The sequence below is a fragment of the Paraprevotella xylaniphila YIT 11841 genome, assembly GCF_000205165.1.
GTDB lineage: Bacteria > Bacteroidota > Bacteroidia > Bacteroidales > Bacteroidaceae > Paraprevotella > Paraprevotella xylaniphila.
Window position 1 is genome coordinate 17,942 of sequence record NZ_GL883886.1, and the last position, 100,517, is coordinate 118,458.

The following is a 100,517-nucleotide window of genomic DNA, read 5'->3' on the forward strand; positions in this document are numbered from 1 at the left end:
CTGCGCCCCTTGCAACGATACCACTTGTGCGCGGAGTTCACTGACGGACTGCACCAAAAGCGGAATCATCTCCGTGTAGTTGATGCAAAGGTCTCCCTCCTGACTTTCATAGACCAGGTCCGGGTAGATCTCTTTCAGCACTTCGGCATCCAGTCCGTAATGTGTTTTCTCCAATGCCTGCACGTCTGTCACGGAACGGGGAGCTGCTGCCACGGTATCCCCCGATGCCGCAAAAGCCTGTGCCGCCTGTGGTTCGGACAGGTTGTATTGCACGGCGGTCAACTGCGAAAGTTTCTCTACCACTGACATGCTGTTCGTGGCATCGCTTTCAGCCGACAGGGGCATTACCGCCGAACGCCCCATCAAGGCGGAACGGGAAGCCGAGGGGGTCAGCACCGTACCGTAAATATTTCCTGTGGTACGGATGTCGCCCATAAAATAACCGACATAGCGACCGGGTACATTTATATCTACATTGTCTAATGTCCCGACTATGGCAGATCCTCTTTGGTTGCCTCTCAAATTACCGTGTACGGCATAATTGTAGCCACTGGTGGAATTTCCGGCTTCACCAAATACTCCCCATGCCCTACCGCGTCCCAAAGGACTGCCATATATAGAGTAGCCTTTTATCCCTATATAGAATTGCCCTCCATCTACCCAATTATTACCTTCATTGGCTATAAGCCAAGTAGAATTGTTCGTAGGGACGCCTTCACGTCTTACGTACAGGGCATGATTGTTAGAACGGATGTAAGTCTTATATCCCGTCCCTTTATTACTTGCATTTCCTCCCACGACCAACGCAGCCTCCGGTACCGCCGAGGATTGGATGCCTACATTGCCATTGGAATACATCTTGATTTGCGCCTGCAACCCGGAAAATACAAAACACACACCGATTAATGTAACTGACTTTTTCATGTTCATAAGGTGTTAAAAGGTTATACAATTAAATTTTCCGAAATTTAAGATGGTTCTATCAGGTATACAAATATTCTGTATTAAACTAAGTTAATCGGAGGAGACAAATGCAAGGTTTTCCGATATTTTTCTTATGGCGTAGGGTGAAAAGTTTGCGGGTACTTCCTTCGTGGTAAAGGAAGTACCCGCAAAAAAACGTTATAGAGGTTCGTGACCGAGGCTTTATTTCTTCACCTTGAAGATGACGAAGTTCTTGCCTTGGACGGTGGTTTTGATGACGTTGCCTTCTACGGCTGCCCATCCGTCCTGAGGAATGATGGCGTTCGGATGGTCCAATGTGTTGTCTAAGGTGTAGTCACTGCAATCCAAGGTAAGGGTTGAGGCGTTGCCTTCTATCTTCTTCAAGCCGTCGAATTTAATGTCCACGGTTTGTGCCTTATCCGTCGTGTTGATGACCTTCACGATATATTCGCCGGTGTTCTTATCGAACACGGCACTGGTGAACAAGCCGTCCTCACCTTTGGGAGTGGGAGTGGCGAGCGTGGCCGGTACGACATTCGTCCCCATGTTCTTGGCATACATCTGCTGTACGTAGTAGCTTACGGACTTCACGCTGCGGAGATTGTCGAACCAAATCAGGTCGGGACGCCATTGCCAACCTTCCACGTGGGCGAAAAGCGGGGCGTATGTGGCCATGTGCACGATGTCGGCGTTGCGTTCCAATGTGGTCATGAAGGCGGCTTCGTAAATGGAAGCACCTGCGTGGTTCCATTTCATGCGGTTGCCGTGGTCGTGGCAGGCATATTCGCCGGCGAACACTTTCGGGCCGTTACGGTCGTAGTCGTCATAGCGGTTCATGCTGTTCTTGAACCAGTCTACCGGACGGTAGAAATGTTCGTCCACAAGGTCTACTTTCTGTTTCTTCATGTCTTCCCAACCGAGGTCGAACATCTTGCCTTCCGAATCGGGACCGGACGAACCTATGATGAGGATTTCCGGATGGGCTTTGCGGACAGCCTCCACAAAGAATTTCAGGCGGTCGAAATAGAACTTGTCCCACTGTTCGTTTCCGATGCCTAAGTATTTCATGTTAAACGGTTCCGGATGTCCCATTTCCGCACGCAGCTTTCCCCATTTCGTGTCGGTCGGACCGTTGGCGAACTCGATCAGGTCGAGGGCATCGTCGATGTAAGGTTTCAGGTCATCGGCATTGCAGGCCACGTGGGCTTTCTCATTGTCCCAATTCTGGTACTGGCAAGCCATGCCCACATTCAATACGGGAAGCGGGGCCGCACCGATTTCCTCGCTCAGCAGGAAGTATTCATAGAATCCCAAACCGTAGCTTTGGAAATAGTCCGGATAGTAACGGTTGGTAAAGGTCGACTCCCAGCGGTTCTTGTTGAGCGGCCGGTTTTCCACCGGTCCTACGGTGTTTTTCCACTGGTAGCGCGTTTCCAAGTTGGAACCTTCCACGATACAGCCGCCGGGGAAACGGAACACGCCCGGACGCATGTCATACAAGGCTTGTGCCAAATCCTTGCGCATGCCGTTCTCATGTCCCATCCAAGTGTCTACGGGAAAGAGGGACACATGTTCCAAATCCACGGTGCCTGTGCCCGAACGGTGCTGTGGATTGGAAAGGAAGATACGCAGGTTGGCTTTGGCGATGGTACGGTTGGATTTCATGACCATCGTGTATTTTTTCCATTCTTTCGAGTTGATGACCAAGTCCTGGCTGACAAATTGCTGTGCGTCATCCATCGTGTTCTGGTCGATGAACTGGACCATCAGCGTCACCGGCTTGCCGTCCGGCACGCGTGCCCATACGGAAAAACGGTATTCGGCATCTTTCTTCAGGCCGATGCCGAAGAAACCTTCGTTCTGTATGCCCGTCCACATGTCGCCATGTCCGGCACATCCCAAACGCACGTAATGCGGGTTCTTGTCGAAGGGGCCGTCGTCCTGCAACGTGACGTTGCCGAACATTTTCCAACCCATGTAATGGTCGGGAGCAAATTCAAAAGAACGGTTCTTGACGAGTTCGGCATACAAGCCGCCGTCGGCTCCGAAGTTGATGTCTTCAAAGAACACGCCGTACATCGTGGGTTGTATTTCAGCCCCGATTTTCTTGGTCTGTACGGTCACGGTGTTGTCTTGTGCGTGAACCGTGTACGAAGTTGCCATGAGTGCTACACCTGCAAGCAGAGAGTTGATTTTCATGATACAATGGAACGTTAGTTAAATTAATAAATGATTTGTCGATGCGAAAATACTTATATTCTTTTAAAACCGCAACATCTTTTAAATGCTTTTTGTATTTTTGTTTTTAATTAGACAGAAAAGTGCTGAGGCTTTTTCGTGTGGGAAAATGTATGAAATGGAAATGGGATAAAAGGAGAACGGCGTGGGCGGCGACGGTAGGCATCATTTTGTGCGGATGCCTGCTTTTTTGGCCTGTTTCGGAAAAGGCATGCCGGGATGGCGTGGCAGAAGCCGTCACGGTGTCTTGGTATGAATTGGGAGTACCCGGAGGAGACACCTTGTATTTTAATGCCTTGCGCGCCGATTCCACGTTAACGGGGCTTTCTACGGAGCGTGAAACGGCAAAGTGTGAATTTCGGTCCAATGCCTTTTTCATTTCCTATTCCGGCCGTTTGCTGACGGCTGCTGATTCCGTGGCGAGACCGGAGCGGTTGAACCGTGAGGACTTGCTCCCTGCCTTGCAGAAAGAGGCACGGCTGTTGTCTGTGCGTTTGGCCGGTTTTCGTAGGATGTTGGAGGAAATGGAGTATTACGGCCGTACGCATTCGGTGGTGGACGAAGGATTTCATGAAGTCATGGCCCATAACGAATGGGTGAAGGCGCAGTGTGGAGAACTGGCGCGTTGCAAGCAAGCTTTGGACAGTTTGCTGGCCGCTGGGGGAGAAGATGCGTATTTGCGTGAGGAACGGACGCTGCGTATCCATGCGGGGGCAGGCCGTGCTGCGGATGGAGGGACGGTAGTTTGCCGACGGTTGGCGCAAAGGCCGGGAGGTCCGTCCGTGTGGCAGGCGGCAGGCGGTAAGTTGCCCGACGGTTGCCGTCGTTTTCGGTTGAATCCGTTTCCCTATGGTTGGTTCCATTTCCTTTCGCCGTATTATACATGGTGGGGGCATTGGGGATGGTCGGGTGCGGCGCCCCGTAGGCAAAAAAACGAGGCTTCGCCGGTGAGCATCCGGATGGAAGACGGTTGTCCGGAAATTCCTTTAGTCCAAGGAGCTGAGGGCGCCCCGGTGTTCGGCCCGTGGGGAAACCTGAACGGCATGTGGGCCGGCGGCCGCTTTTATCCGGCTGCCGGGTTGTATGCCTTGAGTTTGTCCCATTCGTCTTGGCCGGAGTGTGTATGGGAAGATTTGAAAGCCTGGGTTTCCGGTTGGCGCACGGGGGGCCGTTTTGACTTTACCGGAGAAAAAGACGTGCCGGAAACAGGGGCGGTCTACGGTACTTATGCGCGTCGGGATACGCTGTTCTACGGACAGTTGTCCGGTGGCTTCCCGGAAGGTGAGGGGGTGATGCGGTATCCCGATGGCGGGGTGTACCGTGGCGGTTGGCGTGCGGGCATCCGGAAAGGATACGGGGAGTATACCGACTCCTTGGGGCGCACGTACAGCGGATATTGGCGCGGGGATTCTTTGCGGCGCGGACGTCTTCGGGCAAAAGAGGGGATGTATGAAGGTTTCTTCAACCGACGGATGGAAGAGCATGGCGAGGGGGAGTTCATGGCATACGACGGAGGGTATTACGTGGGGAAATGGAAGGACGGGCGGCGTGACGGCTTCGGCTTTTCAGTAGCTCCTCACGAGGTGGTCAAGTGCGGGGTATGGGCGAAGGGGCGGTTCCGGGGCGAACAAATGCTGTACCATTCGGAACGGATATACGGCATCGACATTTCCAAATACCAACACAAGCACAGGCACCGGACGTACGGCATAGACTGGAGGAACCTGCGCATTACACGTCTGGGGCATACGGCAGACCGGAATGCGTTGGGGGCGGTGGACTATCCGGTCTCTTTCGTCTACATCAAATCCACGGAGGGGCTGACGGTGTTCAATCCTTATTATACGCAGGATGTGCGTGCCGCACGCCGGTATGGGTTCCCGGTCGGAGCCTATCACTTTTTTTCCACCCGTCCGGCGATGTGTCAGGCAGATTATTTCCTGAAGAAATCCCGTTTGCGGAAAGGCGACCTTCCGCCGATGCTCGACGTGGAACTGTCCGACAGGAGGATTGCGGCGATGGGAGGCCGTGACGTGCTGTTCCGTGAAATGTTGGTATGGTTGAAGGAGGTGGGCCGCCGGAGCGGCACTACACCAATTATATATGTAAGCCAGGACTTTGTCAACCGTTATATGCCGTTCGCACCGGAAGAGTTGAAAAAGTATCCCGTATGGGTGGCCCGTTACGGGGAGTACAAGCCATACGTGCATTTGCTTTACTGGCAGCTCTCGCCCGACGGTCGGGTACGCGGTATCCGGGGCGATGTGGACATCGACGTGTTCAACGGTTCGGAGGAGCAGTTCAAGAGGTATTTGCGGACGCAAACCGTGAAGTGAACGAGGGCTTTTGCCCTTACGGTCGTGGGACGTGTCAGAAAGCCGTTTGTGGGGCACCTACGGTTTTCTTGATCCATTCTGCCATGTCTTGCAGCACTTCCTGACTGAAATTCCCTTTCAGAAGCCCGTATTCCGAGGGATGCCCGGTGGGGGCTTCCATGAACAGGTGGTTCAGGCCGTGATAAATGTGCGTGACGACTTGCGGGCTTCCTTTTGCGAGCGTTTCGATGGCTTCCATGTTCTCTTCGGGCAATACTTGCAGGTCTTTTGCCCCATTGGCGGCCCATACGGGGCATTGCACCCGGCTTAAGTCATGGCTCGGGTCATATTGCACGATGCTGGCTATTTCCGGACTTATGGCCTGTTCGGTGAGCAGGCGGGCATTGCGTCGGCGGATGCTGTCCGTGAGGTTTTCCCGGTAGGTGCCTTCGTTTATGCCGAGATGCTGCCAAATGGAGACCATGAGAGGGGCACTCCTGTGGCGTATGGAATCGAGCGGGAGGGGGAGCGCCATGGTGCCGTACAGTTCCTCGTACAGGGGGCGCAGGCTGTCGCTTGCGGCGGCAGGGAGTTGCGAAAGGATGGTCTTCTCGCATTGGTGCATCATCAGGTCTTTTCCCGGAATGGCGGCTCCGGCCAATGAAAGTACGAAAGCCACGTCTTGCGGACATTGTGCGGCGATGCGGAAAGCGATGGTGCCGCCCATGCTGTGCCCGGCCAGTCCGGTCTTTTCGCGCCGGATGTCTTTCCGTCGGAGAAGATAATCCAAGGCGCATTCCGCATCCGTGGCGGCGAGTTGCAAGGTGGCATCGGCATAGCGGCCTCCCGACTTGCCGGTCCCGCGGTCGTCCATGCGGAGTACGGCGATGCCTTGCCGGGTCAGGCAGTCGGCTATCATGAGAAACGGTTTGTACTTCCATGCCTCTTCATTCCGGTCTTGCGGCCCGCTGCCGGAAATAAGGAGCACGGCAGGGAATGGCCCTTCCCCTTCGGGCAAGGTCAGTGAGCCGGACAATTTTATGCCGTCTTTCGTGGTGACGGTTACCTCTTCTTCCCGGTAGGGGAAGGGTGGTTTGGGGGTGCCGGGCCTTTCCGGTTCAGACGATGCACCGGCTTTCCGGGCCGTGCGTACCAAGTTCAGCGGAAGGGACTGCCCGGCTTGCGTCACCGTCCCCTCTATCAGGGAGTCGCCGCGTACTTTGCCCACGTAGCAGAACTGTATTTGCGGAATCTTCAGGGTCAATTCTCCGTCGGAAAGGCATTCAGACGACTGTACGGGGAAACCGAAAACTCCTTGTGCAGGACTGTCCATGGTGGTTACCGGTTGGCCGTTCTGCTCTCCGAAGTGGAACACGATAGGCATTGTCGTTTGCCCTATTTGTATCGAGCCTTTGAAGTCCCCTTGTGGGGCTTGTGCATATAATCCTATGGCCGTCCCATACAAAAAACATCCCAATATCATCTTTTTCATGGCGAAATGGTTTTAAAATCAATGTTCAAAATTAAGGTATTGGGAAAATATATGCAATCCGGCCGCGTTAAAAAATCCTTTTCAGAATAAGGGCTTTCCAGTAGGCTACCCTGCATGTTGAGGTTGGTCTTATGCGGCATGTCCTGCGGTTTCCCGTTGGTCGTGTGGATTTGTGCTTTTTGGATAAATGAAAGGGAAATATGGGAATGGGTGACGAAAGGAAAGTAAAATGGCAAATTTTAGAAGAACGGGAGCGTATGGAAAAGTGCTTTCAGGAAGGATTTCAGTCCGATTTATACACGCTTTTTAAGGTTTCAGGTTCGTTTTTTACTTTCCTGAAGCAAAATTAAGAATCAATTTCAGTCGATTCATTTTTCATTCGGCTGAAAAAACACTTTTTTTCTCCGCAGGACTTTCCGGAAAACTACGCATGACGGCGTACGGACGGGGTGAAAGCGACATACAAACATGTGCAGGATACCCTTTTGGATGCTGATTGGTGGCTTTCGGAGGACAAAAAAGGGGAAGCAGGATGTCATGGAAATACCCTGTCTCGTTGACGAGTGTCTTTTGCCTGTGCGCACGGATTGGCATCCGGACGGACAAAAAGTAAGCGGAAGGAGGCAAACGGTCGGCGTTGTGCATTCTTCCCGTTCCGCGAGAATCGCGTTTTCCCGCTCGTGCCTTCCTTTGTGTCCGAATGGTGCAATCCTGCACCGGCTAGTTTGACAATTTGACAATTTGATAGATTGGGGTGGGATAAATGTGCGGGCATGCACGGAAAATATTAATTTTGCGGCATGGATGCGATAAATGATTATTATATGGAAGAGCTGGACCTCTCGGCCATGAAACGGTTCTTTTTGGAACAAGGGGAGCGGCGGATATTGGAAAAGCAGGATTATTTTGTGCGGCAAGGCGAACGGTCGGGGCGTGTGGCCTATGTGGAAGACGGCATGTTCCGTTTCGTGCGGACGGACACGAAAGGTGGGGAGCATATCGTCGGGTATAGCTTCTGCGACAGTTTCGTGGCCGAATACACCTCGTGCCTTTGTGGCCGTCCGGCGTTGGCAGACGTGCAGGCTATCGTGAGAAGCACGCTTTACGTCTTGCCTTACGAAAAGCTGAGGCGTTACTGGGAAATGTCTCCTGAACATCAGCGTTTGGGGCGCATCGTGGCCGAGCAACTGTTCGTCATGACCTACCGCCGTTTGATGGACAGTTATTGTTGTACGCCCGAAGAGCGTTATATGGACTTGATGAGGCGTTATCCCGAACTGAAAGAACAGCGTCCGCTGAAAGAAATCGCTTCGTTTATCGGGGTGACGCCCGAAACGGTGAGTGCCATCCGGAAAAAATTGTTGAAGTCCGGAATTTCTTGAAATACTTCAAGGAAAATCCGGCGGCTCCCTTTTAACTTTGCCCGAAAATCGAAAGTGGAAATAAAATGTAAACGACCATGAAGAGAATTTTGATTGTGGGAGCCACGTCCGGTATCGGTGAGGGATTGGCTCGTTTGTATGCGGAACGCGGAGAAGTGAAAATAGGAGTGATGGGGCGCCGGTCGGAGCGTTTGAAAGACTTGTGTGCGTCGCGTCCGGCTGTGTTTGAAGCGGAGGTGTGTGATGTGACGGACACGGAGGCACTGCCGGCGGCATTGGAGCGTTTGGCGTCCCGCTTGGGAGGAGTGGACGTTCTGGTGCTTTCTTCCGGGACGGGCGACTTGAATCCGAATCTGGATTACGCCGTGGAGCGTCGTACGTTGGATACGAACGTGACGGGATGGACTTGCGTGGCGGACTGGGCCATACGGTGTTTTGAAAACCGGGGACAGGGGCATCTGGCGGCTGTCACCTCGGTGGGCGGCTTGCGAGGCAGCGGGGCGGCACCGGCCTATAATGCCACGAAATCTTTCCAGATGAATTATTTGGAGGGGGTGCGCCAACGTGTGACCGCACGGCGGCTGCCGATAGGGGTGACAGACATCCGTCCCGGTTTTGTGGATACGGACATGGCCAAGGGTGAGGGGCTGTTTTGGGTCGCTCCGGTGGACAAGGCTTGCCGGCAAATCGCACGAGGTATCGACCGGCGGCGTAAAGTCGTATATGTTACCCGGCGCTGGAGGTTGGCTGCTTGGGTGTATCGTCATATACCGGGGTGGCTGTATGTCAGGATGATGAAAGGATGAGGGCCAGAATCCGCATTCGGGAGGACGGGAAGTAATTCCGGTTGTAAATCAAGTAAAAAAGGTATAGGATATTTCCGGGCGAACGCTTATCTTTGTCAGGACATTAGGAGAAAAAGTTAAAAAAAGACATGTATCGGAAGAAAATGGTAAAGATATTGTTCGTCATATTGTGTGTCATGGCCGTGGCGGTTGTGGCTGTGATCCTTTTCTTTCAGACGCCGCCGTTCGGGCGTTTGCCGCGTGGCGAACGGTTGGAACGTATCAGGCGGTCGCCGAACTTCAGGGACGGGGAGTTCCGTAACCAGGAACCTACCTCCCTGATGACTTCGGAAAAGGGACGGTGGGAAGCCATGTTGGATTTCGTTTTCAAAAAGTCGCCGGAAGGATTGCGGCCGGAACATCCGGTTCCGTCGGTAAAGACGGATTTGCGTGCACTCGACCCGGATAGGGAGCTTTTGGTATGGTTCGGGCATTCTTCCTATTTGTTTCAACTGGGCGGCAAGCGTATTTTGGTGGACCCCGTGTTTTGCGGTGCCGCTCCGGTATCTTTCCTGAATAAGCCTTTTCCGGGGACGGATATCTATAGTCCGGAAGATATGCCGGACATAGACTATCTGGTGATTACGCATGACCATTGGGACCATTTGGATTATGGGACGGTGACGCAGTTGAAGGGGCGCGTCCGTAAGGTGGTGTGCCCTTTGGGCGTAGGCGAACATTTTGAGTACTGGGGTTATGAACCGGAACGGTTGGTGGAGTTGGATTGGAACGAGACGGCGGTGCCGGACAGCGGTTTTACGGTGCATTGCTTGCCCGCCCGCCATTTCTCCGGCCGTGGCTTGCGGTCTAACCGTACCTTGTGGGCGTCTTTTTTGGTAGAAGTGGCGGGGCGTAAGGTGTACATCGGTGGGGACGGCGGTTACGGAGCGCATTATGCCGGCATCGGGGAACGTTTCCCGGGGATAGATCTGGCCGTGTTGGAGAACGGGCAGTACAACGTAGACTGGCGTTATATCCACACGTTGCCCAAATACCTGCATGCGGAAGCCGAAGCCTTGGGGGCCAAACGGGTGCTCACGGTGCATCATTCCAAATACGCGTTGGCACGCCACCGTTGGGACGAACCGTTGGAGAACGCCCGTAAGTTGGCTGAGGACAGCTCGCTGGAAGTCTTGTGTCCGATGATTGGAGAAGTGGTGGAATGGAGTGTAAAATGAGTTTTTTAAAATATAGGGTCATGAAACGTTTGTTTTTATTCGCGGTTTGCGCGTGGGCAGGTCTTTCCCTGTGGACTTCCGGTGTGAAGGGACAGGGAACTGCTTGTGAGACACGGTCGGAAAAAGTACCGGCCAAAGTGTATATGATAAAAGAAATCAGTCCGGAGAGTCTGATGAAAGTGTATGAAGCGCTCGGGCGGAAGGCTACCGGAAAAGTGGCGGTGAAGCTTTCCACCGGCGAACCCGGAAATAACAATTACCTCGATCCGGCATTGATAAAAGGGTTGGTGCAGAAGGTGGACGGCACTATCGTGGAGTGCAATACGGCCTACGGTGGCGGACGTTCCGATACGGAAAAGCATCTGAAAGCGGCCAAAGACCACGGCTTTACGGCCATAGCCCCGGTAGTCATCATGGATGCGGACGGAGAAGTTTCGTTGCCTGTGAAAGGGGGAAAGCATTTGAAAGAAGATTTTGTGGGAAAGGCGTATCCGGAATATGACTTTACCGTAGTGTTGTCCCATTTCAAGGGTCACCCGATGGGTGGTTTCGGTGGGGCTATCAAGAATATCTCCATCGGTATCGCTTCTTCTTCGGGAAAGGCTTACATTCATTCTGCCGGAAAAACGAAGAGCGTGAAAGAAGTGTGGGGCAAATTGCCTCCGCAGGACGATTTCTTAGAGTCGATGGCCGAAGCGGCCAAAGCTGTGGCTGACCATTGCGGAGACCGCATCCTGTACATCAGCGTGGCCAACAAACTTTCGGTGGATTGCGATTGCGTGGCTACACCTGAAGACCCGAAGATGGGGGACATCGGAATCCTGGCTTCGCTTGACCCCGTGGCGCTCGACCGGGCTTGTGTGGACCAGGTACGTGCTTCGGAAGACCATGGAAAGATACACCTGATTGAACGCATCGACTCCCGGCACGGCATGCATACGTTGGACTATGCCGAGCAAATCGGGTTGGGCAGTCAGCAATATGAGTTGGTGGAGTTGAAATAGTTTTAGGAGGGATTCCGGAATCGCAGGAGAACGCGATTCCGGAGCATTTATTAATATGAATTTGTCTTTATTGTCTAAACATGAAAAAAGCGATTATCCGAATTAGATAACCGCTTTATTTTCAGTGATTCGTTTGGGGCTCGAACCCAAGACCCCAACATTAAAAGTGTTGTGCTCTACCTGCTGAGCTAACGAATCAACCTCTATAGCGCATCATTCCTGATTGCGAGTGCAAAGGTACGGCTTTTTCTGAGAATAGCAAAAGATTTTCCCGTTTTTTTTCGTAATGGGGGCTTTTTTTCGTGGAGATGATGTCTTTTAATCCTTTTCACCCTCCACGGAAGAGCCTTTACCGCTTTCAGAAGCATGAATGTGTTCTTCTTTTGGCGTGGACTCACCGTTGTGATTAGGTGTTGTGGTGTTGTGGGGGAAAGTATCGGAGGATTCGCTTGAAAAGGCCTGGGAAGATGAAGGGCGTTTGCATCGCCTTTCTTCGGCCAGTATGACTTTGCGTTCGTCCCGCTCTATGAAGCGACGGTAATAGGAAAGCAGGAGGGTCGTCAGGGGAAGTGCGATGATGAGGCCGATTAAACCTAATAAATATCCCCACACGGATAGCGACAACAGGATGACGGCCGGATTCAATCCCATGAGCTTGCCCATGATTTTAGGGACGAGAAACGCATCCTGTATGCTTTGTACGACGATAAAGACGATACAAGCCGAAAGTAAAATCAGCCAGAAACTTTCCCCGGTGTCGTTGGCTTTTAATAAAGCGAGCAGGAGAGTCGGGATAAAGCCTATGGCCTGCATGTAGGGGACGAGATTCAAAAAGCCGATGAACATTCCCAAGCCTATGGCTAAAGGAAAGTCGATGATGAGAAACCCGATGCTGAACAAGATTCCTACTAAAAAAGCGACAAGGGCTTGACCACGAAAGTATGAATTCATCCCGTGTTGTACATCATCTACCAATTCCGCTGCAAAACGCCTGCTGCGTTTGGGGACTAACTTAATCCAACCTTCAGATAATTTCTCGTAGTCTAACAAGATGAAAAAAAGATAGAGGAGCACCATGCAAAAACCGAGTATTGCAATGATGAAATCGAATGTTTGCGAAACCAGACTCCATAGCTGGTTGATAGCTACTTTCAACGCTTCCATTACGTTATTCTCATGCAGTAACCGTATGAAAGCATTTTGATCGATATTCTGTTGGAAGAAGATTTCGATACTGCGGGTTATGGTGGAATTTCCTGTTTCTTTGATGAAGTCGGCTATTAAATCGCGGAATCTCACGAATTCTGCAATGGCCGGTGGGATGATGAGCCAAAAAAAGCCGGCTATGGCTGCCAATATTAGTAATAAGGTAATGGCGATACACAAGATTCGGTTGTGGAGATGAAGTTTGTATTGGAAGAACTTCACCGTAGGATAAATCATATATGCCAGGAACCAGGCTATAAAAAAAGGAAGTAATACTGTGCTAAGCAGATTGAGGACATATATGGATAGTCCCAGTCCGGCTACGACCATCAATCCCCGGATAAACCGGTCGAACGTTATTTCTTTTTCAAACATGATGAGGCAGGAATTAGGCTTGATGTTTTAGGTTATCTTTTTCTATCGCTTTTTGGTAACAGGCACGGCAGAGGGGCTCGTATGCTGTCTGTTCCCCTAAAAGCACTCGTTTCTCGTTGTCGACGGTACGATGGGACACGTAGGCCAACGCTCCGCAACGTACGCAAATGGCATGCACCTTGGTCACTTCGTCCGCCACGGCGCACAATCCCGGCATGGGGCCGAAAGGTATTCCTTTGAAATCCAAGTCCAGTCCGGCCACGATTACGCGTGTGCCGCGATTGGCCAATTCGTTGCATACGTCAATCAGGTTCTCGTCAAAGAATTGTGCTTCGTCTATGCCCACTACGTCCGTGTCCGAACCGAGCAGCAGGATGCTGGCAGAAGAATCTACGGGCGTGGAGGGGATGGAGTTCCCTTCGTGCGACACCACGTCTTGTTCGGCATAGCGCGTGTCGATGGACGGTTTGAATATTTCTACGCTTTGGCGGGCGAACTCGGCCCGTTTCAATCTTCGGATCAGTTCTTCGGTCTTGCCGGAGAACATGGAACCGCAGATGACTTCAATCCGTCCTCTGCGCATCATTTCCCCGTTTCGTTCGGTTATCGGACTCATGTGCGGATATTGTTTGTGATATAATTCTCTGCAAAAATAAGAATTAAGGGTGGATAATAGGATAAAAAAAGAGGCAAATTCGCAAACATCTGTTAAATATTGGCGTGTGTAGCGTAGTGGATAATGTTTTATTCTTACTTTTGTCCATATTGACAGTAGACTGATGGGAATCTTATATTTGGTACCTACTCCGGTGGGGAACTTGGAAGATATTACATATCGTGCTTTGCGCATATTGAAGGAAGCCGATTTGATACTGGCGGAGGACACGCGTACGACGGGTATTCTGCTGAAGCATTTTGAGATAAAGAATGCAATGTTGTCTTATCATAAGTTTAATGAGCATCAGGCGGTTTGCAGTGTGGTCAGTCGTTTAAATGCCGGAGAAACGGTAGCGGTCGTGTCCGATGCCGGCACTCCGGGTATTTCCGATCCCGGTTTTTTGGTGGCGCGTGAAGCCGTAAAGGCCGGTGTGGAGGTGGTTTGCCTGCCGGGCGCCACGGCTTTTGTACCGGCCTTGGTCGCTTCGGGGCTTCCTTGCGACCGTTTTTGCTTTGAAGGTTTTCTTCCGGTCAAGAAAGGCCGGGCAACCCGTTTGGCGGCCTTGTCTTCAGAATCCAGGACTCTTGTTTTTTATGAATCTCCTCATCGTTTGGTCAAGACGTTGACACAGTTCGTTGAGACTTTCGGGCCGGAACGCCAAGTTGCCGTGTGCCGTGAGATTTCCAAGGTGCATGAGGAAAGCGTGCGGGGAACCTTGGAAGAGGTGTTGGCCCATTTCACAGAAACGGAACCGCGCGGAGAGTTCGTCATCGTGTTGGCCGGATGCGAAGAGAAAGAGAGTAAGAAAAAGAATACGAACGAATAAAAAATAGAAACGTATGAAAAAGATTTTTTTATGTGTGATGTGTGCAGCGGCTTTGACCGCATGTAACAACGGGGCGAATAAGAAAGACCAGGCTTTTGCCGAGGAACGGGATTCGCTGATGCAAGTCATCAACGACAAAGATACCGAGTTGAATGAAATCATGGGGACGGTGAACGAGATTCAAGAGGGCTTCCGGCGCATTAATGAGGCGGAGGGACGCATCACCGTGAACGATGGAAATATGGAATCGGAAACTTCCAAACAAGCCATTCGTGAGAACATGCAGTACATTCAGGATGCCATGGCTCAAAACCGGGATAAAATCAGCCAGTTGAAAGAGAAGCTCCGTACGAGTAGCATCGGGGGAGATAAACTGAAAAAGATGGTGGATGACTTGTCAGCCCAACTTGAAGCCCAGAAGCAAAGGGTGCAGGAGTTAGAGGCACAATTGGCTGAAAAAGATATCGTGATTGCCCAACAGGGTGAAGCTATCACGAATTTGAACGAGAACGTGAATACGTTGACGGAAGAAAACAAGGCTAAGAGCCAGACTGTTGCCGATCAGGACAAGCAGATTCACACGGCGTGGTACGTGTTTGGTACGAAGTCGGAATTGAAAGAACAGAAAATCTTGCAGAAAGGCGATGTCTTGAAAGGTGATGACTTCAATAAGGATTATTTCACGAAAGTGGATATCCGTTACGACAAGGAAATCAAGTTGTATTCCAAGAGTGCCAAGTTGCTGACCAACCATCCGGCCGGTTCTTATAAGTTGGAGAAAGACAACAAGGGGCAATATGTGTTGCATATTACCGCGCCCGAAACGTTCTGGAGCGTAAGTAAGTATCTGGTCATCCAAGTAAAATAAGGCCGTTTTTTCTGCTAGGAAGGAATGGCCTGTGCAGGACACATTTTAGGTTTAAATGAATGGAAAAGAGGTTGCGTTTGCGCAGCCTCTTTTGCTTTTTTAAATTCCTTCCCTTTCTATTTGTTTTCCAACGGGGTTTTATGTATTTTTGTTGCCGAATAAAGAAAGTTTTTTGAATGAAAGAATTTGTGATTTCCGACGCACAGGCCGAAACGGCGGTCCTGGTCGGTTTGATTACGCAAACGCAGAACGAACGCAAGACGAACGAATATTTGGATGAACTGGAGTTTCTGGCCCATACGGCCGGTGCCGTGACGGTGAAGCGGTTCACGCAGAAGGTGAACGGCCCTAACTCCGTGACGTATGTGGGCAAGGGGAAGTTGGAAGAAATCCGTACATACATAGAGGCGGAAGAAGAGGCTGAGCGTGAAATCGGTATGGTGATTTTCGACGACGAGCTCTCAGCCAAACAATTACGAAATATCGAAAAGGAACTGAAAGTCAAGATTCTCGACCGTACGTCGTTGATTCTCGATATTTTCGCCATGCGCGCCCAAACGGCGAATGCCAAGACGCAAGTGGAGCTAGCCCAGTACCGTTACATGTTGCCCCGTCTGCAACGTTTGTGGACGCACTTGGAGCGTCAGGGAGGCGGTTCCGGCTCCGGAGGCGGAAAGGGTTCCGTGGGATTGCGCGGCCCGGGCGAGACGCAGTTGGAAATGGACCGCCGTATCATCTTGAACCGGATGTCGCTTCTGAAGCAACGTCTGGCCGAAATCGACCGCCAAAAGACGACACAGCGGAGCAATCGCGGACGTATGATCCGGGTGGCTTTGGTGGGCTACACTAACGTGGGGAAAAGCACGCTGATGAACCTGCTTTCGAAGAGTGACGTGTTTGCCGAAAACAAGCTGTTTGCTACGCTGGACACGACGGTGCGTAAGGTCATTATTGACAATCTGCCCTTCCTGCTGTCTGATACGGTCGGTTTTATCCGTAAATTGCCGACCGACTTGGTGGATTCTTTCAAAAGCACGTTGGACGAGGTGCGCGAGGCCGACTTGCTGTTGCATGTGGTAGACATCGCCCATCCCGACTTCGAGGACCAGATTCAGGTGGTGGAGAAGACGTTGGGCGACTTGGGCTGCAGTGACAAACCGTGTATGATTGTGTTCAATAAGATAGACGCTTACAGTTGGGTGGAGAAGGATGAAGACGATTTGACACCGGCCACAAAGGAAAACGTGTCGTTGGACGACCTGATGAAGACATGGATGGCTCGCCGTAACGACAACTGTATTTTCATTTCAGCCCGTGAGAAGACCAACTTGGAGGATTTGAAGAGAGTGTTGTACGACAAGGTGCGCGAGCTTCACGTGCAGAAGTACCCTTATAATGATTTTCTCTTTGAGAAATATGACGAAGAAGGGGAATAGGGTCGGGGAAACAACAGCCTTTCGGGCGAAATAGGTAGCATCTCGGCAAAATATTCCAGTTGATTTTGGCATTTTGCTCCCGATTTGCACTATCTTTGTTCCACGAAACAGAAAATGTCTCAATTTAAAACAAAAACGATTATGGCAAATGCACCTGAGTTCAAGTACGCTCCGATGTTCCAGATGGGCAAGGACGATACTGAATATTATTTGCTGACCAAAGACTATGTGTCGGTCGGCGAGTTTGAAGGGTACCCCGTGTTGAAGGTGGCTCCCGAGGGATTGACGGCGATGGCAAACGCGGCGTTCCGCGATGTGTCGTTCATGTTGCGCCGTTCCCATAATGAACAAGTGGCGAAGATATTGCACGACCCTGAAGCCAGTGACAATGACAAATACGTGGCTTTGACGTTCCTTCGCAATGCGGAAGTGGCATGCAAGGGCGTTCTTCCGTTCTGTCAGGATACGGGCACAGCCATCATCCACGGCGAAAAAGGCCAACAAGTGTGGACCGGTTATTGCGACGAAGAGGCTTTGTCGAAAGGTGTCTATAAGACTTATACCGAAGAAAACCTGCGTTACAGCCAGAATGCCCCGTTGAGCATGTACGAAGAGGTGAACACCAAGTGCAACCTTCCGGCACAAATCGACATCGAAGCCACCGAAGGTATGGAGTACCGTTTCTTGTGTGTGACCAAAGGCGGAGGGTCTGCCAATAAGACTTATTTGTATCAGGAGACGAAAGCCATCCTCAACCCGGCCACCTTGGTGCCGTTCATGATTGAGAAGATGAAGAGCCTCGGTACGGCTGCGTGTCCTCCCTATCATATCGCATTCGTTATCGGCGGCACGTCGGCTGAAAAGAACCTGCTGACCGTGAAGTTGGCTTCTACTCATTATTATGACAACCTGCCGACCACGGGTGATGCTACGGGACGAGCATTCCGCGACGTGGAACTCGAAAAGCAAGTTTTGGAAGAGGCGTATAAGATTGGTCTCGGTGCACAGTTCGGCGGCAAGTACCTCGCACACGATGTGCGCATCATCCGTTTGCCACGCCACGGTGCGTCTTGTCCGGTAGGTCTGGGCGTGTCTTGCTCGGCCGACCGTAATATCAAATGTAAAATTAACAAGGACGGTATCTGGATTGAAAAACTCGACAGCAATCCGGGCGAACTGATTCCCGAAGAGTTGCGTCAGGCGGGCGAGGGCGATGTGGTACGCGTGGATTTGAACCGTCCGATGAAAGAGATTCTGGCACAGTTGGACCAATATCCGGTGGCTACCCGTTTGTCTTTGAACGGTACGATTATCGTAGGCCGTGATATTGCCCATGCCAAACTGAAAGAACGCCTCGACCGTGGCGAAGACTTGCCGCAATACATCAAGGATCATCCTATATATTATGCCGGTCCTGCCAAGACTCCGGCGGGCATGGCTTGTGGTTCCATGGGGCCGACTACGGCCAACCGTATGGATCCGTATGTAGACCTGTTCCAGAGCCACGGCGGTTCCATGATTATGTTGGCTAAGGGAAACCGCAGTCAGGTAGTGACCGATGCGTGCAAGAAGCACGGCGGCTTCTACCTCGGTTCTATAGGCGGTCCGGCAGCCATCCTTGCGCAGAACAACATCAAGAGCATCGAGTGCGTGGAATACCCCGAGTTGGGGATGGAAGCCATCTGGAAAATAGAAGTGGAAGACTTCCCGGCATTTATCCTGGTGGACAACAAAGGCAACGATTTCTTCAAGCAAATCAAACCTTGGAACGTATGTAAGAAATAGTCTTTCATACAGATAAAAGAATAACGGTGGGTTAATATTCAAATTTTATCATGGTAGTTTTTACACCGTTATGTGCCGCTGTGGAGAAGTGATTCTGTGCAGCGGCTTTTTTTATGGTCAAAAAACAGAAAGAAACATGAGAAATAAATGGTGGATAGGGGCTTGTGCAGCGTGGATGGCATGCGCCCCGCTTGCGGCACAGAATCTTCAAAAGGGAGATTACGGTTATTTATACTGTCACATGAGCGGACGTGGAGAATGGACGGCATACGCCTTGAGCCGGGACGGCTTGCATTACGAAGACCTGTTGGGAGGAGGACCCGTGTACGACGTAGAGAAGCTTTCCCCGATAGAGGGAGGGGCGCGCGATGCTTATATTTGCAGGACGTACGACGGCAAGGGGTACGTGATGGTGACGACGGACATGAGCAACCGCAAGAGCCGTTCCTGGTTCAACCATGGGATAGACTTGCTTCGCAGTGACGATTTGATACACTGGGAATCCGTGGCTTTCGATTTCCGTAAGGGACCTTCCGTCTTTTCCGATCCGGATTCTCCTGATGTGTATCGTGACTATGTCGGGATAAAGCGGGTTTGGGCTCCGCAGATTTTTTGGGATCCTGCATACGTGTGGCCGGACGGGAAGAAAGGCGGATATATGATTTACTATTCTTTGTGGAATCCGGAGGAAGAAAAGTATGACCGGATGTATTATTCTTATGCCGACCATTCTTTTACGACGCTGACCAAACCTCGCTTGATGTTCGACTGGGGATATGCTACGATTGACGCGGACATTAATTATGTCCCGGCCGATGGCAAGTATCACATGTTGATTAAAAAGGAAGGCGGTACGCCGGGTATTTTTGCAGCCACGGCTGACAAGCTGACAGGGCCTTACCGGATTAAGAGCGAAACGGACTATGTACGTTTTGAGGGCAACCGGAAATGCGAAGGATGTTCGGCTTTCCAACTGATAGGCGACAGTACTTGGCGGGTGGCGTATATCCAGTATTCCACGAAACCCCGGCAATACCGTATCTGTCAGGCAGATGAACGTATGCAGAATTTTCATTCCCCTGTCACCATAGAAGGAGTGGAGGCACCGCAGCACGGTTCTTTCATGAGGTTGACCAAAAAGGAATACAAACGCCTGAAGAGATGGTCTGCTCGCGAGATGAAGCGGCGGGCGAGAGATGATAAGGGGGCAGAAATAAACTGATGGATAAAAACGGGGAATATGCACATAAAAGGGCATTCCCCGTTTTTATTTTCCGGTGAACTTGCTAGGAGGTACGTTAAAGTGTTTGGTGAAACAACGGGTAAAGTATTTCGGGTCGTTGAAGCCGACTTGGTAAGCTATCTCGGAAATGTTTAAGGTATGTCCGGTTTTGCTTATGAGAATTTCTTTAGCTATGTTCAGGCGATAGTTACGTAATAGTTCTCCTATAGCAGTACCTGTCAGTTCTTGTGTTTTTTTGTATAATAAACTTCGGCTGATTCCCATATCTGCGGAGAATTCATCCACGCCATATTCAGCATTGGAATAATTCTTTTTAAGGAGATCGAGGAGCTTGTCCATGAATGCTTGGTCTTGAGTACCTGGTTTGATGTGTAATTCTTCGCTTATCATGTGATATGCGAATTTCTCCTGAAGCCTTTTGCGGTTTCTGAGTAAGTTTTCTATCCGGGTCAATAACAGGTGTTCGTCAAAAGGTTTGGTCAGGTATGCATCCACTCCAAACTCGAAACTTTGGATGTGTGCCGTTTCGGAAGTTTTGGCTGTCAGGATCAGGAAGGGGATGTGTGATATGGAAAAGTCCGATTTTACATGATGGGATAGTTCCATTCCGTCCATGATAGGCATCATTAAGTCGCTTAAGATGAAATCAACGTGCTGCGTGTGCAGGATGTCGAGTGCTTCTTTACCTTGCGATGCCTCCAGGCAGTGATAATAGGGCGATAGGATGGCATGTAAATACTCCCGCATGTCCTTGTTGTCTTCCACGATGAGCAGGTTTATGGAGCTTTTCTCCGTTTCCATCATTTTCTTATGGGTTTCCGGGCTTTTGGGCAGGGATATTTGTACCCTTGTAGATGGAGATGCTTCAATAAGGTGCAGGGGAAGTAAGAACCGGAAAGAACAACCGGCGGTCCGATTGTTTACGACCCATATTTGTCCTCCTTGCAGTTGTACGAGTTGTCTGCATAAATATAAACCTATGCCTGTGCCGCTTTGGCCATTTATTGATGTACAAGGTCGCTTATCTGATTGGTAGAATCTTTGGAATATCATTTCTTTATCTTTTTCAGCAACACCCGGACCTGTGTCGCATACGCTTACAAAGAGTAAAGAACCTGAAGTGGAGGTAAGGGTCTTGGTGAACAATTTTATACATCCTCCTTTGGGAGTGAATTTAATCGCGTTAGACACTAAATTGAACAGGATTTTATGAAGCGCGTCCTCGTCAAAAGAGACGGTACATTCCGGTAAATGGAAATAATATTGTATTCTTAGGCCTTTTTCAGCGGCATAAGCGCTAAATAGGAGTTTCAAGTTTTGGAATAGCGGTAATAGGTATCCTTCGTGGAGCGTGATCTTCATATTGCCACTTTCCACTTTACGGAAGTCCAATAACTGGTTGACTAAAGAGAGCAGATAGTGGCTGTTACGGTCTACTATCTGTAATTGTTTGTTGGTTTCTATATCGGTATTGGTCTCTAAAAGATGCCTTACGGGGCCGATAATGAGTGTTAAAGGAGTACGGAATTCATGTGTGATGTTGGTGAAAAAGGCCAATTTTTCGGCTGTCAGGTTTTGTATTCTTTTTGACATGTCGAGTATTTCAGCTTTCTGTCGGCTAAGCAGTTCGTTTTGTTTTTCCAACGTTTGTGTACGTTGTGCCAACAAATCAGTTTGTGTTTTCAGTTTCTGTGTGCGTGATACGACTTTCTGGTGTAATTCTTTCTTTTGTAGCTTTAGCGTTCGTACGCGCCACATATATATAAGGTATAGGATTAGGATAAGGCACAGGCAACTTATGATTCTGAACCATGCGGTTCTGAAAAAGTAAGGAGTGATGTGCAATGCCATCTTTCCTTCCGAACCGGATTCGAAGTGTATACCGTCTGTGGCGTACCGTACTTCCAAGACGTATTGACCCGGTGGAAGGTTGGCGTATGATATGGTACGGTTGTCTTTTCCCGTGATGGTCCATTGGTCGTTAAAGCCTTTGAGTCGGTAGGCATAGGCGGCTTGTGGGGTGACGTTGTAGTCCAGTGTGGCAAATTCAATGGAGATGAATTTTTCACGCTCGTGTATTTCAACGACTCCGTCTTTTACTTGTACCTCACCTTGTAAGGTTTGGCAATGGGTGAATACGACGGGAAATTTTTTTTGTAGGATTGAAGGTTGTGAAGCCGGTGAGACTACAGAGAGTCCGGTCATGTTACCAAAATACAGTTCTCCATTTCTTCCTTTGTATGCCGCGTTCCAGTAAAATTGGTTACAAGCTAATCCGTCGTCCAAGGTATAGTTTTGGAAACACTGTTTTTGTGGAAAGAAGCATGAAAGTCCATGCAATGTGGAAATCCAGATATTTTTTGTATTGTCTTCCAATATTCCCCTCACGTGGTTGTTTACCAACCCGTCACGAGTAGAATAGTTTTGAAAGGTGTATGTACCGTCTATCGTTTGGGTTCCGATATAAAAGCCGTTACCGTTTGTGCCCACTAAAATACGGTTGTCGGAGCTTATTGTTACGAATGTGATTCTTTCTTTATCATGTGATTGGGGATTATTCAATTGGTACGGCCATAGCTGAAAGACGTTTTTTCCTTGGTGGAAGCGTTTTAAGTCGATGCGGCAAAGGCCGGCTGTCAATCCTAACCACAAATTGTGCTGACGGTCTATACATGCTCCCGCGTTACCCGTTTGCATACCTCCAAGTTTTTGGTTCCTAAACGGTTCATCTATTTTCTCACTAGGGACATGGTATGTATAAACGGATTTGCTGGTGGCAATCCATAGCGTCTGATTGAGACTGTCATATTGGATGGCACAAGTGCTAGCCCAAGCAAGTTCAGGGTGTGTATTGTCGTACAATGGGTGGAATTTCACCTTTCCTGAAAGAGTTTGCTCCACACTGCATACTCCACCGCCCCACATTCCAACCCATAGCTGTGAACCGTATCCTGTAATGCAGCTTACTGTGTGACTGGGTAAGCCATCCTTCATGGTGTAATGTGTGAATTGTCCCGGTGAGGTCATACGGTTGAGTCCGCTTTCTACCGTACCCACCCATACCTCGCCGTCATCTGCCGTATAGATGGCGTTGACGGTCTGTGGAGAAATACTTTGCGGTAAGTCACCAGAGTGGATATAGTTTGTCACAGTTAGTCTTTTGGGGACAGCTTTCATCAGTCCGTCGGCTTCTGTACCTATCCATACGGTTTCTCCGTCAACCAACAAACAATTAATGAAGTTGCAGAAAATGAAGTCCGACTTCTCGTCTTGGAAAGATTCATAACCGACTTGCTCAAATTTATCCGTTTGTTCATTGTATATGTTCAGTCCTTTGAGGGTAGATACAATCAAGGTCTGGTTTGGTGTTTCTGCAATATCAGTGATGTAGTCTTGACTTAAAGAATGGAAAGGAGCTGAAGAGTGATATTCCTTATGATGGTTGCCTTTGGAATCATATAGGAAAAGACCGTTTGATGTGCCCACCCAAAAATGGTTTCCAGTTTGGTACAATGCTTGCGTACGGCAGTTTCTTGGCAGGTTGGCAAAGAGGGAGACGGAAGAGGTCGGATGCCGTAGGTCTATTCTGTATATGTTTTCGGAACATCCGATCCATAAAATATCTTTTTCGTTTTCATAAAATGTTATGATGTCTTTGTTATGGATGAAAGGAAAGTTTTGAATGGTTGCAATGTTCCCGTCAGAGGTAAAGTTGATTCTGTAAGTTGCTTGTCTGCCTCCAACCCACAAGTTTCCTTTTCTGTCGCAATAGATGGAGTGGCATGGTTGGCTGCGTAACGAATCCCAAGCAAGTGCAGGGGATGCTGATAAGGTTAGGGATATTAGTTTTTCAGTATCAAGGCATTCCAATCCGTTGTCCCCTGCAATCCATAGCCTGTCGTGCAGGTCTTCGCAAATGGCTTTTGCAAAATCGTTTTGAATGTGTCGGACGCTTTCAGTGGAATTGAACGAAATGAACTGATAGCTGTCATATCGGCATACGCCGCCTCCGTAGAGTGCGAACCAAAGGAAACCTTTGCTGTCTTTCAAGATGTCTTCTACGAAGTTATGTGGTAAACCTTCGTTTATCCCAATGGTAGAAAACTTTTGGCTTTCACGCCAAAGGAGATCATTTGTTTTGGCTTGTACTCTTACACAAGAAAGAATGAGTAGGATCAGATAAAAGAAGTTCTTGCTTTTCATTGGGTCAATGGTTTTAATGAAGCAAAGATACGCTTTTTTTAAGGTGTCGGGAGATGAAATGAAGCCTTTTTCGTAGTTCTTGTTTGATAATCCACCCGAAAAAGATGAAAGTCCACCTCGTAAATATCACCGAGGGGTACATTTGCACAAGTCTTTTCCATTTGTGGAGGGATATGTTCCATTTAAAACACATTGAAGTTATGAAGAACAAGTTACTTTCTTTTGCGATGTTGGTGGCCTTGTCTTCTTCCGTTCCGGCGAAGAATACGGTCACGAAAATCGGCCAAGTGACGGCATCTGTGGTATTGACAGAGGATATAGACTATGTCATTACCGGAAGTGAGCCTTTTACGGTGACCGGAAGTGTCAATATCAAGAACAAGGAACATGCCGTGGTTATCTTGGAGAATATACGTCCGAGTGCAGCACTGTCATTCTTGGGATTTATTGATATAGACGGGGCTCCGGCCGTGGATGGGGAAAATTGCCAGGTGAAAATGTATGCGCAGGGGGCAATCATCATGCCTTATGCCAAAGACCTGAAACCTTTGACTGTATATTCCGAACAGAATTTCGGTGGGGAATCGGTGAATGATTTCGGTTTGGAAAATTCAGGAGGATTCATGAATACTCTGACGGAGGAAAAGCTGAACAACCGTATCCGGAGTTTCAAGTTAAAGCGTGGCTATATGGTGACATTTGCCAACAATCCGGGTGGACGCGGGTATAGCCGATGCTTCATTGCGGATGATGCGGATTTGGAAATTGCGGTTTTGCCTGAGGTACTTGACCGGCATATTTCGTCTTATCGCATTTTCAAGTGGAATGATACCCAGAAAAAGGGGTTAGCCAGTGATACCGGTAAGGGGAATAACAGCATGCTTAATTCTTCTTGGTGCTATACTTGGGGTGTGGGCTATGACATGGGAGCGGATTATGAATGTGTGCCTCATCATATCCATGAGACTTATCCATCTCCTACGGCTTTGGGGAAAGCTACATATTCCCCTCACATGAAGACGAACAATGAACCCGCGAATCCGAATGACGACCAACCGGCTACAGTGGAGCAAGTGTTGGCCAATTGGGAGGAACTCATGGCAACGGGCATGCGCCTTTGTTCGCCGTCTTATCATGACGGGGGGACTTCATGGTTGCGTAATTTCTTGAATGAGATAGACAAAAGAGGATGGCGCTGCGATATCGTGGATTTGCATTGTTATTGGACTGAAAGCCATTTTAATGATTTGCAGAAGTGGTACAATGATTTCCACCGTCCCATTTGGATTTCCGAATTCCTTTGGGGATCATCGTGGGGTAAGGCGGGAATCTTTGCCGTAGCCGACAATCGGGATTCCTTTTCCGAGGAGAATCAGCAAAAGAACTATGACGGCTTGAAACCCATATTGGACAAGTTGAACAAATGGCCTTATGTGGAACGTTATTCTTATTGGAACCATGAAAGGAACTGTTCCAAATTATTCTCGGGAGGAAATCTCTCCATTGCAGGGAAGTATTATGCGGAAATGAACCCCGGTATAGGTTATAAGAAGGCTTATGAATATGTTCCGAAGGTCGTTTATAACGCTCCGGAAGGTTTTGATGTGGTTTATACAGAACGAACTCAAAAGCTGACGGTTCAATGGACGAATAAGAATATGGAACTGACAGACTCTACCTTATTGGAACTCAGTATCGATGGTGGGGAATGGCAGACAGTGCGGAAGTATGAATCGTCGGAAAAGGAAACTTATGTGTATAACGAAGTCTTTTCTGATGATTTCCAAAAGGGGACGTATACTTACCGTATACATAATTACGATATGGACGGGAACGAACGTCTGACGGAAGGGAAGTCCGTTTCATTAGTCGGTGCGGAAGGATCACCCGGATTGCAGTATGGCACGTTGCGGATTACGGATACTGAAGAAACCAATACGACGTTCGATGCCGGAACAACGGAAGAGTCGGCTGTTTTCATGGGGTTGGTGTCGTATAATAATCCTAAGACGGTTCCGGTCGGAACCGTGGTGTCTGTGGCTTATGATAAATTCTCGTTTTGGGCTTTCCCGTGGAATGAAGGCGATTATGTGCAGACTGTCACAGAGCCTGAGACGGTGGACTTCATGGTATTCTCCAAAGGACGTCACCAGTATGGCGATGTCATGATGGAAGTAGGTGAAACTCCGAAGAAAGTTACGGAAGACAGTGTCTGGGTCAGCTTTGAAACTCCTTTTCCTGACGGAGTGACTCCTGTGGTTATAGCCAACGTCGTGTCCCGTTACAAGGTGCATCCTTATATGGTGAAAGTATGGAATGTGACCCGTGAAGGCTTTGCTGTCAAATTGTCCCGGCAAGCCGCTTTGGACGGGACGTTGGAAACTTTTGCCGGACAGCCGTTGTGTTATGTGGCCGCCACGCCCGGTGAAGCTTGGATTGAGGACGGGAATAAGAAATTGACAGTCGGATTGAATACGGTGGATAAAGTGGACGGGCGCAGGTCCCGTCCGGTGAACCTGTTGGATGGCAGTGGAGCAGCGGTTTCCCTTCTGAATCCTTATTTCCTTTGTGGTCCTCAAACCGATAATTATCCTTCTGCCTCAGTGTATCGGATAGCAGAGCAGATTAAGTCTCCGTCGGAAACCGATGCAAGCTTGTTGCTGACTACCGGTCTGAAAGTTATCCGCCAGAAGGATGAGACCGCTGAAGTCCATGTTGTGGACAATGCGGCGGCTAATGGGGATTTGATGGGATGGATAGCCATTAGTGAGAACTATGGCGGGACGAAGGTCGACGATGTCCGGAAGCCTGAAGTGAAGGTTTGGGCAGAAGATGGCCGTATCGTAGTGTCCGGCACGGAGGATTACCGTATATACGGTCTTGACGGAAGGCAAATGCCGCGAGGGCAGCGGTTGCCGGATGGCATTTATATCGTAAAGACCGAGGGAAAAACTGTGAAAATCATGGTGTCTTCTGTAAAGTGAAAGGTTTAGTGTTTTTAATTCATCCAATACAAATTAAAAAATGAAGATTATGAAAAACAAAATGTTAGCGTTGGTGGCCCTTTGTGGAGCCACATCATCCACCATGCCTTTGTGGGCGGCAGAATGGGCCGACCCAGTGTTGGAATTTGCCGCACCCGACTTGAAGACCGATGGCACGGGCGGTGGGGTATATTACGTTTACCATGTGGCTACCCAAAAGTTTATGTGTAACGGGAATTACAAGGACAACTGGAACACGGAGCTTGTGGTGGCCGATGAAGGACGGGAGGTAACCCTGAGTTATGGAGACGATTACGAATTGAGTCGTCGGCCTGAAACAGATCCCGAATATTCCGTTGAAAAAGGTTGGCGTTTAAGCATGAAAAATGCACCCTCTAATGGCGGTTTTCACGAATTGTTCATCAGGGCTGCTTCCATGGTGATATGCGTGGACCATAACAAACAGGGGCACATGTTGTGGCAGATTATGCCGCAAGAGAATGGAACCTATCGTATCAAAATTATAGATGGGGATAAATTGTATGGGGTGGAAGCTTCGGATGGCATATATAAAAATTCTTATGTGGCCGTCAACGAAGGGGAAACCGGGGTGAATCCTGTGCTTAATCCTGAGACAGCCGGTTACATGAATGCTGGTTTGGATTGGAAATTTGTCACACCGGAAGCTTATGAAGCTTATAAGGCCAAGCTTGAATTGCAGGATGCGTTGGAGAAAGCCGACGAGGCAGGGTTTACGGATTATGCGGAGTATGCCGGCATATATGAAAACCCCGATGCAACGGCGGAAGAGACGGAAAAAGCTGTTGGGAAATTGTCCCAGGCCATCATTGATTTCAAATATAATGCTGCCACGGAGGCGAATCCGATGGATGTGACAGAGTTGATTTCCAATCCTATGTTTGACGGGAATGCAAATGGTTGGGTTTCTCAAAGGGATGCCGTACCGGGAGGGGCACAGGATAATTTCGGTTATACTTCCGGAACAATTACGACATCCGATGGCGTGCCGTTTACGACTTGTTTTCAACGTTGGAATTCTAAAACTCAAGTACCTCGCCAACCGGATTGGTCCGTCACGCAGGATTTGACGGGACTTCCGGATGGTAAATACCGGTTGAAGGCATATATCCTGACGAATGTAACGGGAATGCAACCCGAAGGGCGGTTTCTGGTCGCCAAGACTTTGGCCGGCGAGAAGCGTACGGAGGCTAATGTGCCGTCGCCGGACGGAAGTGCCTATGCTGTTCCTTATACTGTGGATTTTTCTGTTATTGGTGGTACGGCCACGATAGGCATGATAGTGGAAAATTGCAACTCTAATTGGTCTTCTGTGAGTAATTTTTCATTGCAGTATTATGGGAAATCCGGTGCGGCTACTTTCCGTGATGCTTTGCTTGAATCCATAGCGGATGCAGAGAAAAAATATGCGGAATATACGGAGGCTCATGTCACTTTCAGTAATGTAGGAAAGGAGAAATATGAAGAAACGATTCAGGCGGCCAAGGCTGCGGCGGAAAACCAGGAGATAAAAGATGAGGATTTGAGGCAGGTAATCGATGTGGTGCAGGCACGTATGGATTCTTTGGCATTGGATATTTCCGCTTATGAGAGTTTGAATGCCCAACGGTTGGAATTGGAAAAGGCTTACGAAGAGAATCCCTATTCCGAAAACGGCTTGGAGGGTTATGAAGCTTTTTTGGACGGCTTGCTGGAGGCTTATGAGCGTTGCACTTTCAATCCCAATGAAGTGGACAGCATCCAGTCGCGTGCGGACCGGATATTTAAGTATTCCGTATTGGAATTATTGAGAAATGGTGGGACGACCGATGTGACGGGATTGTTTGTCAATCCGGATTTCACTTCCGACAATACCGGATGGACAAAGACCGGGAACGGGGAGTTTAAAAATTCCAACGAGGTGGCCGAGGTTTGGAACGGTACAGATTTTGAAATGTATCAGGAAGTGACAGGTCTTCCGGAGGGAACATATAAGATAACCATGCAAGGGTTCTACTCTCCGAGTTCCACGGACAAAAGCTGGCAGGCTTCTTGGGGGACAGAAGGGGATGGGCTTAACGAGGTGAAAGCTTCCCTTTTCGGAAACGATGTGTCCGTGAAGCTCCATCATGTGCTGGCATATCCGCAAACGGAAGACATTGCGGGCAATTGCGAACAAGTCTTTGAAACAGGCGATCCTGCCGTTGACGGCATGTGGTTCTGTCACGGGACTTCTTCCGCGCATGAGATTTTCGACCTGTCTCCCGATAATTATCGGAATACGGTGAACTGCTATGTGACGGACGATGGCCGCTTGCGCATAGGAGTGAAGATGGCCGGAGCCGAGTTAAAGGCTGCTTGGGCGCTTTTCGACCATTTCGAGGTGGAATATCTTGGAGCGGAGGATATGAGTGGTGCCAAATCGGTAATCAGTGCCCTGATAGGGGAAGCCGCAGCCATGCGCGACGAGGAACTGCAACTTACTACGCGTGAGGCTCGGAAAACATTGTCGGCAGCGGTAGAGTCGGCTTCGGCAGTACTCGACCAGTTGACGTTGGAAACCTATAAAGAGCAAATGGCATCGTTGGATGCCGCTATCGCCATGGGCAAAGAAGCACTTAAGGCTGCGTCTGCCTTGGAGGCTACAGTATACGGGCATGATGCCAAGATGCAGAGCGAGGACGGAGGTTATTCCGATTATGTGGGCACACCGGAGTTTGATGAGTTCGAAGCTTTGATAATAGAACTTTTAGGAAAGATAGAAAGCAACGAGAATGCTGTTTTCGAGTCGGTTGCCGAGATAGAGGATTATAATGTAAGAATAACTAAAGCCTATGCCAATATGGTGGTCGGCCACATGGATTTGGCTTCCGCTTCAATCGACACCCCGTTGGACATGACTTCAGTGCTCATGACACCGAGTTTTTCGGATAAGGATGAAGAAGGTGGGGATGTGAATGCTTCAGACGGATGGGTTTCGTCCATGGTGGGCGGAAAGGCCGAGAATCAGGACTTGGTCTATGAGTTTTACGACACGAAGTCGTGCGACTTGCATCAAACGCTGTACCATCTCCCGAAAGGGTATTACAGTGTGGTGTACAACGGGCTTTACCGTGCCGGTGAGCTCATATCGGCAGCGTTGGCCCGCCGTGACAGTGCCGATTCATGGCATGCGGAGGCTTATGTGGAAGTGGGGCAAGGCAAGTGGAGCGAGAAGTTCCAATCCATTTTCGACGGAGTGAGCGAATATAAATATGATACGTCAGACCGCGTGTTGGCAGATTCCTTGTTCCCCGATTCTCCGCAACTCCTCTACCATTGCACGGTGGATTCCCGTGTCGGGGCACGTACGGCTTTCGAGGCGGGCGAGTATGAAGGGATTTTCAGTTTCCAAGTTTCGGAAGAAGGCCAGGATGTGGTCTTAGGGGTACGCAAAAATGAATACGTCAAGAACGACTGGCTTTGTTTCGATAATTTCCGCTTGTATTATTTGGGTGATGGTGATGCGAACAAACCGGACGATTTTGTGGATTCCGTGGATGATGTGATGGCAGAAGGGACGCAGAAGGTCGTAGATACGTTATGGTACACGATTGACGGTGTACGCGTGTCTGCCCCGGGACGGCGCGGCATTTACATCCGCGAAGACCGGATGGAAGATGGCACGAAGAGGACTGTGAAAATCATGGTCAGATAGGATTTCATGATGCACGGCAAGTAATCAATGGGAGGGCGGTCTTTGTGAAAAGGCCGCCTTTTTAGTGTTTGGGTATCATTGTCCACCTCAAAAACACGTTTTTCCACGTGATTTTAGAATAAGTGCATTAATTTTGCGAGGTGCTAATGATAAAAAAGAAAAAGATGAAGATGGAATTTATAAGGCGGTTCGTTGGGCTTTTCATATTATATGGCAGGTTTGTCCTTTTGGCCGTAGGGGGGTATGTGTTCACGATGTCGTCGTATGCTTTTTCCGGAAAGGAACGTGCGGAGTTGTTTGTATCCGGATGGCGTTTCCATTTGGGTAATCCGGAGGGGGATGCCTCTCGCCAAGATTTCGACGACGGTGCATGGCGGTTGTTGGACTTGCCTCACGACTGGAGCATAGAGGGCGATTTCAGTGCCGACCATCCGGCACGTAAGGAAGGAGGGGCGTTGCCCGGTGGATTGGGTTGGTATCGTAAGGTTTTTGAGGCTCCGCGTGAATGGCAGGGAAAGAAAGTCTTCGTGGATTTTGACGGGGTGTACATGAATTCGGAAGTGTTCGTAAACGGAAACTCTTTGGGCGTGCGTCCTTATGGTTACAGTTCGTTCCGGTACGACCTGACCCCTTATTTGAAGTGGGGAGAGCGCAATGTATTGGCCGTGAAAGTTGACAATAGTACCCAACCCAATTCCCGTTGGTATTCAGGTAGCGGAATCTACCGTAACGTATGGCTTACGGTGGTGGAGCCTGTCCATGTGGGGCATTGGGGCACGTTCGTGACCACTCCGGAAGTGACCGGTGAGAAGGCGGTAATGGAGGTGCGTACTATGGTGAAGAATGACGGGCAGGCAGGCCGTAGGGTAGGAGTCGTTTCCACCCTCCTTGATGCACGGGGACGGATGGTGGCTGGGCAGTCCGGTTTTGTAGATGTGCCGGCCGGTGGGTGCTCCGAGGCGAGTCACACTTTGATTATGACGGCTCCCGAGCTGTGGAGCACTGAGCACCCTTATTTATATAAGGTAAGGACGGAACTTAAAGTAGACGGACGTAGCGTAGATACTTACTATACTACCACTGGCGTGCGTCATTTCAAGTTTGATGCCCGGACGGGATTTTGGCTCAACGGGAAACACATGAAGATAAACGGAGTGTGCATGCACCATGATTTGGGATGCCTTGGGGCGGCAGTCAATGTCCGTGCCATCAAGAGGCAACTGGAGATATTGAAGGAGATGGGCTGCAACGGTATCCGTTGCACGCATAACCCGCCTGCGCCCGAATTGCTCGACCTTTGCGACCGTATGGGCTTCGTGGTGATGGATGAGGCTTTCGACATGTGGCGTATCCATAAAACCGCATACGATTACGCCTGCTATTTCGACCGTTGGCATGAGCGTGATTTGGCAGACCTTGTATTGCGGGACCGCAACCATCCTTGCATCTTCATGTGGAGCGTGGGGAATGAAGTGGGGGAGCAATGGCGTAATGCAGGGCGCGACACCTTGTCGGTCGAAGATGCCAATATCCTATTGAATTTCGGTCGAGACGAGTCGGATTTGCCCCGGTTGGAGGGGACGCATGTCAATACGCTCTTAGCGGCCAAGCTTTCCGGTCTTGTACGCCGTTATGACCCTACGCGTCCCGTGTTGACGGGAAACAACAGTGGAGGAAAGGACAACCTGTTGCACAAGCCGGAGGCCGGAATGGATATTATCGGTTACAATTATTGTGTGTGGGACATTCCGAAAGTGCCCAAGGTGTTTCCCGGAAGGCCATTTTTGCTTACAGAGTCTATTTCAGGCTTGATGACGCGGGGATTCTACCGTATGCCCTCCGATTCCATGTACGTGTGGCCTATGCGCGGTGAGGTACGTGTGCCGGAGGGGAGCAATCATCTGACTTCGGCTTACGATAATTGCCATGTGCCATGGGGATGTAGTCATGAGGCAGGGATGCGTATGGTGAAAAACAACGATTTCATCTCCGGGCAATATGTCTGGACGGGTTTCGACTATATCGGGGAACCTACGCCCTTCCCGTTCCCATCACGCAGTTCCTATTTCGGAATCATAGATTTAGCCGGGTTTCCCAAGGACGTGTATTACATGTACCAGTCGGAATGGGCTGAAAAACCGGTGCTCCACCTTTTTCCGCATTGGAATTGGAAAGAAGGACAGAAGGTGGACTTATGGGTGTATTACAACCAGGCCGACGAGGTGGAGCTTTTCGTGAATGGCAAGAGCCAGGGAACAAAACGTAAGGGACGGGATGATTTTCATGTGGCTTGGCGTGTAAGGTATGAGCCGGGCACGGTGAAGGCCGTGTCGAGAAAGGACGGAAAGGAAGTCTTGGTGCGCGAAATCCATACGGCGGGTGTACCGGCACGAATCCGGTTGACAGCCGACCGCGACACGCTTTGTGCGGACGGGAGGGATTTGGCATTCGTCACGGTGGAAGTTTTGGACAGGGACGGAAACCTTTGTCCCGAAGCTGAAAACTTGGTGCATTTCGAGGTCGGGGGACAGGTTTTGATAGCCGGTGTGGACAATGGCAGCCCTTTCTCGATGGAACGTTTCAAGGACACGAAACGTAAGGCTTTCTTCGGTAAATGTTTGGTCGTATTGCAAAGCAACGGGAAGGCCGGGCATGCCACGTTGAAGGCGGTGTCCGAAGGATTGGACGGAGCAGAGCTCAAAATTAAGATGGAGCGGAGTAGATAACAACATATTAGAAGATGAAGAATATGAATTTGAAAGACAAGATGGTGAGTGTGAAGACGGCAGGGCTTTGTGCCTTGCTTTTAGCCGGACAGCCGGCATGGTCGGGTACGGGGAAAGACGAGGTAATCCGGCACAATTCCGTGTCCGTAATGCCCGGTGCACCGAAGGTGAAATACAGCAAGATGATTTTCGGGCAGTTTATCGAGCACTTCGATAATCAGGTGTACGGTGGATTGTACGACCCGGAGTCTAAGTTTGCCGATGAAGACGGCTTCCGTAAGGATGTAATTGAGGCTTTGAGGGAAATCAAGACCCCTATCGTGCGTTGGCCGGGTGGCTGTTTCGTATCGACCTATCATTGGCTAGACGGAGTGGGGAAAGAACGTACCCCGGTGTACGACAAGACCTGGCAGGTAGAAGATCCGAACACTTTCGGGACGGATGAATATATAAAATGGTGCCGGAAGGTGGGGTGTGAACCTTATATTTGTACCAATGCAGGAACAGGGACTCCGGAGGAGATGAGCGATTGGGTGGAATATTGTAACCTCACTATCGGGAAATACGGACGGATGCGTGCCGCGAACGGCCATCCGGAACCTTACAACGTGAAGTATTGGAGCGTGGGGAATGAAAACTGGGGCGCACACGAATTGGGGGCGCGTACGGTGCAGGAGTGGGGTCCCATGGTGCGCGAATCAGCCAAGTTGATGCGCAGCGTGACGAAGGATGCCAAGCTGTTTGCGGCTGCCAAGTCTGACAAGAAGTGGACGTTGCCTTTGTTGCGCGAAGCCGGCCCTTATTTGGATTATATAGCTATCCATGGTTATTGGGACCCGCTCTTCCATGTCAACAATCCTGCGCCTTACTTGAAGTGTATGATGAAAACGGATGCTCCGGAGCAAGACATCCAAAGGACTATCGGCATATTGGATGAGGCCGGGTTCGGCGGTGGAAAGATAAAAATCGCTTACGATGAGTGGAATTTGCGCAACTGGCACCATCCTTGGCATGGCGACTTGCGTCGCGGTTTCGATTTGGAGGCGCGCCGTAAGAACGATATGGCTTCCACTTACACGATGGCAGACGCTTTGTTTTCCGCCTGTTTCCTGAATGCCTGCCTGCGTCATTCCGACGTGGTGGACATAGCTTGTTTCGCTCCGGTGGTCAACACGCGTGGGCCTATCTTCGTGCATCCCGACGGTATCGTGAGACGTACTACGTTTTATGTCTTTAAGATGTACACCAATGGACTGGAAGATTATATGCTTCCGGTTGCTTTGGAAGCCGGGCGGTTGACGCAAGGCAGCCAGTCCACGGCAGTGTTCGATGTCGTGCTGACGGGGAATGCGGACGGAACGCGTTATGTTTACGCGGTGGTGAATAAGGATCCGGAGAAAAGCCATGCCCTGACGTTGGATTTCAAAAGTCTGGGAGTGAAAGAACCGCGTAAACTCAAGGGGACCGTATTGAGCGGGACTTCCGCAGACGATTATAATGACATAGGGAAGGAACGGGTGGTGCCCGAGGAACGTAGTTTTGAGGTACGGGATGCCGCAGTGGTTTTACCTCCCCATTCCCTGACGTTGTTGAGGTTGGAAAAATGAGAAGACGGTTGGTCGGTAAATCGGGACGGGTGAGAATTAGTTTTACACCGCAATCCGCCAAATCGTTTGGCTGAGATTGAAAATTCATTCTCAGCCAAACGAAAAAAAGTTCTCCTGAGATTGATTTCCCAATCTCAGGAGATTTTTTTAGCCATCATAACATCTTGAAAATGTGAACGGTATATTTTGAAGTGTTGTTATGTAATTTCCTTACTTTTGGCCTGCCCGGGCGAGCCTGCCGTTTGAACGTGGGTAAAGAATAAACCTCTTTCCTCCTTTTTAGGGGAGAAGAAAGAGGTTTATGGGGTGATAGGGAAAATGATGTCCGGTTTACTTCAGAATATCTTTCATCCCGTCTTTCGTCAGGTTGCCGATGTTCTCACGCATGGCTGTGTCGCCTTTCAGGTTTTCCAGTTTGTAGTAGTCCATGAAACCCATGTGACCGTCGCGCAGGGCTTGTGCCAAAGCTTTGGGCACTTCGGCTTCAGCCTGGATGACTTCGGCGCGGGCTTCCTGCGCCTTGGCTTTCATTTCCTGTTCGGCGGCAATGGCCATGGCACGGCGTTCCTCGGCCTTGGCCTGCGCGATGTTTTTGTCGGCGTTGGCCTGGTCGATTTGCAGGGTGGCACCGATGTTCTTACCCACGTCGATATCGGCGATGTCGATGGACAGGATTTCAAAAGCCGTACCGGCATCCAGACCCTTTTTGAGTACCAGTTTGGAGATGGAGTCCGGGTTTTCCAGAACCTGCTCGTGGTTTTCGGCCGAACCGATGGAAGATACGATGCCTTCGCCTACACGGGCCAGGATGGTGTCCTCGCCTGCACCTCCCACAAGTTGGTGGATGTTGGCGCGTACGGTGACGCGGGCCTTTGCTATCAACTGGATACCGTTTTTGGCTACGGCGGCTACGGGTGGCGTGTCGATTACCTTCGGGTTGACGGAAGTCTGCACGGCCTCGAACACGTCGCGGCCCGCCAGGTCTATGGCCGTGGCCTTTTCAAAAGGCAGGTCGATGTTGGCTTTTGATGCCGAAACCAAGGCATGTACTACGCGTTGCACATGTCCGCCCGTCATGTAGTGGGCTTCCAGATTGTCGCGGGTGATGTTCTTCAGGCCGGCCTTATGGGCCTCGATGAGGCTCGGCACGATGACACCGGGCGGCACGTTGCGGATGCGCATCAGGAAGAGCTGTATCAACGAGATGCGCACGCCCGATACTTTGGCGGAGAGCCAAAGGAAGAACGGTACGAAATGAAAGAATATCGCCAGAAAGATGATGGCGACGATGGCGATGACCACCGGAAAAACAATTGGATCTAATAACATGATATCAGAAAATTAAAGGGTGAATAATATGTTTATTTCTTTTTGACGGTGATTTGGGCATCCTCTACGCGAACTACTACTACGGGAGTGCCTTCGTCCAGGAAACCGTCGGCCGATTTGACTTCCACGGTCCGGCCGCCGATGTCCGCGTTACCGATGAGGGCGAGCCGGGTAATGGCCACTCCCTCGTCTCCGGGGCGTACGGAAAGTTGTTCCGCCGAGGCTGCCGTGGAATCGATACTTTTGTGGAGCGAATATTTCTCCAATGTCTTGGAGTGCATTAGCCAGTAGCCCAACAGTCCGCAGGCTACGATGGATGCTGCGCAGGCCCACAGTCCGGTGGCCAGTCCAAACCAACTGAAAGCTACGTAGTTGGCACCTACGAGGCAGCAAGCTGCCGCTATGCCCGCTATGCTGATGCCCGGGAAGACGAACAACTCTATGGCGAGCAGGATGGCGCATAGGGCGAATAAGATGATAAGCGTAAATATTTCCATGGTCTTGGGGTTTTAGGGGTCAGTAACCTTGCCTGTATTTGGTTTCATGTTGGTCTTCCAACATGTTGAGATAAGAGGCATAGCGGCTTTCGCTGATGAGGTGTTCCTCTACGGCGCGGCGTACGGCGCAGCCCGGCTCATGGGTGTGCGTGCAATTGTTGTATTTGCAGTCTGCCGAAATCTGGAAAATTTCGCGGAAGTAGTGTGCCACTTCTTCTTTCTCGAAGTCGAATGTGCCGAATCCTTTGATGCCCGGGGTGTCGATGACGTAACCGCCGCCCGGCAAGCTGAACATCTCGCTGAATGTCGTGGTGTGCATGCCCGTGTCGTGTGCGGCTGAAATTTCTGCAGTCCGCAGGTTCAGGTCGGGTATCAGTTTGTTCAGTAGGGTAGATTTCCCTACGCCGGAATGGCCGGAGAACAGGGTGGTGCGTTTTTCTAAGCTTTCGCGCAGCGCGCCGATGCCGGTAGACTGCAAGGCCGAACAGGCATGGCAGGGATAGCCGATGGTGGTGTACAGGTGCATCATGCCTTCCATGTAACGGAGGTCGTCGGCATCATAGCAATCGGTCTTGTTGAAAACGAGCGATACCGGAACGCGGTACGCTTCGGCCGAAGCCAGGAAACGGTCGATGAAGGTGGTGGAAGTTTCCGGATGGCTGACGGTTACGATTAAAAAAGCCTGGTCTACGTTGGCTGCGATAATATGGCTTTGTTTGGACAGGTTGGAAGCTTTCCGGATGATGTAGTTCTTACGGTCTTCTATTTCTGTGATGAAAGCCGTCCCCTCCGCATTGACGGTGATTTGCACAAAATCGCCTACCGCCACCGGGTTGGTGCTGCGTATGCCTTTCAGGCGGAAGTTGCCTTTGATTTTAGAATCAACAAGTTGGCCGTCGTCCGTGCGGACGACGTACCAACTCCCTGTATTACGGATGACAAGCCCTCGCATCAGACGGTCATGATTTCTTTGTCTTTGGCCGCATACAAGTCATCGATTTGTTTGATGTACTTGTCATGCACCTTTTGCAATTTGGCCTCCGAGTTCTTTTGTTCGTCTTCAGCCATGCCGTCTTTCACTGCTTTTTTCAGGGCATCGATGGCGTCGCGGCGTGCGTTGCGTACGCTGACCTTTGCCGTTTCGCATTCGGCCTTACATTGTTTGGCCAGCTGTTTGCGGCGTTCCTCGGTCAAGGGCGGGATGCCGATACGGATAATTTCACCGTTGTTTTCCGGCATGATGCCCAATTCGGAATCTATAATCGCTTTTTCGATGGCGCGGAACATGTTTTTGTCCCACGGCTTGATGGCGATGCTGCGGGCATCGGGTGTGTTGACGGCTGCCACATTATTGATGGGTACCATGGAACCGTAGGAATCCACACGGATGCCGTCGAGCAAACGGATGTCGGCCTTTCCTGCACGGATGTGCGCCAAGGCTTCGTCCAGGTACATTACCGCCATGTCCATTTTCTCCTGCGCTTCGTCAAGGATAGTCTTTGAATCTGCCATAATCTGTTCTTTTGTTAAGATGATATATTGATACTATGATACTTTGAAAAACAAAAGTAGCGGATTTTTTATTCATCTGCAATAAAACGGGGGAGGAATTATCGGAAAGTCTTCTGGCATGGTACTCGTTTTCATCTTATTTGTTCTTTTTCACTTAAAAACCTATCTTTGTAGCTTCATTCTAAAAAGAGAGGGATATGCTGAAGAGTTATTTGGTATTGTTGATGGCCATTGTTTTTGAAACGGTGGCAACTTCTTTTCTGAAACAAAGCGGGCAGTTTACGAAGTTTTGGCCTTCGGTGGTGACGGTAGTCGGGTATGCGGCGGCTTTTTATTGCCTTAGCTTGGTGCTGAAACACATCCCGGTGGGCATTGCATACGCCATTTGGTCGGGCGTGGGAATCGTGCTGATAGCCGTCATCGGTTCCACGGTGTTTAAGCAACATCTTGACTGGCCGGCCGTGTTGGGGTTGGCTTTGATTATTGCCGGTGTGGTGGTGATTAACGTGTTCTCGGATTCTGTATCTCACTGATTTCCGTTATGGGGGTATAAAAGTGCCCGTCATGTGTTCGGCATGGCGGGCATTGCGTTTTATGTATCGGTCGTTTTGGAGCAGATGCTGAATCAGTTGTGTACCAAAGTCCCGATGTTTTCTCCTTCCATTACTTTTTTTAGGTTTCCGTACACGTCCATGTTGAAGACATAGATGGGCAGGTTGTTCTCCTTGCACATCGTGGTTGCGGTGAGGTCCATTACTTTCAGGCCCTTGTGGTAGATTTCATCGTATGTGATTTCACTGAACTTCGTGGCCGTGGGGTCTTTTTCCGGGTCGGCCGTGTACACGCCGTCCACACGCGTCCCTTTAAGCATCACGTCGGCTTCGATTTCAATGCCGCGCAACGATGAACCTGTGTCGGTCGTGAAATAAGGGTTGCCCGTGCCGGCGCTCATGATGACCACTTCTCCGGCTTCCATGTATCCGATGGCCTTCCATTTGCTGTAAAACTCGCCGATCGGCTCCATGCGGATGGCGGTCAGCACGCGGCTTTTCACGCCGATGGCCCCCAACGCGCTGCTCAGTCCGAGCGAATTGATGACCGTGGCGCACATGCCCATCTGGTCGCCTTTGACGCGGTCGAATCCTTTGCCTGCACCGCTCAGGCCGCGGAAAATGTTGCCTCCGCCGATGACGATGCCGATTTGCACGCCCATGTCGTGCACTTCCTTGATTTGTTCCGCATATTCGGCCAGACGTTTTTCGTCGATGCCGTAACGTTGTTCTCCCATGAGGCTCTCGCCGCTCAGTTTGAGGAGTATCCTTTTGAATTTAGCCATAATAAAGTATTTTGGTTGGTTAAAGTACGAATGGGGCGGACGGGTTTGTGCCCGACGGTATCAGGTGGCTTACTTCCTTGAAGGCGTATCTTCGTGTAATGCCGTTCCTGTCGGTCAGGACCAGGTGCCCGGTAGGTTCCACGTCGTGGATTTCGGCTTCGAAAACACCGTCCGCGTCTTGATAAAGGTGAAAACCGTTGCATCGGTAAAGCTGTTCCCGGTAGCTACGGGCGATGTCCTCCGTTCGGCCTTGTTGGATGTTCCGGTAATAGTCCTTGAAACGTTTGATGATGTCGGCTAAGATGAATACCGGTTCCTCTTCTTTTCCTGTGATTTGTCGGAGCGAGACCGGATTGGGGGCATCGCTGCAGAACGTTTGTTGGTTTATATTGATGCCGGCTCCTATGATGCAATTCTCGATGCATCTTCCTATCAGGGTGTTCTCGATGAGCATGCCGCAGATTTTCCGGTCCTTCCAGTAGATGTCGTTCGGCCATTTGACGCAGATGTCTTTGGCATAGCCGGACAATGTTTCGCAGACAGACAGTGCCATGGCTTGGGACAGGATGAACTGCCGCTTGGCTTCCACTTCGCGGGGATGGAAGAGCAGGCCGAACAAAAGGTTCTTACCGGCTTCCGATTCCCAAGAATTACCGGCTTGTCCTCGTCCGGCAGTCTGGAAGTCAGCCGTGGCCAGAATCATGTCTTTCGGAGAAACTGGACGATAATGTTTCAGGAAATCGATGGTGGAGCCTGTCGAGTGGAGCCGTATCCATTCGAACCATGGCGAATCGTCCAATATGTAAAGTGAATGCGTCATATTCAAAATATTCTAATCGTGTTGCAGGTCAGTATAGCGGCGGGTAAAAGGCATCTTCTATATGCCTTAGCCGGGGGAGCCCGTTTTCTCCCGTTACGACGGTGATGAGGTCGAAGCGTACCGGGAGGTCGATGGCATATTTGCGCAAGTAGGCGTCGGCCGAACTGACAATGCGTCGTATTTTCCCGTTTGTGACGGCGTCTTCGGGGAGTCCGAATAAAACGTCTTTTCTGGTTTTTACTTCCACGAAGACCAGTGTGCCGTCTTTTTCGGCCACGATGTCCAATTCCTTGTGCCCGCACCTCCAGTTCCGGTGTCGGATGACATAACCTTCTGATTGCAGATGGTTTGCAGCCAGTCGTTCTCCTTCTTTTCCCAGTTCATTGTGTGCGGCCATTTCGATTTATTGGATTCCCGTGCTGCAAATTTATTAAAAATATTGGTGAATCCTTGCAGAAATCTTACTTTTGCATGTACTAAATTGTGAAGATATGGCAGATGATGCTTTTTACATGAAAAAAGCGCTGGAAGAGGCGCGGCGTGCTTACGATGAGGATGAAATACCGGTAGGGGCTGTTGTGGTTTGCGGCGACCGTATTCTGGCGCGTGCACATAACCTGACGGAAACGTTGACGGATGCGACCGCCCATGCCGAGATGCAGGTGATTACGGCGGCTGCCAATGCTTTAGGCGGAAAATATTTGAACGAATGTACGCTTTATGTGACCTTGGAACCGTGTGTGATGTGTGCGGGGGCCATCGGATGGGCACAGGTGAAACGTCTGGTTTACGGGGCAACGGATGAAAAAAGAGGATACAAGATGTTTGCACCCCAAGCCATACATCCGCGAACGGAAGTGGTGAGTGGTGTGATGGCGGACGAGGCCGTGGCTTTGCTGAAAGACTTCTTTAAGGGGAAACGTTAGGTTTCTTTTATTTGATTTCCTCGTAATCCACATACTCCCCTTCGTTGTCATCGAATATTTTGTGCGAACTTTGGGACGAGGATTGAGAGTGGTTTTGCGACGTGGTTTGCCCGTGGGGATTACGGGATGAAGACTGTTGTTTATGGTTCTTGGGAGAAAATGAAGACATGATGTTCCGTACTCTTCTGGCTATATTAAGGACCATAATGAGCAGGAAGGCCAAAAAGGCAAAAAGTAAACCGAATATACATCCTAAAGGACCTGTCATAAATATGATTTTTTATGCTTTGTTGCCAGACTGATGAACAAGAACCGTGCCAAAGTCAGTGAGTTTTCTGTCGTGCAGTCAGGACAGAGAGGATGACGTACCATGCGATGATGGCTGCAAAACAACTGAATCCCAAAAAGATAATCATGGGGATGCAAGTCAGGATGAAAATAAACTTAATTTTATTGTCTTGCCAGGAAAGGTTCTTGAATTTGAGGGCAAACATGGGGATCTCCGCTACCAAAAGGAAACAGGATAGCAACATGAACATGAAAAGGAAGAAAGCATTGAACTTTTCTGAAACCAAAAATCCATAGTTGCCCACAATCAGCGAAGCCCAAAACAAGGTGTTGGCCGGGGTCGGTACGCCAATGAAAGACGATGTTTGCCGCGTGTCGATGTTGAATTTGGCTAACCGCAAAGCCGAAAATGCCGCCATAAGGAATGCCGTATAGGGCATCACGTCGCGCAGCGGCTCCATGAAATCAGGATAAACCACCCGATGGAACAGATGGAATATCATGGCCGAAGGGGCTACTCCAAAGGTCACTACATCTGCCAACGAATCCAATTCCTTTCCTATGGGGGAGGATACTTTCAGCACGCGAGCCGACATCCCATCGAAGAAATCGAATACGGCTCCTATGACAATGAGCAGAAACGCCCAACTGTAATTACCGTAGAAAGCTGCACCCGTAGCCATACAGCCGGAAATCAGGTTGCAGCAAGTAATGCTGTTGGGAATCTGTCGTATGATGATATTTGCCATATGACATTTTATTATAATTTGGTGATGATGGTTTCATTACCCACCGTCTTTTGCCCCAATTTGACGTTGACTTTGGTCCCGACCGGAAGGAAAAGGTCGACTCTGGAACCGAACTTGATGAATCCCATGTGTTCGTCGATATAACAATCTTCGTCTTCGCGGGCGTATGTCACGATGCGCCGAGCCATGGCACCGGCAATCTGCCGTGCCATGATGAAGACACCGTCCGGTGTTTCGATGACGATGGTGGAACGTTCATTCTCAATGCTGGCTTTGGGCAACCAAGCCTTATGAAAGTTTCCGTCGTGATGTTCCACCAACCTTACGGTGCCGTCCACCGGAATCCAGTTGGCGTGCACGTTGGTCAAGCTCATGAAAATGGAAACCATTAGCCGGCGGTCATGGAAATATTCGTTTTCGTCCACCTCCTCTATCACGACGATTTTACCGTCGGCCGGAGCTACGACAACGTTTTCCGTGTCTCCCTCGAAACGTCTGATCGGACATCGGAAGAAATTGACTACGATGAGGTAGATGACCGTGCATACGGTTGCAGAAACATAGAACGGGAGCTTGCATTCAAATGCATAGTAAAGGCAGGCGTTAAACAGAAGTAGTCCCCCAGCACCCGCAATGAGCGTGTGCGTGCCTTCCCGATGTATTCTGATTTTTTTTAATTTATTCAATTTTCGTCCCATGGAGTTTTCCCCTTATATTAAAGGACAAAGGTAGCTATATTCCGTTAAAATGCAAAATTCCGTACTTTCTTTTTCAAGGGGCGGCCCCTAAAAAGTCTTTTATGTTAAAAAACAAAGGTTTCTTTTGTTGGTTTCCTTAATGTGGCGTAACTTTACCCACGATTTCTGTTTTTACCAAATTCATATTTATTATGCAGGACTTCGTACATCTTCATGTGCATACCCAGTATTCCATTCTCGATGGTCAGGCCAGCGTGTCGCGTTTGGTTGACAAGGCGATGAAAGACGGTATGCGCGGAATGGCCATTACCGACCATGGCAACATGATGGCCATCAAGGAGTTTTTTAATTATACGACCAAAAAAAACAGCGGTACGAATGCGGACATCAAAATGTGGAAGAAGCGTATCGCCTTGTTGGAGAACGGTGAGGATGCGGCTCTGAAAGAATGGGTGGACGGGCAGAAAAAGAAGCAGAAAGAGGCCGATGAACTGAGACGGCGGGCGGAAGCGAATGATGAGCCGATACCGGCTGAGGCGAATTTCGTGCCGGAGGAGCAACCGGAGTTTCCTTCGGTTGCCGACCAGTTGACCACGGCTCGCGTGGAGTTGGCGGCGGCTCGGAAACGTTTGTTCAAACCGATATTCGGTTGTGAAATGTATGTGGCACCTCGTCGTCTGGATCAGATGGAAAAAGAGAAGGACGGGCGGAGGTATCATTTAATCGTGTTGGCCAAAAATGAAACGGGGTATCATAACTTGGTCAAGTTGGTCTCCAAATCGTGGACAGACGGTTTTTATGTGCGTCCGCGTACAGACCGCTTTGAATTGGAGGCGCATCGGGAAGGACTAATCATCTGTTCTGCTTGTATAGCCGGTGAAGTTCCCCGGAAAATACTGTCGGGCGACCTTGAAGGGGCTGAAGAAGCGGTGCAGTGGTACAAACGCGTGTTTGGAGACAACTATTATCTGGAACTTCAGCGCCATGAGGTGAAAGATCCGGACCAACGGGCCAACCGTGAGACTTTTCCATTGCAGCAACGAGCCAATGCGAGATTGATAGAACTGGCCCGTAAATATGACGTGAAGTTGGTCTGTACGAACGACTGCCATTTTGTGGAGCAGGAGGATGCCGAGGCGCACGACCGTTTGATCTGCCTGAGCACCAACCGAGATTTGGATGACCCGAAACGTATGCTTTATTCCAAACAGGAATGGTTCAAGACGCGGGCAGAAATGAATGAAGTGTTTGCAGACGTGCCGGAGGCATTGGCCAACACTTGCGACATTTGCGACCAAGTGGAGTTTTACAGCATCGACCATGCGCCGATTATGCCGAACTTTGCCATTCCGGAAGAATTTGGAACCGAAGAGGGTTATCGGAAGAAATATACCGATGAGGACTTGTTTGAGGAGTTTACCCGCGACGAGAATGGCAACGTGGTGCTCAGCCGCGAGGATGCCGAACAGAAAGTGAAGAAACTGGGCGGCTGTGACAAGCTTTACCGTTTGAAGTTGGAAGCCGATTATCTGGCTGAGCTGACTTATATCGGGGCGGCCAAGCTTTACGGTGACCCGTTGCCGGAGCATGTACGGGAACGCATCAACTTCGAGTTGCACGTGATGAAGACGATGGGTTTTCCCGGTTACTTCCTCATCGTGCAAGATTATATCAATGCCGCACGTCACGAGTTGAACGTGTCCGTGGGACCGGGACGTGGGTCGGCGGCCGGTTCTGCAGTGGCCTATTGCTTGGGCATTACGAAAATAGACCCCATTGAATACGATTTGCTGTTTGAGCGTTTCCTGAACCCCGACCGTATTTCATTGCCCGATATCGACGTGGATTTCGATGATGACGGACGCGGAAAGGTCTTGAGTTGGGTGACGCAGAAATACGGTGAAGAGAAAGTGGCGCATATCATCACCTACGGTACTATGGCCACGAAACTGGCCATAAAGGATGTGGCCCGGGTGGAAAAGCTGCCGTTGGACATTTCCAACGGATTGTGCAAGCTCATACCGGACAAGTTGCCGGACGACGAAAACGGCAAGTCGCGTAAAATGAATCTCCCGAATGCCATCTCGTGCATTCCGGAGTTGCAACAGGCCGAGGCATCGCCGAATCCATTGTTGCGCGACACCATCCGTTATGCCCGGATGCTGGAGGGTAATGTGCGGAACACGGGCGTGCATGCCTGCGGTGTAATCATCTGTCGTGACGACGTGTCCGATTGGGTGCCGGTCAGCACAGCCGAGGACAAGGAAACGGGAGAGAAGCTCCGCTGTACGCAGTACGAAGGTTCCGTGATTGAAGACACAGGATTGATCAAGATGGACTTTCTGGGGTTGAAGACCCTTTCCATCATCAAGGAATGCCAGGCCAACATCTACGACAGTCTCGGGATGGAAATAGACGTGGACGCATTGGACATTACGGACCCGGCCACCTATCGTCTGTATTGCGACGGGCGTACCATAGGGACGTTCCAGTTCGAATCTCCCGGCATGCAGAAGTATTTGCGCGAATTGCAGCCTTCCACATTCGAGGACCTTATCGCCATGAATGCGCTTTACCGTCCGGGGCCGATGGATTATATACCCGACTTTATCGACCGTAAACAGGGGCGTAAACCGGTGGAATACGACATACCGTGTATGGAGAAGTATCTGAAAGACACATACGGTATCACGGTGTATCAGGAGCAGGTGATGTTGCTGTCCCGCCAGTTGGCCGATTTTACGCGAGGCGAGAGCGATACATTGCGTAAGGCTATGGGTAAGAAGCTGATAGAAAAGCTGAACCACATGTATCCCAAGTTCATCGAGGGCGGAAAGAAGAATGGCCACGACCCGAAAGTGTTGGAAAAGATTTGGGCGGACTGGAAGAAGTTTGCCTCGTATGCGTTCAACAAGAGCCATGCCACGTGCTATTCTTGGGTGGCTTACCAGACGGCTTACCTGAAAGCTAATTTCCCGGCCCAGTACATGGCAGCCGTAATGAGCCGAAGCTTGGCGAACATTACCGACATTACGAAGCTGATGAGCGAGTGTAAAAGTATCGGTATCAATACTTTGGGGCCGGATGTCAACATCAGCCGCCGGAAGTTCAGTGTGGACGTGGACGGAAATATCCGTTTTGGACTGGGAGCCGTCAAGGGATTGGGCGACTCGGCAGTGGATGCCATCGTGAAAGAACGGGAAGCTCACGGACCTTATAAGAACATTTTTGACTTCATTCAACGTGTGCCGAGCGGGGCTGTGAAACGGAACAATCTGGAAAGTTTGGTACTTTCGGGTGCCTTCGACTGTTTTGAGGGGATTACCCGTGAACAGTATTTCGGCGTGAATGCCAAAGGGGAGAGCTTTATCGACCAGTTGGCACGTTACGGTTCGCGCTACCAGACCGACAAAGATGCCGTGCAGAATTCACTTTTCGGGGATATGGACATGGTGGAAATCGCTACGCCGGAAGTGCCGCAGGCCGAACCGTGGAGCTCGTTGGAGCGTTTGAACAAGGAGCGCGACTTGGTCGGCATTTATCTGTCCGCCCATCCGTTGGACGATTATGCCGTCATACTTCAAAATGTGTGCAACGTGCACATGGCGGATTTGAAAGATTTGGAACAGTTTGTCAATATGGACCTCACGTTGGGCGGCATGGTCACGGCCGTACGGAAGGGCATCTCCAAGACGGGCAAGCCGTATGGCATCGTGACGATGGAGGATTTCACGGGAGCCTACGAGCTAGCTCTGTTCGGACAGGATTGGCCTACATGGGGCTCATATATGGATGTGGGGAATACGCTCTATATCACAGCCAAATGCCAACCCCGGCAATGGGAGCCTTCCAAACTGGATTTCCGTATTGGGCGCATTGATTTTCTGGCAGATGTGAAAGATACTTTGGTAGAGAAGATTACGATAACCGTGGCCTTGGATGCGTTGGATGAGGATATCGTGCTTTCGCTTTCCGATGTCGTGAAGGAGTGCCCCGGCAATACCGACCTTTATTTTCACATCCTTGACCCCTTGGGACAGATGAACCTGACCATGCAATCCAAGTTGGCGAAAGTGTCAGTTAAAAAGGATTTAATTTCTTATATTCAAAGTAAACCCGCCCTGTCATATAAAATAAATTAGTATATTTGTCGGTAATAACAAACGATTAAAAGGAATAGTACAATGGCATTAGCAATTACAGATTCAAATTTTGAAGAGTTGTTGGCTTCAGGTAAGCCTGTGGTAGTGGATTTCTGGGCGACATGGTGTGGCCCGTGCAAGAAAATCGGACCGGATATCGAGGCATTGGCTGAAGAATATAAGGAACAAGCCGTCATCGGCAAGTGCGATGTGGAGGAAAACGACGGCTTGGCCATGCGTTTCGGAGTGCGCAACGTGCCTACCGTGATTTTCATTAAAAACGGCGAGGTGGTGGACAAGCAAGTCGGTGCGGCCCCGAAGAGTACTTTCGAGGAAAAGTTGAAGGCCATCCTTTAAAGATATAGGTTATGGACAGTTTGGAACAGGAACTCCTGCAAGATGCCGAGGACGATGCCCGTACGGTGGAGTTCATCAAAAATTACTTGCCGCAAGAAGTAAAGGACAAGTTTACGGACGAAGAACTTTATTACTTTCTGGATGTCATCGTAGAGTATTATGCCAATAGCGGTATTCTGGATGCGGCACCCGACAAGGATGGCTATATAGAAATCGACCAGGACAAAATAGTGGATTACGTCGTCAGTCAGGCCCGTAAAGATAAGATGGGCGACTTTGCGGCTGAGGATATCCTGTGGGTAGTCCAGGGCGAGTTGGAATACGGGGAGTCTTTCGGAGAGGAAGATTAAACCTGACTTCTAAGATTATAAAGGCGGCGATTTGGATTAATGAAAATGTAAGACAAGGTTGCTGTCGCACCATTTAGAAAATCAATCTCCGCAGAACGATTTCCCGTTCTGCGGAGATTGATTTTTGTTTCGTGTCCGGTTGTGAATTAGCGGATTGCTTTTGGATACGGAAAAGTAAGATGTTTTATGGAAGTTGTGATGTAGGGCATACATGAAAATAGGGCGCGGAATCACTTCCACGCCCTATTGCATCAGGGGCATTTCCCATATTGATATGAGAAAGTATATTTTTGCATAATTAAGGTTTATGAAAGAACATTTGCAGCATATTAAAACTGTCCTTCTTTGTTCTTTTCCGTTATATTGCAAATATAGGTATTCTTTTTGGTAACTCAAAGAAAATATCTATTATTTTTTTATCTATTGCGAACTGTCAGAATCTCACTGTGCGCGAACCGTCTTCGTTTTCTTCGATGGTTACTTTCACCGTATTGCCCGGAAGCAGTTCTTCCACCAGTTCCGGCCACTCGATGAAACAAAGCGCACCACTGTAAAAATAGTCTTCGTAGCCCATGTCGTACACTTCTTCCAGTTTCTTGATACGGTAGAAGTCGAAATGGTAAATCAGTTCGCCGCTGTCCGAACGGTATTCATTGACGATGGCGAAAGTGGGCGAGTTGATGACATCCTCCACGCCGAGGCATTCGCATACGGCTTTGGTGAAGGTGGTTTTGCCGGCTCCCATCTTGCCGTACATGGCAAAGACGGTGTTGTCACCCATGGCCGCGATGAATTCCCGGGCGGCCTCGTGGATGTGATCTAAAGAATCAATTTTGATTTCCATATCTATATGTTTTTAAATTCTTTTCTTACTTTGCAAAGTGATGAGGGGAATGAGCATCTCCTCCATGGAGATGCCACCATGTTGGAATGTATCCCGGTAGTAGGACACGTAGTAGTTGTAATTGTTCGGGTAGGCAAAGAAACTGTCGCCCGACGTGAAGATATAGGCCGTACTCAGGTTGGGAGAGGGGAGCAACACCTTGCGCGGTTCTTTGATTTCAAAAACTTCCTTAGGGTTGTATTTCAGGTTCTTGCCTAGTTTATAACGTAAGTTAGTGTTGGTGTTCTTGTCACCGACAACTTTAACCGGGGATTTAACCCGTATACTGCCGTGGTCGGTCGTGACGATGATTTTATAGTTGCTTGCGGCCAAAGCTTTGAACAGGTCTTTTACGGCGGAGTGGCGGAACCAACTTTGGGTGATGCTGCGGTAGGCCGCTTCGTTAGAGGCCAGTTCCCGTACGGTTTTGGATTCTGTACGGGCATGCGAAAGCATGTCGATGAAATTGAATACGACGACGTTCAGGTCATATTTTTCCAACTGTTTGAACTGGCCGATAAGTTTATCGGCCGCAGTGGAGTCATTGATTTTATGGTAACTGAATGTGTTCTTACGGCGGTAACGTTCCAACTGCGTCTGGATGAGCGGTCCTTCGTTCAGGTTCTTACCCTCTTCTTCGTCTTCGTCCACCCAAAGATCCGGATACATTTGGGCAATCTTGTCCGGCATCAGGCCGGAGAAGATGGCGTTGCGCGCATATTGTGTGGCAGTGGGCAGAATGCTACAATAAATGTCTTCGTCGATGAGGAAAGCGTCAGCCAGTTCCGTACTGAGCGTGCGCCATTGGTCATACCGGAAGTTGTCCAGGACGATGAGGAATACCTTTTCCCCTTGGTTCAGCAGGGGGAATATTTGGGTTTTGAAGATATCCGGGCTCATCAGCGGACGGTTTTCGGGGTGGGTAATCCACTCTTCGTAGTGTTTGCTTATGAATTTGGCAAAAGCCAGATTGGCTTCCGTTTTCTGCATGCTTAGCATTTCGTCCATGTTGCTGTCGGTTTCAGATAGCTCCAGTTCCCAGTATACCAATCGCTTGTACACCTCTTTCCAGTCGTCGAATGTCAAAGAATCATTGATTTGCATGCCAATCTTTCCGAAGTTCTGTTGGTAGGCGTTTTGAGCCACCTCTGTGACGATTTCCTTCTTATGGATGTTCTTTTTCAGGGTCAGGAGGATTTGCGTGGGGTTGACGGGCTTGATGAGGTAGTCGGCAATTTTGGAACCGATGGCTTGGTCCATGATATTCTCCTCTTCGCTCTTCGTCACCATGACCACCGGCGTGACCGGTGTGATTTCCTTGATGCGCGACAAGGTCTCCAACCCGCTCAAGCCGGGCATGTTCTCGTCTAGCAGAATCAGGTCGTAGGCCGTTTCGCTGCACTTGTCCAGTGCATCTTGCCCGTTGGATACGGTTTCTACCTCGTATCCTTTCTTTTCGAGAAAAAGAATATGCGCTTTCAGCAATTCTATTTCATCGTCTACCCAAAGTAATAAACCGTTGTTCATCATTGTAATGGTTTCGTATGTTAGAAAATAATACCGCTGTCCGTGTCTTCCTCCTCTTCTTCGTATTCTTCGTCTCCGGCAGGCGGTTCGTCGTCTGGCGTACGGATTTCGATGGAAGTAGGTTCGTCCAGTCTCAGGTCCTCCGGCACTTGCAGCGGTGCGAACTTCTCATCGTAGAACTTCTTGTAATCTTCGAAACTGAAGACCGTGCCCAACAGTTTCAGGTTGCTTTCGGAGATGATGACGGAACGTATGTTTTTAAGCACGACACTCATGTGCGGATCGGCATATAGCTTTTGGGCGTAAGCGTGCGCCTCGTCATAGTTGAGAAAACCGCTGACGCGCATTTGTGCCAACCCGTCGGATTTCACGATGTCGATGTCGAAATTGCGTACCATAAAACTGGTGAAATTATACAGGGCCATCTCATATAACAGTTGGTCCTCGTCCAGACTGTTTTCCGGATAGGCCAACAGGAATACGAAGTTGCTGAGGCGTTCGTCGCTTAATTGCTGCGCTTCGGCTGTGGAGTCTTGCAGGGCCGTCAGCGAACGTCGGCTCCAGATGTCGCTTGCCGCGTATTTCCCGTCGGTCAGCGACCGGCCTTCCTGAATGCCTTTCACGATACTTTGTGCAATTTCCGTTACTTCGTCTTTCGGATATTTCTCAATGACTTGTTTCAACGTGACCAAGAAGCTGTCCCGTTCTCCGCCGTACAATTGGCTCATGGCTTGTATGAACATGAATTTAGCGCGGTGTGCCCCCTCCGGGAAATCCGAAGTCGAAATGGAATAATTGCGGAACACTTCCTCATATTCGTTCTTGCCGTAGGCTTCGTATGTGGCGGCATACAGGGAATCCTCTATGTGCTTGCCCTGCCTGGCGTAAAGCTCGTATTTGGGGTTGGCTAGCATGATGGCATACCGGCTGTCCGGGAACTCCTCGATGAGCCGCTGTTTATACTGTTCGGCTTCGGCCATGTCATTCAGTCGGCCGTTGATAAGGAATAGATGGTAGTACACGTTGTCTTTGTCGGCTACGTCCGGGAACGTTTCGATAAGACGCAACAGGGTACGCCGTGCCAAGCCGAAATTTTCCAGTCTCTCCATTTCCAGGATGCCGGCCTGATAAAGCGCGTCGCGCAGGATGTCGTTGGAGGCTTGCAGCTGCTCTTCCGTGAACGGGATCTGTTGCAGGTAATATTCCCGGTTGTGCGGGTCGTTGGCCAATGAGTCGGCCATACGCTCCTGGGCTTCGGCAATGCTGTCGGCCAAGGCGATGCTGTCGGCTTGTGCCGCCATCAGGCTGTCGCTCTCTTCGCTGTAGTCATATTCTCCGAAATCTTCCGTGCGGTCCTCGTTCTTATGGCTTCTCCGCCAGTTGTCTTCCAACGGGCGTTTGCCCCATGTGCGTTGGAACTGACGTTTGCCTTGGGCTACGACCGACGGGTTATAGAAATACCACGTGCCGGTTTGTCCGGAAGCTCCCGCCTGCGCCCTGCGGTTTCCCGTAGGCGGGGTGGGGGTGGCTGTCGGAGTTTTGGGCATATTGGCAGCCATTTCGGCCTGCATGGCCTTGCGTGCCTCTTCTTTTTCTTGCTTTTTCAAGGCTTCGATGACTTTGTCGATGGCCTCGTTACGTTCGTTTTCGGGCAACTTGGCCAACCATTGCAGGCTGTCTTGCAGTTTGATGGCCGACAAATGGGGTTCCAGTTCGGTCAGGATACCTGAGCGGCGTTCCGCCTCTTTGTAAGCTTCGTTTTCTTTGTCCAATATGCCGACCAGTTCGGCGTAACAGCGTTGTGCGTTGATATAGTCCTCTTTGTCCCAGTAAATCTCACCCAGACGCAACAATACCATGGCTTTGGCAATGCCGTTCTGTGTACTTTCTTTGGCACCGGTTTCGTATGCCCCGATACACCGGGCAGTATCCCGGTTGGCCAGATAGATATTGCCGATGGCATAATAAATCTGATCCTGATAGTCCTTGTTTTTCTTGTTCTTGGCCATGCGTCGCAATTTCTTCACCATTTTATTGTGGTTTCCGCTAGCCATGGTTTCGGTTTGCAGGATACGGGCGTTGAAAGACAATTCGTATGGAGGATTGGCACGTATGACACGCCGCAAGGCCTTGTAGGCTTCTGCTTTGTTTCCCGTTTCGTGGTACAACTGTCCCAACAGGAAGTTCAGGCGTGCGCGTTGCTGTTTGCTTTTTTCTTTCTTGACGGTTTTTTGTAAATAAGGAATAGCCTCTTTGTATTGTTTCACGAAGATGAGGTAATCGGCGTATGAGGCGTTGAATTCCCGTTTCCCTTCACTGCCGGTACTGTCGCGCTGAATCTTATGAAAGACATCCTCTGCATCGTAAGGCCATTCCAGTTCTACGTAGCAACGGGCCAGATAGGCCCGGGCCACGGACACGATTTCAGGCTGTCCGGCATACAGTCCGCTGATATAATTGAACGTGGAGGCCGCTTCGATGAAATTGCCCTGTTGGAATTGCGCTTTCCCCATGAGCAGCCAGGCATGCCGCAAGAATGGGTTGAACTCCTTGCGGGCCATGTAGGCTTTTTCCTTGGCTGTTTTCCGCTTGTTGACGTTCGATTTCGGCCGGGCCTTTATAGAGTGCAGCTTGATGGCTTTCTCGCATTTTTCGATGGTGGTCTCGAAGTTGGACTTTCCCATGGCTGCCGTCGATTTATTTCGCACGGCATACATGGGCAATAAATCGGTGTAATTGTCCTTATGTCCTTTCTGTTGTTCCAGGACTCCTTCTTTGAAAGCCTCTGCCCCGTTAAAGTACGTATTGAACCGTGCCGTCATGGCATGGTAAAAACGGGTACCCGACGTATTCTTTTTCGTGGAACACGCCGTCAGAAGGGATAGGAAGACGAATCCGGAAGCAATGATATGTAGAAACCTTTTTTCCAATGCGCTCTTTACATAGTTAGATAACTGAAAAACATGTTTTTTATTGCCTTTTCCACCGAGGAATCGACCATGAAATTCCTTTGCACACCAAATAGATGAGTATAGAGACGAAAATGATGGAGGCACCCGATGGTATATTGTAATGGTACGACAAGTAAAGGCCGCCCAGACAGCCGCTGTAGCCTGTCACGATGGAGAGCAGTGCCATGCGTTTGAAGCTGTGCGTGAAAATATTGGCCGTCACTTGAGGGATGGTCAGCAAGGAGATGACCAACACGATGCCCACCATGCGCAGGCAGGCCACAATGGTCAGTGCGATGAAGGCCATCATCAGATATTCCACCATGGTGACAGGAAGATGTTGCGAACGGGCAAATTCAGTGTCGAAAGCAATGGAAACGAGCGGACGGAGAAAGAATGTGAAAGCAGCCGTGGCGATGAGTGCCAATGTGCCTAACAAATAAAGGTCCGAGGGGGTGACAGTCAATATATTGCCGAACAGATAGGAGGACAGCTCCGGAGTGAAGCCCGGTGCCAAAAAACTGCAAATGATGCCGATGCTCATGCCTAAAGTCCAGAAAATGGCGATGGCCGAATCTTCGCGCATGTCGCGGCGGTGGCTGAACCATTGTATGCCGCAGGCTGACAAGACAGAAAACACGGCTGCAGAGAGTATGGGGGAAAATCCGAGGTAAACTCCGATGCCGATACCACCGAACGAGGCGTGGGTGATGCCGCCGCTGATGAAAACCAACCGCCGTGCAACGATATAAGTGCCTATCAGTCCGCAAAGGATGCTAGCCAATAGGCTGCCCAACAGGGCATTCTGGAAGAAAGTGTAAGACAGGATGCTCATGCGTGGTCGAATCTCCTTTCCCCGATAATAAGGAATACTTCGTCTTTCAATGCGTCGGGCAGGGGGACGCCGCGCAGTTGCAGGCTGCGCACCCATCCTGCCACTTCATCGTCACGCATCGTATAGAGGATATCTCTGAACTCGTCTATTTCCGTTTCGCTATACGCAGAAGCGTCCTTTCCCCGGAAACGGTCGAGTTCTTCATCGTTGTAATACTCTATTTGTTTGCTTACGGCAGCTAGCAGGCTTTCTTTTTCGCATACTTCGTGCTGTCCGCAACATTCCTGTGGCGGTTGTACCACGGTTGGCATTTCGCTGATTTCGCCTTGTGCCAGTTTCTTTTTCAGCGAGCGGTTGCGCAAACTGCCGGCCACGAAAGCAATGACGGCCGCAGCGGCAAGGGCTATAAGAATGTAAATGATAATCATAAGGCCGTAATTTCAAATCCCGCTTCTTTCAAGTGGTCCCAATAATGGGGATAAGATTTGCTGACCACTTGCGGATGATTAATATATATTTCGGGAACGGCGAAACAGCAAGGTGCGAACGCCATGGCCATGCGATGGTCTTCGTAGGTGTCGATGGCCGGATGTGGCCGGACTTCAGTGCGTTGCCCGTCCCAGAATAATTCTGATCCGCAGGCTTCATGCAAGGGATACCCCAGTTTTTCCAGTTCGCGGATAAGCGCGGAGATGCGGTCGGTTTCCTTGATTTTCAGGCTTTGAAGACCCGTGAAACGGAACGGGATTCCCAACATGGCACACGTGACTACGAATGTCTGTGCCAAGTCCGGTTGGTTGACGAAATCATACTCCAGGCGTTCCGTGGCGATGGGGTGTTTGGTCAGTTTGACAAATGGCATCCCGTCGTCGTCACAGAAGAATTCCGTGTGCACGCCTATAGGTTCGAACAGGCCGTGTACGGCAGAATCTCCTTGGGCACTGTCTGCGAACAGGCCGGTCAGTATGATTTCTGCGTCTTTGTCGGGTGTCAGTGCCATTATTTCATACCAGTAAGATGCCGCGCTCCAGTCGTTTTCTATATAATAGGGTGTCGGGCGGTAAGGTTGCGGTTCCACCTTAATGTGTTGTTCGTCTGTCCATTCCGCTTGTGCACCGAAGTCTTTCATCAATTTCAGGGTCAGGTCGATGTAGGGGCGTGAAATGACCTGTCCGGTCAGTTCCAGTTCCAAGCCCTTTCTTAGGACCGGACCGATCATCAGCAAAGCAGAAATGTATTGGGAACTCACGTCTCCCGGCAGGCTGAGCCGACCTCCCTCATGCAGTCCGCCGGAAATACGCAGGGGGGGATAACCTTCCGTTTCCACATATTCTATTTGTGCGCCCAGTGTCCGTAGGGCATTTACCAAGATGCCGATGGGGCGTTGTTTCATCCGGGCTGTACCGGTCAGGGTATGTGTCCCCTCGTTCACAGACCAGTAAGCCGAAAGGAAACGCATGGCCGTACCGGCCGCCATGATGTTGATGGGGTCGTCGGTTTGCGTCAATGCCCTTACCATGACGAATGTGTCGTCGCAGTCCGACACATTTTCCGGCAAGTCTTTTCCTCCGGCCAGTGCATGGATGATGAGTGCCCGGTTGCTGATGCTTTTGCTAGCCGGCAGTATGGTTTTATGCCGCAGGTGTGGCGGCGCGGTAAGTCTGATTTGCATGTTTTGCCTAAAATGTGGGTTATACCAGCACAAAAGTAGAAATTTATTTGGAGAATTCAAAAACAATTTCTACTTTTGCACCCGCAAACGGGATGTAGCTCAGTCCGGTTAGAGTACTCGTCTGGGGGGCGAGTGGTCGCTGGTTCGAATCCAGTCATCCCGACAAAACATCAAGGCATCGGTAATTCAAGGATTATGGATGCTTTTTTTATGTGTTTATAGTTTCCACGTCCCGCGTGTTTTCCCTCCCAAGGTTTTTCAGAAAAGATCCTTCATCTTTCAGGAGATATGTCAACTTCTTGTTGTATAGTTTGTTATGGGATGAAGAATAGGGCGGCCATCTTTCAGTTTCCTTTCATTGCAGAAAGCGGATTTTCATCATGAGGCAAATGAAAAATCATTCGGCTGAGATTCGTTTTTCGTTCTCAGCCGAATGATTTTTCAATCTCAGGCAAACGATTTTTCGTTCTGCGCCGAACAAGATGAAGCTTGGCTGAAGGATGCCTGAAACATCCTTCAGCCTGTAATATCAATATTATGAACGGATTACCATGAAGCCTGAAAGATGAAGGGTCTTTTTGTAAAATCCCTGTGTAGATACCCAAGGGTTACCACCAGATTTGCTTTCCGTCTTCGTAAGTGAAGATTCTTTCTTCCGAGCCTTTGGTACGGTTGTGCAGGCGGAACAAGGCCTGGGCCGGGACGTTGTCGTATTTCAATACCGCCTCGAAATTCCCCGTCTTGCGCCCTAATGACATCCATGTCCCGTGGTTCCAATAGAACAATTCGTATTCTTCGCCTTCGCGGATGAAGTTGTCATCGTTACGCGGCAGGAATACGATACGTGCCACGTTTTCCGGCTGTTCCAGTTCCCATCCGTACCATACGCCGTACACGTCGTGGGAGTCGTAGAAGGAAAGGACATTGCCATCGAACAGGTTTTCCGGCCCACACCAGGGACGTACGTGGAAGTTGCCTATCAGCCGTTTATGCTTCAGCGTGTCGCCGGCGGCATTGAACGTATAAAGTTCGGCCATGTTGCCCCTCGACCAGTCCGGTGACAGGTAACGGAAATATCTGTATTTGCCGGTGTAACGGGGATGGACGACATGGAATTTGTTGTCCTTCAGGTGCGGGATGACATGTATGGTCAGCGAATCGCTGAAGTCTTCCTGGTTGGCCACTTGGAACTTCCCGCCGATTACACCCTGAAGGAATTGGTTGGAACGTACGTCTCGGAATTTGCGTTTCACTTCCACCGTCGTGCGTTGCGTGGTGTCTGCTGTCATTTTGTGGATATTTCCTTGCGAGTCCAAAAGGAAAGCGTCTCCGGCCGGAACCGTGCCGTTTTCTTCGGAATAATGTACGGGCATGTACACTACGTTTCGTGCCATGTCCCGGAAGGTGGCTTTCCGTCCGTGGCGCGTGCCCCAATGCACGATGCTCCAGTCTTGGTTGTCGAAGACGGACAGGTAGACGAACCTGCCGCTTTCAGCGTCGTCGTACAACTCCGCCTCCACATCGGAAGTGGCCGTGTATTCCCTTGTCACATCCATAATGTAAGGTGTGTCGAAGATGTCGGGAATCTCCTCTTTTCCCTTGTTCTGCATATAGAGCGATTCCTGCTGTTTCTCGTAGGTTTGGCGGAACACTTTGGTCAGCCGGTCTTCCTTCCGTTTCATGAAGTGGTCGCCGAGCCGTTCCCCCGGATTGAAAGGGATGAAAGAATGGTTGTCGGGAAAGAACACGCACCATTCATGCCCCAAGCTCCGGTTGCCCCACTGTGGTGTGAAGTCGATGGTGGCAGGCAGTCCGTGCGCCCTTAGTACGGCCACGCACAGGTGTGCATATTCCTTGCAGGAAGCCGACTTGACATGTTCGAGTGCCGTGAGGGGGAGGTCGGGAAGGAATTGCGGAGGATAATAAATGACGGAACGCATGCCTCCCAGAATGTCGTTGGCCATGCCATAGGCATAGGTGGAGTTGTCTTGGTTGGGGTCGTATGCTTCGCGCACCCATGAAGGCACGGTGAATGTCTTCCTCCAAAGACTTGTCTTTTCATTCCCGATACGGTAAGGCAGCACATAGCGGCAGAACATTTCGAAACTGTATTGTTTGTTCCAGTTCTGTTGCCATACGGTGAATGCACTGTCGATATGTTCGGTCAGGAAGTCAGCCGTGACGGATTGGGCATCGTACAGGCGTTCGTCCTGGCTTAATTCCAAATCCAGACCTGTTCGTTGCAAGATAGTATCGTATTTCATAATCCAGAACACACGGTCTCCGTTGCAATGGCGGAACACACTGTCCATGTAATTGTCGTACACGTCGACGGCTTCACCGGTGTGGGCGAAATGCCCGTCCATGTTTTCCAGAAGGAAGCGTGCGGCTTTCTCTTTGAGCGGCTCATTTTTGTAATGTTCCAATACGGTTTCCAGTTCCCGGCGGTTTTCACCGGCTTTTTCCAACGTCTGCCTGATGCTCGTTTTCTGGCAGGAGGAGACGGCTAAGGTTGCAGCAAGGCAGCAAAGAAGAAGGTTTTTCATTGCAGTTGATTTTAATGTTATGGAATAGTGGACATGTTGAACATGTAGACGAAAGAGAAAACGGCCAGAATTAAAAGCCCGGCTTTTATCCATTTGTTTTGCAAAAGCCATATAAGCCCGAACCATCCGTATGACAGGATGAGCGGGCTGTACAGTCTGAATGGCATGCTTCCTATGACTCCATAATGAAACAGGCAAGACGGAATGAGAATTCCTACGATGAGGCATAAGCTGATGCAGAACCATGCCACGCCGGATTTGCTATTCCATTCCGGGACGTTAACCTGTCTCGTGGTGTTCATCCCATAAAGGTACAGCCAAAGTATTACCGCGCCAAAAAGGTTTTCCGATGCTTCCCATATTTTAGCAGATAATGGGTTGTCCGAAAGGAAAAAGGTTGGAATGGACATTAGAATGAACAGGATGGCCAAAGCGTAAGCCAGACGTTTCAGGTTAAACTTATGACGTTGGTTTATATAACAAATACATCCGTGTATGAGCAGGATGATAGGGAAGAAGAAGAGCAAAAATGCGGGGAACAATACTTCTACCCTTACTGCGGCACCGTCCGGGATGAAATGAGGACGGGCTATGTGCTGGCCTATTCTGTTCGCTCCAATGAACAGTAATGGCAATAGGGCGCGTAGGATAAGTTTGATTTGAGTATTCATGTGTTTAAAAGATTAAAGGAGTATTCCATTTGTTATTTAGATATTCTATTCGTATCATTGAGTGAAAAACACATTATATATGAATAATATCAAAAATAGTACACCTGTAACGCGTTCGGAACGTTCTATATACTTTATGCTATTAGGAGTTTCTTCCTTTTTGTACTTCTTCTTGCCGTACCCCCATTCATAAAATTGGGATAACGCAGAGATAAGTATGATATAGGATACTAATGTGGTAGTGAAATCCGAGTGTAGGTTGGTTCCCTCTAAAGAATATACGGTAAGGATGATTATCCCCATAAAGTAGTATATAATACGGTTGAAATCTTTTTTCATATGGTCTTTATTTAATCGTTATAGTTTTATAAAGGTAATCTTTGTTCCTTTTGCTCATTGTACAAACGTCAGACTTCCATACGACAGGTATTCCTTTTCCAGTAATCCCTTCCGCTTCCACAGAAATGACGGTCTGTTTGCTGTTGTTGAAGAGCCGTACGGTAGCTTCCCCTTTTTCGTCGAACTTGACTTCCGGAATCCAGAGTAGTGTACGCCGGTAGTCTTTGGTGTCAGGCAGAGGTTTCCGGCTGTAATCGGGGCTGTAGAAATCCTCGCAGACGGCATAGCCTCGCAGGACGTAATGCCGGTCCCGGTAAGTCCTTTGGTATCCGTCGTTGGGGAAGAGGCGGTAGTCTATGATGACTTCGGGCTGGTTGTCTTGTGCATACTTCCAACTGCCTTGTTCGCGAGGGGCATAATCGGTGTAGATATAGATTTTGTCAAGGTAACGGAGCAGGCGGTATTTCTTGAGCTTTTGTTTGGAAATACTGAAATTGGATCCTATTGGGGTTGGACTTTTTTCGTCATGCTCCGGTTCTTCATATTTATCAGAAAGGAGAATTCCCGATTTATTGGAACTGGCAATGGCGTAGTCTTCTTGGCTGTTGAAGTCTTGGTCATTCCTGGTATTTTCATTTGGATTCATTTTTAATGGGATTCCGTCAAACCATTCTTTGATAGAGTACCGTCTGTCTTGTCCCATGTCATTCGCAAAACTAAAAGCGATTTGTTGTGAGAAAGTTCTCCAATCATGTTTTCCTCCGTTCAATCCATGGTCGGTTATGAGGTTGAAAGCTTTATAAGCATCTATGATGATGGTGGGTTTGCTGTTGTTGAATCGTCGTAATCCATTTCGTTTGTTGCGAATGGTTACAGTGGGAAGTTTACGCCCGTTGAATACGCCAGAAACGGTGTATAGACTGTCAGGATAGTTCGTTTCATATTCTTTGTCTTGGTAAAATGTGTACGGTTTAGGGAAATTGGGATAGAAATGGTTGAGCTTTACGTAAAAATCGGGATATTCTGTTTCATCCATGAATCCCTTTCTCTGTTTTTTTATGGCATCCCTTACTGGGTCTTTGGCATCAGAAGCCATGAGGTTTAATACGCAATCTTCATAAAATTTTGGGGTAACCATGTAGAATGTACTTTGTTGGGTTTTCTGCATTAGTTCAAGCGTGCTTTCTCCTTGGAGGAAAGAAGCTATGACATGTACTTCCTTCTTCATTTTTGAGATGGATGGAGCGTACAAGTCCTGTAGTGTTTTACCTTTGAATTTAGAGGCGCATATTTCTGTGGTATAGAAATCAATGGGTTTAACTTCTTCTTTTTGGTTGTCATGTGCATCTTTTCTCATTAATGAGGTTATCCATGCTTTTTCTCCGAAATCATTGTCTTTATATAATGAATAGGTATGATTCACCTGTCCTTCTATAGTCTGTGACTTTTCGGGCAGGAACCGTAATGAAAAGGCTTCAATTCCCGCCATTTCTTTCCATTCGTATCTTCTCCATCCCTGCACCATCAACAGCAGGTCCAAGTCCCTGCGGTGCATGCTGTCGTCAGCTTCGAAATAATATCCGGGATTTTCGACGAACCCTTTGATTTCGCTGGCGAGCATCATTTCCGTGAGCATGGTTCCGTTGTCATAGGTTTGTTCTTCCGTGGCCCTGTCCCTGACTGCAAGGGATACGGATGTGGCCGTGTCTTGTATGTCTTGTAGTTTCAGGTTTAGTGTGACGGGTGCGAACGGCTCGTATTGTGGTTCTATTCCATGGATGTCGATCCTTGCAGAATCGTAGTCGTGGCGGTTGACGAAACACAGCCTGTCGGCATAGATTTGCCCTTTCCCGTCGAATACTGTGATTTGGTTCACCCCCGTGCACAGTTCGTTCAACGGGATGGTTACGTTTGTCTTTCGTTTGTCTCCGAAGTCGATGTGCTGTAAGGTTTGGGGTACTCCTTGTGCCATAACCTGCAGGGCCAGTCCTTCCGGGAAGTCCGTCAATCCTTCGCTTCTTTGCAGTTCTATTCTTAGCAGGGTGTCCTGTCTAACCTGCAAGGCGATGCCTTCTTCCTCCACTTCAGGGAGTTTCACTTCATAGTCGTATCCTTTGTATTGGAAAACGGCTTTGTACCCTTCTTCGGACGCAACATCGTGCAGGATGAATGTACACCTTCCCCTGTTTCCGGTTCGGGTTTTGGTTATCTTCTTTCCTTGTGGGTCGAGTATGTCAAATTCCACGTTTTCCAGATGTTCCCCCTCTTCCGTATTGAGTTCCAGAGCAACGTTGCAGTCCGTTCCGGTTATGAGGTTTCCTCCTTCTGGATAGAATTTCAGTTCGAGTTCCGGTTTCCCTTTCCGTGCCTTGAAATACCTCCTTAAAGGACGTAGTGTCATGTCTTTGGTGTAATGTCCCGTTTCTTTTGGCTTGTCGTAGACGGGGAACACCCTTGAATAGAGTTTTTCATAATCCCGAAAGAAGTCTTTGGCCATTTCCTTGTTATAGAAAGCGTCCTCGCTCCATTGGGCATGCGGATGTTCGTATTGCCCGAAGTTGAGCATCCACCGTGTGTATGCCCGTAGTTCGTAATATCCGGCATAGAGTGAATCCGTCAGTACGAAAGCACCGTTAGCTGTTCCATTCGGCATTTCGAGTTGCTGCCTTTCGACGAGGAATCCATCCGGTGTGAGCAGTTCCACGTAGAGGATTTTGCTCAAGTCGGTCAGTGTTCCTTTGTCGCTGCGTGTGACATATCCTTTGTACCAAATCGTATCGCTCACGAAGTAGCAGGTATTGTCGAGGTGGAGATATACCTTTTCCTGTGGCAACCCGATGCCGAAACCCTGTACCTTACGGTAAAGGGAATCGGTTTCTGGGCTTGCCGATGCGTAGAAGCTTACGGTCAAGCTTATGGCGAGTAAGATAAAAATGCCCTTTTTCATACCTTTGTTTTTTAGTATTACGTTTAAGTTACCTTTAAGCCACAATTATTCTGTTATTTTTTATAAACGATAGGTATTCCTTTCCCGGTGATGCCTTCCGCCTCCACGGAAATGACGGTCTGTTTGCTGTTGTTGAAGAGCCGTACGGTGGCTTCCCCTTTCTCGTCGAACTTGACTTCCGGTATCCAGAGTAGTGTACGTCGGTAGTCCTTGGTGTCAGGCAGAGGTTTCCGGCTGTAATCGGGGCTGTAGAAATCCTCACAGACAGCATAGCCTTGCAAGCGGTATCGGCGGTCGCGACATGCCGGGAAGTATTGGCCGTCGGGGTAGAGGCGGTAGTCGATGATGACTTCCGGTTGGTTGTCCTGTTTGTATTTCCAACTGCCTTGTTCTCGGGGTACGTAATCGGTATAGATATAGAATTTGTCCAACCAACTCAGATAACTGTATTTCCTGAGCGTCTGATAGCCTCCGATGTTGGGCTTTGGAAGTTCCACTTTGACGGGAGAGATGGCATGTTCGAGAGGCGCTTTTACTAAACGGTACCAGTTTTTTGTTTTTTGAGTATTCCCGTCATACCTTTTCTCACGGTAGTATTGCCTGTGCATATTCATGTCTCCCACGTATAATGCTGCTAATAGATGGTACACAGAATCCCCCATGTAGTAAAATGGCCGGTCGCTCATTCCATAGTCAGCCATCAGGTTATAAGCCTCGTATGCATCGATTACGACAGCCGGTTTGGTGGGGTCGTAATGGCGTAGCCCGCCCCTTTTGGCCTGTACGGTGACGGCAGGCATATATCTGTTGGTGAAGGATGCGCGTACGATGCTGTCTTCTCCTTCAAAATGTGGCATGTCTTTTCTGGTGGCATCCTGATAATAATTGTATGGTTTGGCAAAGTGCGGGTAGAAAAGGTCCATTTTCACGTAATAGTCCGGCCAAGCTTCCTCGTCGGTAAAGTCCTTTTGCCGACTTCTGGTGATGTAGTCAGTTCCTTTGTCCTGTCTTGCGGCACTGAGGAAGAGCATGTATTCCCCGTAGATTTTTGGCGTTTGCATGTAAAAAGTTCCGTTTCTTGTAGGCTGTTTGAGTTCAATCGTTTTTCCGTTTTGTACAAACATGGCCCATACATTCACTTCCCTTTTGAGGTTGCTGGCTTTTTTGAAATCCACATTCCATTTTTCGGCATGGTTGACACATCCGGCGACGGTCTGGAACTTTTCCGGTAACCAGTTAGGGGTGAATGGTTCGATGTCGGCCATCTTTCTCCATTCGTATCTTCTCCAGCCCTGTACCATCATGAGTAGGTCGAGTGCCTGGAGATGAATGCTGTCGTCGCTTTCGAAATAAAATCCAGGGTTTTCCACGAATCCCCTGATTTCACTGGCGAGCAGCATTTCCGTGAGCATGGTGCCATTGTCGTATGTGGGTTCTTCCGTAGCCCGGTCACGTATGGAGAGCGACACGCTTCGTCCTTGTTTGTTCGTGTCCGTAAGTTTCAGGCGTAAGGTGATGGAGTCGAATGGCTCATACTGTTTTCCCGTTCCGGAAATGGTTATTTGTGGCTTGTCATAGTCGTGGAGGTTTACGAAGAATAGCCGGTCCGCATAGATTCTTCCCTCGCTGTTGAATATTATAAGTTGGTTTACTCCGGTGGAAAGTGTCCGGAGCGGGATTTTTACGGTATCGTATTTTCCTTTTATGTTTTTCTTTAATGGGAGGTAGAACTTGGAGACTCCTTGATGCATGACATGCAGTGCAATATTCCGTTCTATTCCTACGGCTTGTATGGAGGCTTCGACTGTGGAGTCGGTTTGTGTGACAGACAGGGCGCAGCCGTTTTTTTCTACTTCCGGTAACTTTTCGGAGAATTTCACCCCCTTTAATGTGAATGTGGCCTTGTATTTTCCTTCGGGAGATATGTCTTTCAGGATGAATGAGGCCCTTCCTCTCTTGTCGGTTTGGCATTCGCTGACTTTCTCCCCGTCTTGGTCTGTGATGGTGATGTCAATGTGTTCCAAATGTTTGCCTTCTTCGTCATTCAGTTCCAAGGCAACCCGCCCGGTTGTATTTTGCACAAGGTGTCCTCCCTCCGGATAAAAGCGTAGGACAGCGGTCGGTTTCAGTTTCCGTGCCTTGTAATATCTTCTCATGGGTCTTAGGGTCATTTCTTTGGTGTAACGTCCTTCTTCTTTAGGTTTGTTATAAACGGGGAACACCCGGGAATACAGCTTTTCATAATCCCTTATATAGTCATCTTTCATTTTACGGCTATAAAAGCCATGGCTTTTACGTGAAATGTGAGGGTATTCACATTGCCCGAAGTTGAGCATCCATCGGGTATAGGCACGTAGTTCATAGTAGCCTGCATAAAGTGAATCTTTGAGAATGAACATTCCGGATGCTGTGCCGCTTGTCATTTCGAGTTGTTGTCGTTCTACGGAGTACCCATCAGGAGTAAGCAATTCCACATATAGTATTTTGCTTAAATCCGTGAGTGTTCCTTTATCGCTTCGTGTGACATATCCTTTATACCAAATTGTGTCTCCTAAGAAATAGCAGGTATTATCGAGGTGGAGGTACACCTTTTCCTGTGGCAACCCGATGCCGAACCCTTGTACTTTACGGTAAAGGGAATCGGTGTTGGCCTTTGTTATTTTGCTTGATATAAATATGCAAAGAAAGACAAATAAAATTTTGTATAGAATATTGTTCATTATATTTTCTCTAAAGTTAAGAATAAGACTCTTTGTTCCCTTCTCTCGATTAAGAAAAGAACAAATAGTCTCATTCTGACTATGATACTTATATTGCTGTACTTGTATCCACTGTGACATTATCTGACGCTAATTCTATTTTGATTTCTTCTCCAAATTGAGTCCTTTTTATTTCATATTTAGTAACATTACATGAATATGAAACTCCGATTCTATCTTTGCTAATCCACCTTGTACTTGTGGTTTCACCACTTTTTCCATAACTGGTATCGTAGGTATCGTATGGTAATTTTAAGCTACCATAAACACTTACGGTTGGATCTTTATTTGGGTCATTTTTGTCTTTTGTAACCGTTACTTTTAGTGTGAGCCAAAAACTGGTACCTACAGCAGCCACAAATTGACTAAGGTCAATGCCGTCAGTGGACATTTCTGGAACACGTTTGAGAACTCTTGTTCTTGGCATTTGCTTTGTCTTATAAATCTTGGAAGTAGCAGTAGAATCTACCACCTCCAATGGTTGAGCAACAACTTGTTTGATTACGGCAAATTCAATAAAATTTTGTTCCATTTCTTTCATGGAAGGTAAAGGGAACTGGGAACTCGTGATGAATTTTATATTCGGCACTCCGTACTTTTCTGCCATGGCACGCAGCGTGGCGATTTCTTCTGCCGAATAGCGGAAGGTGGCTTTCCCGTTTTCCATTTCGTCTTGGGTGCAACTCCAAATGATAAGTCCACCCAATGCCACGGCAATCATGGCCATGAAAACTTTTACTTTATTCATGATGATTTGATTTAATAGATTAACACGAAAGTTTTGTTACTACTCTTTATTTGAAGCCGACAACCTCCCATTGTCGTAGTCTCCTTGTTGCTGTTTAACCCATTGGCGTTTGTTTTTAAATATTCGACATGATTTTAATTCTCACATCGCAAAGTTAAGTATGTTTTTGAGTAAAATCCAAATATTTTAGTTCGCAAATGGTTCGATTTTTATCACTCTTTTTAAGTGTTATGGTTTTGATATTCTACGACTTGTAAAATCATTACATGAGAATTTGTTCGATTCCTGTTCGATGCTTCTGTTTGAAGGCTAATTTTTAGCATTGATTTTGGCTTCAAGGCGTTTCCGCCTGCTTGAAATGGTACTTTTGCTCCGGCTGAACATTTCGGCAATGTCCGACGTGCGGATGTTCAGGTGGAAGAGGCAGCAATAGGCCGTTTCTTCAATGGTAAGGTCCGGAATGAGTTGTTGCAACCCGGTGGCAAAATTATTGAAACAGTAATCCATCTCTTTCAGGAATTTCACTTGCTGTCCCGCATCGGACATCAGGTTCGTGTAGTCTTTGGGTTGCGGGGCATGCGGGTTGTCTGCCGAAGGGATTTTCCGACCGACTTCCATGTCGTACAGATGAAGGCTCCTGATCTGTAGTTCCTGTTGGTGCCATTCCTTTTCCTTTTCTTCTATTTGCAGGCGTAATGATTCATCGTTTCCTTTTTGTGCCTCCAAGTACCGGATGGTTTCTTCTTTTTGTTTTAAAATGAGCCGGATACGGTCGATTGCATGTTTGTTACGGTAAGTGGACGCAACGAAGACTGCACCGCAGACCAGTAAGGAAAATAGGGTCAGGGATATGAACAAGACATTCCTTTCCCTTTCAGCGAATGCGTCCCGTTCGGCAATCAGTTGTTTTTTTTCGCGTTCGGCTTCGTCCGTGAAATGCCTGAAGCGTGTTTTCCAATAACGGTTGCAGTTTTCTATGTAGGTTGTGAGGTAGGGATTCGTGGCCGTGTCCCTTTCTTTATATAAGGCCAGGAGGCCGAGCGCGAGAATGCGGCGCTCCATGTCAGGAGATGCTGCTGTTCCGGCCAATCGCCTGTAAATCGTGTCGGGAATCTCTTGTCGGGTATGCCATGCATAAGCGGAAAAAGCTATTGCAGCTTCTTCGCTTTGTCCTCGCGTCAAAGTATCCGGGAAATTTTTTCCGGATGCGATGTCCTGTGCCCGAAGGGCGTGGGTATATGCTTTCCCGTACATCCCGTTTTCAAGGTATATGAGGGTAAGCGGACGATAGGCCATGTAGGCGGCCGTGTCGAGCCGGTGCTTTCGGGCAAAGCGCAGGACGGCTTCAAGGTCACGGCGTGCATCTTCCAAAAAGTTCTTGCGTTTCCATATTTTCCCTTGCCCATACATGGCTTTCCACCAATAAGACAGGCTATCTTCTATGGTATGGCATGACGTGGCGGCCAGTTGGTAATGGAAAATGGCATCGTTCAGGTTGCCCGCTTGTTGGAGGCGGACAGCCTCTTCGTACACTTTTTGCACGTAAGGGGTGGATGGATTCCGCTTGCAGGCCGGTAAGAGGAAGACCGCAAGGGCGAGGAGTGTCTTGATGGAAATATTCATGGCTGTAATGTCTTTAAAAGGAAGCGGGCAGCATGCCGTGTCGGTACGGCAGTCCCTTTGTAGATAAGTTTGCCTCTCCAAAGGATGCAGATGTAATTGTCGTATGTACGGGCATTCAGGGAGGACGCTTGTAGTTGGTTCTCGTCAATGAAATGCAGTGGCATTTTCAGGTGGAGGGTTTCGTAGTTTCGAATGAAGACGGCCTTGCCGGACTGTGTACCAGTGATGCCGAGGATGGAAAAGTCCACAGGATAGCTACGGAATTGTGCGGCTAAGCCTTCAAATTTCTTGCTTGTCCAAACGTCGGGGTGGCGTGAGACTAAATATACTTGGATGCGGGATGGCATATTGCCTTGTTTTGCCTTTGTATCAGGTATGACGGGCGGAAGTGTTTTTTCCAATGTCCCAGTGAAGGTTCCATATTGGAATTTATGGTAAAGGAGCGGGTCCAAGTAGAATCCCCCGAAAAACAGGGTGGAGCATAAAACGAAGAATGCAACTCCCCATTTTAGGATATTGTCTTGAACTTGGCAAAATACGGCTGCGGGCAACAGGCATAGGGCGTAAACGGCATAGGTGGAAAGGGTGCCGCCACTGTTGAGAAGGAAATCATCCCAACCGGTACCGGAACACACGTCCGGGACAAAGAGCAAGATGAGCATGCCCGGATAAGTTACCCCGAGAATATGCCACACGGTGATGTCTGGAGGAGAAAAGGTATGCCAAAGGATGAAGAACACACAATAGAGCGCGGCACTAATGGTGACAAAGTGGGCATATTCCAAATGCGGGCAGAAGAAAAAGGCGGCCATGAAGATGGCATGCAGGAGTGTGGGCATCTGGAACAAGAGAGTCAGGTTTCTTGTCCGGGTTCCCCCTTTTGATGCGGCAATCCCGATAATGAACATGGACAGGAAAAGCCATACGTTGCCGCCCTGTTCCGGTTCGTGTAGGAACGGAAGGTTCAGGAGTAGGTATGCGGCGACCGTACAAGCGGTGTAGGCCGAAAGGTATCGGACGGTTTGTCGGGTTGGCTTTTTCATTCCGGTGATGGGTTTAGGTTAATAGTCCGAGGCGGTTTCGGATATGTTTTTCCTCACACGTGGGAATTTGTTGGGGGACGAACGACGGTTGTGGGTCTTGATTTTACGGGCAAAATAGAGGTATAGGTCTTCCGATATGTTGATTTCTTTGCCGGATTCTATAGACAGCGTCAAATGTTGTCCCGCGGCTTTGATGTACGGCTCGATTCGTTTCTCGGCTTCTTTCAAGATTTCGAGATTCTTCGTCTTATCTTTGGCGCACTTCGGGACGATGAGCGAAAGGTAAGGCGCGGTAGACGGGAGTGCCTGATGTTGCATGCCGGTGGCTGTTTCCGGCATGCATCCCATGAGGGCGGTGCAACAGGTGGCAAGGATAAGTGCAGTAGTCATTCGTTTCATAAGGCTTTTCGTTTTTAATGTCGTATGTCTGTCTTGAACTTCTTGATTTCGGATAATATGCGGCGCACTTCGGGAGAGTCTATTTTTATGGGCTTCCGGAGTATGCATTCGGCGGTTTGCGCCATGCTTGCCGTGTCGCTTTCCTCCTGATGGATTTTGAAAAGTTCATAAGGTGGGGTGAAACGGTTGGGGCACATGAGAGCGGCTTGCCTTAGATAGCGCTTGGCCTCCTCATAGCGTTTCAGCCGCTTGCTGTTGTCTGCCTGTAAGAGTTGGGTATAGTAGTCGGCCATCAAGGATTCGCATTCCTGTCCGATGCGGTAGCTTTCAGCATGGTGTCCGGCTACGTTCAGTTCAGCGGCATAATTGTAAAGGAATAGCGGGTTTTTGTTTAATTCTTCGTAAAGTTCTCGGTAGGTGGGAAGCATTTTGTCCGTCAGGCCGCAAAGCGAGCGGTTGGCTGTGTCGCACCAACGTATTTCTGAACGTATTCGGGAAATATCCCGTAAAGAAATGAGGGTGGCAGTTAGGACACATGCGGACAGTATGGCTCGTCGTGACTTGTGCCACACTACGGGGTAGGCATTGTGCAACAAGAGGGAAATAGAAACGGCACAGAAGAACCATGTATGGGGATAACGGAATGGATAGGAAAACAGGGAGAATACCGCGATGGACAAAAGGCAAAGTATGGCAGTTGACGAGCTTCCGTGCGGGTGTCTCCTCCATGCAAGGTATATTGTCCATATCATGGCACAGAGAAAGAACGCTCCGATGAGGCCATAAGATACACACAATCCGAGGTATTCATTGAACGGGGATTTCACGTCATCGGCCAACCGGCTGTACGGACTTTCCGGGTGTAGGCGGAAGAAATCGGCTTGTTGGTGCATGTAGTTGGCCTCGAAACCTCCATTGCCGTGTCCGGTCAGGGGGCTCTCCTTGATGAGTTCCCAAGTGCACTGCCATATCAGGAGCCGTCCGTCGGCAGAATCTTTTTTGTAATGGTAAAGGAAAACGATGGCTGCGACGAAGCCCGCCATCATGCCCCAAAAGAGGGCTTTACGCATACCTGTCCGTTTTATCGGGAAAAAGACAAGGAAGACGGTGCAGGCACTAAGCATTCCTGCCCGGGATTCGGAAACCATGATGGTACCCGTGATAAGAACGACGCTTGTCCAAGCGGCAATACGATGCCATAGGTTGCCAGAAAGGGTAAGGATGAGGCTGAAAGGCAAGGAAAAGGCAAGTGCGGAAGACAGTCCCGCCGGGTTGTCAAAGCTGCCGCATATTGGTAAGGTTGTGGCGGGGAAGTAAATTCCGGACTTTTGCAAAAGTCCATATAGGGCTTGAGATGAAGCGCACAGCATGACTGCCCACGACACGGTGATGAAAGGTAGCGTGGGATGGGATTGGTGGAATGCCCTACCTGCACTTATGAAAAAGAAAAGGGTGGTCCCAAAAATGGCACAATGCCATTTTGGCGTGATTTCCGCATCTATAAAATGACAGGATGTACACCATAGCATGCTTCCAAACCAAACCGTGAAATACAAAAATGTCACCCAGTGCTTCATGATATAAGGTATTTGTTACAAAATTAGCGAATTGATTTGAAAATATCTAATGAACGGGAAGATTTTTCTCCAAGACTTGTTTCTGCGCTTCACGATTTATACCCTTGTGGGTGCTGTGGGTGCGTTTTTTTGTATTGGAGTTACGAATGTTTACATAGATATGTAATTAAGTAAAGTCTTGCGGGATGGTATTTTGTTCTTAAACACAATAAAAAGTTTGCACTGGCATTTTATGAAAACCATAAAGTTGTTAAGTTAGACGAATTATTTCCGTAAACATTTGGATTTACCTGCTTCTTTTCTGACCTTTGGAAAAGAATAAACGATAAAAAGATAGAACTTATGGAGCAGTTGTCGGATGTAGGCTTGATTGGGCTGGGCGTTATGGGAGAAAACCTTGCGCTGAATATGGAAAGAAACGGGCGTAGGGTCTCGGTGTGGAATCGGACTGTGCCCGGCGTGGAAGAAGGTGTTGCGGAACGTTTTGTGGAAGGACGTGCTGCCGGAAAGCAAATTCTGGGCTTTTCGGACTTGTCAGAGTTTGTGGCATCTTTGAACCGACCGAGAATTATTATGATGATGGTGCGGGCAGGTAATGCAGTGGATGAACTTATCGACCAAGTGAGTCCTTTTCTGGCAGAGGGGGACGTTTTGATAGACGGAGGTAATTCGGATTATGTGGATACTGGACGGCGGGTAGCTGCTTGCCGCGCTCATGGATTGCTGTTTGTCGGGGCAGGAGTTTCCGGCGGGGCAGAGGGAGCCCTTCGGGGGGCTTCCATCATGCCGGGCGGAGCGAAAGAGGCTTGGCCGTTGATTCGCCCTCTTTTACAAGATATGGCTGCAAAGGCAGCCGACGGAACCCCTTGTTGTGACTGGGTGGGGCCGGACGGAGCCGGACATTTTGTTAAAATGGTGCATAATGGCATAGAGTACGGTGACATGCAACTGATTGCCGAAACCTATTTCCTGTTGAAACGGGCCGGTGGAATGGACAATGAACGGATGAGTCGCTTGTTCGGTCGTTGGAACGAAGGCTGCTTAAAAAGTTATTTAGTGGAAATAACATCCGAAATCTTGGCTTATAAAGAAGCTGACGGAGGGTATTTGGTGGATCGTATTCTGGACGTGGCGGGGCAGAAAGGTACGGGACAATGGTCGGTGAAGAACGCGCTCGAATTGGGAGAATCGTTCGGATTGATAGCGGAAGCTGTTTTCCAACGTAATATCTCTACGCAGAAGGAACTGCGTGTGGAGGCGGCACGTGTATATGCTTCCCGGTTGGAGGAAGAACCGTATGCTTCATTCTCGGCTGATGAAGTAGAACAGACTTTGTTTGCCTCCAAGTTAGTGGCTTATGCTCAAGGGTTTGATTTGCTGTCGAGAGCTTCTGAACAGTTTGGGTGGAATCTGGATTTGGCCATGATAGCCCGAATGTGGCGGGGAGGCTGTATCATTCGGTCGGCTTTTCTGGACGAACTTGCCCGGGCTTACGAGGCAGGGGGAGGACGAGGGAATCTGATGTTGTTCCCAACCTTCTCCACGCAAGTCAGGGAGGCTTTGCCTGCATGGCGTAGAGTGGTGGCTACGGCTGTATGTGAAGGGGTGGCTGTACCGGCATTTGCCTCTGCGCTCAATTATTTCCATTCTTTGACTACGGACTTTTTACCTGCCAATTTGATTCAGGCGCAACGTGATTATTTCGGTGCGCATACTTTTGAGCGGACGGATGGTGAAAGGGGAAAGTTTTATCATGAAGAATGGGTCTCACTACAATAAAATAAGGAGGAAATATGAACAAACCGGATGCTTTGACTCTTGTGATATTTGGCGCGTCGGGAGACCTGACAAGGCGTAAACTGATGCCGGCACTTTACCTTTTATATAAAGCGGGACGGTTGCCCCGCCGTTTTGCTGTGTTGGGGATGGCGCGTACGTCTTATGATGATGACCGTTTCCGTACATCTATACGTGAGGGGTTGCTTTCTTTCGTACGACCGGACGAGGTGGACGAAAAAGCAATCCATGCATTTTTGTCCTGCTTGCATTATCTTTCAGCCGATCCTTCGAAGCCGGAAGCTTATGCGGAGTTGAGGATACGCTTGGAGGAGATAGATCGGACAATAGATAATCCTCATAATTATTTGTATTACTTGGCTACTCCGCCGTTGCTTTACGGCGTGATTCCCCGCCATTTGAAGGCGGAGGGATTGAATCGGGATGGCGATGGTTTCAGGCGTATCGTCGTGGAGAAACCTTTCGGTTATGACTTGTCGTCGGCGTTGGAACTGAACCGTATTTATTTGGATGCCTTTCGGGAAGAGCAGATCTATCGCATCGATCATTTTTTGGGGAAAGAGACGGTGCAGAATATACTGGCTCTCCGTTTTGCCAACAGTGTCTTCGAGCCTTTATGGAACCGGAATTATATAGATTACGTAGAGATTACGGCCGTGGAGAATATGGGAATCGGGACGCGGGGAGGTTTCTATGACGGAGTAGGGACCTTACGCGACATGGTGCAGAACCATTTGGCACAGTTGTTGGCTGTGACAGCCATGGAGCCTCCTGCTGCCTTTGATGCTTCGGGATTCCGGAATGAGGTGGTGAAAGTCTACCAGTCCTTGACGCCATTGACTGGAGAAGACATCCGTCATTCGGTGGTGCGTGGGCAATATATGGCTTCTGAAGGCCGTAAGGGATATAGAGAGGAAGAGCAAGTGCCAACTTTGTCTCGGACGGAAACTTATTTGGCTATGCGGTTGGAGTTGAACAACTGGCGGTGGGGCGGCGTACCTTTTTATATCCGCACGGGTAAACAGATGCCTACAAAAGTGAGTGAGATTGTGATACACTTCAAGCCGGCACCTTATTCCTTGTTCCGTTGCGAAGGAGGTACTTGTCCGGTACCCAATCGTTTGGTGATACGTATACAACCTAATGAAGGGATTGTATTGCGTATCGGTATGAAAAAGCCGGGTGAAGGCTTCGAAGTACTCCCGATGGATATGGACTTCAGTTATGCCGAATTAGGTCGCCTGCCTACGGAGGATGCTTATGCACGCTTAATAGAGGATTGTATTGCGGGCGACCCTACGTTGTTTATCCGTAGCGATGCCGTAGAAAGCGGATGGCGTTTTTTCGATCCGATACTGAAATATTGGCAGGATGTGCCGGAATGCCCGCTTTACGGTTATCCGGCAGGCTCGTGGGGGCCGTTGGAGGCAGATAGCCTGATGGCTCGTCATGGAGCGTCGTGGACCAATCCGTGTAAGAATTTGACGAATACTCATTTATATTGTGAGCTATGAACATACATGTAGCGGATAATGCCCGTGAAGCGGCAAGAATGTTGCTTCGGAATATGCTAGCTGCCATTAGGCAACCTTCCGGGGCAGGGGGTGAAGGCGACATGGTCAATGTTGCCTTCTCAGGAGGCAGTACACCGGCTGTCTTGTTTGATGTGTGGGTAGAGGAGTTCGCTGAATTGACGCCTTGGAATCGTTTCCGAGTGTATTGGGTGGATGAACGTTGTGTTTCTTCTGGGAACAAAGACAGCAATTACCGGTTGGCTAAGATACATTTGTTGGATAAGGTTCCATTAACTTCGGAACAGGTTTTCCGGATACGCGGAGGGCAAGAGGATGCGGAAAGAGAAGCTTTGCGCTATTCTTCGATGGTGTTGTCGCAATTACCATTGGACGGGCGCATACCTGTGTTTGATTTTGTGTTATTAGGTATTGGAGCAGATGGGCATACCTCCTCTGTCTTTCCCGGACAGGAAAAGTTGCTTCATACTTTGGCGCCTTATGTACTTAGCACTCATCCCGTCACCGGCCAACGTCGCATTGCTATGACCGGTGAAGTCATGGTTCGTGCCCGTCATACATGGTTTTATGTCACAGGGCAGGATAAAGCCGACGTTATACAGTCTTTATCCTGCCCTGAAGTGCGCAACCGTTATCCGGCTGCTTATGTGTGGCAATCCGCGCTTCATGCGGAATTGTTTACCGATATTCAGGTCATTTCACCCGTTTGATTCCTTCGTGTGTAGGAATGACCGGTTTGATGGTGCCGTCTTCGTTGAATTCCATTTTGTCGATACATACTTCGCGGTGTACGCCCGGCTGATGTTTGATATAATTCTTATTGATGCGGTGATATACGATGTACCATTCGTCTTTACCGGGAATCTGTAGGACGGCGTTATGTGCCGGGCCATAGATTTCCTGTTCGGGACGTTGGATGAGGATAACTGGATTTTTGGCTACTTCAATCGGTCCGAGCGGAGATTTGGCTGTACCATAGGCTACGTGATAGTTGGGAGAACCTGTGTCGTCCACGCTCCACAAGAAATAGTAAGTGCCTTTGCGGTAGAACACGTAAGGAGCTTCTCGGAAGGCATAATCTTGCAGCGTACCGCCTTGTGGGGTCATGAGTGTTTCCGTTTCCGGTTTGATGCTCATCATGTCCTCGTTCAGTTCCGCACCGGCCATGTAGCCGTTGCCCCAGTAAAGATAGCTTTTTCCGCTTACGGGGTCTTCAAACACATCCACGTCTATCTGCTGCCCGTGTTTCTGACCTTCAGGCCGACGGTCTATGATAGGATGCCCGGCATCGGTGAACGGTCCGCAAGGATGGTCTGCGGTAGCTACTCCGATGGCTTTCCCGTTGGGCGTGTTGCCGCTGAAATAGAAGAAATATTTGTATTTCCCGTCCATTTTCTTTTCGATGATGCACGGTGCCCACGCATTACCGTCGGACCACTTCACTTGGTCGGTACCCAAGTCGAGCATGATACCCTCGTGGCGCCAGTCGGTCAAATCTTTGGAACTGAAGACCGTGAAATAGTATCCGCCCCATCCCGGAGTTCCGTCGGTAGTGGAATAGATGTAGTACTTGTTGGTTTGTTTCGCATACAGGATTTCAGGATCGGCATGAAATTCCGGGAGTACGGGATTTCCTGTCTTGGCTCTTTGAGCCGAAAGATGTGCCGGGATGCCCAGCAAACCGGCCATGGCGAGAATGGTTAATGTTTTTTTCATCATGTTTATATTAAAATTAAAAATGTGTCAGCAACCCATGGTTTCACGGTAGAAGTCCAACATGTTGAAGATTTCGTCCTTTCCGGCTGTACGGTTGATACGGATATCTCCTATGCCGCCCAATAGTGTGAAGTTGACCTCTCCCGACGTGTTTTTTTTGTCGTGGGTCATGAATTGGTATAGCGTTTCGTACGCCTTGCAGTCGAAAGGGAACACACCGTAGTACCTTTTGATGAACTCTGTAGTCTGGCGTAGCTTGTCTTTTGGAAAATCCTCTCGCAGGCAACTCAGGTAAAGTTCGCATACCAATCCCCAGGCCACTGCGTAACCGTGCAGTACGGTACGCTCTTCTGCCAAGGCCAAGCTTTCGAGTGCATGCCCGGCTGTATGCCCTAAGTTCAGGGCCTTGCGGATACCCTGTTCATACGGATCCTGTGCCACGACATTTTCCTTGATGGCTACGCTTTGGGCCACCATCTCTTGCAGTTGGAGATAGTCGATGTCGTCCAAGTCGAATGAGACCAATTCTGCCCAATGCTTTTCTGTGCTGATAAGGCCGTGTTTCAGCATTTCCGCATATCCGGAACAGATGTTCTTGTAGTCCAGTGTTTTCAGGAACTCTGTATCCAACAATACGCTTGCGGCGGGTGCGAAAGCTCCTATTTCGTTTTTCAAACCGTTGAAGTTAATGCCTGTTTTTCCGCCTACAGCTGCATCCACCATGGCTAGCAAAGTCGTAGGGATGTTGATGTACGGGATACCTCTTTTAAAAGTGGAGGCTGCAAACCCTCCAAGGTCGGTTACCATTCCCCCGCCTAAATTGACCAACAGGGAATGGCGTGTGCCGCCTTTTTGACTTAATTCGGTCCATACTGAAATGAGGGTCTCTATGCTTTTGTGTTCGTCTGTGGCACTGATGACGATGTGTTCAGACTGTTGCATGGACGGGAAACCGGAGATAACCGGCCAACACTTTTTATATGTGGTTTCATCCGTCAGGACAAATAACTTGTCATGAGGTTGGTGGGTTATGGCCTGTTCCAAACTCTCCCTCAGATTTTGTGAAATAATGATTTTCTGCTTTTGCATAGCGCATGTTCATGATAATTCGATTGCAAAGATAGGTTTTTTGGAAGATAATGTTCCATTTTGCCTTTTATTTCTTGTGGATTATTTAATTTTGCAGGTGGTTAGGTGATAAATACATTTTTTTTGTTAAAAAGCACCCGTTGGATTAAACCGATAGGTGGGTTGTTCGTCATACTACCGAATGGCGTTTAAAAATTAATTTTAAGATCTGGATAAACATGAAAAAAAGAAACGTGCTAGCTTTTGTGCTATGTATGTGGAGCTTGTGCTTATGGGCGCAGGATGCGGCGGTTGGAGAACAAAAGAAAACTGCCGGTAAGAGTGTGACGGTGAGTGGAACTGTGATAGAGGAAGACACTAATGAGCCGGCTTTTTCAGCATCAGTGGTGTTGCTTAAACCTGTAGATAGTACATTGGTTGCGGGGGCCAGTTCCGGATTGGACGGTAAGTTTTCCATCAAAAGCGTGAAACCAGGGAAATACATATTCAGAATTACTTCGGTGGGGTTTAAGCCTTATTATAAAGATGTACAGGTGGCGGCTTCAAAACCTTCGATGGCAATGGGCACCATCCTTTTGGAGACTAATGCGGCTGTACTGGATGCGATCGAAGTGACAGCTCGTCAGGCACAGGTGGAAATGAAGGCGGATACTTTCGTTTACAATGCCGGTGCTTATCGAGTGCCCGAAGGCTCGGCTTTGGAAGAGTTGGTGAAGAAATTGCCCGGTGCTGAGGTCGCGGAAGACGGGACGATTACCATCAACGGTAAGGAGGTGAAGAAAATCATGATTGACGGCAAGGAATTTTTTGACAACGACACCCGGGTGGCGATGAAAAACTTGCCGACCAATATGATTGAAAAGATAAAGTCTTACGACCGCAAGAGCGACTATACGCGGATGACTGGTATCGAGGACGGGGAGGAAGAGACGGTTATCGACCTTTCCGTGAAACCGGAAATGAAAAAAGGATGGATTTCTAATGTGGACGGGGGATATGGTACGGAAAAGCGATATACAGGACGTTTCATGGTGAACCATTTCACAGACAAGCTCCGCGTGACTGGGCTCGGGGGAGCCAACAACTTGAACCAAAACGGACGGGAGGCCATGAAAGAGGCGGGAATCGACTTCGTATGGGAGAACGGAAAGAAAGAAAATGAGGCAGGCCGCCTGAGGGTGGGGGGGAATGCACGTTATTACCATCGTAACACGGACCAACTTTCCATTACCAATTCCGAAACATTCCTTTCCGCAGGGGCGAACAGTTCTTTTTCCAATAATTCTGGCCGGACACGGTCGGGTAACACGAACGTGAATTCTAACTTCCGGCTTGAATGGTCGCCGGATACGATGACGCGCATCATGTTCCGTCCCAATTTCTCTTATTCGGAAAATTACAGCAACGGGCAGAGCAGTAGCGTGACGTTCAATGATGACCCGTACGCATGGGGCATGTCCGATCCGCTTTCGCAATACCGTGATTATGTGGCAGACAGTATCGTGGTGAATGATAACAGGCGTTGGAACCACAGTGACGGGAAAAGCTATTCCGTGGACGGAATGCTAATGGTGAACCGTCGCCTGAACAGCAAAGGACGCAACCTTACTTTGCGTATGAGGGGAGGGCTTTCCGATTCGGAAAACAAGTCGTTCAGCATATCGGAAGTGAATTATTTCCTCCGGCGCAAGCCTGATGGGAACAACGAAAAATCTTACATGCACCAATATAATGCGAACCCTTCGAAAAGTTATAACGGGAGTGCGGATTTGAGCTATAGCGAACCGTTGTTTGAGGGCGCGCATTTGCAGTTCAGCTACCGCTACCAGTACCGTTATTCGGATTCCGACCGTTCGATGTATTCTTTGGATAGCTTGGTGTCCAAAGGTGTCATTACACAGGAACAGCTCGAGGCATTCCCTTTGGAGTATATTCCGGGTGTGGATTGGTTGGAATTGGCTCGCAATTACCAAAACAGCCAGTATGCCACTTACAAGGAGCATAACCAGGAGGCTACGGTGATGTTCCGTTATGGGAAAGACAAGATACGTTTCAGTGCGGGTGTGTCTGTGCAGCCGCAGAAAACTTATATGGATTATACCAAGGGGAGTCTTGATACTTCTGTGGTGCGCAATGTGCACAATTGGGCGCCGCGTATAGATTTCCGTTATAAGTTCTCTGAAACCGGACAGTTGCGTTTCCGTTATAACGGGCGTTCCTCGCAACCTTCAATGACGAACTTGTTGGATGTGACTGACGATTCAGACCCGTTGAACGTGTCGAAAGGTAATCCTGGGTTGAAACCTTCGTGGAATAACCGCATGGAACTGTTTTACAACAATTACATCCCCGATTTGCAACGCGGGTGGATGGTGCATATGAACATGAACATGACGAAAAACAGCATCAGCACGGCCGTGCTTTATGATGAGGCTTCGGGACGGCGTACCACCATGCCTATGAATATCGACGGTAATTGGAATACTTGGACGGGGCTGATGTTCAATACGGCAATCGGGGAAAAGAAGTATTTCAACTTTTTCACTTTTACCTCTTTCTATTATGCGAATGATGTAGGTTATATAAGTTCAGACTCGGATGTAAGTCAAGATGTTACATCCGACCAAATCGTAAACCTCAGTCAAAAGAGTACCACGAAGAATTCCAATATTGGGGAACGGGTCAGGTTTAATTTCCGTAATGACCTACTTGAGATAGGAGTGAATGGCAACATCAACTACCAGCATGCCCGGAACGATTTGCAGGAGAATGCGAATCTGGATACGTATAACTTTTCTTATGGGGGAAACGTGCAGGTGAATATGCCGTGGAACATGAGTTTCTCGTCCAACATAGACCAAAGCAGTCGTCGAGGATATGATGATGCGACGATGAATACTAATGAATTGATTTGGAATGCGGAACTTTCGCAGAGTTTCTTGAAAGGGAATGCTGCCACGGTCGCAGTGAAGTGGTATGATATTTTGCGCGAACGGAGTAACATTTGGCGTTCGGTCTCCGCTACGCAGCGTACGGACTCTTGGAACAATTCCATTAACAGTTACGTCATGGTCCATTTCATTTATAAGCTCAATTTGTTGGGAGGGCGTAATGTTATAGGTGAAGAGCCTGAAGGAAAAGGCCATGGAGGAGGTCCCCGGAGGGGGCGTGGCGGCTTCGGAGGTCCACGTTTTTAAGCGGGTGTCCAAATTCATTGATTACGGTGGTCCAAAGTTCCGTTTTCCGGGACTTTGGACCACTATTTTTATGTTTTGGTGGAGTTGTGTTGCTTTTTCTTCCGCTTCTTGGCCGGATTTCAATACTTTTTTGTATGTTTGTTATAAAGAAACCGGATTGAGACGTGTTCGATGTGGTAATTTATAGTGTACTTGGTGCTTTTTACTTGTTTATAGTTTTGAGCCAGATGCTGGTGGTGATTTTGGAAAACCGTCAGCCGGTGAAGACTGTGGCATGGCTGATGGTGTTGTTTTCCTTACCTGTCATCGGATTAGTTATTTATTTTTTTTTCGGTAGGAATCGTAAGCGGGAACATTTTGTAAGCCGGGCGTGTGCTAGCCAGCTTGCACGTCGTTCGGCCGTGCGTTTCTATCAGGGAGGTTTTCCGGAACTTCCGGCAGAGCATAAGCCTTTGATTAAGCTGTTCCGTCGGCAAAGCGGTTCGTTTCCCTATCCTGACAATAAAATGCGTTTCTTTATCTCGGGAGAGGAAATGCTTGATAACTTGTTACGTGACATAGCTGCGGCGCGGCATCACATTCATGTGGAGTTTTATATCATAGAAGATGACAAGGTGGGACAACTGGTGCGCGAGGCTTTGGCAGCCAAGGCCCGCGAAGGAGTGAGCGTGCGTTTGGTGTACGACGACGTGGGATGTTGGAATGTGAAGAACCGCTTTTTCAAGCAGATGGAAACGGATGGCATACAGGTGGCGCCTTTCCTTCCGGTACGTTTCCCGAAATTCACCAGTAAGGTGGACTTCCGGAATCATCGGAAGATTGTGGTCATCGACGGCATTATCGGTTATGTGGGCGGCATGAATCTGGCTGAGCGTTATTTTTATCAGGTGGATAGAAGCCAACCTGTATGGCGCGATACGCATGTGCGCATCATGGGGAATGCCGTAGGCGGTTTGCAACGTGCCTTCCTTTCAGACTGGTATGTGGCGGCCGGGCAGACGATTACAGACCAAGTCTATTATCCTCGGGAAGAGGAGTGCCGTAAGATCATGGCCTGCGACCGTGAACCCTACGTGAGCCGGAATGCCTTGATACAGATTGTGACCTCCATACCTACGGCACCGTGGCCGGATATCATGCAGGGAATGATTCTGGCGCTCCTGCGTGCACGTCAGTATTGTTACTTGCAAAGTCCTTATTTCATGCCTACGGAACGTATGTTGTTTGCGTTGCAAACGGCTGCCTTGGCGGGAGTGGACGTGCGTTTGATGATACCGGAGCGCACGGACAAGCGGTTCCTGACGTGGGCTTCGCGTTCGTTTCTTCACGACGTGATGCGTGCCGGAGTGAGGGTGTACCTTTATCAGAAAGGTTTCCTGCACTCCAAGACGTTGGTGTGTGACGATACGTTGATGTCCTGTGGCTCTACCAACATAGATTTCAGAAGTTTTGAGCGCAATTTCGAGGTAAACGCTTTCGTGTACGACAAAGAGGCGGCATTGCACATGAAAAAAGTGTTTCAGGAAGACCAGAGCCATTGCAGGATGTTGAACTTGGAGACGTGGGAGACACGTTCCATTTGGTGCCGTGTAGCCGAATCCTCTATTCGCTTGCTGTCTCCTTTGCTTTGAAGAAGGAAAAGTTCACGCTCCCGTATGCACGGTGTTCTTTGAAAGAAGGATGTGTGCTGAAGTCATTGGTCTTGCCATGTTCCAACACGAACAGGCCGTCGGGTTTCAACAGGTTGTGCCGGAACACGAGGTCGGGAAGTTCTTCCAATTCCTTCAGGGCATAGGGAGGGTCGGCAAAGATAAAGTCGAACTGTTCATTGCACCGGTCTAAATAACGGAATACGTCGGCACGCAAAAGGTGGCAGTTGGGGGCTTTCAGCGTGTCGATAATCTGGCTGATGAAGCGGAAATGTTGGGCATCACGCTCCACGGAAACCACCTTTCCACACCCTCTTGAAAGCAGTTCTATGGTAATGCTGCCGGTGCCGGCAAAAAGGTCCAACGCCTCCGGCTCTTCTTCGAAATCCAGATAGCCGTTGAGTACGTTGAACAAGTTTTCCTTGGCAAAATCCGTCGTGGGACGTGCCTTGAAACTGCGGGGGACATCGAAATGCCTGCCCTTGTATATACCGGTGATGACTCTCATAACGATGATTTATATTATATCACATGAACCCATAAGGCCAACAGGTCGAACGGGAGCTGCTGATTCCGTGCCAACGTGGAACGGCGGTAAATATCGGCCGTATCCGTGTTTCTGACGTTCTGCAAGTATCGGGTAAGGATCCGTGCCGTGTCATTCTTTATATTGCCGTTGCCCAATAGTATGCATTCCTCCTGACGTACATCCATTTTCAGGTCTTTCCATACGGAAAGGATAAAATAGACCGCATTGTCTGCCATGTCGGCCGGAAAGGCATTGGCATAGCATAACCGTTGTTCCCGATAGCCGAATACGAAAACTTCTTTTTCGTCGAAATAAGCGTATAATTGCCGTTTGTCCTGTTGGGACAAAAGCCACAGCTTTTCCAATATCATGGTATGGCTGTGATAAAAACGTATGCTCGGAAAATATTGGCTGAGTATGCGTTCCACTTCAAGGTCTACTGTAAATATCTGGGCTATTTCCAGATGGGGCAGGATATTATAATAGGTTTTGCCCGTTTTTTCCTGAGCATATGTCAGGCGATAGAGCGCATGGGCTTCCTCTTTCCGGAAACATTCTAAAGGCACTTGCATGGAGAGTCCTGTCACTAAGCCATAAACCACGGAGTTATTCCTTTTTTGGACTATGGCAGATTGCCCGATGGCCTTTTTCAGGGTTTCCGCGACGCTTTCTTCTTCATGATAAATATAGTCTTCTATAGCTACCGGTTCCGTCGTTGCCGGGTTGTAGCTATAAAAAGAAAATCCATCCGCGTGCAGGCGGATGGACAGATTATAAGTTTGACTTTGATTATTCCCAGTTTCCTGCATTGTTGTTCGGGGTCATGAGGTCACCAATTTTCAGTCCGGCATAACGGCCTTGTTTCTCAGCCGCATCTGTCAGGTTGTAAATCTCGCGTTCGCTCAGGCCTTTCAGGTAAGCAGAATAAGGAGCACGGCATTCCATCACATTTTGAGTCACACCGGAGCGGCCTACGTGGATGGTTTTCTCCAATTCAAAAGTCTGTCCGTCACTATACGGGATGAATTTGAGTGAATCTGCGTTACCGTTTGTACCCACAATGGCTTCGGCCATGGGAGTCCATGTCGTGTCGCGACGGAAATTCTGCAACCCATTGGCTGCGATGGCGGCAGCGTCTCCGCTGTTTACAATGGCTGCAGCCTTGGATTCGGTCAGCCCGCTTTCCATTTGTTTGTCACTCAGTTCTCCCACCTTGGTCACGTGGGGGATTTGTGCCGTTTTAATGAAGTTGATCAGCACGTCGAGCGTGTCGCAGAACTCACCTTGATGTTGTTGGCGGTACTGTTCTTCCGCATCTTTGATTTGAATCAAACGTGCCTTAACTGCTGCTTCCCGTATGTCCTTCTCCTTGTTGAACTGGATGGGTTGCATGATGCTCTCGTAGCAGAGATAAAGCAAAACCACTGCGCATAAGCCCAGGATGACATTAATTGCTTTTTTCATGATACATTTATAATTTTTATTTGTTACATTCGCATCGCAAAAGTAAGATAAATAAATTTAATATTCGACTTTTCGGCGAACTTTTTATCTCGGTTTTATGATAAATAAGGATTTAGAGCGGTTTATAGAGGGAAAATGTCCCTTTGAAGTTACAAACGGGCAACGGGAGATGATAGCCATGACGGCAGATTTCCTTTTGTCGGGGGACAAGGACGGGCTTTGTTTGTGGCGCGGATATGCCGGTACGGGCAAGACTTCCGTATTGAGCGCGTTGGTCAGGGCCTTGGACGATTTGAAGCAGAAAACCGTCCTGATGGCACCTACGGGGCGGGCGGCCAAAGTCTTCGCCCTGCATGCGGGGCATCCGGCCTTTACCATTCATAAGCGCATATACCGTCAGAAGACTTTTTCCAATGAGACGGACAATTTCTTACAGAATGTCAACCTGCAGAAACATACCTTATTTATTGTGGACGAGGCTTCCATGATTTCGGGGAGTACTGGCGGAGTAGGGCATTTCGGTTCCGGTTGCTTGTTGGACGACTTGATACAGTTCGTGTATTCGGGCGAGGGATGCCGTTTGATGTTGGTGGGCGACACGGCACAGTTGCCTCCCGTGGGGGAGGAACTCAGTCCGGCTCTCTCGCGACGCGCATTGGAAGGATATGGCTTGCATGTATGGGAAGGCGAACTGACGCAAGTGGTCCGGCAGCACGACGAGAGCGGCATATTGTGGAATGCCACGCGCCTGAGGCATTGGATTACAACGGATGGGTACACCGGCCTGCCCCAAGTTCGTATCCAAGGTTTTCCCGACATCCGTCGCGTACCCGGAGATGAATTGATAGAAGCTTTGGAAGAAGCCTACAGTCGGTGCGGACTGGACCAGACCATCGTGGTGACCCGGTCGAACAAACGGGCCAACATTTATAATAACGGCATAAGGGGGCGTATCCTGGGGCGGGAAGAAGAGCTTACGGGAGGCGACCAATTATTAGTGGCCAAGAACAATTATTTCTGGACTGCGGGACAGAAGGACTGTCCCTTTGATTTTTTGGCCAACGGTGACGTGGCGGTCGTGCGGAAAGTGCGGCGTACGCGTGAAATGTACGGGTTTCGCTTTGCCGATGTGTGGCTGCGCTTTCCCGATTATGACGATGTGGAGCTGGAGGCGACGGTATTGTTGGATACGTTACAGAGCGAAGCACCGGCCTTGACGAAAAACCAGTCCGATGCCTTATTCTTTGCCGTAGAAGCGGATTATATGGACATTACGGTGAGGCGTGAACGGTTGAAGAAGTTGAAAACCGACCCGTATTTCAATGCCTTGCAAGTGAAATATGCCTATACCGTGACTTGCCATAAGGCACAGGGCGGACAGTGGCAACGGGTCTTCGTGGATCAGGGTTACGTGACGGAAGACATGCTTACGCCCGATTATGTCCGTTGGCTATACACGGCCTTTACCCGGGCCACGGAAACTTTGTATTTGGTGAACTGGCCGCCGGATCAAATGGAAAGCGAGAAAGGATAAAATACTTTTGTACGGATTCCTGATGGGGATATCCGTGGCGTTTTTCAACATGAGGAGAACGGAAAATCAGTTGGCTGAGATTGATTTTTCGTTCTCCTCATGTTGGTTTTTTATTCTCCGCAGATTGATACAAGGATATGAAGAGATTTGTATTGCGTTGTATGATAGGATTTTATGAAAATCCTTTCGGGAAGGCGAGAAAGAATGGAATGTCTTGAATATTCATAGCTTCTTCATAAGTCGGGATACAAGAGTAAAAAAGTGGGGAAGAGCCATGCTCCTCCCCACTTGCTATTCGATGCCGGGGTGTGGTGCGGTTTATAATGCCGCCAGTTCGACGAACTTGTCTACGGCCGCGCTCAGCCCGTCGGCATTCTTGCCGCCGGCTGTGGCGAAGTGGGGCTGTCCACCGCCACCGCCCTGAATGAGCTTGGCTGCTTCGCGGACGATTTTGCCCACGTTCATGCCGTGTGCCTTTACCATATTGTCTGAAGCCGCAGCCGTCAGCATGGGCTTGCCTTCGTGCAGGCTGCCGATGATGACCAATGCGTCTTCCGCACCGTTCCGAAGTTGGAAGGCCATGTCTTTCACGAGATCGGCAGGCATGGGGAGAATGCTGCGGTATAGCGTAACACCGTTTACGATGGCGGCCTGCGAGACGATACGTGCCTTGGCCTGTGCGGCCTTTTCTTTCATGCTTTCTTCAATCTGCTTCTTCAGGATTGCGTTTTCCTCAATGGATTTGAGGATGGCTGCTTTCACGTCCGGGGCATTGTTGAACAAGGTTCTCAATTCGTTAGTCAGGTCTTGCAGGGTATAAAGCATGTTTTCCACTTTTTCGCCTGTGATGGCCTCGATGCGGCGGATGCCGGCAGCTACCGAACTCTCGCTCAGGATTTTCACCATGCCGATGCGGCCGGTGGATTTGGCATGGCAACCGCCACAGAATTCCACGCTGTCGCCGAATTGCACGACGCGCACCCGGTCGCCGTATTTCTCACCGAAGAGCGCGATGGCGCCCAGTTCCTTGGCCTTTTCTATCGGCATGTCGCGATGGTCTTGCAGGGGCAGGTCTTCGCGGATTTTGGCATTGACGATGCGTTCCACTTCGCGCAGTTGTTCGTCGGTCACTTTCTGGAAGTGGGAGAAGTCGAAGCGCAAGTATTCCGGGGTGACCAATGAACCTTTCTGTTCCACATGTTCGCCCAACACCGTGCGCAGGGCCTGGTCGAGCAAGTGCGTACAAGTGTGGTTGGCTTCGCTCGCAGCGCGCAAATCAGTATCTACGCAGGCCATGAAGTCGGCTTCGGGGTGTTCGGGCAAAGTCTTGGCAATATGTACCGGGAGGTTGTTTTCCCGTTTGGTGTCAACGATTTCTATGGTTTCGTGTTCCGAACAAAGTACACCACGGTCGCCCACCTGTCCGCCCATTTCGGCATAGAACGGTGTATAGTCGAGTACGATTTGATAGAACGTCTGTTTCTTTTGTGTCACCTTGCGGTAGCGGAGGATGTGGCATTCGTGTTCCGTGTAGTCCCAACCTTTGAACTCGGTTTCTCCTTCCCTCACTACGACCCAGTCTCCCGTTTCCACGGCGGCGGCGTTGCGTGCGCGTTCTTTCTGCTTCTGCATTTCCGCATGGAACGTTTCTTCGTCCACGGTCATGCCGTTCTCACGGCAGATGAGTTCCGTCAGGTCGAGTGGGAAACCGTAGGTGTCGAACAGCGTGAATGCTTCCACGCCGTCTATGACGGTCTTCCCTGATGCGCGCGTTTCGGCCATCACACGGTCGAGCAGGCGGATACCGGTTTCCAAAGTGCGCAAGAAGGAGTCTTCTTCCTCTTTCATCACTTTGGAGATGAGCACCTTTTGGGCTTCCAATTCCGGGTAGGATTTTCCCATTTCCTGCACGAGCACGGGCAGGAGCTTGTACATGAAAGCTTCTTTTTGCCCTAAGAACGTGTAGGCATAGCGTACGGCGCGGCGCAGGATACGGCGGATGACGTAGCCGGCTTTGGCATTGCCCGGCAACTGGCCATCGGCAATGGAGAAAGCTATGGTGCGCAAGTGGTCGGCCACTACGCGCATGGCCACGTCCTTCTTCGGGTCTTCACCGTACCGGCAATCCGATAAATCACCGATTACCCGGATAATGGGTTGGAACACGTCTGTGTCGTAATTGGAACGTTTGCCTTGCATCACGGCGCACAAACGTTCGAACCCCATACCCGTGTCGATGACTTTGGCCGGAAGGGGCTCTAGGCTTTGGTCGGCCTTACGGTTGTATTGCATGAACACAAGGTTCCATATTTCGATGACCAACGGGTTGTCCTTGTTCACCAGTTCGCGACCGGGAACTTTCGCTTTTTCTTCCTCCGGACGCAGGTCGATATGGATTTCGGAACAGGGACCGCAGGGACCCGTGGCACCCATTTCCCAAAAGTTGTCGTGCTTGTTGCCGTTGATGATGTGGTCGGCCGGAAGGAACTTCTCCCAATAAGAGGCCGCTTCGTTGTCGCGTTCCAGTCCTTCTTCAGGTGAACCTTCAAAGACGGTGGCATACAAGTTGGACTTGTCAATTTTCAACACGTCTACCAGATATTCCCATGCCCATTCGATGGCTTCTTTCTTGAAGTAGTCGCCGAAGCTCCAGTTGCCGAGCATTTCGAACATGGTATGGTGGTAAGTGTCATGGCCTACTTCTTCCAAATCATTGTGTTTGCCGCTGACACGGAGGCATTTCTGCGAATCGGTGCAACGTTTGCTTGTGGCGGGACGGTTGCCCAGGATGATGTCTTTGAACTGGTTCATGCCCGCATTGGTAAACATCAGCGTCGGGTCGTCTTTGATGACCATCGGCGCAGACGGGACAATAAGATGCCCCTTAGACTCGAAGAACTTGACGAACGAGTCGCGGATTTCGTTTGCAGTCATTTGATTTTTATTTTATGCGTTACTATTTTCCAAAAAGTTTTGCAAAGATAGGCCGTTTTGCCTACTTTTGCAAGGAAATGACTGGAAACGAATGGAAAAAGAATTGAATTATGGCACTGAATCCGAATAAGGAGTTGAAACTTTATTATTCCATAGGGGAAGTGGCGGAAATGTTGGGCTTGTCCGAGACTTTGCTACGCTATTGGGAGAAAGAATTTCCCTCGATAACTCCCAAAAAGGCAGGGCGTAACGTACGTCAATATTCCCAGGAAGACATTGATCAGCTGAGGCTTGTCCGCCATTTGGTCAAGGACAAGGGCATGAAGTTGGCTGCGGCTCGCAAGGCGTTGAAGAATAATAAGGATGGTGCGGAACGCGATGCGGAGATTGTCGCCCGCTTGCGGAGCATCCGGGAAGAGTTGATGCAAATAAAAAAGGAATTAGACGGTTTGGTCTGATTCCTTTCTATGGTATATGGAGGGGATGCCTCAGTCTATTCTTGTCGCTTCTTCAACACCGGTCATGTTTTTCAGTTTGTTGCAGATGGTTTTGACATCTTCCACGTCGTGTACCCCTAATTGTATTTCGCAATCGAATATGCCATCCTTTGTCGTGACGGTCAATTTGTAGATATTGATGTTAAGTTGGTTGGACAGAACACCGGTCATTTCATGCAGGATACCGATATTGTCGATGCCGCTGACTTTGATGGTGGCGGGGAAGAACAGCGTTTTATGTACGTCCCATGTGGCCGCAAGAATATGGTTGCCGTCGCTGGTTTTGAGTTTGGCGGCCACGGGGCATTGGCGTTTGTGGATGTAAATGTGCTTGTCGCTGTCGATATATCCCAACACGTCATCTCCCGGGATGGGGTGGCAGCATTCCGCAATGGTGAAATTCTGGATGTTTTCTTCGTTCAGGATCACTGTTTTCTTCCGGTCTATTGAGACCGGTTGTTCCGGGGCTGGTTTCTCTTTTGTTTTTGAAGAAGGAGACTTCTTCTTCAGGAAAGGGATGAAATGTGTCCAACTGTTGCCCTTGTTCCCTGATTTCTCATGAAGTACGTTCAGGTCGGCCGTGCCCAACACGATATTTCTGGTGCCTATGGCCTGAAAGAGTTCTTCGCGGAACTTGATGTGGTGCAAGTCACATAGTTTGTCCACGTTCATGCTGTTGGGTTCAATCTCTGCTTTTTCGAAAAATTCGTTGAGCATTTCTTCTCCTTGCTTCTGCTGTTCGCGTTCTTCGCGGCGCAAGATGGCCTGGATTTTGCCTTTGGCCTTGGCCGTGGTGGCAAAATTAATCCATTCCTTCTGTACCCGTTGGGTTTTCGAGGTCAGGATTTCCACTTGGTCGCCACTTTGTAATTTATGGCTGAGCGGTACTAATTTATGGTTCACCTTCGCACCGATACAATGGCTGCCGAGAAACGTGTGGATACTGAATGCGAAATCGAGTGCCGTGCAGTCGGCCGGCATCGTCTTGAACTCCCCTTTGGGCGTAACTACGAAGATTTCCGAGGCGTAGAGGTTCAACTTGATGGCATCGAGGAAGTCCAAGGCGTTCGGCTGTGGGTCGTCCAGGATTTCTTTGATGGTGTGGAGCCATTTTTCCAGTTCGTCTTCGCTGTCTGCTGTCGTTTTGCTGCCTTCTTTATATTTCCAATGGGCGGCAAATCCTTGCTCTGCCATCTCGTCCATTCTTGTGGAGCGGATTTGCACTTCTATCCATTGGCCCGTCTTGCTCATGAGCGTGACATGCAGAGCTTGGTAGCCATTGGCTTTCGGATGAGTCAACCAATCGCGCAACCGTTCGGGGTGCGGCTTGTATATACGGCTGGCACACACGTAGATGCGGAAGCATTCGCTGATTTCGTCCTCAGCCCTTTGGGGTTCGAAGATGATTCTTACGGCCAGAATGTCGTAGACTTCTTCAAACTCGATATGCTTGTTTTGCATTTTGCACCAGATGGAATAAGGTGTCTTGATGCGTGCCTTGATGGTATAGGTAAGTCCCATCTTGTCCAATGCCTCGCGGATGGGGCGCGTGAAATCTTCAAAGAGGGTTTCACGATGGGCGCGGGTCTGTGCGAGTTTGTCGATAATCTGTTGGTATTCCTCAGGGTGTTCGTACCGGAAACTCAGGTCTTCCAGTTCTTCCTTGATTTTGTTCAGTCCGAGGCGGTTGGCTAGCGGCGCATAGATATAAAGGGTTTCCCCGGCTATCTTATATTGTTTGTTGGGAGGCTGTGAGCCTAACGTACGCATGTTATGCAACCGGTCGGAAATCTTGATGAGGATTACCCGGATGTCGTCGCTCATGGTCAGCAACAGTTTCTTGAAAGACTCGGCTTGGGCAGATGCCTTGTCGCCGAAGATGCCTCCCGATATTTTTGTAAGCCCGTCTACGATTTGGGCGATTTTAGGACCGAAGATGTTGGAGAGATCTTCCACGGTGTAGTCTGTGTCTTCTACTACGTCGTGGAGCAAGGCGGCGCAGATGGAGGTAGAACCCAAGCCGATTTCGCCGCATACGATTTGGGCTACGGCCAACGGATGCATGATGTAAGGTTCGCCGGAAAGGCGGCGCACTCCTTTATGGGCTTGTTTGGCAAAATTAAAAGCCTTGGTAATGATTTCCACCTTTTTGCGGTGGCGCGATGCCAAATAAGTGTCTATCAGATGCTGAAAGGCATCGTTTACCATTTTATCCTCCTCAAATTGCTTTTTGGCTAAGTCATCCATAATTACCTCCTTTTCTCTTTTGCAGCTGTTTTATCTGACCCTCAGTGTTTTCCCGGCCCGTATGCTTGTACCTTTTATGCCGTTGAGGCGTTTGAGTTTGGATACGGTCGTTCCGTAACGTTTCGCAATCGTCGAGAGAGTCTCTCCCGAGCGTATGGTGTGGGTTCTCGATTTGCTGCGGCTGTTCTTGCCGCTGCGTGAACGTGTAGCGGATGATTTTTTTGCAGATTGGCTTACTTCCACCTCGCTACGGTTGGTAAACAGTTCATCCGACTTATAAGTGTAAACGGAATCTCCGGCCGCAATGAACGCGCTGATACCGTGAGTGGGCAGGCGGAGAATGCAACTTTTCTTGGCACCCGGAATAAGGCCCGTACGATATTGCGGATTAAGGGCTTTGACTTCTTCCGCCTTGACGTTGCATACGGCTACGATTTGGTCGAAATGCACGTCACGGTCAACGATGATGGTGTCCGTGCTAGGCGGTAACGTGGTGGTCATCGGGCATATATTATGTTCGCAATAATAGTTCATGACGTAATTGGCGGCAATGAAAGCCGGAACGTAACCTCTTGTTTCCTGCGGAAGATAAGGATAGATTTGCCAATAATCCCTGCTTCCTCCTGCGCGTCGGATGGCTTTGTTCACATTGGCCGGCCCGCAGTTGTAAGCCGCAATGACCAAAGTCCAGTCGCCGAAAATCTGATAGAGGTCTTGCAGGTAATGTGCGGCGGCATACGAGGACTTGATGGGGTCACGACGTTCGTCTATCAGACTATTGACATCGAGGCCATATACTTTACCGGTAGAAATCATGAATTGCCACAATCCGGCTGCACCGACCCGTGAGGTGGCTCCGGGGTTGAGGGCGGATTCGATGACCGGCAGGTATTTCAGTTCGAGGGGTAACTGGTAACTTTCCAATGCCTCCTCGAATATAGGTACGTAAAAGTTATTGGCTGCCAACATGTAGGATACGGAGCGTCTCAGCCGTGTACAATATTGGTCGATGAATTTCCGTACCACTTCGTTGTAGGGCATTTCTATGACATTGGGCAGGCGGTTGAGGCGCGAGATGTATTCCTCCTTGCTGTATTGCGGATTCTCGTCCGAACTTTCGCATTTCTCATCCAATCCCAGGTAGTTCTTGGTGTTCCATTCTTGCAACAAGCTGTCTATTTCGTAGGTCATACCTTCCGGGAGGCCGATTACTTCGTCTTTTCCCGTTTGGTCGTCGTGTACGGTGATGTCGTTTTGTGCTTTCATCCCCGTAGCCAATAAAGCTGCTATACAGAATAATCCGATTTTTTTCATCATGGTTTAAAAGTTTAAATTACATTGGACGCCGACTGAAGCCTCTCGTCCTCGTCCGCCAAAATTAAAGACGGCCGGTTCGATGCGTAAACCCAAATCTTTGGAAATGTCGAAAGACGAGAGTTCCGCGTCCACGTATGCGTCTACTACCGACAACAGGTACACGGCTATCATGGCGAAGATGCTCATGTCCCGGTACTTGCGGTAATAGTTCTTTTTGTTCTTGAATATTTCTTTGTATTGCTCTTCCCGGCCTGCAATGCTGTAATTCAACGGGAGCATGTTCTCGTAGCTCTTCGTGTTGGGGTCATCATCCATGATATCCAGATAGGCTTGTGAATAGTCGCCATACATCTGGTTGTTCCATGTCAGGGCATAAAGACATCCTAAAAAGCCTCCATAGACAATAGGAATCTTCCACAGTTTGCGGTTGTAAATCTGGCCGGCTCCCGGAATAATCAGGGATAACCACAGTGCACGCTGTGGATTGGGAATGAAACGCTTTTCCATAAAAGGGGGCGTGTGGCGGAGCAATGAATCGCTTTTCAGGCCGACGGCAGTGGAATCCAATGCGGTTGCGGTGGTGTCCGTCAACGTTCCTGCGGACGGCAAACTGTCACCGGGCGTGGGGGACGTTTCGGTGATAACGGGTGGGATGCTGTCTTTGGCCGTAACGGCCAACGTGTCGGTGAGCAGGGAAACTGCGGTGGACGCAGAGTCGTGTACGGCAGGCCTGCTGTCTGCTGTCAGAGGTGCTTGCCCCCAAACTGAAGACACCCCACCGTGCATGAACAAGATGCCGAGCAGGATGAGTGAATGATGATATAAGAGTCTAATACACTTCAACTTTTTAAACGGTCAAACAGTTCGATAATACGTTCCAATTCCTCTTCGTTCGCAAACGGAATGCTAATCTTCCCCTTACCTTTATCCGAACAAGTAAGTTGTACTTTGGCTTGAAAGAATTTAGATAGACTTTGTTTCAATACGTTGTATTCCTCTGGCAAGCGTGCTCCTTTCGGTATGATCTTTTTGCCTCCGCTTTTTACGCTTTCGCCTTCCGTGAGTGCCTTGACCATTTCTTCCACCTTCCGGACGGAAAGGTTCTCCTGGATGATTTGTTGGAATAATTTAATTTGCAGCGTAGGGTTGTCCAAGGCGAGTAAAGCGCGTGCGTGTCCCATGTCGATGTCTTTGTTTTGCAAAGCCATCTGAATAGGGGCGGGCAAACGGAGCAGACGCAAATAATTCGTGATGGTAGAGCGGTTTTTGCCGATGCGTTCACTCAATTTTTCTTGTGTCAAGCTGTACTGTTCGATAAGATGTTGGTAGGCCAGTGCTATCTCCACCGAATTCAGGTCTTCGCGTTGGATGTTCTCTATCAAGGCCATTTCCATGACATTTTCGTCATCTGCCGTACGTATGTATGCCGGGATGGTGTGCAAGCCGGCTTGTTTGGAAGCTCTCCAACGCCGTTCTCCGGCGATGATCTGAAACGTGTCATCCTCCATTTTGCGGAGTGTGATAGGTTGTACGATACCTATTTCCGCAATGGAGGCGGCCAGTTCGCGCAGACTTTCAGGGTCAAAATCCCTTCTCGGTTGGTTGGGATTCGGAGATATCTTGTCCAGTTCGATTTCATTAATGGTAGAGGAACCGTCCGTGTGGACTTCCTTGGTGGAAATCAGAGCGTCCAATCCTCGTCCTAAAGCAGGGTATTTCTTGTGTACAGCCATTCTTTTTTCTGTTATTTGTCTTTTTCAATAATTTCTTTCGCCAAGGCCAAATGGTTCTTGGAACCTGTGGAATCCGTATCGTAAAGGATGACCGGGAGACCGTGGCTCGGGGCTTCGCTGAGTTTGACGTTCCGTTGGATGACGGTTTTGAAGACCAGTTCCTGGAAATGTTTTTTCACTTCATCATAAATCTGGTTGGCCAAACGCAGACGGCTGTCATACATGGTCAGCAAGAAACCTTCGATTTCCAAAGACGGGTTGAGCTTGGATTTGATAATCTTGATCGTATTGAGAAGTTTGCTGATACCTTCCAATGCGAAATATTCACACTGGACCGGGATGATTACGGCATCGGCTGCCGTCAATGCGTTTACGGTGATGAGACCTAATGAAGGGGAACAATCTATCAAAATGTAATCGTATTCGCCCTTCATGGGGGAAAGGATGCCCGTCAGCACTTTTTCCCGGTTGGGAAGGTTCAGCATTTCTATTTCCGCACCGACCAAATCAATGTGGGAAGGAATGATGTCCAATCCCTCGATATCCGTAGTATAGATGGCATCGCGCGGATCTGCATGGTCGATGATACATTCATAGATAGAGCAGTCTATTTCTGATACGTCTACTCCCAAACCGGAAGATGCATTGGCCTGAGGATCCGCATCGACAAGCAAGACCTTTTTTTCCAATGTCGCTAAAGAGGCGGCCAGATTCATCGAAGTCGTGGTCTTTCCGACCCCTCCTTTCTGATTTGCTAAAGCAATAATCTTTCCCATATCCTAATATTTGGTTTGCACAAAAGTAACGTATTCCTGACTACTGCGCTTTAGAGAATGCAGATAGAAACGTTAAATTGTTGAAAACTCGACTGTATTGTTAATAACTATATGGAACATCATGCCACAAAGATAATGTTTTTCAGTGAAAGCACTGAGCTTTTAAACCTTTTTTCGTACTTTTGTAGAAACAAATATAGGTGAAAATGAACGACATGAGGCCGCTTATCCTACTCTCGAATGATGATGGAGTACAGGCAAAGGGATTGAACGAATTGATAGATATGTTGTCGCCTTTGGGAGACATTCTTGTTATGGCACCGGACGGGGCGCGTTCCGGTTCTGCCTGTGCCATTACGGCGCACGACCCTTTACGTTATCGCGTCATGGCTGTACGTCCGGGCATAAAAATCTGTGCGTGTAGCGGGACTCCGGTAGACTGTGTGAAACTGGCACTTGAAATGGAAACCGGTCGTAAACCGGACGTGGTGGTCAGTGGTATCAACCATGGGGACAATTCTTCTGTCAACGTGCATTATTCGGGGACGATGGGTGTGGTGTTAGAGGGGTGTATGAAAGGCATCCCGTCTGTCGGTTTTTCCTTGTGTGATTTCGATGCGGACGCTGATTTTTCTCCTACCGTCCCATACGTGCGAGGCATTGTGGCGCGTGTGTTGAAAACGGGATTGCCCGCAGGGGTATGCCTGAATGTAAACTTTCCCCAACCGTCGGGACAGAGGTACCGTGGAACGAAGGTATGCAGGATGGCCCGTGGGATGTGGTCCAACGAGTTGTATGCGGCCGATCATCCTCGGGGCGGAAAGTATTTTTGGCTTACCGGTGAGTATACCAACAAGGAGCCGGAGCGTACGGATACGGATGCTTGGGCTTTGGCACACGGCTATGTGGCGGTGACTCCAGTCACGGTGGACGTAACGGCTTATCAGGCCATGGACGGACTCAAAGACTTGGAGGTTTTATGAAATATTATCTGATTGTCGGTGAGGCCAGTGGGGACTTGCATGCGTCTCATCTGATGAAAGAACTGAAAGCCCGGGATGCCGAAGCGGATTTCCGCTTTTTGGGAGGAGACCTGATGAAGGCGCAGGGCGGGACTTTGGTACGTCATTATAAAGAATTGGCCTACATGGGGTTTATTCCCGTGTTGCTCCATCTACGTACGATACTGCACAACATGAAGGCATGCAAACGGGACGTTTTGGTGTGGAACCCCGATGTGTTGATTCTGGTGGATTATCCCGGTTTCAATTTGTCTGTAGCGGAATTCGTGCATGCGCATAGTCCCATACCGGTATATTACTATATCTCTCCCAAGATATGGGCATGGAAGGAATATCGTATCAAGAATATCAAACGAGATGTGGATGAGCTTTTTTCCATCCTTCCGTTCGAGGTGGACTTCTTTGAGGGTAAGCATCATTATCCTATTCATTATGTGGGTAATCCTACGTTGGACGAAGTGGAGGCTTACAAAAAGGAAAACGAAAGGGATTTTGAACGTTTTGCGGAAGATAACGGATTGGAGGGCAAGCCTGTCTTAGCTTTGTTGGCCGGAAGCCGTAAACAGGAAATCAAAGACAACTTGCCCATGATGGTAGAGGCTGCTTCCGTTTATGCCGGACAGTATGAGTTGGTGTTGGCGGCGGCTCCTAATATAGACCCTGAATTTTATGGAAAAGTGTTACGGGGCAGCCGTGTGAAAATCCTGTACGGACAGACCTATCGTATATTGCACCATGCCTGCGCTGCTTTGGTCACGTCTGGGACGGCTACGTTGGAGACTGCACTTTTCCGGGTGCCCCAAGTGGTATGTTATTATACAGCTTGCGGAAAACTGGTCTCTTTCTTGCGTCGGCATATTTTGAAAGTCCGTTATATTTCGTTGGTCAATCTGGTAGCCGGGCGAGAGGTGGTCAAGGAGTTGGTGGCCGACGGGATGAGCGTGGGGAATATACGGGAGGAACTTTCTCGGATTCTGCCTGGCGGAAACGGACGCACAGCCATGTTGCAGGGCTATGAAGAGATGGCTGTCAAGTTAGGGGATACCGGTGCGCCCGCGAAGGCGGCAAGTCTCATGCTCCGTCTGTTGGGGCGTGGCGTGGAACGGATAGCCTCTTCTGATAGCTGCCGTTAAGGCAGGCCTGTACGGATAATGAAAGGGCGGGAACCGTTGCTTCGAGCAAATGGTTCCCGCTTCTTGTATCAGGTATGGCCATCATGGCCGGGTTGCCTTTTTCTCCTTAATTATAATAAAGTAAGGGTGTAGAGGTAGATGACAGAAGCCGGAATGGCCAGTAATGAGCTGTCGAAACGATCAAGCATCCCTCCGTGTCCTGGCAGGATATTGCCGCTGTCCTTGATTCGTAACTGCCGTTTCAAAAGGCTTTCCACAAGGTCGCCCCATGTGCCGAATATTACCACTGTAAGTGACAGTCCCAACCATTCCCATCTGCCGAGCGACGGTTCGAAGCAGGCAAAAATCTGTGATGCGGCTACGGCTACCAATCCCCCGCCTACGGAACCTTCCCACGATTTGTTCGGAGAGATACGCGGAAACAGTTTGTGACGACCGAAAAGCGAACCGAAACAGTAAGCTCCGGAGTCACTGGCCCAAAGGAATACGAATACGGAAAACGGCAGCATGCCCGCATAGGCCACACCGATGCTGTAAGACGCTTCGGGTTGGTAAGCCAATATATTGAGCGATGCAAACGGCAAGGCCACGTACATCTGGCTCATCATGGTATAGGCCCAATTGTTCAGTGCATGTTCGCTTTTCAGGTAAAGTTCACTGACCAACAGGTACACCACTGATAGCAGATACGGGATGAATACCCCGGAAGGGGTAAGGTTGCTGCAAAAGCCCGAAACGGCCAAAAAGAGGTAGATTCCGGCCACCGTACAAATCACTGCATTGGTTTGTACGTCGGCCCGCCGGTTCACCACTTGGCAAAACTCCCGTACGCTCAGGCCCGTTACCACGGCAAAGAGCAGGGTGAACGTGACGTTGCTCCATAAAATACCGCCCACCAGTACCGCTACGAAAGCGATGCCGGTGGCTGTGCGGAGGCATAAATTCTTTATTTTATCGGTCATTTTTCTTTAGGGGCTTGTGCGTCTTGCGGTTTTTCAGCCTCGTGATCGTCTGCTTGTGCCGTGGTTTCCGTAGGATGTTCGGATAGCATATCCGTCGGTTGCTCCTCCGAGGCAGTCGCAGGCTGTTCCTCTTTTTGCTCGTCAGCATCCTGAGCCATCTCGTCTCCCGGGAGTTCTTCGTTCATGCTAAGCAATTCTTCCGTGCGGCTAGTCCACGGACGTTTGCCGAAAATCTTCTCCACGTCTTCGGCGAAAATCACTTCGCGCTCCACCAGTATTTTTGCCAGTTCCGCATGTCCCTCTTGATGTTCGCGCAACAAGGACTTGGCACGTTCGTATTGTTCGGCAATCATCTGCTTCACTTCCTCGTCAATCAGTTGTGCGGTCTGGTCGGAATAAGGCTTCGTAAAGTTGTATTCGTCGTTGTTGTAATAACAGAGGTTCGGCAGTCGCTCACTCATACCCAGATAAGCAATCATGCTGTAAGCCTGTTTGGTCACGCGCTCTAGGTCGTTCAACGCACCGGAAGAGATGTGACCCGTGAATAATTCTTCGGCAGCCCGGCCGCCCAATGTGGCGCACATTTCGTCGAGCATCTGCTCTTTGGTCGTAATCTGTCGTTCCTCTGGCAAATACCAGGCTGCGCCAAGTGCACGTCCGCGCGGCACGATGGTCACTTTAATCAGCGGATTGGCGTATTGCAGGAACCAGGAAATGGTGGCATGTCCCGCTTCGTGCAAGGCAATGGTCTGTTTTTCTTCCACCGTCATGACTTTGGTCTGTTTTTCCAATCCTCCGATAATACGGTCCACGGCACTCAAGAAGTCATCTTTGCTCACGGCCTTTTTCCCATGCCGGGCTGCAATCAGGGCGGCTTCGTTACATACGTTGGCGATGTCGGCACCGGAGAAACCCGGTGTTTGGCGGGCCAACAAGTCAATGTCCACCGTGCTGTCCGTTTTCACCGGACGGAGATGGACTTTGAATACGGCTTTCCGTTCATTCAGGTCCGGCAGGTCCACGTGTATCTGACGGTCAAAACGTCCGGCACGCAGCAAGGCTTTGTCCAGAATGTCCACCCGGTTGGTGGCAGCCAGGATGATGACGCCGCTATTGGTGCCGAAACCATCCATTTCGGTCAACAACTGGTTCAATGTGTTTTCCCGTTCGTCGTTTCCTCCCATGGCAGGATTCTTTCCACGTGCCCGTCCCACGGCGTCGATTTCGTCGATGAAGATGATGCACGGGGATTTTTCTTTGGCCTGACGGAACAAGTCACGTACGCGGCTGGCTCCTACGCCAACGAACATTTCCACGAAGTCGGAACCCGAGAGGGAAAAGAACGGTACGTTGGCTTCTCCGGCCACGGCCTTGGCTAATAATGTCTTACCCGTTCCCGGAGGGCCTACCAACAGAGCTCCTTTGGGTATCTTGCCTCCCAAATCGGTGAATTTCTTTGGGTTCTTGAGGAACTCCACGATTTCCGCCACTTCCATTTTGGCACCGGCCTGTCCGGCCACGTCCTTGAAAGTCACTCTCGTGGCTTCGCCTTTCTCTATGAGCTTGGCTTTACTTTTCCCTACGCTGAATACGCTGCTCCCCGTCGGGCTTCCGCCGCTCATCCGTCTCATGATGAATACCCAAATGGCGATGATGACGAGCAAGGGGAAAAAGTTCCAGAAGATATTGCTCATGAAGTCGCTGCTCTGCTCGTATTTCAACGTGCCCTTGAACGCACCGGTGTTTTGTGCTTCATGTACCAAATCGAGTAATGCTTTGTTATCGGCATATTCCACGCTGATGACGGGCAGGCCTCCGATGCCTTTGACATCGTTTGTGCCGAACACGTCAGCGCGGTGCTCTTTTTTGACTCCCATTTGCAACACGCCCTTGTCTTTTTGGGCGATGATTCCGGTGGCGTAACCCTTTTTTACGTAAGTCTCGAAAGTCGTGTAGTCCACCGTTTTGGTGGAACTTCCTCCCGTCCCCGTGAAGAAGAGGTATACCAATATCACGATGATTATGCCGTATATCCAATTCATGTTGAACCGGGGCATCTTATTCTTGTTCTCTTTTTCGTTCATGATGTTTTAGGATGAGTTTAGTCAATGTCGGGAAGCGCGGTCAGTTGCGCGTCTTCCCATAGGTGTTCGATGTCGTAAAACTCTCGTGTTTGCGGCAGGAAGACATGTACGATGATGTCCGTATAATCCATTGCCACCCATTCGGCGTTCCTCAATCCGTCCACGGCTACAGGTTTGGCGTGCGCTTTGAGCCGCGCGGATTCCTCTATGGATTCCGCTATCGCCCGCACTTGTGAGGGAGAGTTCCCTTGGCAGATGATGAAATATTGGCAGATGGTGTCGCCTATGTTCGTCAAGTCGGCTACGACGATGTTCTTTCCTTTCTTTTCCTGTATGCCTTCCGTGATGGCATTTACTAATTGTTGCGTTTCGTTCATGCGTTAATCCATACATAAATTGTCGGGCAAAGATAGTATATAATATGTTATCATTCCAATTTTTAGGCTCAAAACCCTTTGCTTTTTATCTTTTTTAGATAATATAATCCGGTTTGTGCGTGGCGGTACGCCCGGAAACATAGGGCGGCTGCTGTGGATTGGGATTTATGTGGATACGGCAGTTCCCGCATGAAAAAAGGGTATAAAAATTTGTGGGTTCAAAAATAAGTCGCTAAATTTGCACTCGCAAAAAGGACAGTGGGCTATGGTGTAATGGTAACACAACAGATTCTGGTCCTGTTTTTCCAGGTTCGAATCCTGGTAGCCCAACTGCAACAGTGTCGGTGGCATCTGTTTTTTGTGGAAGATTGGA

Annotated in this window: 74 protein-coding genes and 3 tRNA genes; 31 read left to right on the forward strand and 46 right to left on the reverse strand. The window is 49.3% G+C overall.

Annotation, left to right across the window (positions count from 1 at the left end):
* Positions 1-924 (reverse strand): hypothetical protein (locus HMPREF9442_RS15455; protein ID WP_253271117.1); only part of this gene is annotated, 924 nt, incomplete at its 3' end.
* A gap of 222 nt (positions 925-1,146) precedes the next feature.
* On the reverse strand, positions 1,147-3,144 hold the full coding sequence (locus HMPREF9442_RS13475) for an alpha-L-arabinofuranosidase family protein (RefSeq protein WP_008629648.1): 1,998 nt from the start codon (positions 3,142-3,144) through the stop codon (positions 1,147-1,149).
* A gap of 152 nt (positions 3,145-3,296) precedes the next feature.
* Here HMPREF9442_RS13475 and HMPREF9442_RS13480 point away from each other — a divergent pair, with 152 nt between their 5' ends.
* The gene (locus HMPREF9442_RS13480; protein WP_008629653.1) at positions 3,297-5,519 is read left to right on the forward strand and encodes a glycoside hydrolase family 25 protein; all 2,223 of its coding nucleotides are present in this window, start codon (positions 3,297-3,299) and stop codon (positions 5,517-5,519) included.
* Between the two features lie 34 nt (positions 5,520-5,553).
* Here the strand turns inward: HMPREF9442_RS13480 and HMPREF9442_RS13485 are convergent, their stop codons facing one another.
* The gene (locus HMPREF9442_RS13485) at positions 5,554-6,990 is read right to left on the reverse strand and encodes an alpha/beta hydrolase family protein (protein ID WP_008629655.1); all 1,437 of its coding nucleotides are present in this window, start codon (positions 6,988-6,990) and stop codon (positions 5,554-5,556) included.
* Between the two features lie 200 nt (positions 6,991-7,190).
* Between HMPREF9442_RS13485 and HMPREF9442_RS16550 the strand changes: the two genes are divergently transcribed.
* The 5 genes from HMPREF9442_RS16550 to HMPREF9442_RS13515 all read left to right on the forward strand — a co-directional run bounded on the left by HMPREF9442_RS16550 (position 7,191) and on the right by HMPREF9442_RS13515 (position 11,399).
* Positions 7,191-7,340, forward strand: a complete 150-nt coding sequence (locus HMPREF9442_RS16550; RefSeq protein WP_008629656.1) for a hypothetical protein — start codon at positions 7,191-7,193, stop codon at positions 7,338-7,340.
* A gap of 450 nt (positions 7,341-7,790) precedes the next feature.
* Entirely contained in the window at positions 7,791-8,372 is a 582-nt protein-coding gene (locus HMPREF9442_RS13500; protein WP_008629659.1) for a Crp/Fnr family transcriptional regulator, read from the forward strand.
* A 77-nt stretch (positions 8,373-8,449) separates the two neighbouring features.
* Positions 8,450-9,178, forward strand: a complete 729-nt coding sequence (locus tag HMPREF9442_RS13505; protein WP_008629660.1) for an SDR family NAD(P)-dependent oxidoreductase — start codon at positions 8,450-8,452, stop codon at positions 9,176-9,178.
* Positions 9,179-9,306: 128 nt separating this feature from the next.
* On the forward strand, positions 9,307-10,395 hold the full coding sequence (locus tag HMPREF9442_RS13510; protein ID WP_008629662.1) for an MBL fold metallo-hydrolase: 1,089 nt from the start codon (positions 9,307-9,309) through the stop codon (positions 10,393-10,395).
* Complete coding sequence (locus tag HMPREF9442_RS13515) at positions 10,380-11,399, forward strand: DUF362 domain-containing protein (RefSeq protein WP_008629663.1); 1,020 nt, start codon at positions 10,380-10,382, stop codon at positions 11,397-11,399. Before HMPREF9442_RS13510 ends, HMPREF9442_RS13515 begins: the two co-directional genes overlap by 16 nt.
* A gap of 125 nt (positions 11,400-11,524) precedes the next feature.
* On the opposite strand, the gene HMPREF9442_RS13520 is transcribed toward HMPREF9442_RS13515, so the two are convergent.
* From HMPREF9442_RS13520 to HMPREF9442_RS13530, 3 genes are all read right to left on the reverse strand, one after another.
* Positions 11,525-11,597, reverse strand: a tRNA-Lys gene (locus tag HMPREF9442_RS13520).
* Between the two features lie 120 nt (positions 11,598-11,717).
* Positions 11,718-12,980: an AI-2E family transporter gene (locus tag HMPREF9442_RS13525; RefSeq protein WP_008629664.1), complete on the reverse strand. Its 1,263-nt coding sequence runs from the start codon at positions 12,978-12,980 to the stop codon at positions 11,718-11,720.
* A gap of 13 nt (positions 12,981-12,993) precedes the next feature.
* The gene (locus tag HMPREF9442_RS13530; protein ID WP_008629665.1) at positions 12,994-13,596 is read right to left on the reverse strand and encodes a thymidine kinase; all 603 of its coding nucleotides are present in this window, start codon (positions 13,594-13,596) and stop codon (positions 12,994-12,996) included.
* 163 nt (positions 13,597-13,759) lie between these two features.
* Between HMPREF9442_RS13530 and rsmI the strand changes: the two genes are divergently transcribed.
* The 5 genes from rsmI (at position 13,760) to HMPREF9442_RS13555 (ending at position 19,775) form a co-directional block, all read left to right on the forward strand.
* Complete coding sequence (gene rsmI / locus HMPREF9442_RS13535; protein WP_008629667.1) at positions 13,760-14,464, forward strand: 16S rRNA (cytidine(1402)-2'-O)-methyltransferase; 705 nt, start codon at positions 13,760-13,762, stop codon at positions 14,462-14,464.
* Positions 14,465-14,477: 13 nt separating this feature from the next.
* Positions 14,478-15,332, forward strand: a complete 855-nt coding sequence (locus HMPREF9442_RS13540) for a Cbp1 family collagen-binding glycoprotein adhesin (RefSeq protein WP_008629672.1) — start codon at positions 14,478-14,480, stop codon at positions 15,330-15,332.
* A gap of 176 nt (positions 15,333-15,508) precedes the next feature.
* Positions 15,509-16,768 carry a GTPase HflX gene (gene hflX / locus HMPREF9442_RS13545; RefSeq protein ID WP_008629673.1) on the forward strand — a complete coding sequence of 420 codons (1,260 nt, stop codon included), beginning with the start codon at positions 15,509-15,511 and terminating at the stop codon, positions 16,766-16,768.
* A gap of 141 nt (positions 16,769-16,909) precedes the next feature.
* Complete coding sequence (locus HMPREF9442_RS13550) at positions 16,910-18,553, forward strand: fumarate hydratase (protein WP_040603179.1); 1,644 nt, start codon at positions 16,910-16,912, stop codon at positions 18,551-18,553.
* A gap of 136 nt (positions 18,554-18,689) precedes the next feature.
* The gene (locus tag HMPREF9442_RS13555) at positions 18,690-19,775 is read left to right on the forward strand and encodes a glycoside hydrolase family 43 protein (RefSeq protein ID WP_008629678.1); all 1,086 of its coding nucleotides are present in this window, start codon (positions 18,690-18,692) and stop codon (positions 19,773-19,775) included.
* 45 nt (positions 19,776-19,820) lie between these two features.
* On the opposite strand, the gene HMPREF9442_RS13560 is transcribed toward HMPREF9442_RS13555, so the two are convergent.
* Positions 19,821-23,999: a hybrid sensor histidine kinase/response regulator transcription factor gene (locus HMPREF9442_RS13560; protein ID WP_008629680.1), complete on the reverse strand. Its 4,179-nt coding sequence runs from the start codon at positions 23,997-23,999 to the stop codon at positions 19,821-19,823.
* Between the two features lie 200 nt (positions 24,000-24,199).
* Between HMPREF9442_RS13560 and HMPREF9442_RS13565 the strand changes: the two genes are divergently transcribed.
* The 4 genes from HMPREF9442_RS13565 (at position 24,200) to HMPREF9442_RS13580 (ending at position 35,031) form a co-directional block, all read left to right on the forward strand.
* Complete coding sequence (locus tag HMPREF9442_RS13565; RefSeq protein ID WP_040603190.1) at positions 24,200-26,983, forward strand: glycosyl hydrolase; 2,784 nt, start codon at positions 24,200-24,202, stop codon at positions 26,981-26,983.
* 49 nt (positions 26,984-27,032) lie between these two features.
* Complete coding sequence (locus tag HMPREF9442_RS13570; protein WP_040603191.1) at positions 27,033-30,698, forward strand: hypothetical protein; 3,666 nt, start codon at positions 27,033-27,035, stop codon at positions 30,696-30,698.
* 170 nt (positions 30,699-30,868) lie between these two features.
* Positions 30,869-33,424 (forward strand): DUF4982 domain-containing protein, encoded by a 2,556-nt coding sequence (locus tag HMPREF9442_RS13575; RefSeq protein WP_420850137.1) that lies wholly within the window; start codon positions 30,869-30,871, stop codon positions 33,422-33,424.
* A gap of 14 nt (positions 33,425-33,438) precedes the next feature.
* Positions 33,439-35,031, forward strand: a complete 1,593-nt coding sequence (locus HMPREF9442_RS13580) for an alpha-L-arabinofuranosidase C-terminal domain-containing protein (RefSeq protein WP_008629686.1) — start codon at positions 33,439-33,441, stop codon at positions 35,029-35,031.
* A 330-nt stretch (positions 35,032-35,361) separates the two neighbouring features.
* Here HMPREF9442_RS13580 and floA read toward each other — a convergent pair whose 3' ends face one another.
* From floA to frr, 4 genes are read right to left on the reverse strand one after another with little or no spacing between them, the layout of a single operon-like run.
* Positions 35,362-36,360, reverse strand: a complete 999-nt coding sequence (gene floA / locus HMPREF9442_RS13585; RefSeq protein ID WP_008629688.1) for a flotillin-like protein FloA — start codon at positions 36,358-36,360, stop codon at positions 35,362-35,364.
* Between the two features lie 32 nt (positions 36,361-36,392).
* Entirely contained in the window at positions 36,393-36,857 is a 465-nt protein-coding gene (locus tag HMPREF9442_RS13590; protein WP_008629689.1) for an NfeD family protein, read from the reverse strand.
* 19 nt (positions 36,858-36,876) lie between these two features.
* Entirely contained in the window at positions 36,877-37,809 is a 933-nt protein-coding gene (gene rsgA / locus HMPREF9442_RS13595; protein ID WP_008629690.1) for a ribosome small subunit-dependent GTPase A, read from the reverse strand.
* On the reverse strand, positions 37,809-38,369 hold the full coding sequence (gene frr, locus HMPREF9442_RS13600; protein WP_008629691.1) for a ribosome recycling factor: 561 nt from the start codon (positions 38,367-38,369) through the stop codon (positions 37,809-37,811). The genes rsgA and frr overlap by 1 nt, the downstream gene beginning before the upstream one ends.
* 200 nt (positions 38,370-38,569) lie before the next feature.
* Between frr and HMPREF9442_RS13605 the strand changes: the two genes are divergently transcribed.
* Positions 38,570-38,902 (forward strand): DMT family transporter, encoded by a 333-nt coding sequence (locus HMPREF9442_RS13605; RefSeq protein ID WP_172634414.1) that lies wholly within the window; start codon positions 38,570-38,572, stop codon positions 38,900-38,902.
* A gap of 92 nt (positions 38,903-38,994) precedes the next feature.
* Here the strand turns inward: HMPREF9442_RS13605 and pyrH are convergent, their stop codons facing one another.
* The 3 genes from pyrH to HMPREF9442_RS13620 are packed head-to-tail and all read right to left on the reverse strand — an operon-like array spanning position 38,995 to position 40,922.
* Positions 38,995-39,705, reverse strand: coding sequence for a UMP kinase (gene pyrH, locus HMPREF9442_RS13610; protein ID WP_008629699.1), 711 nt, complete (start codon positions 39,703-39,705; stop codon positions 38,995-38,997).
* Between the two features lie 19 nt (positions 39,706-39,724).
* Complete coding sequence (locus HMPREF9442_RS13615; protein ID WP_040603180.1) at positions 39,725-40,525, reverse strand: biotin--[acetyl-CoA-carboxylase] ligase; 801 nt, start codon at positions 40,523-40,525, stop codon at positions 39,725-39,727.
* A gap of 28 nt (positions 40,526-40,553) precedes the next feature.
* Positions 40,554-40,922 carry a YraN family protein gene (locus HMPREF9442_RS13620; protein ID WP_008629701.1) on the reverse strand — a complete coding sequence of 123 codons (369 nt, stop codon included), beginning with the start codon at positions 40,920-40,922 and terminating at the stop codon, positions 40,554-40,556.
* 94 nt (positions 40,923-41,016) lie between these two features.
* Between HMPREF9442_RS13620 and HMPREF9442_RS13625 the strand changes: the two genes are divergently transcribed.
* Positions 41,017-41,451, forward strand: coding sequence for a nucleoside deaminase (locus HMPREF9442_RS13625; protein WP_008629703.1), 435 nt, complete (start codon positions 41,017-41,019; stop codon positions 41,449-41,451).
* Positions 41,452-41,458: 7 nt separating this feature from the next.
* Here HMPREF9442_RS13625 and HMPREF9442_RS13630 read toward each other — a convergent pair whose 3' ends face one another.
* From HMPREF9442_RS13630 to HMPREF9442_RS13640, 3 genes are read right to left on the reverse strand one after another with little or no spacing between them, the layout of a single operon-like run.
* A complete protein-coding gene (locus tag HMPREF9442_RS13630; protein ID WP_040603181.1) occupies positions 41,459-41,719 on the reverse strand; it encodes a DUF4834 family protein in 261 nt (86 codons plus the stop codon).
* A gap of 55 nt (positions 41,720-41,774) precedes the next feature.
* Positions 41,775-42,488, reverse strand: a complete 714-nt coding sequence (gene pssA / locus HMPREF9442_RS13635; protein WP_087944127.1) for a CDP-diacylglycerol--serine O-phosphatidyltransferase — start codon at positions 42,486-42,488, stop codon at positions 41,775-41,777.
* Positions 42,489-42,499: 11 nt separating this feature from the next.
* Positions 42,500-43,186 (reverse strand): phosphatidylserine decarboxylase family protein, encoded by a 687-nt coding sequence (locus tag HMPREF9442_RS13640; RefSeq protein WP_008629707.1) that lies wholly within the window; start codon positions 43,184-43,186, stop codon positions 42,500-42,502.
* Positions 43,187-43,377: 191 nt separating this feature from the next.
* Here HMPREF9442_RS13640 and dnaE point away from each other — a divergent pair, with 191 nt between their 5' ends.
* Genes dnaE through HMPREF9442_RS13655 form a run of 3 tightly spaced genes read left to right on the forward strand, consistent with a single transcriptional unit; the run spans position 43,378 to position 48,035 of the window.
* Positions 43,378-47,328: a DNA polymerase III subunit alpha gene (gene dnaE / locus HMPREF9442_RS13645; RefSeq protein WP_008629708.1), complete on the forward strand. Its 3,951-nt coding sequence runs from the start codon at positions 43,378-43,380 to the stop codon at positions 47,326-47,328.
* A gap of 42 nt (positions 47,329-47,370) precedes the next feature.
* Positions 47,371-47,685, forward strand: a complete 315-nt coding sequence (gene trxA, locus HMPREF9442_RS13650; RefSeq protein ID WP_008621241.1) for a thioredoxin — start codon at positions 47,371-47,373, stop codon at positions 47,683-47,685.
* 11 nt (positions 47,686-47,696) lie between these two features.
* A complete protein-coding gene (locus tag HMPREF9442_RS13655) occupies positions 47,697-48,035 on the forward strand; it encodes a hypothetical protein (RefSeq protein ID WP_008629709.1) in 339 nt (112 codons plus the stop codon).
* Positions 48,036-48,468: 433 nt separating this feature from the next.
* Here HMPREF9442_RS13655 and tsaE read toward each other — a convergent pair whose 3' ends face one another.
* From tsaE to HMPREF9442_RS13685, 6 genes are read right to left on the reverse strand one after another with little or no spacing between them, the layout of a single operon-like run.
* A complete protein-coding gene (gene tsaE, locus HMPREF9442_RS13660) occupies positions 48,469-48,879 on the reverse strand; it encodes a tRNA (adenosine(37)-N6)-threonylcarbamoyltransferase complex ATPase subunit type 1 TsaE (RefSeq protein WP_008629712.1) in 411 nt (136 codons plus the stop codon).
* Positions 48,880-48,891: 12 nt separating this feature from the next.
* A complete protein-coding gene (porX, locus tag HMPREF9442_RS13665) occupies positions 48,892-50,445 on the reverse strand; it encodes a T9SS response regulator signal transducer PorX (RefSeq protein ID WP_172604778.1) in 1,554 nt (517 codons plus the stop codon).
* Between the two features lie 20 nt (positions 50,446-50,465).
* A complete protein-coding gene (porW, locus tag HMPREF9442_RS13670; protein WP_253271118.1) occupies positions 50,466-53,375 on the reverse strand; it encodes a type IX secretion system periplasmic lipoprotein PorW/SprE in 2,910 nt (969 codons plus the stop codon).
* A gap of 40 nt (positions 53,376-53,415) precedes the next feature.
* A complete protein-coding gene (locus tag HMPREF9442_RS13675) occupies positions 53,416-54,231 on the reverse strand; it encodes a metal ABC transporter permease (protein ID WP_008629717.1) in 816 nt (271 codons plus the stop codon).
* Positions 54,228-54,659, reverse strand: a complete 432-nt coding sequence (locus tag HMPREF9442_RS13680) for a hypothetical protein (protein WP_008629718.1) — start codon at positions 54,657-54,659, stop codon at positions 54,228-54,230. Before HMPREF9442_RS13680 ends, HMPREF9442_RS13675 begins: the two co-directional genes overlap by 4 nt.
* Entirely contained in the window at positions 54,656-55,903 is a 1,248-nt protein-coding gene (locus HMPREF9442_RS13685; RefSeq protein ID WP_008629719.1) for a 3-phosphoshikimate 1-carboxyvinyltransferase, read from the reverse strand. The genes HMPREF9442_RS13680 and HMPREF9442_RS13685 overlap by 4 nt, the downstream gene beginning before the upstream one ends.
* Positions 55,904-55,991: 88 nt before the next feature.
* Here HMPREF9442_RS13685 and HMPREF9442_RS13690 point away from each other — a divergent pair.
* Positions 55,992-56,066 (forward strand) — tRNA-Pro (locus HMPREF9442_RS13690).
* Positions 56,067-56,511: 445 nt separating this feature from the next.
* On the opposite strand, the gene HMPREF9442_RS13695 is transcribed toward HMPREF9442_RS13690, so the two are convergent.
* From HMPREF9442_RS13695 to HMPREF9442_RS13740, 9 genes are all read right to left on the reverse strand, one after another.
* Positions 56,512-58,449, reverse strand: a complete 1,938-nt coding sequence (locus tag HMPREF9442_RS13695) for a transglutaminase domain-containing protein (RefSeq protein WP_008629722.1) — start codon at positions 58,447-58,449, stop codon at positions 56,512-56,514.
* Between the two features lie 17 nt (positions 58,450-58,466).
* Positions 58,467-59,120 carry a hypothetical protein gene (locus HMPREF9442_RS13700; RefSeq protein WP_008629723.1) on the reverse strand — a complete coding sequence of 218 codons (654 nt, stop codon included), beginning with the start codon at positions 59,118-59,120 and terminating at the stop codon, positions 58,467-58,469.
* Between the two features lie 346 nt (positions 59,121-59,466).
* Entirely contained in the window at positions 59,467-62,406 is a 2,940-nt protein-coding gene (locus HMPREF9442_RS13710; RefSeq protein ID WP_050795541.1) for a hypothetical protein, read from the reverse strand.
* A gap of 53 nt (positions 62,407-62,459) precedes the next feature.
* Positions 62,460-65,246 (reverse strand): hypothetical protein, encoded by a 2,787-nt coding sequence (locus HMPREF9442_RS13715; RefSeq protein ID WP_008629728.1) that lies wholly within the window; start codon positions 65,244-65,246, stop codon positions 62,460-62,462.
* Positions 65,215-65,913: a hypothetical protein gene (locus tag HMPREF9442_RS15460; RefSeq protein ID WP_008629730.1), complete on the reverse strand. Its 699-nt coding sequence runs from the start codon at positions 65,911-65,913 to the stop codon at positions 65,215-65,217. The genes HMPREF9442_RS13715 and HMPREF9442_RS15460 overlap by 32 nt, the downstream gene beginning before the upstream one ends.
* Positions 65,914-66,222: 309 nt before the next feature.
* Positions 66,223-67,536, reverse strand: coding sequence for a hypothetical protein (locus tag HMPREF9442_RS13725; protein WP_008629732.1), 1,314 nt, complete (start codon positions 67,534-67,536; stop codon positions 66,223-66,225).
* Complete coding sequence (locus HMPREF9442_RS13730) at positions 67,533-68,579, reverse strand: hypothetical protein (protein ID WP_008629734.1); 1,047 nt, start codon at positions 68,577-68,579, stop codon at positions 67,533-67,535. Before HMPREF9442_RS13730 ends, HMPREF9442_RS13725 begins: the two co-directional genes overlap by 4 nt.
* 18 nt (positions 68,580-68,597) lie before the next feature.
* Positions 68,598-68,978 carry a hypothetical protein gene (locus HMPREF9442_RS13735; protein ID WP_008629736.1) on the reverse strand — a complete coding sequence of 127 codons (381 nt, stop codon included), beginning with the start codon at positions 68,976-68,978 and terminating at the stop codon, positions 68,598-68,600.
* 14 nt (positions 68,979-68,992) lie between these two features.
* Positions 68,993-70,555 (reverse strand): O-antigen ligase family protein, encoded by a 1,563-nt coding sequence (locus HMPREF9442_RS13740; protein WP_253271119.1) that lies wholly within the window; start codon positions 70,553-70,555, stop codon positions 68,993-68,995.
* Positions 70,556-70,897: 342 nt separating this feature from the next.
* Between HMPREF9442_RS13740 and gnd the strand changes: the two genes are divergently transcribed.
* The 3 genes from gnd to pgl are packed head-to-tail and all read left to right on the forward strand — an operon-like array spanning position 70,898 to position 74,594.
* Positions 70,898-72,334 carry a decarboxylating NADP(+)-dependent phosphogluconate dehydrogenase gene (gnd, locus tag HMPREF9442_RS13745; protein ID WP_008629743.1) on the forward strand — a complete coding sequence of 479 codons (1,437 nt, stop codon included), beginning with the start codon at positions 70,898-70,900 and terminating at the stop codon, positions 72,332-72,334.
* A 14-nt stretch (positions 72,335-72,348) separates the two neighbouring features.
* Positions 72,349-73,866 carry a glucose-6-phosphate dehydrogenase gene (gene zwf, locus HMPREF9442_RS13750; RefSeq protein WP_008629744.1) on the forward strand — a complete coding sequence of 506 codons (1,518 nt, stop codon included), beginning with the start codon at positions 72,349-72,351 and terminating at the stop codon, positions 73,864-73,866.
* Positions 73,863-74,594: a 6-phosphogluconolactonase gene (pgl, locus tag HMPREF9442_RS13755; protein ID WP_008629745.1), complete on the forward strand. Its 732-nt coding sequence runs from the start codon at positions 73,863-73,865 to the stop codon at positions 74,592-74,594. The genes zwf and pgl overlap by 4 nt, the downstream gene beginning before the upstream one ends.
* Here the strand turns inward: pgl and HMPREF9442_RS13760 are convergent.
* Together HMPREF9442_RS13760 and aroB are read right to left on the reverse strand one after the other, a co-directional pair.
* A complete protein-coding gene (locus HMPREF9442_RS13760; protein ID WP_008629746.1) occupies positions 74,578-75,603 on the reverse strand; it encodes a family 43 glycosylhydrolase in 1,026 nt (341 codons plus the stop codon). The genes pgl and HMPREF9442_RS13760 overlap by 17 nt on opposite strands.
* Before the next feature lie 24 nt (positions 75,604-75,627).
* Complete coding sequence (gene aroB, locus HMPREF9442_RS13765) at positions 75,628-76,689, reverse strand: 3-dehydroquinate synthase (protein WP_008629747.1); 1,062 nt, start codon at positions 76,687-76,689, stop codon at positions 75,628-75,630.
* Between the two features lie 218 nt (positions 76,690-76,907).
* Between aroB and HMPREF9442_RS13770 the strand changes: the two genes are divergently transcribed.
* Both HMPREF9442_RS13770 and cls read left to right on the forward strand, forming a co-directional pair.
* Complete coding sequence (locus HMPREF9442_RS13770) at positions 76,908-79,886, forward strand: TonB-dependent receptor (protein WP_008629748.1); 2,979 nt, start codon at positions 76,908-76,910, stop codon at positions 79,884-79,886.
* 164 nt (positions 79,887-80,050) lie between these two features.
* Entirely contained in the window at positions 80,051-81,517 is a 1,467-nt protein-coding gene (gene cls, locus HMPREF9442_RS13775; protein WP_008629756.1) for a cardiolipin synthase, read from the forward strand.
* Here cls and HMPREF9442_RS13780 read toward each other — a convergent pair.
* Genes HMPREF9442_RS13780 through HMPREF9442_RS13790 form a run of 3 tightly spaced genes read right to left on the reverse strand, consistent with a single transcriptional unit; the run spans position 81,489 to position 83,528 of the window.
* Positions 81,489-82,043 (reverse strand): RsmD family RNA methyltransferase, encoded by a 555-nt coding sequence (locus tag HMPREF9442_RS13780; RefSeq protein WP_008629758.1) that lies wholly within the window; start codon positions 82,041-82,043, stop codon positions 81,489-81,491. The genes cls and HMPREF9442_RS13780 overlap by 29 nt on opposite strands.
* Positions 82,044-82,057: 14 nt before the next feature.
* Positions 82,058-82,873 (reverse strand): DUF3822 family protein, encoded by an 816-nt coding sequence (locus HMPREF9442_RS13785; protein WP_008629760.1) that lies wholly within the window; start codon positions 82,871-82,873, stop codon positions 82,058-82,060.
* Positions 82,854-83,528: a hypothetical protein gene (locus HMPREF9442_RS13790; protein WP_008629761.1), complete on the reverse strand. Its 675-nt coding sequence runs from the start codon at positions 83,526-83,528 to the stop codon at positions 82,854-82,856. The genes HMPREF9442_RS13785 and HMPREF9442_RS13790 overlap by 20 nt, the downstream gene beginning before the upstream one ends.
* Before the next feature lie 97 nt (positions 83,529-83,625).
* Between HMPREF9442_RS13790 and HMPREF9442_RS13795 the strand changes: the two genes are divergently transcribed.
* The gene (locus tag HMPREF9442_RS13795; RefSeq protein WP_008629763.1) at positions 83,626-85,062 is read left to right on the forward strand and encodes an ATP-dependent DNA helicase; all 1,437 of its coding nucleotides are present in this window, start codon (positions 83,626-83,628) and stop codon (positions 85,060-85,062) included.
* A gap of 318 nt (positions 85,063-85,380) precedes the next feature.
* On the opposite strand, the gene alaS is transcribed toward HMPREF9442_RS13795, so the two are convergent.
* A complete protein-coding gene (gene alaS / locus HMPREF9442_RS13800) occupies positions 85,381-87,996 on the reverse strand; it encodes an alanine--tRNA ligase (RefSeq protein WP_008629766.1) in 2,616 nt (871 codons plus the stop codon).
* A 110-nt stretch (positions 87,997-88,106) separates the two neighbouring features.
* On the opposite strand from alaS, the gene HMPREF9442_RS13805 reads away from it, so the two are divergent.
* A complete protein-coding gene (locus HMPREF9442_RS13805) occupies positions 88,107-88,454 on the forward strand; it encodes a MerR family transcriptional regulator (protein ID WP_008629767.1) in 348 nt (115 codons plus the stop codon).
* 30 nt (positions 88,455-88,484) lie between these two features.
* Here HMPREF9442_RS13805 and HMPREF9442_RS13810 read toward each other — a convergent pair whose 3' ends face one another.
* Genes HMPREF9442_RS13810 through HMPREF9442_RS13835 form a run of 5 tightly spaced genes read right to left on the reverse strand, consistent with a single transcriptional unit; the run spans position 88,485 to position 94,566 of the window.
* Positions 88,485-90,740, reverse strand: a complete 2,256-nt coding sequence (locus HMPREF9442_RS13810) for a RelA/SpoT family protein (protein WP_008629769.1) — start codon at positions 90,738-90,740, stop codon at positions 88,485-88,487.
* Between the two features lie 30 nt (positions 90,741-90,770).
* The gene (locus tag HMPREF9442_RS13815; RefSeq protein ID WP_008629770.1) at positions 90,771-92,057 is read right to left on the reverse strand and encodes a lytic transglycosylase domain-containing protein; all 1,287 of its coding nucleotides are present in this window, start codon (positions 92,055-92,057) and stop codon (positions 90,771-90,773) included.
* A 3-nt stretch (positions 92,058-92,060) separates the two neighbouring features.
* Positions 92,061-92,900 (reverse strand): DUF5683 domain-containing protein, encoded by an 840-nt coding sequence (locus tag HMPREF9442_RS16835; protein WP_253271120.1) that lies wholly within the window; start codon positions 92,898-92,900, stop codon positions 92,061-92,063.
* Complete coding sequence (locus HMPREF9442_RS13830; RefSeq protein ID WP_008629776.1) at positions 92,897-93,790, reverse strand: ParB/RepB/Spo0J family partition protein; 894 nt, start codon at positions 93,788-93,790, stop codon at positions 92,897-92,899. The genes HMPREF9442_RS16835 and HMPREF9442_RS13830 overlap by 4 nt, the downstream gene beginning before the upstream one ends.
* Before the next feature lie 11 nt (positions 93,791-93,801).
* Positions 93,802-94,566, reverse strand: coding sequence for a ParA family protein (locus HMPREF9442_RS13835; RefSeq protein WP_008629779.1), 765 nt, complete (start codon positions 94,564-94,566; stop codon positions 93,802-93,804).
* Between the two features lie 206 nt (positions 94,567-94,772).
* On the opposite strand from HMPREF9442_RS13835, the gene surE reads away from it, so the two are divergent.
* Together surE and lpxB are read left to right on the forward strand one after the other, a co-directional pair.
* A complete protein-coding gene (gene surE, locus HMPREF9442_RS13840; RefSeq protein WP_008629781.1) occupies positions 94,773-95,549 on the forward strand; it encodes a 5'/3'-nucleotidase SurE in 777 nt (258 codons plus the stop codon).
* On the forward strand, positions 95,546-96,721 hold the full coding sequence (gene lpxB, locus HMPREF9442_RS13845; RefSeq protein WP_008629782.1) for a lipid-A-disaccharide synthase: 1,176 nt from the start codon (positions 95,546-95,548) through the stop codon (positions 96,719-96,721). Before surE ends, lpxB begins: the two co-directional genes overlap by 4 nt.
* Positions 96,722-96,831: 110 nt before the next feature.
* Here lpxB and HMPREF9442_RS13850 read toward each other — a convergent pair whose 3' ends face one another.
* From HMPREF9442_RS13850 to rsfS, 3 genes are read right to left on the reverse strand one after another with little or no spacing between them, the layout of a single operon-like run.
* A complete protein-coding gene (locus HMPREF9442_RS13850) occupies positions 96,832-97,683 on the reverse strand; it encodes a phosphatidate cytidylyltransferase (RefSeq protein WP_008629784.1) in 852 nt (283 codons plus the stop codon).
* Positions 97,680-99,767 (reverse strand): ATP-dependent zinc metalloprotease FtsH, encoded by a 2,088-nt coding sequence (ftsH, locus tag HMPREF9442_RS13855; RefSeq protein WP_008629786.1) that lies wholly within the window; start codon positions 99,765-99,767, stop codon positions 97,680-97,682. The genes HMPREF9442_RS13850 and ftsH overlap by 4 nt, the downstream gene beginning before the upstream one ends.
* A gap of 17 nt (positions 99,768-99,784) precedes the next feature.
* The gene (gene rsfS / locus HMPREF9442_RS13860) at positions 99,785-100,144 is read right to left on the reverse strand and encodes a ribosome silencing factor (RefSeq protein ID WP_008629788.1); all 360 of its coding nucleotides are present in this window, start codon (positions 100,142-100,144) and stop codon (positions 99,785-99,787) included.
* Between the two features lie 259 nt (positions 100,145-100,403).
* Between rsfS and HMPREF9442_RS13865 the strand changes: the two genes are divergently transcribed.
* A tRNA-Gln gene (locus HMPREF9442_RS13865) sits at positions 100,404-100,474 on the forward strand.
* The last annotated feature ends 43 nt before the right edge of the window (positions 100,475-100,517 follow it).

Bases quoted from the DNA above. Each gene is read 5' to 3' on its own strand.
- HMPREF9442_RS13475 (WP_008629648.1), bottom strand. From the start codon at position 3,144: ATGAAAATCAACTCTCTGCTTGCAGGTGTAGCACTCATGGCAACTTCG.
- HMPREF9442_RS13480 (WP_008629653.1), top strand. From the start codon at position 3,297: ATGAAATGGAAATGGGATAAAAGGAGAACGGCGTGGGCGGCGACGGTA.
- HMPREF9442_RS13485 (WP_008629655.1), bottom strand. From the start codon at position 6,990: ATGAAAAAGATGATATTGGGATGTTTTTTGTATGGGACGGCCATAGGA.
- HMPREF9442_RS16550 (WP_008629656.1), top strand. From the start codon at position 7,191: ATGGGAATGGGTGACGAAAGGAAAGTAAAATGGCAAATTTTAGAAGAA.
- HMPREF9442_RS13500 (WP_008629659.1), top strand. From the start codon at position 7,791: ATGGATGCGATAAATGATTATTATATGGAAGAGCTGGACCTCTCGGCC.
- HMPREF9442_RS13505 (WP_008629660.1), top strand. From the start codon at position 8,450: ATGAAGAGAATTTTGATTGTGGGAGCCACGTCCGGTATCGGTGAGGGA.
- HMPREF9442_RS13510 (WP_008629662.1), top strand. From the start codon at position 9,307: ATGTATCGGAAGAAAATGGTAAAGATATTGTTCGTCATATTGTGTGTC.
- HMPREF9442_RS13515 (WP_008629663.1), top strand. From the start codon at position 10,380: ATGGAGTGTAAAATGAGTTTTTTAAAATATAGGGTCATGAAACGTTTG.
- HMPREF9442_RS13525 (WP_008629664.1), bottom strand. From the start codon at position 12,980: ATGTTTGAAAAAGAAATAACGTTCGACCGGTTTATCCGGGGATTGATG.
- HMPREF9442_RS13530 (WP_008629665.1), bottom strand. From the start codon at position 13,596: ATGAGTCCGATAACCGAACGAAACGGGGAAATGATGCGCAGAGGACGG.
- rsmI (WP_008629667.1), top strand. From the start codon at position 13,760: ATGGGAATCTTATATTTGGTACCTACTCCGGTGGGGAACTTGGAAGAT.
- HMPREF9442_RS13540 (WP_008629672.1), top strand. From the start codon at position 14,478: ATGAAAAAGATTTTTTTATGTGTGATGTGTGCAGCGGCTTTGACCGCA.
- hflX (WP_008629673.1), top strand. From the start codon at position 15,509: ATGAAAGAATTTGTGATTTCCGACGCACAGGCCGAAACGGCGGTCCTG.
- HMPREF9442_RS13550 (WP_040603179.1), top strand. From the start codon at position 16,910: ATGGCAAATGCACCTGAGTTCAAGTACGCTCCGATGTTCCAGATGGGC.
- HMPREF9442_RS13555 (WP_008629678.1), top strand. From the start codon at position 18,690: ATGAGAAATAAATGGTGGATAGGGGCTTGTGCAGCGTGGATGGCATGC.
- HMPREF9442_RS13560 (WP_008629680.1), bottom strand. From the start codon at position 23,999: ATGAAAAGCAAGAACTTCTTTTATCTGATCCTACTCATTCTTTCTTGT.
- HMPREF9442_RS13565 (WP_040603190.1), top strand. From the start codon at position 24,200: ATGAAGAACAAGTTACTTTCTTTTGCGATGTTGGTGGCCTTGTCTTCT.
- HMPREF9442_RS13570 (WP_040603191.1), top strand. From the start codon at position 27,033: ATGAAAAACAAAATGTTAGCGTTGGTGGCCCTTTGTGGAGCCACATCA.
- HMPREF9442_RS13575 (WP_420850137.1), top strand. From the start codon at position 30,869: ATGGAATTTATAAGGCGGTTCGTTGGGCTTTTCATATTATATGGCAGG.
- HMPREF9442_RS13580 (WP_008629686.1), top strand. From the start codon at position 33,439: ATGAAGAATATGAATTTGAAAGACAAGATGGTGAGTGTGAAGACGGCA.
- floA (WP_008629688.1), bottom strand. From the start codon at position 36,360: ATGTTATTAGATCCAATTGTTTTTCCGGTGGTCATCGCCATCGTCGCC.
- HMPREF9442_RS13590 (WP_008629689.1), bottom strand. From the start codon at position 36,857: ATGGAAATATTTACGCTTATCATCTTATTCGCCCTATGCGCCATCCTG.
- rsgA (WP_008629690.1), bottom strand. From the start codon at position 37,809: ATGCGAGGGCTTGTCATCCGTAATACAGGGAGTTGGTACGTCGTCCGC.
- frr (WP_008629691.1), bottom strand. From the start codon at position 38,369: ATGGCAGATTCAAAGACTATCCTTGACGAAGCGCAGGAGAAAATGGAC.
- pyrH (WP_008629699.1), bottom strand. From the start codon at position 39,705: ATGGCTAAATTCAAAAGGATACTCCTCAAACTGAGCGGCGAGAGCCTC.
- HMPREF9442_RS13615 (WP_040603180.1), bottom strand. From the start codon at position 40,525: ATGACGCATTCACTTTACATATTGGACGATTCGCCATGGTTCGAATGG.
- HMPREF9442_RS13620 (WP_008629701.1), bottom strand. From the start codon at position 40,922: ATGGCCGCACACAATGAACTGGGAAAAGAAGGAGAACGACTGGCTGCA.
- HMPREF9442_RS13625 (WP_008629703.1), top strand. From the start codon at position 41,017: ATGGCAGATGATGCTTTTTACATGAAAAAAGCGCTGGAAGAGGCGCGG.
- HMPREF9442_RS13630 (WP_040603181.1), bottom strand. From the start codon at position 41,719: ATGACAGGTCCTTTAGGATGTATATTCGGTTTACTTTTTGCCTTTTTG.
- pssA (WP_087944127.1), bottom strand. From the start codon at position 42,488: ATGGCAAATATCATCATACGACAGATTCCCAACAGCATTACTTGCTGC.
- HMPREF9442_RS13640 (WP_008629707.1), bottom strand. From the start codon at position 43,186: ATGGGACGAAAATTGAATAAATTAAAAAAAATCAGAATACATCGGGAA.
- dnaE (WP_008629708.1), top strand. From the start codon at position 43,378: ATGCAGGACTTCGTACATCTTCATGTGCATACCCAGTATTCCATTCTC.
- trxA (WP_008621241.1), top strand. From the start codon at position 47,371: ATGGCATTAGCAATTACAGATTCAAATTTTGAAGAGTTGTTGGCTTCA.
- HMPREF9442_RS13655 (WP_008629709.1), top strand. From the start codon at position 47,697: ATGGACAGTTTGGAACAGGAACTCCTGCAAGATGCCGAGGACGATGCC.
- tsaE (WP_008629712.1), bottom strand. From the start codon at position 48,879: ATGGAAATCAAAATTGATTCTTTAGATCACATCCACGAGGCCGCCCGG.
- porX (WP_172604778.1), bottom strand. From the start codon at position 50,445: ATGAACAACGGTTTATTACTTTGGGTAGACGATGAAATAGAATTGCTG.
- HMPREF9442_RS13675 (WP_008629717.1), bottom strand. From the start codon at position 54,231: ATGAGCATCCTGTCTTACACTTTCTTCCAGAATGCCCTGTTGGGCAGC.
- HMPREF9442_RS13680 (WP_008629718.1), bottom strand. From the start codon at position 54,659: ATGATTATCATTTACATTCTTATAGCCCTTGCCGCTGCGGCCGTCATT.
- HMPREF9442_RS13685 (WP_008629719.1), bottom strand. From the start codon at position 55,903: ATGCAAATCAGACTTACCGCGCCGCCACACCTGCGGCATAAAACCATA.
- HMPREF9442_RS13695 (WP_008629722.1), bottom strand. From the start codon at position 58,449: ATGAAAAACCTTCTTCTTTGCTGCCTTGCTGCAACCTTAGCCGTCTCC.
- HMPREF9442_RS13700 (WP_008629723.1), bottom strand. From the start codon at position 59,120: ATGAATACTCAAATCAAACTTATCCTACGCGCCCTATTGCCATTACTG.
- HMPREF9442_RS13710 (WP_050795541.1), bottom strand. From the start codon at position 62,406: ATGAAAAAGGGCATTTTTATCTTACTCGCCATAAGCTTGACCGTAAGC.
- HMPREF9442_RS13715 (WP_008629728.1), bottom strand. From the start codon at position 65,246: ATGTCACAGTGGATACAAGTACAGCAATATAAGTATCATAGTCAGAAT.
- HMPREF9442_RS15460 (WP_008629730.1), bottom strand. From the start codon at position 65,913: ATGAATAAAGTAAAAGTTTTCATGGCCATGATTGCCGTGGCATTGGGT.
- HMPREF9442_RS13725 (WP_008629732.1), bottom strand. From the start codon at position 67,536: ATGAATATTTCCATCAAGACACTCCTCGCCCTTGCGGTCTTCCTCTTA.
- HMPREF9442_RS13730 (WP_008629734.1), bottom strand. From the start codon at position 68,579: ATGAAAAAGCCAACCCGACAAACCGTCCGATACCTTTCGGCCTACACC.
- HMPREF9442_RS13735 (WP_008629736.1), bottom strand. From the start codon at position 68,978: ATGAAACGAATGACTACTGCACTTATCCTTGCCACCTGTTGCACCGCC.
- HMPREF9442_RS13740 (WP_253271119.1), bottom strand. From the start codon at position 70,555: ATGAAGCACTGGGTGACATTTTTGTATTTCACGGTTTGGTTTGGAAGC.
- gnd (WP_008629743.1), top strand. From the start codon at position 70,898: ATGGAGCAGTTGTCGGATGTAGGCTTGATTGGGCTGGGCGTTATGGGA.
- zwf (WP_008629744.1), top strand. From the start codon at position 72,349: ATGAACAAACCGGATGCTTTGACTCTTGTGATATTTGGCGCGTCGGGA.
- pgl (WP_008629745.1), top strand. From the start codon at position 73,863: ATGAACATACATGTAGCGGATAATGCCCGTGAAGCGGCAAGAATGTTG.
- HMPREF9442_RS13760 (WP_008629746.1), bottom strand. From the start codon at position 75,603: ATGATGAAAAAAACATTAACCATTCTCGCCATGGCCGGTTTGCTGGGC.
- aroB (WP_008629747.1), bottom strand. From the start codon at position 76,689: ATGCAAAAGCAGAAAATCATTATTTCACAAAATCTGAGGGAGAGTTTG.
- HMPREF9442_RS13770 (WP_008629748.1), top strand. From the start codon at position 76,908: ATGAAAAAAAGAAACGTGCTAGCTTTTGTGCTATGTATGTGGAGCTTG.
- HMPREF9442_RS13780 (WP_008629758.1), bottom strand. From the start codon at position 82,043: ATGAGAGTCATCACCGGTATATACAAGGGCAGGCATTTCGATGTCCCC.
- HMPREF9442_RS13785 (WP_008629760.1), bottom strand. From the start codon at position 82,873: ATGCAGGAAACTGGGAATAATCAAAGTCAAACTTATAATCTGTCCATC.
- HMPREF9442_RS13790 (WP_008629761.1), bottom strand. From the start codon at position 83,528: ATGAAAAAAGCAATTAATGTCATCCTGGGCTTATGCGCAGTGGTTTTG.
- HMPREF9442_RS13795 (WP_008629763.1), top strand. From the start codon at position 83,626: ATGATAAATAAGGATTTAGAGCGGTTTATAGAGGGAAAATGTCCCTTT.
- alaS (WP_008629766.1), bottom strand. From the start codon at position 87,996: ATGACTGCAAACGAAATCCGCGACTCGTTCGTCAAGTTCTTCGAGTCT.
- HMPREF9442_RS13805 (WP_008629767.1), top strand. From the start codon at position 88,107: ATGGCACTGAATCCGAATAAGGAGTTGAAACTTTATTATTCCATAGGG.
- HMPREF9442_RS13810 (WP_008629769.1), bottom strand. From the start codon at position 90,740: ATGGATGACTTAGCCAAAAAGCAATTTGAGGAGGATAAAATGGTAAAC.
- HMPREF9442_RS13815 (WP_008629770.1), bottom strand. From the start codon at position 92,057: ATGATGAAAAAAATCGGATTATTCTGTATAGCAGCTTTATTGGCTACG.
- HMPREF9442_RS13830 (WP_008629776.1), bottom strand. From the start codon at position 93,790: ATGGCTGTACACAAGAAATACCCTGCTTTAGGACGAGGATTGGACGCT.
- HMPREF9442_RS13835 (WP_008629779.1), bottom strand. From the start codon at position 94,566: ATGGGAAAGATTATTGCTTTAGCAAATCAGAAAGGAGGGGTCGGAAAG.
- surE (WP_008629781.1), top strand. From the start codon at position 94,773: ATGAACGACATGAGGCCGCTTATCCTACTCTCGAATGATGATGGAGTA.
- lpxB (WP_008629782.1), top strand. From the start codon at position 95,546: ATGAAATATTATCTGATTGTCGGTGAGGCCAGTGGGGACTTGCATGCG.
- HMPREF9442_RS13850 (WP_008629784.1), bottom strand. From the start codon at position 97,683: ATGACCGATAAAATAAAGAATTTATGCCTCCGCACAGCCACCGGCATC.
- ftsH (WP_008629786.1), bottom strand. From the start codon at position 99,767: ATGAACGAAAAAGAGAACAAGAATAAGATGCCCCGGTTCAACATGAAT.
- rsfS (WP_008629788.1), bottom strand. From the start codon at position 100,144: ATGAACGAAACGCAACAATTAGTAAATGCCATCACGGAAGGCATACAG.